121 protein-coding genes and 1 pseudogene (2 of these 122 running past the window's edge) are annotated in these 108624 nt (G+C 69.3%); 54 read left to right on the plus strand and 68 right to left on the minus strand.

Going from position 1 to position 108624, the window contains the following annotated elements; translation table 11 throughout:
- Positions 1-904: the 5' portion of an ATP-binding protein gene (locus ABSL23_RS12590; protein WP_353633975.1), read on the minus strand. Its footprint begins 464 nt before the window's first position; 904 of the gene's 1368 nt are visible here — the first part of the coding sequence; it begins with the start codon at positions 902-904; its stop codon lies off the left edge, out of view.
- 134 nt (positions 905-1038) lie between these two features.
- Here ABSL23_RS12590 and ABSL23_RS12595 point away from each other — a divergent pair, with 134 nt between their 5' ends.
- The 8 genes from ABSL23_RS12595 to ABSL23_RS12630 all read left to right on the plus strand — a co-directional run bounded on the left by ABSL23_RS12595 (position 1039) and on the right by ABSL23_RS12630 (position 8312).
- The gene (locus tag ABSL23_RS12595) at positions 1039-1770 is read left to right on the plus strand and encodes a prephenate dehydrogenase/arogenate dehydrogenase family protein (RefSeq protein WP_059056984.1); all 732 of its coding nucleotides are present in this window, start codon (positions 1039-1041) and stop codon (positions 1768-1770) included.
- The gene (locus ABSL23_RS12600; RefSeq protein WP_353633976.1) at positions 1757-3202 is read left to right on the plus strand and encodes a class I SAM-dependent methyltransferase; all 1446 of its coding nucleotides are present in this window, start codon (positions 1757-1759) and stop codon (positions 3200-3202) included. The genes ABSL23_RS12595 and ABSL23_RS12600 overlap by 14 nt, the downstream gene beginning before the upstream one ends.
- Positions 3203-3264: 62 nt before the next feature.
- Positions 3265-3744 (plus strand): Lrp/AsnC family transcriptional regulator, encoded by a 480-nt coding sequence (locus ABSL23_RS12605; RefSeq protein ID WP_059056986.1) that lies wholly within the window; start codon positions 3265-3267, stop codon positions 3742-3744.
- Between the two features lie 116 nt (positions 3745-3860).
- Entirely contained in the window at positions 3861-4286 is a 426-nt protein-coding gene (locus tag ABSL23_RS12610; protein ID WP_353633977.1) for an NAD-binding protein, read from the plus strand.
- Between the two features lie 69 nt (positions 4287-4355).
- Positions 4356-6536 carry an amino acid permease gene (locus ABSL23_RS12615; RefSeq protein ID WP_353633978.1) on the plus strand — a complete coding sequence of 727 codons (2181 nt, stop codon included), beginning with the start codon at positions 4356-4358 and terminating at the stop codon, positions 6534-6536.
- A gap of 74 nt (positions 6537-6610) precedes the next feature.
- Positions 6611-7387, plus strand: coding sequence for a 5'/3'-nucleotidase SurE (surE, locus tag ABSL23_RS12620; RefSeq protein WP_353633979.1), 777 nt, complete (start codon positions 6611-6613; stop codon positions 7385-7387).
- A 59-nt stretch (positions 7388-7446) separates the two neighbouring features.
- A complete protein-coding gene (locus tag ABSL23_RS12625; protein WP_353633980.1) occupies positions 7447-8013 on the plus strand; it encodes a GNAT family N-acetyltransferase in 567 nt (188 codons plus the stop codon).
- Positions 8014-8075: 62 nt separating this feature from the next.
- Positions 8076-8312 (plus strand): hypothetical protein, encoded by a 237-nt coding sequence (locus ABSL23_RS12630; protein WP_059056990.1) that lies wholly within the window; start codon positions 8076-8078, stop codon positions 8310-8312.
- Positions 8313-8333: 21 nt separating this feature from the next.
- Here ABSL23_RS12630 and ABSL23_RS12635 read toward each other — a convergent pair whose 3' ends face one another.
- From ABSL23_RS12635 to ABSL23_RS12645, 3 genes are all read right to left on the minus strand, one after another.
- Positions 8334-8975, minus strand: a complete 642-nt coding sequence (locus ABSL23_RS12635; protein WP_353633981.1) for a hypothetical protein — start codon at positions 8973-8975, stop codon at positions 8334-8336.
- Positions 8976-9018: 43 nt separating this feature from the next.
- On the minus strand, positions 9019-9498 hold the full coding sequence (locus ABSL23_RS12640; RefSeq protein ID WP_353633982.1) for a cupin domain-containing protein: 480 nt from the start codon (positions 9496-9498) through the stop codon (positions 9019-9021).
- A gap of 61 nt (positions 9499-9559) precedes the next feature.
- On the minus strand, positions 9560-10270 hold the full coding sequence (locus tag ABSL23_RS12645) for a DUF47 family protein (protein WP_059056993.1): 711 nt from the start codon (positions 10268-10270) through the stop codon (positions 9560-9562).
- A 182-nt stretch (positions 10271-10452) separates the two neighbouring features.
- Here ABSL23_RS12645 and ABSL23_RS12650 point away from each other — a divergent pair, with 182 nt between their 5' ends.
- Positions 10453-10665 (plus strand): hypothetical protein, encoded by a 213-nt coding sequence (locus ABSL23_RS12650; protein ID WP_353633983.1) that lies wholly within the window; start codon positions 10453-10455, stop codon positions 10663-10665.
- Between the two features lie 210 nt (positions 10666-10875).
- On the opposite strand, the gene ABSL23_RS12655 is transcribed toward ABSL23_RS12650, so the two are convergent.
- Both ABSL23_RS12655 and ABSL23_RS12660 read right to left on the minus strand, forming a co-directional pair.
- On the minus strand, positions 10876-11205 hold the full coding sequence (locus ABSL23_RS12655) for a chorismate mutase (RefSeq protein WP_353633984.1): 330 nt from the start codon (positions 11203-11205) through the stop codon (positions 10876-10878).
- A complete protein-coding gene (locus ABSL23_RS12660; protein ID WP_353633985.1) occupies positions 11139-11993 on the minus strand; it encodes a shikimate kinase in 855 nt (284 codons plus the stop codon). Before ABSL23_RS12660 ends, ABSL23_RS12655 begins: the two co-directional genes overlap by 67 nt.
- A gap of 301 nt (positions 11994-12294) precedes the next feature.
- Here ABSL23_RS12660 and ABSL23_RS12665 point away from each other — a divergent pair, with 301 nt between their 5' ends.
- Positions 12295-12732, plus strand: coding sequence for a DUF5796 family protein (locus ABSL23_RS12665; RefSeq protein WP_059056997.1), 438 nt, complete (start codon positions 12295-12297; stop codon positions 12730-12732).
- Between the two features lie 12 nt (positions 12733-12744).
- On the opposite strand, the gene ABSL23_RS12670 is transcribed toward ABSL23_RS12665, so the two are convergent.
- Positions 12745-12879 (minus strand): hypothetical protein, encoded by a 135-nt coding sequence (locus tag ABSL23_RS12670; RefSeq protein WP_059056998.1) that lies wholly within the window; start codon positions 12877-12879, stop codon positions 12745-12747.
- 149 nt (positions 12880-13028) lie between these two features.
- Positions 13029-13586, minus strand: coding sequence for a GNAT family N-acetyltransferase (locus ABSL23_RS12675; RefSeq protein WP_353633986.1), 558 nt, complete (start codon positions 13584-13586; stop codon positions 13029-13031).
- A gap of 95 nt (positions 13587-13681) precedes the next feature.
- Here ABSL23_RS12675 and ABSL23_RS12680 point away from each other — a divergent pair, with 95 nt between their 5' ends.
- A complete protein-coding gene (locus ABSL23_RS12680; RefSeq protein ID WP_353633987.1) occupies positions 13682-13969 on the plus strand; it encodes a HalX domain-containing protein in 288 nt (95 codons plus the stop codon).
- A 95-nt stretch (positions 13970-14064) separates the two neighbouring features.
- On the opposite strand, the gene ABSL23_RS12685 is transcribed toward ABSL23_RS12680, so the two are convergent.
- The 6 genes and pseudogenes from ABSL23_RS12685 to ABSL23_RS12710 all read right to left on the minus strand — a co-directional run bounded on the left by ABSL23_RS12685 (position 14065) and on the right by ABSL23_RS12710 (position 22245).
- Positions 14065-14541, minus strand: coding sequence for a hypothetical protein (locus tag ABSL23_RS12685; protein WP_353633988.1), 477 nt, complete (start codon positions 14539-14541; stop codon positions 14065-14067).
- A gap of 148 nt (positions 14542-14689) precedes the next feature.
- Positions 14690-17520: pseudogene (locus ABSL23_RS12690) on the minus strand (DEAD/DEAH box helicase).
- A 91-nt stretch (positions 17521-17611) separates the two neighbouring features.
- Positions 17612-18421, minus strand: coding sequence for a hypothetical protein (locus tag ABSL23_RS12695; protein WP_353633989.1), 810 nt, complete (start codon positions 18419-18421; stop codon positions 17612-17614).
- 133 nt (positions 18422-18554) lie between these two features.
- The gene (locus ABSL23_RS12700) at positions 18555-19292 is read right to left on the minus strand and encodes a metallophosphoesterase (protein ID WP_353633990.1); all 738 of its coding nucleotides are present in this window, start codon (positions 19290-19292) and stop codon (positions 18555-18557) included.
- The gene (locus ABSL23_RS12705) at positions 19293-20900 is read right to left on the minus strand and encodes a hypothetical protein (protein WP_353633991.1); all 1608 of its coding nucleotides are present in this window, start codon (positions 20898-20900) and stop codon (positions 19293-19295) included.
- Positions 20901-20976: 76 nt separating this feature from the next.
- A complete protein-coding gene (locus tag ABSL23_RS12710; RefSeq protein ID WP_353633992.1) occupies positions 20977-22245 on the minus strand; it encodes a Single-stranded DNA binding protein in 1269 nt (422 codons plus the stop codon).
- Positions 22246-22347: 102 nt separating this feature from the next.
- Here ABSL23_RS12710 and ABSL23_RS12715 point away from each other — a divergent pair, with 102 nt between their 5' ends.
- Together ABSL23_RS12715 and ABSL23_RS12720 are read left to right on the plus strand one after the other, a co-directional pair.
- Positions 22348-23007, plus strand: coding sequence for a 2,5-diamino-6-(ribosylamino)-4(3H)-pyrimidinone 5'-phosphate reductase (locus ABSL23_RS12715; RefSeq protein WP_059057007.1), 660 nt, complete (start codon positions 22348-22350; stop codon positions 23005-23007).
- A 53-nt stretch (positions 23008-23060) separates the two neighbouring features.
- Complete coding sequence (locus tag ABSL23_RS12720; protein WP_353633993.1) at positions 23061-23264, plus strand: hypothetical protein; 204 nt, start codon at positions 23061-23063, stop codon at positions 23262-23264.
- A gap of 118 nt (positions 23265-23382) precedes the next feature.
- On the opposite strand, the gene ABSL23_RS12725 is transcribed toward ABSL23_RS12720, so the two are convergent.
- Together ABSL23_RS12725 and ABSL23_RS12730 are read right to left on the minus strand one after the other, a co-directional pair.
- Positions 23383-23667 carry a hypothetical protein gene (locus tag ABSL23_RS12725; RefSeq protein ID WP_059057009.1) on the minus strand — a complete coding sequence of 95 codons (285 nt, stop codon included), beginning with the start codon at positions 23665-23667 and terminating at the stop codon, positions 23383-23385.
- Positions 23668-23725: 58 nt separating this feature from the next.
- Positions 23726-25048, minus strand: coding sequence for an FAD-dependent oxidoreductase (locus tag ABSL23_RS12730; RefSeq protein ID WP_353633994.1), 1323 nt, complete (start codon positions 25046-25048; stop codon positions 23726-23728).
- 121 nt (positions 25049-25169) lie between these two features.
- Here ABSL23_RS12730 and ABSL23_RS12735 point away from each other — a divergent pair, with 121 nt between their 5' ends.
- From ABSL23_RS12735 to ABSL23_RS12765, 7 genes are all read left to right on the plus strand, one after another.
- The gene (locus tag ABSL23_RS12735; RefSeq protein WP_353633995.1) at positions 25170-25445 is read left to right on the plus strand and encodes a ribbon-helix-helix domain-containing protein; all 276 of its coding nucleotides are present in this window, start codon (positions 25170-25172) and stop codon (positions 25443-25445) included.
- The gene (locus ABSL23_RS12740; protein WP_353633996.1) at positions 25435-25722 is read left to right on the plus strand and encodes a type II toxin-antitoxin system RelE/ParE family toxin; all 288 of its coding nucleotides are present in this window, start codon (positions 25435-25437) and stop codon (positions 25720-25722) included. The genes ABSL23_RS12735 and ABSL23_RS12740 overlap by 11 nt, the downstream gene beginning before the upstream one ends.
- A gap of 66 nt (positions 25723-25788) precedes the next feature.
- Positions 25789-26073 carry a DUF357 domain-containing protein gene (locus ABSL23_RS12745; protein ID WP_353633997.1) on the plus strand — a complete coding sequence of 95 codons (285 nt, stop codon included), beginning with the start codon at positions 25789-25791 and terminating at the stop codon, positions 26071-26073.
- A 66-nt stretch (positions 26074-26139) separates the two neighbouring features.
- Positions 26140-26415, plus strand: coding sequence for a winged helix-turn-helix domain-containing protein (locus ABSL23_RS12750; protein ID WP_059057013.1), 276 nt, complete (start codon positions 26140-26142; stop codon positions 26413-26415).
- 73 nt (positions 26416-26488) lie between these two features.
- Positions 26489-26791, plus strand: a complete 303-nt coding sequence (locus tag ABSL23_RS12755; RefSeq protein ID WP_059057014.1) for a hypothetical protein — start codon at positions 26489-26491, stop codon at positions 26789-26791.
- Positions 26792-26861: 70 nt separating this feature from the next.
- Positions 26862-27254, plus strand: a complete 393-nt coding sequence (locus ABSL23_RS12760; RefSeq protein WP_353633998.1) for a DUF2267 domain-containing protein — start codon at positions 26862-26864, stop codon at positions 27252-27254.
- A gap of 49 nt (positions 27255-27303) precedes the next feature.
- A complete protein-coding gene (locus ABSL23_RS12765; RefSeq protein ID WP_059057016.1) occupies positions 27304-27486 on the plus strand; it encodes a hypothetical protein in 183 nt (60 codons plus the stop codon).
- A gap of 1 nt (position 27487) precedes the next feature.
- On the opposite strand, the gene ABSL23_RS12770 is transcribed toward ABSL23_RS12765, so the two are convergent.
- Complete coding sequence (locus tag ABSL23_RS12770; protein ID WP_059057017.1) at positions 27488-27886, minus strand: translation initiation factor IF-2 subunit beta; 399 nt, start codon at positions 27884-27886, stop codon at positions 27488-27490.
- A gap of 136 nt (positions 27887-28022) precedes the next feature.
- Here ABSL23_RS12770 and ABSL23_RS12775 point away from each other — a divergent pair, with 136 nt between their 5' ends.
- Positions 28023-28262 carry a UPF0058 family protein gene (locus ABSL23_RS12775; protein WP_059057018.1) on the plus strand — a complete coding sequence of 80 codons (240 nt, stop codon included), beginning with the start codon at positions 28023-28025 and terminating at the stop codon, positions 28260-28262.
- A 50-nt stretch (positions 28263-28312) separates the two neighbouring features.
- Here the strand turns inward: ABSL23_RS12775 and ABSL23_RS12780 are convergent, their stop codons facing one another.
- A complete protein-coding gene (locus ABSL23_RS12780) occupies positions 28313-28699 on the minus strand; it encodes a DUF555 domain-containing protein (protein WP_353633999.1) in 387 nt (128 codons plus the stop codon).
- Positions 28700-28787: 88 nt separating this feature from the next.
- On the opposite strand from ABSL23_RS12780, the gene ABSL23_RS12785 reads away from it, so the two are divergent.
- From ABSL23_RS12785 to moaC, 4 genes are read left to right on the plus strand one after another with little or no spacing between them, the layout of a single operon-like run.
- Entirely contained in the window at positions 28788-29678 is an 891-nt protein-coding gene (locus tag ABSL23_RS12785; protein ID WP_353634000.1) for a DNA-3-methyladenine glycosylase, read from the plus strand.
- Positions 29679-29716: 38 nt separating this feature from the next.
- Positions 29717-29995, plus strand: a complete 279-nt coding sequence (locus ABSL23_RS12790) for an acylphosphatase (RefSeq protein WP_059057021.1) — start codon at positions 29717-29719, stop codon at positions 29993-29995.
- A gap of 39 nt (positions 29996-30034) precedes the next feature.
- A complete protein-coding gene (locus ABSL23_RS12795; RefSeq protein ID WP_353634001.1) occupies positions 30035-31471 on the plus strand; it encodes an NAD(P)H-hydrate dehydratase in 1437 nt (478 codons plus the stop codon).
- Positions 31464-31955: a cyclic pyranopterin monophosphate synthase MoaC gene (gene moaC / locus ABSL23_RS12800; protein WP_353634002.1), complete on the plus strand. Its 492-nt coding sequence runs from the start codon at positions 31464-31466 to the stop codon at positions 31953-31955. The genes ABSL23_RS12795 and moaC overlap by 8 nt, the downstream gene beginning before the upstream one ends.
- Here the strand turns inward: moaC and hflX are convergent.
- On the minus strand, positions 31952-33259 hold the full coding sequence (hflX, locus tag ABSL23_RS12805; RefSeq protein WP_059057024.1) for a GTPase HflX: 1308 nt from the start codon (positions 33257-33259) through the stop codon (positions 31952-31954). The genes moaC and hflX overlap by 4 nt on opposite strands.
- A gap of 102 nt (positions 33260-33361) precedes the next feature.
- On the opposite strand from hflX, the gene ABSL23_RS12810 reads away from it, so the two are divergent.
- A complete protein-coding gene (locus ABSL23_RS12810; RefSeq protein WP_059057025.1) occupies positions 33362-33679 on the plus strand; it encodes an FUN14 domain-containing protein in 318 nt (105 codons plus the stop codon).
- Position 33680: 1 nt separating this feature from the next.
- Here the strand turns inward: ABSL23_RS12810 and ABSL23_RS12815 are convergent, their stop codons facing one another.
- The 7 genes from ABSL23_RS12815 to ABSL23_RS12845 are packed head-to-tail and all read right to left on the minus strand — an operon-like array spanning position 33681 to position 39083.
- On the minus strand, positions 33681-34406 hold the full coding sequence (locus tag ABSL23_RS12815) for a ribosome assembly factor SBDS (RefSeq protein ID WP_059057026.1): 726 nt from the start codon (positions 34404-34406) through the stop codon (positions 33681-33683).
- Positions 34407-34464: 58 nt separating this feature from the next.
- Entirely contained in the window at positions 34465-35253 is a 789-nt protein-coding gene (psmA, locus tag ABSL23_RS12820) for an archaeal proteasome endopeptidase complex subunit alpha (RefSeq protein WP_353634003.1), read from the minus strand.
- 2 nt (positions 35254-35255) lie between these two features.
- Complete coding sequence (locus ABSL23_RS12825; protein WP_353634004.1) at positions 35256-35732, minus strand: Rpp14/Pop5 family protein; 477 nt, start codon at positions 35730-35732, stop codon at positions 35256-35258.
- Complete coding sequence (locus ABSL23_RS12830) at positions 35729-36331, minus strand: class I SAM-dependent methyltransferase (RefSeq protein ID WP_353634005.1); 603 nt, start codon at positions 36329-36331, stop codon at positions 35729-35731. Before ABSL23_RS12830 ends, ABSL23_RS12825 begins: the two co-directional genes overlap by 4 nt.
- Positions 36315-37019 carry an RNase P subunit p30 family protein gene (locus tag ABSL23_RS12835; protein ID WP_353634006.1) on the minus strand — a complete coding sequence of 235 codons (705 nt, stop codon included), beginning with the start codon at positions 37017-37019 and terminating at the stop codon, positions 36315-36317. Before ABSL23_RS12835 ends, ABSL23_RS12830 begins: the two co-directional genes overlap by 17 nt.
- Positions 37020-37069: 50 nt before the next feature.
- Complete coding sequence (locus ABSL23_RS12840) at positions 37070-38617, minus strand: hypothetical protein (RefSeq protein ID WP_353634007.1); 1548 nt, start codon at positions 38615-38617, stop codon at positions 37070-37072.
- A 46-nt stretch (positions 38618-38663) separates the two neighbouring features.
- Positions 38664-39083: an RNA-binding protein gene (locus tag ABSL23_RS12845; protein ID WP_353634008.1), complete on the minus strand. Its 420-nt coding sequence runs from the start codon at positions 39081-39083 to the stop codon at positions 38664-38666.
- A gap of 126 nt (positions 39084-39209) precedes the next feature.
- Between ABSL23_RS12845 and ABSL23_RS12850 the strand changes: the two genes are divergently transcribed.
- Positions 39210-40067: a hypothetical protein gene (locus tag ABSL23_RS12850; protein ID WP_353634009.1), complete on the plus strand. Its 858-nt coding sequence runs from the start codon at positions 39210-39212 to the stop codon at positions 40065-40067.
- Here the strand turns inward: ABSL23_RS12850 and ABSL23_RS12855 are convergent.
- Both ABSL23_RS12855 and ABSL23_RS12860 read right to left on the minus strand, forming a co-directional pair.
- Entirely contained in the window at positions 40064-41056 is a 993-nt protein-coding gene (locus ABSL23_RS12855; RefSeq protein ID WP_353634010.1) for a hypothetical protein, read from the minus strand. The two genes, ABSL23_RS12850 and ABSL23_RS12855, sit on opposite strands and share 4 nt — an antisense overlap.
- Before the next feature lie 54 nt (positions 41057-41110).
- Positions 41111-42124, minus strand: coding sequence for a lysylphosphatidylglycerol synthase transmembrane domain-containing protein (locus ABSL23_RS12860; RefSeq protein WP_059057034.1), 1014 nt, complete (start codon positions 42122-42124; stop codon positions 41111-41113).
- A 156-nt stretch (positions 42125-42280) separates the two neighbouring features.
- Between ABSL23_RS12860 and ABSL23_RS12865 the strand changes: the two genes are divergently transcribed.
- Both ABSL23_RS12865 and ABSL23_RS12870 read left to right on the plus strand, forming a co-directional pair.
- Positions 42281-43213 (plus strand): hypothetical protein, encoded by a 933-nt coding sequence (locus ABSL23_RS12865; protein WP_353634011.1) that lies wholly within the window; start codon positions 42281-42283, stop codon positions 43211-43213.
- Positions 43214-43215: 2 nt separating this feature from the next.
- Entirely contained in the window at positions 43216-44454 is a 1239-nt protein-coding gene (locus tag ABSL23_RS12870; protein ID WP_353634012.1) for a sulfatase-like hydrolase/transferase, read from the plus strand.
- A 42-nt stretch (positions 44455-44496) separates the two neighbouring features.
- Here ABSL23_RS12870 and ABSL23_RS12875 read toward each other — a convergent pair whose 3' ends face one another.
- Positions 44497-44721: a DUF1918 domain-containing protein gene (locus ABSL23_RS12875; protein WP_353634013.1), complete on the minus strand. Its 225-nt coding sequence runs from the start codon at positions 44719-44721 to the stop codon at positions 44497-44499.
- 134 nt (positions 44722-44855) lie between these two features.
- On the opposite strand from ABSL23_RS12875, the gene ABSL23_RS12880 reads away from it, so the two are divergent.
- Complete coding sequence (locus tag ABSL23_RS12880) at positions 44856-45317, plus strand: GNAT family N-acetyltransferase (protein WP_353634014.1); 462 nt, start codon at positions 44856-44858, stop codon at positions 45315-45317.
- On the opposite strand, the gene ABSL23_RS12885 is transcribed toward ABSL23_RS12880, so the two are convergent.
- The 3 genes from ABSL23_RS12885 to pyrB all read right to left on the minus strand — a co-directional run bounded on the left by ABSL23_RS12885 (position 45318) and on the right by pyrB (position 47779).
- Positions 45318-46145: a hypothetical protein gene (locus ABSL23_RS12885; RefSeq protein WP_353634015.1), complete on the minus strand. Its 828-nt coding sequence runs from the start codon at positions 46143-46145 to the stop codon at positions 45318-45320.
- 271 nt (positions 46146-46416) lie between these two features.
- On the minus strand, positions 46417-46875 hold the full coding sequence (gene pyrI, locus ABSL23_RS12890) for an aspartate carbamoyltransferase regulatory subunit (protein WP_353634016.1): 459 nt from the start codon (positions 46873-46875) through the stop codon (positions 46417-46419).
- Positions 46868-47779, minus strand: a complete 912-nt coding sequence (gene pyrB, locus ABSL23_RS12895; protein ID WP_353634017.1) for an aspartate carbamoyltransferase — start codon at positions 47777-47779, stop codon at positions 46868-46870. Before pyrB ends, pyrI begins: the two co-directional genes overlap by 8 nt.
- Before the next feature lie 117 nt (positions 47780-47896).
- Between pyrB and ABSL23_RS12900 the strand changes: the two genes are divergently transcribed.
- Together ABSL23_RS12900 and ABSL23_RS12905 are read left to right on the plus strand one after the other, a co-directional pair.
- Entirely contained in the window at positions 47897-48505 is a 609-nt protein-coding gene (locus ABSL23_RS12900; RefSeq protein ID WP_353634018.1) for an AAA family ATPase, read from the plus strand.
- A 27-nt stretch (positions 48506-48532) separates the two neighbouring features.
- Positions 48533-49159: a hypothetical protein gene (locus ABSL23_RS12905; RefSeq protein WP_059057043.1), complete on the plus strand. Its 627-nt coding sequence runs from the start codon at positions 48533-48535 to the stop codon at positions 49157-49159.
- 65 nt (positions 49160-49224) lie between these two features.
- On the opposite strand, the gene ABSL23_RS12910 is transcribed toward ABSL23_RS12905, so the two are convergent.
- Both ABSL23_RS12910 and ABSL23_RS12915 read right to left on the minus strand, forming a co-directional pair.
- Positions 49225-50151: a peptidylprolyl isomerase gene (locus ABSL23_RS12910; RefSeq protein ID WP_353634019.1), complete on the minus strand. Its 927-nt coding sequence runs from the start codon at positions 50149-50151 to the stop codon at positions 49225-49227.
- Positions 50152-50223: 72 nt separating this feature from the next.
- The gene (locus ABSL23_RS12915) at positions 50224-50424 is read right to left on the minus strand and encodes a hypothetical protein (protein ID WP_353634020.1); all 201 of its coding nucleotides are present in this window, start codon (positions 50422-50424) and stop codon (positions 50224-50226) included.
- Positions 50425-50541: 117 nt separating this feature from the next.
- On the opposite strand from ABSL23_RS12915, the gene cyaB reads away from it, so the two are divergent.
- Both cyaB and ABSL23_RS12925 read left to right on the plus strand, forming a co-directional pair.
- Entirely contained in the window at positions 50542-51162 is a 621-nt protein-coding gene (gene cyaB, locus ABSL23_RS12920) for a class IV adenylate cyclase (protein ID WP_353634021.1), read from the plus strand.
- A gap of 81 nt (positions 51163-51243) precedes the next feature.
- Positions 51244-52464 (plus strand): methionine adenosyltransferase, encoded by a 1221-nt coding sequence (locus tag ABSL23_RS12925; protein ID WP_353634022.1) that lies wholly within the window; start codon positions 51244-51246, stop codon positions 52462-52464.
- A gap of 250 nt (positions 52465-52714) precedes the next feature.
- Here the strand turns inward: ABSL23_RS12925 and ABSL23_RS12930 are convergent, their stop codons facing one another.
- The gene (locus tag ABSL23_RS12930; protein WP_353634023.1) at positions 52715-53287 is read right to left on the minus strand and encodes a hypothetical protein; all 573 of its coding nucleotides are present in this window, start codon (positions 53285-53287) and stop codon (positions 52715-52717) included.
- 77 nt (positions 53288-53364) lie between these two features.
- Positions 53365-54525 (minus strand): cystathionine gamma-synthase, encoded by a 1161-nt coding sequence (locus tag ABSL23_RS12935; protein WP_353634024.1) that lies wholly within the window; start codon positions 54523-54525, stop codon positions 53365-53367.
- Between the two features lie 125 nt (positions 54526-54650).
- On the opposite strand from ABSL23_RS12935, the gene ABSL23_RS12940 reads away from it, so the two are divergent.
- Positions 54651-55928 (plus strand): dicarboxylate/amino acid:cation symporter, encoded by a 1278-nt coding sequence (locus ABSL23_RS12940; protein ID WP_353634025.1) that lies wholly within the window; start codon positions 54651-54653, stop codon positions 55926-55928.
- 3 nt (positions 55929-55931) lie between these two features.
- Here ABSL23_RS12940 and ABSL23_RS12945 read toward each other — a convergent pair whose 3' ends face one another.
- Positions 55932-56216 carry a hypothetical protein gene (locus tag ABSL23_RS12945; RefSeq protein ID WP_059057055.1) on the minus strand — a complete coding sequence of 95 codons (285 nt, stop codon included), beginning with the start codon at positions 56214-56216 and terminating at the stop codon, positions 55932-55934.
- 82 nt (positions 56217-56298) lie between these two features.
- On the opposite strand from ABSL23_RS12945, the gene ABSL23_RS12950 reads away from it, so the two are divergent.
- On the plus strand, positions 56299-59013 hold the full coding sequence (locus tag ABSL23_RS12950) for a DEAD/DEAH box helicase (protein ID WP_353634026.1): 2715 nt from the start codon (positions 56299-56301) through the stop codon (positions 59011-59013).
- Here ABSL23_RS12950 and ABSL23_RS12955 read toward each other — a convergent pair whose 3' ends face one another.
- Positions 59014-59601 (minus strand): archaellin/type IV pilin N-terminal domain-containing protein, encoded by a 588-nt coding sequence (locus ABSL23_RS12955; protein ID WP_353634027.1) that lies wholly within the window; start codon positions 59599-59601, stop codon positions 59014-59016.
- Positions 59602-59698: 97 nt separating this feature from the next.
- Entirely contained in the window at positions 59699-60712 is a 1014-nt protein-coding gene (locus ABSL23_RS12960; RefSeq protein ID WP_353634028.1) for a zinc-binding dehydrogenase, read from the minus strand.
- Positions 60713-60799: 87 nt separating this feature from the next.
- On the opposite strand from ABSL23_RS12960, the gene ABSL23_RS12965 reads away from it, so the two are divergent.
- Positions 60800-61312, plus strand: a complete 513-nt coding sequence (locus tag ABSL23_RS12965; protein ID WP_059057059.1) for a hypothetical protein — start codon at positions 60800-60802, stop codon at positions 61310-61312.
- Between the two features lie 5 nt (positions 61313-61317).
- Here the strand turns inward: ABSL23_RS12965 and ABSL23_RS12970 are convergent, their stop codons facing one another.
- The 3 genes from ABSL23_RS12970 to ABSL23_RS12980 are packed head-to-tail and all read right to left on the minus strand — an operon-like array spanning position 61318 to position 65514.
- The gene (locus tag ABSL23_RS12970) at positions 61318-62424 is read right to left on the minus strand and encodes a HAMP domain-containing sensor histidine kinase (protein WP_353634029.1); all 1107 of its coding nucleotides are present in this window, start codon (positions 62422-62424) and stop codon (positions 61318-61320) included.
- A 56-nt stretch (positions 62425-62480) separates the two neighbouring features.
- Positions 62481-62753, minus strand: coding sequence for a hypothetical protein (locus ABSL23_RS12975; protein ID WP_353634030.1), 273 nt, complete (start codon positions 62751-62753; stop codon positions 62481-62483).
- Positions 62754-62793: 40 nt separating this feature from the next.
- Complete coding sequence (locus ABSL23_RS12980) at positions 62794-65514, minus strand: ATP-dependent helicase (RefSeq protein WP_353634031.1); 2721 nt, start codon at positions 65512-65514, stop codon at positions 62794-62796.
- A 444-nt stretch (positions 65515-65958) separates the two neighbouring features.
- Here ABSL23_RS12980 and ABSL23_RS12985 point away from each other — a divergent pair, with 444 nt between their 5' ends.
- Entirely contained in the window at positions 65959-66693 is a 735-nt protein-coding gene (locus ABSL23_RS12985; RefSeq protein WP_353634032.1) for an MBL fold metallo-hydrolase, read from the plus strand.
- Between the two features lies 1 nt (position 66694).
- Here the strand turns inward: ABSL23_RS12985 and ABSL23_RS12990 are convergent, their stop codons facing one another.
- The 7 genes from ABSL23_RS12990 to ABSL23_RS13020 all read right to left on the minus strand — a co-directional run bounded on the left by ABSL23_RS12990 (position 66695) and on the right by ABSL23_RS13020 (position 74853).
- On the minus strand, positions 66695-67186 hold the full coding sequence (locus ABSL23_RS12990; RefSeq protein ID WP_353634033.1) for a TrkA C-terminal domain-containing protein: 492 nt from the start codon (positions 67184-67186) through the stop codon (positions 66695-66697).
- Positions 67187-67231: 45 nt separating this feature from the next.
- Positions 67232-68428: a cation:proton antiporter gene (locus tag ABSL23_RS12995; RefSeq protein WP_353634034.1), complete on the minus strand. Its 1197-nt coding sequence runs from the start codon at positions 68426-68428 to the stop codon at positions 67232-67234.
- 41 nt (positions 68429-68469) lie between these two features.
- On the minus strand, positions 68470-69939 hold the full coding sequence (locus ABSL23_RS13000; protein ID WP_353634035.1) for a globin-coupled sensor protein: 1470 nt from the start codon (positions 69937-69939) through the stop codon (positions 68470-68472).
- A 64-nt stretch (positions 69940-70003) separates the two neighbouring features.
- A complete protein-coding gene (locus ABSL23_RS13005) occupies positions 70004-71071 on the minus strand; it encodes an mRNA surveillance protein pelota (protein ID WP_353634036.1) in 1068 nt (355 codons plus the stop codon).
- 35 nt (positions 71072-71106) lie between these two features.
- Positions 71107-71736 (minus strand): DUF4013 domain-containing protein, encoded by a 630-nt coding sequence (locus tag ABSL23_RS13010; RefSeq protein WP_353634037.1) that lies wholly within the window; start codon positions 71734-71736, stop codon positions 71107-71109.
- The gene (rqcH, locus tag ABSL23_RS13015; protein ID WP_353634038.1) at positions 71736-73856 is read right to left on the minus strand and encodes a ribosome rescue protein RqcH; all 2121 of its coding nucleotides are present in this window, start codon (positions 73854-73856) and stop codon (positions 71736-71738) included. The genes ABSL23_RS13010 and rqcH overlap by 1 nt, the downstream gene beginning before the upstream one ends.
- Before the next feature lie 190 nt (positions 73857-74046).
- Positions 74047-74853: a ZIP family metal transporter gene (locus tag ABSL23_RS13020; RefSeq protein ID WP_353634039.1), complete on the minus strand. Its 807-nt coding sequence runs from the start codon at positions 74851-74853 to the stop codon at positions 74047-74049.
- Positions 74854-74956: 103 nt separating this feature from the next.
- Between ABSL23_RS13020 and surE (ABSL23_RS13025) the strand changes: the two genes are divergently transcribed.
- Positions 74957-75730 (plus strand): 5'/3'-nucleotidase SurE, encoded by a 774-nt coding sequence (gene surE / locus ABSL23_RS13025; RefSeq protein ID WP_353634040.1) that lies wholly within the window; start codon positions 74957-74959, stop codon positions 75728-75730.
- 338 nt (positions 75731-76068) lie between these two features.
- Here the strand turns inward: surE (ABSL23_RS13025) and ABSL23_RS13030 are convergent, their stop codons facing one another.
- The 6 genes from ABSL23_RS13030 to ABSL23_RS13055 form a co-directional block, all read right to left on the minus strand.
- Positions 76069-76206, minus strand: a complete 138-nt coding sequence (locus ABSL23_RS13030; RefSeq protein WP_353634041.1) for a hypothetical protein — start codon at positions 76204-76206, stop codon at positions 76069-76071.
- A 69-nt stretch (positions 76207-76275) separates the two neighbouring features.
- Positions 76276-77922: a tRNA uridine(34) 5-carboxymethylaminomethyl modification radical SAM/GNAT enzyme Elp3 gene (locus tag ABSL23_RS13035; protein WP_353634042.1), complete on the minus strand. Its 1647-nt coding sequence runs from the start codon at positions 77920-77922 to the stop codon at positions 76276-76278.
- A gap of 43 nt (positions 77923-77965) precedes the next feature.
- Positions 77966-80062 carry an OB-fold nucleic acid binding domain-containing protein gene (locus ABSL23_RS13040; protein WP_353634043.1) on the minus strand — a complete coding sequence of 699 codons (2097 nt, stop codon included), beginning with the start codon at positions 80060-80062 and terminating at the stop codon, positions 77966-77968.
- A gap of 80 nt (positions 80063-80142) precedes the next feature.
- Positions 80143-80406: a hypothetical protein gene (locus ABSL23_RS13045; RefSeq protein WP_353634044.1), complete on the minus strand. Its 264-nt coding sequence runs from the start codon at positions 80404-80406 to the stop codon at positions 80143-80145.
- Between the two features lie 24 nt (positions 80407-80430).
- Positions 80431-81048 carry a YIP1 family protein gene (locus ABSL23_RS13050; RefSeq protein WP_353634045.1) on the minus strand — a complete coding sequence of 206 codons (618 nt, stop codon included), beginning with the start codon at positions 81046-81048 and terminating at the stop codon, positions 80431-80433.
- A 1-nt stretch (position 81049) separates the two neighbouring features.
- Entirely contained in the window at positions 81050-81637 is a 588-nt protein-coding gene (locus tag ABSL23_RS13055; RefSeq protein ID WP_353634046.1) for a thymidine kinase, read from the minus strand.
- Positions 81638-81749: 112 nt separating this feature from the next.
- Here ABSL23_RS13055 and ABSL23_RS13060 point away from each other — a divergent pair, with 112 nt between their 5' ends.
- On the plus strand, positions 81750-82178 hold the full coding sequence (locus ABSL23_RS13060) for a universal stress protein (RefSeq protein ID WP_353634047.1): 429 nt from the start codon (positions 81750-81752) through the stop codon (positions 82176-82178).
- Between the two features lie 24 nt (positions 82179-82202).
- Here ABSL23_RS13060 and ABSL23_RS13065 read toward each other — a convergent pair whose 3' ends face one another.
- Positions 82203-83210 (minus strand): sodium:calcium antiporter, encoded by a 1008-nt coding sequence (locus ABSL23_RS13065; protein ID WP_353634048.1) that lies wholly within the window; start codon positions 83208-83210, stop codon positions 82203-82205.
- A gap of 63 nt (positions 83211-83273) precedes the next feature.
- Positions 83274-84191, minus strand: coding sequence for an A/G-specific adenine glycosylase (locus tag ABSL23_RS13070; protein ID WP_353634049.1), 918 nt, complete (start codon positions 84189-84191; stop codon positions 83274-83276).
- Positions 84192-84285: 94 nt separating this feature from the next.
- Here ABSL23_RS13070 and ABSL23_RS13075 point away from each other — a divergent pair, with 94 nt between their 5' ends.
- Positions 84286-84600, plus strand: coding sequence for a hypothetical protein (locus ABSL23_RS13075; protein WP_353634050.1), 315 nt, complete (start codon positions 84286-84288; stop codon positions 84598-84600).
- 57 nt (positions 84601-84657) lie between these two features.
- Positions 84658-85074: a plastocyanin/azurin family copper-binding protein gene (locus tag ABSL23_RS13080; RefSeq protein ID WP_059057080.1), complete on the plus strand. Its 417-nt coding sequence runs from the start codon at positions 84658-84660 to the stop codon at positions 85072-85074.
- Here ABSL23_RS13080 and ABSL23_RS13085 read toward each other — a convergent pair whose 3' ends face one another.
- Together ABSL23_RS13085 and ABSL23_RS13090 are read right to left on the minus strand one after the other, a co-directional pair.
- Entirely contained in the window at positions 85075-86451 is a 1377-nt protein-coding gene (locus ABSL23_RS13085) for an aspartate aminotransferase family protein (RefSeq protein WP_353634051.1), read from the minus strand.
- 65 nt (positions 86452-86516) lie between these two features.
- Entirely contained in the window at positions 86517-87821 is a 1305-nt protein-coding gene (locus ABSL23_RS13090) for an MgtC/SapB family protein (RefSeq protein WP_353634052.1), read from the minus strand.
- Between the two features lie 97 nt (positions 87822-87918).
- Here ABSL23_RS13090 and ABSL23_RS13095 point away from each other — a divergent pair, with 97 nt between their 5' ends.
- Positions 87919-89070, plus strand: coding sequence for an AI-2E family transporter (locus ABSL23_RS13095; RefSeq protein WP_353634053.1), 1152 nt, complete (start codon positions 87919-87921; stop codon positions 89068-89070).
- Here the strand turns inward: ABSL23_RS13095 and ABSL23_RS13100 are convergent, their stop codons facing one another.
- Together ABSL23_RS13100 and ABSL23_RS13105 are read right to left on the minus strand one after the other, a co-directional pair.
- Positions 89071-89313 (minus strand): hypothetical protein, encoded by a 243-nt coding sequence (locus tag ABSL23_RS13100; protein ID WP_353634054.1) that lies wholly within the window; start codon positions 89311-89313, stop codon positions 89071-89073.
- A gap of 2 nt (positions 89314-89315) precedes the next feature.
- Positions 89316-89594: a PadR family transcriptional regulator gene (locus tag ABSL23_RS13105; protein WP_058983503.1), complete on the minus strand. Its 279-nt coding sequence runs from the start codon at positions 89592-89594 to the stop codon at positions 89316-89318.
- Positions 89595-89770: 176 nt separating this feature from the next.
- Here ABSL23_RS13105 and ABSL23_RS13110 point away from each other — a divergent pair, with 176 nt between their 5' ends.
- The 3 genes from ABSL23_RS13110 (at position 89771) to ABSL23_RS13120 (ending at position 91991) form a co-directional block, all read left to right on the plus strand.
- Positions 89771-90016 (plus strand): hypothetical protein, encoded by a 246-nt coding sequence (locus ABSL23_RS13110; RefSeq protein ID WP_353634055.1) that lies wholly within the window; start codon positions 89771-89773, stop codon positions 90014-90016.
- A gap of 64 nt (positions 90017-90080) precedes the next feature.
- Positions 90081-91673, plus strand: a complete 1593-nt coding sequence (locus ABSL23_RS13115; protein ID WP_353634056.1) for a DASS family sodium-coupled anion symporter — start codon at positions 90081-90083, stop codon at positions 91671-91673.
- 111 nt (positions 91674-91784) lie between these two features.
- Positions 91785-91991: a cold shock domain-containing protein gene (locus ABSL23_RS13120; RefSeq protein WP_059057085.1), complete on the plus strand. Its 207-nt coding sequence runs from the start codon at positions 91785-91787 to the stop codon at positions 91989-91991.
- A 298-nt stretch (positions 91992-92289) separates the two neighbouring features.
- Here ABSL23_RS13120 and ABSL23_RS13125 read toward each other — a convergent pair whose 3' ends face one another.
- Genes ABSL23_RS13125 through ABSL23_RS13135 form a run of 3 tightly spaced genes read right to left on the minus strand, consistent with a single transcriptional unit; the run spans position 92290 to position 93866 of the window.
- Complete coding sequence (locus tag ABSL23_RS13125; RefSeq protein WP_169793401.1) at positions 92290-92436, minus strand: hypothetical protein; 147 nt, start codon at positions 92434-92436, stop codon at positions 92290-92292.
- 37 nt (positions 92437-92473) lie between these two features.
- The gene (locus ABSL23_RS13130) at positions 92474-93385 is read right to left on the minus strand and encodes a DUF1028 domain-containing protein (protein ID WP_353634057.1); all 912 of its coding nucleotides are present in this window, start codon (positions 93383-93385) and stop codon (positions 92474-92476) included.
- Between the two features lie 31 nt (positions 93386-93416).
- Complete coding sequence (locus ABSL23_RS13135) at positions 93417-93866, minus strand: hypothetical protein (RefSeq protein WP_353635383.1); 450 nt, start codon at positions 93864-93866, stop codon at positions 93417-93419.
- A 190-nt stretch (positions 93867-94056) separates the two neighbouring features.
- Here ABSL23_RS13135 and ABSL23_RS13140 point away from each other — a divergent pair, with 190 nt between their 5' ends.
- Entirely contained in the window at positions 94057-94971 is a 915-nt protein-coding gene (locus ABSL23_RS13140; RefSeq protein ID WP_353634058.1) for a glycosyltransferase, read from the plus strand.
- Position 94972: 1 nt separating this feature from the next.
- Here the strand turns inward: ABSL23_RS13140 and ABSL23_RS13145 are convergent, their stop codons facing one another.
- Positions 94973-96256: an alpha/beta fold hydrolase gene (locus ABSL23_RS13145; protein WP_353634059.1), complete on the minus strand. Its 1284-nt coding sequence runs from the start codon at positions 96254-96256 to the stop codon at positions 94973-94975.
- A gap of 99 nt (positions 96257-96355) precedes the next feature.
- On the opposite strand from ABSL23_RS13145, the gene ABSL23_RS13150 reads away from it, so the two are divergent.
- Together ABSL23_RS13150 and ABSL23_RS13155 are read left to right on the plus strand one after the other, a co-directional pair.
- Positions 96356-97066 (plus strand): TFIIB-type zinc ribbon-containing protein, encoded by a 711-nt coding sequence (locus ABSL23_RS13150; protein ID WP_353634060.1) that lies wholly within the window; start codon positions 96356-96358, stop codon positions 97064-97066.
- Positions 97067-97133: 67 nt separating this feature from the next.
- Positions 97134-98414 (plus strand): hypothetical protein, encoded by a 1281-nt coding sequence (locus tag ABSL23_RS13155; protein ID WP_353634061.1) that lies wholly within the window; start codon positions 97134-97136, stop codon positions 98412-98414.
- A 69-nt stretch (positions 98415-98483) separates the two neighbouring features.
- Here ABSL23_RS13155 and ABSL23_RS13160 read toward each other — a convergent pair whose 3' ends face one another.
- Positions 98484-99377, minus strand: coding sequence for a bifunctional methylenetetrahydrofolate dehydrogenase/methenyltetrahydrofolate cyclohydrolase (locus tag ABSL23_RS13160; RefSeq protein WP_353634062.1), 894 nt, complete (start codon positions 99375-99377; stop codon positions 98484-98486).
- Between the two features lie 92 nt (positions 99378-99469).
- Positions 99470-100717 carry a serine hydroxymethyltransferase gene (glyA, locus tag ABSL23_RS13165; protein ID WP_353634063.1) on the minus strand — a complete coding sequence of 416 codons (1248 nt, stop codon included), beginning with the start codon at positions 100715-100717 and terminating at the stop codon, positions 99470-99472.
- Between the two features lie 104 nt (positions 100718-100821).
- Between glyA and ABSL23_RS13170 the strand changes: the two genes are divergently transcribed.
- The 5 genes from ABSL23_RS13170 to ABSL23_RS13190 all read left to right on the plus strand — a co-directional run bounded on the left by ABSL23_RS13170 (position 100822) and on the right by ABSL23_RS13190 (position 106995).
- Positions 100822-102915 (plus strand): hypothetical protein, encoded by a 2094-nt coding sequence (locus ABSL23_RS13170; protein ID WP_353634064.1) that lies wholly within the window; start codon positions 100822-100824, stop codon positions 102913-102915.
- A 75-nt stretch (positions 102916-102990) separates the two neighbouring features.
- Complete coding sequence (locus tag ABSL23_RS13175) at positions 102991-103809, plus strand: DUF5821 family protein (RefSeq protein WP_059057095.1); 819 nt, start codon at positions 102991-102993, stop codon at positions 103807-103809.
- Between the two features lie 72 nt (positions 103810-103881).
- The gene (locus tag ABSL23_RS13180; RefSeq protein ID WP_353634065.1) at positions 103882-105582 is read left to right on the plus strand and encodes a YcaO-like family protein; all 1701 of its coding nucleotides are present in this window, start codon (positions 103882-103884) and stop codon (positions 105580-105582) included.
- Positions 105583-105886: 304 nt separating this feature from the next.
- A complete protein-coding gene (locus ABSL23_RS13185) occupies positions 105887-106474 on the plus strand; it encodes a hypothetical protein (protein WP_353634066.1) in 588 nt (195 codons plus the stop codon).
- The gene (locus tag ABSL23_RS13190) at positions 106474-106995 is read left to right on the plus strand and encodes a hypothetical protein (protein WP_353634067.1); all 522 of its coding nucleotides are present in this window, start codon (positions 106474-106476) and stop codon (positions 106993-106995) included. Before ABSL23_RS13185 ends, ABSL23_RS13190 begins: the two co-directional genes overlap by 1 nt.
- Positions 106996-107496: 501 nt before the next feature.
- Here ABSL23_RS13190 and ABSL23_RS13195 read toward each other — a convergent pair.
- Positions 107497-108624 carry the 3' portion of a DUF63 family protein gene (locus ABSL23_RS13195; protein WP_353634068.1) on the minus strand. The gene runs 9 nt beyond the window's last position, so 1128 of the gene's 1137 nt are visible here — the last part of the coding sequence; its start codon lies beyond the right edge, outside the window; it ends in the stop codon at positions 107497-107499.

Consider the following 108624-nt stretch of genomic DNA (forward strand, 5'->3'; position numbering starts at 1 on the left):
CCAGCAGGTCTTCGGCCGCGGACACGATACTGTCGATATCGGCGTCGTCGTTCCGGTCGGCGAACCGCTCGGCCCGCCCGAGCACGACGTTCAGGGAGTTCCGGACGTTATGCCGGAGGACGCGGTTCAGCACGCGCAGGCGCTGGTCGCGCTCCTCGCGGGCGGTGACGTCGCGCGCCACGAGGACGTAGCCGCCGTCGCCCAGCGACGTCATCGACAGCTCCTGTGGGTACGTGCGGCTGTCCTCGCGGCGCGCGAGCACTTGCCCGTGCCAGTGGTCGTCGCTGTCCCCGTTGGCGTCCAGCTCCTCGAAAACATCTCGGAGGCGGTCCTCGGCGCTCTCCGGGTAGTACTCGCGCCAGTGGGTGCCGGCGACGCCGCCGTCGGTCCGGTACTCCTCGCGGAAGGCGTCGTTGGCGTAGACGACTCGCCGGTCGGCGTCGAGAACCGCGACGCCGTCCATCGCGGCGTCGAGCGCGCGCTTGAGCCGGACCTGGACGCGGGAGCGGTGGCGCGCCCGCTCGCTGTACGTCCCCGCGACGGCGGCGCCGAGCGCCCCGACGCTCGTGTGCTGGACGAACACGTGGTCGACCGTCGTCCCGTCGCCGTACCCGCCGACGAACATCGTCCAGAGGCTGAGCGCGAGCACGCCGCCCGCGCCGCCGACCGCCCACGCGGCGACGGTCGTGGCGCGCGCCCGGTCCCGCCCGCGGTACCGGAACCACACGCCGTACGCCAGCAGCGCGACCGACGGCCCCACGGTGGTCGCGACGACGACCGGCTGGTGGTGCCCGTGGTCCCCGAAGTGAGCGACAGCAGCCGCCGTGAGCACCGCTCCGAGGCCCGCGACGAGCCAGTCGAGGGCGGATTGCTCGCTCGGTTCGCTGGCGTCTAACTGCGGCACGGGCGACCGGAACCCGTGGGGGCATAAAAATCCACGCGTCGAATTATCAGCGGCGGAAATCGGGGCGGTTCGGCGCCGCTGCGCGGGCGGCGTGAACGAACTGCTTTTGCCGGGGCGGCCGCTATCCGAATCCGATGGACGTACTCGTGGTGGGGGCCGGCGACGTCGGCCGCTGGTTCGCGGAGCTGGTCGACGCGCCGGTGACGTTCACCGACGTGGACGCCGAGCGCGCGAGAGCGGCCGCGACGGAGCTCGACCGCCGAGCGGCGGCCGTCCCGCTGGACACCGAGGAGTCGTTCGGTATCGTCGCCGTCGCCGTGCCGATGGGGGCGGCCGTCGACGCCATCGAGCGCCACGCCGGCCGCGCCGAGCAGGCGGTCGTGGACTTCACCGGCGAGATGCGCGCGCCGCTTTCGGCGATGGCGGAGACGGCGCCCGCCCGCGAGCGCGTGAGCTTCCACCCGCTGTTCGCGCCCGAACACGCGCCGGGCCGCATCGCGGTCGCGGAGAGCGCGCCCGGGCCGGCGACCGACCGCGTGCGCGAGTGGCTCGACGCCGCTGGCAACGACCTCGTGGACGTCGGCGCGGCCGAGCACGACGACGCGATGGGGACGATTCAGGGGCGGGCGCACGCCGCCGTGCTGGCGTTCGCGCTCGCGGCCGACGACGTGCCCGAGGAACTCGCCACCCCGGTCTACGAGGACCTCGCGGCGCTCGCCGAGCGCGTGACCGGCGGGAACGCCCGCGTGTACGCCGACATTCAGGACGCCTTCGGCGGCGCGGACGACGTGGCCGCGGCCGCACAGCGGCTCGCCGACGCCGACCGCGAGGCCTTCGAGGAGGTGTACGAGGATGCCGGTCGATAGGGCGGCGATTCTGGACTCGGCGAAGTACCTGCGGGACGTGCGGCCGCTTGACCCCGACGAACTCCGGGAGTACGTCGCCGACCAGCCACACGAGGCGGTCGTCCGGCAGGTGCTGCGCGAGCACGCCGCCGACCTCGGTCTCGTGGAGCGCGAGGACGGCACGTTCGTCCCCGCCAGCGACGAGCCAGTCCACCCTGACTTCGACGGCGTGGACGCGCTCCCCCGGCGGTACGAGCGCGTCGTCGAGGACCTGTTAATCGAGCAGTGGGGCGGCGACTGGCACCGCGGCGACTCCGGGAAGCGCCTGAGGGAGACGATTCGGCGCTTCAAGGAGCAGTACTACCGCCAGCACGCCGTCGAGTACGACGAGGAGGTCGCGCTCGGGTACGCAATCTACCACCTCGCGACGTACTACGCGGCGATTCAGTACGCGCTCGCGGACCTCGCGGCGGGCGGCGTGCTCTCCGGGGACCTCCGCGTGCTGGACGTGGGCGCGGGCGTCGGCGGCCCCGCGCTCGGTCTGTTCGACTTCCTGCCCGACGACGCGCTCGTGGAGTACCACGCCGTCGAACCGAGCGACGCCGCGGACGTGCTGGACGAACTGCTCGACGAGACCGGGCGGAACGTCCACCCGACGATTCACCGCGAGACCGCCGAGAGCTTCGACCCCGACGGCGAGTACGACCTCGTGCTGGCGTGTAGCGTACTCAGCGAACTCGACCAGCCGGTCGAAACCGCCCAGAAGTACGTGGACGCGCTCGCCGAGGGCGTTCCCGAGAGCGAAGCGACCGGGAGCTCGTCGCGCGAGCGACGCGAGTGCGACGGTGGGACGTTCCTCGGGCTCGCGCCCGCGGACAAGAACACGAGCACGCACCTCCGCGAGGTCGAGCGAACACTGGAAGAACGGGGGGCGACCGTCTACGGGCCGACGCCGCGACTGTGGCCGGGCGAGCGCCCCAGCGACCGCGGCTGGACGTTCGACGAGCGCCCGGACGTCGCGGTGCCGAGCTTCCAAGAACAGCTCGCGGGCGCGAGCCAGCGCCCCTCGGAGTTCTACCACACCGACGTACGGTTCTCGTACTCGCTGCTGCGCACGGACGGCGTCCGCCAGCACGACGTCTCGCTGTCCGCCGACCGGCTGTTGAAGCTCGCGGACGCCGACGACCGCGTCACCGACCGCGTGGACGCGGTGCTGGCGAAGCTCTCCCGGAACCTCGCCGAAGACGGGAATCCGCTGTTCAAGGTCAGCGACGGCAGCGAGCGCGAGGACTGTTACGCGGTGCTCGTGCGGCCGACGAGCCTCAACCGCGACCTCCAGCGCGCGGACTACGGCCAGTTGCTCTCCGTGGAGTCGGCGCTCGTGCTCTGGAACGACGACGAGGAGGCGTACAACCTGGTCGTCGACGAGGAGACGGTCGTCGACCGCGCGTAGGGCCCCGGACGGGTCGTCGCGTGAGCCGGTATTTTATGCTGGTTCGTCCGCGAGAGCGACGTATGACACTGGAAGGTCTCGACGACCTCGACAAGCAGATACTGCACGCGCTTCAGGAGGACGCCCGCAGCACGTCCTCGCAGAACATCGCCGACAGCGCGGGGGTCTCCGCGAGCACGGTCCGCAACCGCATCCAGCGACTGGAGGAGCGCGGGATACTGCGGGGCTACCACGCGGACGTCGACTACGAGCTGTCCGGCTACCAGCTGTACACGCTCATCGTCTGTACGGCGCCCGTGACGCGCCGCGAGGAGCTGGCGGCGCAAGCGCTGAGCGTGCCGGGCGTGGTGCGCGTCGAGGAGGTGATGACGGGCTCGGAGAACGTCCACGTCTCCGCCGTAGGGACCGACAGCGACGACTTGAGCCGCATCGGCCGCGACCTCGACGACCTCGGGCTGGAGGTCGTCGACGAGGACCTCATCCGGAACGTCCACTCCGGCCCCTACGAGGGCTTCGACACCGGCGTATCGGACGAGGAGTGATTATATTCCTTATATTTTGACGACTTAGCAGAAAGTCCGGTTATTTTATGCGGTTCCGTCCGGTACGAGTGGGTGAGTAGCGACACCCGAAGCGGCGGGTGCGCTCACCAACGCACATGAGTTCATCCGAACACGCGACAGACCGGACGCGGCAGGGGGAGGACGCGGTATTCGTCGTCGGCGGGGGCGCCGTCGGTCGCGCGGTCGCCGACCGACTGGCGGCCGACGGCGAGACGGTGACGCGCGTCGACCGGTCGCCGACGACCGACCCGCCACCCGGACAGACCGTCCGGACAGTCGACGCGCTGGACGCCCACTCGCTGCGGGGGGCCGGCCTCGACGACGCGACCACGGTGCTCGCTCTCGAACCCGACGACGCCACCAACCTCCTCGTCGCACAGCTCGCGCGCACCACGTTCGGCGTCGAGCGCGTGCTCGTCCGAACGAACGACCCCGACAGAGCGTCCGCCTTCGAGCTCGGCGGCGTCGAGACCGTCGACGCCGCCGCGGCGCTCGCCCGCGCCGTCGCCGACCGGTGGTAGCGTGCGGGCGAACGGCCGCTCTGTCGAGCGCACAGCGCGACGACCACCCCGTCTCACACTGACTCTCTCATGAAAACACTCGAACGAGACCTCGGCCTCGGCGCCGTCTTCGCCATCAGCGTCGGCGCCATGATCGGCAGCGGCATCTTCATCCTCCCCGCGCTCGCGCTCGGCATCGCGGGTCCCGCGGTGATAGTGGCGTACCTGCTGGCCGGCCTGCTCGTCGTCCCGGCCGCCCTCTCGAAGTCCGAGATGGCGACCGCGATGCCGGAAGCCGGCGGCACCTACCTCTACATCGAGCGCGGCATGGGGCCCGTGCTCGGCACCATCGCGGGCGTCGGCACGTGGTTCTCGCTGTCGTTCAAGAGCGCGCTCGCGCTCGTCGGCGGCGTCCCCTACCTCGTGTTGCTGTTCGACCTCCCCGTCAAGCCCGTCGCGCTCGGCCTCTCGGCGTTCCTCATCCTCGTGAACCTCCTCGGCGCGAAGCAGACCGGCCGCCTGCAGGTCGTCATCGTCTCCGTGATGCTGGCGGCGCTGGGCTGGTTCGTCGCCGGCAGCGCCACCAAGACCCAGCCCGAGAACTACCAGAACTTCTTCACCGGCGGCGTCGAGGGCCTGCTCGCGGCGACCGGCCTCGTGTTCGTCTCCTACGCGGGCGTCACGAAGGTCGCCAGCGTCGCCGAGGAGGTCGAGGACCCCGGGAAGAACATCCCCATCGGCATCCTCGGGTCGCTGGCGTTCACCACCCTGCTGTACGTCGGCATCGTCGCGGTGATGGTCGGCGTCACCGAGGCCGGCAGCGTCGCCGGCTCCGCCACCCCGGTCGCGGTCGCCGCGGAGGTCACGCTCGGCCAGTGGGGCGTCTACGCGGTCATCGGCGCGGCGCTGCTCGCGCTCGTCTCCACCGCCAACGCCGGCATCCTCTCGTCGTCGCGGTACCCGTTCGCGATGAGCCGCGACCAGCTCGCGCCGCCCACGTTCGCCGAGATTCACGAGCGGTTCGGCACGCCCACGACCGCCATCACGCTCACGGGCGCGGTCGTCCTCGCGCTCATCGCGTTCGTCCCCATCCTCGAAATCGCGAAGCTCGCGAGCGCGTTCCAGATTCTCGTGTTCGTGCTCATCAACTTCGCGCTGGTCGCGTTCCGCGAGGGCTCGACCGAGGGCTACGACCCCGAGTTCGAGTCGCCGCTGTACCCGTGGATGCAGGCGTTCGGCGTCCTCAGCGGCGTCGTGTTGCTCACCCAGATGGGGTGGGTGCCGCTCGTCGGCGCGGTCGTCATCACCGTCGGGAGCGTCGCGTGGTACTTCGTCTACGCTCGCTCGCGCATCCGCCGCGAGGGCGCCGCCACGGACGTCATCCGGCGGCGGCTCGGCCGCGACGTGCTCACGGAGACCGAGGCGTTCGTCGACGGCGAGTTCGCCGACGAGGAGACGCCGGAGGTGCTGGTCGCGCTCACCCGGGAAGCCGACACCGAGCGGGAGCGCGCGCTCCTGTCACTGGCCGCCGACCTCGTCCGGCCGGAGGGCGGCCGCGTCGTCGTCGTTCGCTTCGACGAGGTGCCCGACCAGGCGCCGCTGGACCACGCCGCGGAACTGCAGTCGCCCGCGGACGTCCGCTTCGAGGAGCAGGCCGGCGACCTCGCCGACGAGTTCGACGTCGACGTCGAGTACGGCGAAATCGTCAGCCACGACACCAAACACGCCATCGTGAACTACGCCGAGCACCGCGGTGTCGAGGCCATCGTCGCCGAGCACGAGCGCCTCCGCCTGCGGTCGCGGCTGCTCGGCGACCCCATCGACTGGGTCGTCCGCCACGCCCACTGCGACGTGTTGCTCGTGGAGAACCGCGGCTACGACGACCCCCAGCACGTCGTCCTCGAAGGGGACGGCGGGCCGTTCGACCCGGCTTCGGTCGTCGTCGCCGACGCGATTGCGGGCGAAACCGGCGGCCACGTCACGCTCCGCTCCCCGCTGGGCGACGACCTGCCGGAGACGCGCACCGAGACGATTCGAGCCTACCAGAGCGAACTCGCGGGGCTGCTGTCCGCGCCGGTCCGAACGCGCGACCGGTCGGCCGACGGCACCGACCCCGACGTCGTGATTCGGACGGGCGTACAGAGCCGCGTCCGCGGCGGGCGCGGCGACTACTCGCCGAGCGCCGCCGACTCCACCGAGGTCACGGTCTATCCCCGGGAGTCGCGACGGCCGGGGTTCGCGCGCCGGGTCGTCGAACGCCTCGTGTTCTGACCGGCGCCGACACGCTTTTTCCGCGGCGGGGTGACTCCCCGCGTAATGACAGCCGCGCCGCCGGTGGTCCCGCGATGAGCGAGGAACCCGAGATTCTGGTCACGAACGACGACGGCATCGACGCGCCGGGGATTCGAGCGCTCGCGGAGGGCCTCGACGACGTCGGGAACGTGACGGTCGTCGCGCCGACGACGGACAAGAGCGCGACCGGCCGCGCGATGTCCCACGAGGTCACCGTCGAGGAGCACGAACTCGGGTACGCCATCGACGGGACGCCGACCGACTGCGTGGTCGCGGGGCTGGAAGCGCTCGGCCCGTACCCGGACGTGGTGGTCGCGGGTGTCAACGAGGGCGCGAACCTCGGGATGTACGTGCTCGGGCGGTCGGGCACCGTCAGCGCGGCCGTCGAGGCCGCGTTCTTCGGCGTGCCCGCAATCGCGTCGTCGCTGTTCCTCACCGAGGCGGACTTCGGCGAGCCGACGGAGCCCTCGGACTACGAGGCCGCCGTCGAGGCGACCACGTACCTCGTCGAGCACGCCCTCGACGCCGGCGTGTTCGAGCACGCCGACTACCTGAACGTGAACGCGCCCCACCCGGGCGCGGACGCCTCCGGCGAGATGGTCGTCACGCGCCCCTCCCACGGCTACGACATGACCGCCGACCGCGACGGCGGCACCATCACGCTCCACGACCGGATGTGGGACCGGATGGACGAGGGCGACATCCCCGACCCGCCGGGGACGGACCGCCGCGCGGTCGTCGACGGCCACGTCTCCGTCTCGCCGCTCACCGCGCCCCACACCACCGAGCACCACGAGGCGCTGGACGCGCTCGCGGAGACCTACGACTAACCTTCCTCATTAACCCTCGCAGCCAGCTATTTATGGCGCGCGTGGGAATGTCACGCGTGATGTCGTCGCCGTCAGACGGGCTCCTGCCGCGCGTCACGGGACTTGCCCGCCGGCTCGTCGCCCGGTTCCGGCCCGAGCGCATCACGCTCACGCCGCCGCCGACGGCGTTCACGGACGGCGAGGACCGCGAGGTTCGCGTGCGCGCCTACGACGAGCGGGACTTCGAGTCGCTGGTCGGGATGTACGACGACTTCGACCCCAGCCAGCGCGCGCAGGGGACGCCGCCGCTCGCCGAGGACGCCATCAGAGACTGGCTCGACGGCGTCCTCGACGGCCCGAACGTCGTCGCAGTCGCGGACGGCGAGGTCGTCGGACACGTGATGTTCGTCCCGGACGGCACCGGCCGCCACGAACTCGCCGTCTTCGTCCACCAGGACTACCAGCGCGCGGGCATCGGCACGCACCTCCTCGCGGTCGGCCTCGAACACGCCCGCCGCGAGGGCGTCGAGTACGTCTGGCTCTCCGTCGAGTCGTGGAAGCGCGACGCCCAGCGGCTCTACCAGCGCGCCGGCTTCTCGACGGTGAACCCGATGGGCGCCGCCCACCGCATGTCGCGGTACCTCTGAGCGGTCGCCGTACTCGCGTCCCGCCAGCTAGCATTTATGTGGACGTGAACGAGTCACTCGGTATGGACGACGTCGACTTCGACGAACTCGTCTCGTCGCTGACGCCGCGCGAGGAGAACAGCGCGCTCAAGTCCTACCAGAACACCGTCTCCGTCTCGTGCCCCGCCTGCGGCGACCCCTTCGACGACCTCGTCGTCTGCAAGGACAACCCCACGAGCCTGAACCTCTCGCGGCAACTGGACCTCTGCGTCGGCGTCGACGACGGCCGCGCCGTCATCTTCACGCACAAGCCCCAGTAGTCGCGAGCGCCGCCGCCGCGCTCACCGCGCCTCGACGCTCACCGAGAGGTCGTCGACGTAGTGAGTCGCGTCGGCCTCCCAGATGACCGCCGTGCCGACCGCGAGGTACAGCGTGTCCGTGGACAGCTCCGGCGTGGTCCACTCGAAGTCGTACTCGTGCCAGCCGTCCGCCAGCCACAGCGGCTCCCGGAGGCCGCCGTACGGCGTCTCGCCCAACGCCGAGGTGTTGACGCCCGGCTTCGGGAAGTCCGCCTCGGCCGCGGGCGGCTCCGGGCCGAGGCGCATCACGGCGTCCCGAATCGTGTTGAACGACTCCGACTCGCTCCAGAACTGCCCCGCCACTCCGACCTCGTACGCCCGCCCGGACTCGACGGACACCGGGTGGACGGCCCACGTCACGCCGTCGTCGTAGCTCCCCTCGTTCCACACCCGCAAGGACTGGTCGCCGGCCGCCGCCTGCGCGTCCGAGACGCCGACCTCCCACTCGAACTCCGCGAGGTCCACTTCCGGGCCGATGGCCGCGTCCGCCTCCCAGTCGCCGAGACCGTCCTCGAAGCTCTCGGCGAACGCCGCGTCGTCATCGTCGCCACCCGGCACGACACAGCCCGCGAGGCCCGCGATTCCAGCGGCTGCGCCCGCGCGGAGCACGTCTCGGCGATTCATGGCGGAGGCTACTGCGGCCGACGGCATAACCGCTCGGGCGGCGTCACTTCCCCTCCCAGTAGTCCACGTCGTCGTCGATGCGGTAGTAGCCGTCCAGCGACCGCACGCCCCGGCCGCCCGGCGCCGCGCCGACGAACACGCCGAACTTCTCGGAGTCCGGGTAGACGGTCACCTCGGGCTCGTTCATCGTGGAGACGACGAGGTAGCGCAGCGGTCCCTCGGAATCGTTGACGACCCTGTGCCCACCGGACTCGCCCGCGGGGAGCGCGACGTAGTCGCCCGCGCTGAGCGGCCGCGACTCGCCCGCGAGCCGCACCATCCCGCTCCCGGAGAGCACGTACAGCGCCTCCTCGTTGGCGGTGTGGTAGTGGTACGGCCACGACGCCTCGCCCGCCGGGAGTTCGTAGAGGCTGCAGCCGAGGTCCTCGCTGCCCGCCGCCTCCCCCAACTGCTTGCGCCGCACCCGCATCTCGCCGTCGTCGACGTCCGTCCAGTCGAGGTCGTCCTCGTTCACGAGTGGCATAGGCCGCCCGACGCCGCGCAGCGAGTAGTTTCTTTGCCCGCGACCGAGGTTACCGCCTCGCCTACTGTTGCTGTGGCTCGGCCGTGATCCACTGCTCGCTGCTGGAGAGCAACACGAGCTGGTCGGTCACGTCCTCCATCGCGTCCACGAGCCGGTCGAACAGGCACGCGAACTCCCGGTACACCATCGGCTGATCGACGGTCTCGTCCGCGAAGACGTCCGCCACGACGGCGTTGCGGACGTCGTCGCAGTCGCTCTCGGCGGCGCGAACCGTCGCCACGTGCTCGGCTATCGACCCCGTCTCCGTCGAGGAGGTCAGCAGGCGGACGAACTCGCGGACGGCGTCGTGGAGCGCGCCCATTGCCTCGGTCACGCGGCTGACCATCTCCCGGTACCGCCGGAAGCACGAGCGCCGCCGCGCCGGGGTAACCGTCACGAGCGCTTCGGCGATCTCCTCGGCGGCGTTCGGAATCTCGTCGAGCAACTGGTAGAGCCGCACCACCTGCTCGGCGTTGAGGTGCATCCGGGAGTTGCGGATGCCGAACTCCCGGACTGTCGTGTTCGTGACGAGCGCGCTGATGCGCCGGCTCCGCCCGTCGCACTCGCTCTCGCGGGCTCGAATCTCCTCGACGAGCTGTCGGGCCGCGTCCCCCGCGGTGTACTCCTCGACGAGTTCCGCCAGCAGGTCCACGCACTCGCTGATGGTTTCGAGGTACGCGTCGGTCTGCTCGACGACCCGCCTTGAGAACTCCGGCGTGCCCTTGGATGACATCAGTTCGAAGTCGGCGCCGGCAGTCGCAAAGAGGTTGATATGAGGGCTCCGTACCCCAACGTGGCCGACTATAGCTCGTCGCGGCCGTTCGGTCGGCGGTTCCCGCGCCGTCCGACCGCGTTCACGGAATCCACTACAGGGAGTAGCTTTTCACCTATCCGCGGCTGTGGTACGATATGGTGATGTCCCTCCAAGGATTCGGCGCAGCCCTCGTCGTCGGTGTCGCTGTCCTCTGTGCCGGGGTGATTTCGCTGGGCTTCATCGTTCCCCAGCGGCTCTTCGAGAGCACTGTAGGACTCGTCGCCTTCTTCGCCGCCGTCCTCCTGATGGTCGTCTGCGCAGTCGTTGCGAACTACTACGACCTCCGAGGAGTTCTCTACGACGAGTTCGGCTAATCGCGCGCTGGCCGCTCGTGAACCGTGGTAACAGAATCGACGTCAACTTCGGACAGCCGACCGGAGAGCAGGTCACCGAGCTTCGCATCCTTCTCAGTGTCGTCGTCGGAGGATGGCCCGGAACTCGGGACTCTCGCTTTGCTACCCATAGTCGAGAATTGCGCGTCTTCGCGTAAAAGGTTTGTTCGCCGACCGAGCCGAAAGCGCCGTCTACCGATTCTCGCGCTGTTCGACCTTGTTCAGTTCGATGAGCAGCCGGAAGATGGCCTTCACGAGGTTCGGGTCCACGTCGAAGGCCTCCGCGTTCTGTCCGGCGCGGTCCATCACCGCCTGCTCTTGGCCCTCGTCGGTCGTCGCCATCCCGCGCTCGTCTTTGACCTCCGCGATGGTCTCGGCGACGTACGTGCGCCGCGCGATGAGGTCGACGATTTCGCGGTCGATGGACTCGATTTCCTCGCGCAGTTCCTCCAAGCTCATGTCGTCCGGGCCCCGTCCAGCTGTGTCGTCGTCAGCCGGACTGTCCCCGGGTTCTCGTCCCATAGTGATTTCACCTCCTGTAGTGCGTCTTCCTCGCCGACCGCGACGTAGCTCGGGCCGGTGCCCGAGAGGGACGCCCCGTCGGCGTGCGGGAGGGCGTCCACGATTGGCTCGGTCGGGTGGCCGAGCGCCGCTGCGAACGCCAGCCCGTTGACCGTCATCGCGGTGCCGTACTCGCCGTCGGCCGCGAGGTCCGCGACGTGGTCGGCCATCGGCGCGACCCGCTGGCAGCGCTCGACGTCCGCGTCCGCGGAGAACGACTGCTCGGGCGGCGTCCACACGAGCGCCGCCCACTCGACTTCGTCGCGGAACAGCAGGTCGTCCTCGCGGTTGTCCGTCATCGTGAGCCCGCCGAGCATGCTCGCCGACGCGTCGTCGAACGCGCCCGTGACGGTGACGCCGACGTCGCGCGCGGCCTCGACACCGAGCCGCGCCGCGTCCTCGCGGGCGACCGACTCGGCTTCGCCGAGCGCGTCCAGCGTCGCCAGCACGGTCGCGTTCGCGGCCGCGCTGGAGCTCTTCAGGCCCGAGGCCAGCGGCACCTCGCTGTCCGTGTGGACGGTGCCGCCCTCGCCGTGCCCGTACTCGTCGGTCACCAGCGACACGCACCGCTCCACGAGCGCGGTGTCGGCGTCCGGGTGGTCGGCGACGCTGCCGGTGACGCCGTCGGCAGCCGCGTCCAGCGACACCTCCGCTGTCACGTCGAAGTCGAGCGCGAACGCCGACCCGATGCCCGTCGCGAGCGCGTTCAACACAGTGCCCGCGGCTGGCGCTGCTGCACGGCCGTCCATGTGTTGACCTGCCACGGCCGGTATTTACGACTGGCGCTTCGGGCAAGGAGAGCGTGGGCGAGCGAAGCGAGCCCACGTTATAGCGAGCGGCGAGCACCGCGAGCCGTGAGCAGCGCGCTCGACTGACGGGAGGGCACGTCGAAGCGCGTCGATGCGCTCTGCTGCTCGCACTGCTATGGAGGGTCGCCGATGCGCCCGGCTGCTCGCGGGTCGCTACGCTCCGCGTTCGCTTCGACGTGGCCTCGCGTTGGTCGGCCACGCAAACAGCGGGCTTTTCCACGCTCACCCGCAAGCCACAGCTATGAGCGCCCGCAACGACATCGCGCCGAGCACGCTCGGCGTCGAACTCGAAGAGGAGGGCGTCTACGTCGAGTACACGGACGGCCGCCGCACGTTCTACAACGGCGTCCCGGAGAAGGTCCACGGGACGGTGCGGTGCCGGCCGGGCAAGGACGTCCACGTCCTCGTCACGGACCCGACGGAGACGGAGGGCGTCCTCGTCTACGTGAACGACCGCAAGACCCACGACGAGATTCTCGAATCGACGGGCGTCGGCCGCGTTCTCCTCGACCCCGGCGAGGAGGAAGAGCTGTTCCCGGGCGTGACCGTACGCGCGGACGGCTACGCGACGGAAGTCGAGGCCGACCCGGAGGAGGCCCGGGGTCGCGTGTTCGTCTTCGAGGAGGACGAGCTCGGCGAGCGCTCGTTCGAGCTGTTCGCACCGGAGTCGGAGGAGTAGCGCCGGCGTCCGCTACTGGAGGTAGGAGGGGTCTTCGGCGTCACAGTTCTGTTCGTGCTGTTCGGCGTCCCCCTGGTCGTCGAACATCAGTCCGCACTCTTCGCAGCGGTACCAGAGCATGTCGTCGCGCTCAGTCTCCTCGACCATGTGTGCGTCTGCGTCGCCCGAGCTAAAAACCGTTGCCCCCGCCGAGACGCCGGATTCTTCACCGACGGACGGCGTTTTCGCCGGACACGTCCACCCGGTGACGCGGCAGCGGCCGCCCAGCCCCGGCGACGCGGACGCCCGGCGCTCGACTAGGGCCGGATGCAGCGCTCGGGGTCGAACGGCAGTCCGAGGTGGTCGAAGACGTCGCGCCACCGACCGACGTCGCTGTCGTCGAGGATGCAGGGCGCGTAGCCGGCGTTCAGGAACAGCGCGAGCGCGGGATAGCGCTCGGTTCGAACGCCGACGCGCACGCTGTCGTAGCCGGCGTCGAGCAGCCGGCGGGTGGCCGCGGCGGCGAGCGCGCGCCCGAGTCCTTCGCGGCGGTGGGCGGGGTCGACGACGAGCGACGAGAGCGCGCCGCCGAACGGGAAGTAGTGGTCGCCGGCGTCCGGCTCGTGTATCGCCGAACACGTCCCGACGACGGCGTTGGTCGCGCGCTCGACGGCGACGAACGCGCCGTTCGGCAGCGCGCGGTCCCGGAGAGCGGCGACGCCGTCCTCCCAGCCGCCGGTTTCGAGCAAGTCTTCGACGGCCTCGCGGTCGCGCCCGGTCAGGCTGCTCGCGCGGAGCGCGTACCCCTCGGGCACGTCGACGTCCGGCGGTCGCAGGCCGTCCGGCCACAGCAGGTAACGCCTGTCCTCGCTCATAGCTGCTGCTGGGGGCTGGCGCGTGGAACGCGTTGCGGTTCCGCGGGACCGTCGTCAGAGTAATCCGGCTGGTCGCCGTGTGTCTGGTAACTGCGATGAGCACCGACACCGAACCGGCGGGGGTCGTCGAGGACGAGTCGTTCTTCCGGACGCTCGTCGAGAAACTGCGGGGGCTGTCGTCGTTCGGCGACCAGTCCCGTCAGTTCTTCGCCGTCTCCCGGAAGATTGCGACGCTGGAGTCCGAGAAGCGCGCCTCGGAACTGGAGGACAGCGACACCTACCGACAGCTCGTCGCGCGCCGCGAGGAACTGGACGCCGACCTCGACGACGCCGTCGGCGGCATGGACGACGACGACCTCGAAGCCGCGTTCCGCGACCTCTAGCAGTCCTTTTCGACGCGGGTTCTCCGTTCGGCGGGCGGGTGAGAACACCGCGACGTACAGCGGGTGTGTCTATCGCCTGTCACGGGCGCGTTGACCTACTGTTCGAATCGTCCGGCATTGTCCGTCGTACTTATCGTCCACGAGAGCTCCCCCGATGTAGAGACGACGCCTCTCAGGAAGTTGTCGTACTCTCGGGTGGACGGATTGAACGGAACGCGCCCGGCGTTCTCGGGAACGTCGCCGTCGATTGTGAACTCGACCAAGTAGTACACGGATTCCGTGAAGATGTTTCTGAACGTCTGTGTCTCACCGGGAGCGACCGACGACGAGGCCGTCAGTTCTCGTTGCTGGGGCCGCACGGTCACGTCACCGGAGACGCTGTATCCATCAGCGTCCGCTCCTCCGTCGGTGCCGACGTCTACGACCGAGATTCCGACGACGTGTGGGAGGTCGTCCCGATTCTCGAACTGGAGGGTCCCGGCGGGGATGTCGCCACTTTGGAAGACAGCACAGCCGGCGAGGCCTGACAAACCAATCGCGCTGAGCGATGCAAGGAGGGCACGACGATTCACAGCCTAGATTCGTATGACCGCCGATAAGTATTTTTTGCGAGATTGAGGGGTAGCATGGAAACGGGCAAGACATCCGCACTCTCGCTTACCGACGCCGACGCTCCGGTCCCGGATTCTGAGTACCGAACTGCCCAGAAGCTACCGCTGACTACCAGAACGCTTTGGTGCGGGCGTACTCGCGCTCGCGTTCGAGGATGTCCCGGTAGAAGTCCTCGTCGTTCTCGCGGTGGCGGTTGATGACGCGGGCGGCGTTCCGGGGGCCGACGCCGCGCGCGGACAGCGCGATGACCGCTTTCTTGCCGTGGCTCTGGACGATGCTGGCGTTCCGGAACACGCGCTCGGTGCGGTCGCGTTGCTCGTCGTCCTTGTCGTCGGCGCGCACCGCTTTCACCGCGTCGTCGGCCCACGGCGACAGCGCCGCAACTCTGGTGGACCCGCAGTGCGGGCACTCGGGCTGGTCGCCGACGCGCCGGACTTTCGTCTCGTGCTCCCAGTCCTCGCAGTGCGTGCAGAACAGCTTCACGCGGTCGTCCTGAATTCGCTCCTCGACTGCCTGCACGACGCTGGCGTCCGCGTTCTCCGGCGTGAGCAGTTCCGTCCCCGAGGACCGGCCGCCGACGCCGACGGTCGTGCGCTCGCCGACGATGGCGACGTCGAGGTCGCCGGCCTGAATCGCGTCCAGCACCTCGCTCGCGCGCTCGACGTCGAGGTCCCTGTGGAACACCTCGCGGACGGCCTCGTCGTAGACCGGCGTGTCTTCGAGCGCGCCGAGCAAGCGGGAGAGGCCGACGCCGTCCCGCCCCTTCCAGCGCTTGAGCGCGCCGAACTTCGCGGCGACCTGCGCGAGCGTGAACTTCAGCGTCTCGGACTGCTTGAGGCTCAACTCCAGCAGCGGCTCGACGTGCTCGGGGTCCGTCTCCCGGAGGAGGTCAACCACGTCGTTGGCGCTGATGCGCGCCGGCACGTCCAACTCCACGCGGTACGGGCCGACGTCCAGCCCCACCGAGGAGCCGGTGCGCTGGCCGAGGAGGGCAGAGAGCAGCCGCCCAATGGTCTCGTTGGCCTCGTGGCCGAGCGCCGCGTTCACGACGATTGTCCGGCCCTCCTGTTCGACGACGATGCGGCCGTCGCTGGGCATCGCGTGCCCGCCGTCGACGTGGAACTCGACCTGTTCGAGCGCCTCGCCGGCGGTGTATTCGTCGGTCGGGTAGCGGCCCGTGAACTCCCGCGCCACTCCCTCGCGGGTCGCGCCGGCCGCGAACTGGTCGGCCGCGACTTCGCGCATCTCGCCGACCTCTTGGGCGACCTCGTAGGGGACGGGAATCTCTTGGCCCGTCCACGACGGCACCTCGCCCGCGGGGTCCTCGATGGGCGAGACGTTGACCTCCTCCTCTTCCTCGTCGATGTTCGTGATGCGCCACATCTCCCCGCGCTGGACGAAGGTGGCGCCGGGTTCGGCGAAGTTCACGACGAAGCGCTCGTCCAGCGTCCCGACCTGCCGGCCGGCCGCCATGTCGTAGACGGCGTACGTCTCCTCGTCGGGAATCATCGAGAGGTTCGCGTAGTAGTACTGCCACGTCCCCCCGGACTTCGAGACGGTGTCGTCCTCGTCGTCCACGTAGACGACGCGGTTGTTGTGCAGCTCCATCGCGACCTCGCGGAACGTCTCCTCGGCGAGGTCGTGGAACGGGTACGCCCGCGTCACAATTTGGTAGGCGTGGCGCGCGCTCGTCTCCCCGAAGTCCATCACCACGCCGACAATCTGGTTCGCGACGGTGTCGAGGCTGCCGTGGTGAATCTGGGTCGTCTCCACGTCGCCCTCGCCGGCCCGGCGCGCGATGGCCAGCGCCTCGAACGTGTCGTCGGGACTGCCCGTGATGACGGTGCCGTGGCTCACCTCGTCGCGGCGGTGGCCCGCGCGCCCGACGCGCTGGAGCAGGCGCGCGACCTCGCGCGGCGACGAGTACTGGACGACGTGGTCGATGCGGCCCACGTCGATGCCCAGTTCCATCGAGGACGTGCAGAGCAGGCCGTCGAGGTCGCCGGCCTTGAACTGGTCCTCGACCTCGATGCGCGCTTCTTTCGAGAGGGAGCCGTGGTGGACGCCGATGTTGGCGTCCAGTTCCTTGAACCGCGACCCCAGCGCCTCCGCGGTCTGGCGCGTGTTCACGAAAATCAGCGTGGAGTCGTGCTCGTCGACGATTTCTCGAATCATCCGGACGTGGCTGGCCATCGACGGCGCGAGGTCATCAGCTCGTTGCTCAACTGCTCGTCGCGCTCGGTGACCTCCGGCTCGCGCACCGTGAACTCGACTTTCGACGTGACGTCCACCTCGATAATCTCACAACCGCGGCCGCCCGTGAGGAACGCGCCGACCTCCTTCGGGTCGCCGACGGTCGCGGACAGCCCGATGCGCTGGAAGTCCCCCGCGAGTTCGACGAGCCGCTCCAAGCCGATGGAGAGCTGTGCACCGCGTTTCGCGCCCGCGAGTTCGTGCACCTCGTCGACGACGACGTGGCGCACGTCCGCGAGGCCGTCCCGGAGCTTCTCCCCGGTGAGCATCGCCTGCAGCGTCTCGGGCGTCGTCACGAGCACGTCCGGCGGGTCGTCGGCCTGCTTCTTGCGCTGGTACTGGGTGGTGTCGCCGTGCCGGACGTCCACGTCGAGGCCCAGCGTCTCCCCCCACCAGTCGAGGCGCTCGCGCATGTCGCGGTTCAGCGCGCGCAGCGGCGTCACGTACAGCGCCGCGAACCCCTCGGGCGCGCCCTCCTCGACGATGCTGTTGAGGACTGGAAGCATCGCCGTCTCCGTCTTCCCGGTCCCCGTGGGAGCGACCACGAGCCCGTTCTTGCCGTCCGCGAGCGCGGGAATCGCGCGGCGCTGTGGCTCCGTCGGCGTCGTGAACCCGCGCTCGGAGAGCGCCGCTCGCACCTCGTCTCCGAGGTGCGCGAACGCGTCCATCCCCCGCGTCTCACTCATCTCCCGAACGTAGGGTTCGGACCCGAATAAGCGCGTTGCCGGGCGACGGCGCCGCCGCTAGCCACGGAGAGCGAACCGAGGAATCGAATGGTCAGGCAGTCCCGTTGCTCGCTTCGGAGTACCAGTCCGGCCGCTCCACGGGGTCGCCCGTCGACTGCTCGAAGGTCATGGTGCGCTCGACGCTGCGGTCGAACCGCTCGTAGGAGAGGTCCAGCGACCGGACCACGCCGTCCGCCGTGACCGCGGCGTCGAACTCGACGTTCTCGGCGGCCGCCTCGCCGAGTTTCACGTCCGCAATCGTCCCGGAGACGCGGGCGGCCGCGTCGTCGCCGCGCTCGACAGTGACGTTATCGCTGCCGAACAGCGTGTACAGGAGGTCGCGGTCGTACACCGACGACGGGAAGAGTTCTGCGGGCGGTATCGGCGGTGCGCCCGCGTCGTCGCTGACGCGCCGGACGCCGTACGAGGCGTTCCCGTCGCCGGCAATCACGGACAGGACGCGCTCCCCGTCGGCGTACAGGCCGAGCGTGCCGTTCGTGAGACCGTACGTATCGACTCCCGCTCGGGTCCAGTTCCAGTGGGACTCGTTGTCGTACTGGAACGTCGCGCGCCGGGACCCGTTCTCGGAGCTGTTCGTCCACTCGACGCCGGCGTGCTTGAGGAACGACCCGCTCCGGAGGGACTCCCTGTGGGCGTCCGCGAGCGCGAGGGCGTCGGTCACTTCCTCCGTGGTCACGCCCGGCGCGAGCCGCTCGGCGGACGCGGTCTCGGTGGGCGAATCGGTCGTCGGTCGCTGCGTCGTCGCGGAATCGGTGGTCTGGCCGCCGCCGAGTACGCCGGCACAGCCGGCGCTGGCGACGAGGAGGGCGCAGACGAGGACCGTCAGTACTGGGCGGCGCATACAGGCAGAAACGTCACTACGCGTTCACATATTCTTTGTGTGGAGATTCACCACGTACGAACCGCCGGACCGGGTCGGCTCCCACGTCGTGGAGCGTCGTGGCCCTCGCCGACCGGCGGCGCGCTGTGGCCGGTCAGACGTCCCGATACCGGCCGAGCCGCGTGCCGTCCAGCAGGTAGAGTTCGGCGTCCGGGCACGCCCCGGGGAGGAACGGCGCGAGGAACTCCTGGCCCTCGACGTTCACCCACGTTCCGCCGGAGAGGTCGTTGAACGCCGGGAACACCGCGAGGTCGCCCGTCACGTCCAACTGTTCGCCGTGGTGAGTCTCGAACGGCGCGGCGTCCAGCGGGCCGCGCAGCCACGCGCGCTCGACGCGCGCGCCGCCGACCTCGTCCTCCAGCCGGACTGTGGGATGTTCGTGCCCGACGCAGACCGTCTCCGCTTCGAGCACCTCGGGCGCGGGCCACGTGTGGCCGTGCGCGAACCCGATGTCGCCGAAGCGCGCGCCCTCCGGCGGCGTCGCGTCGATGCCGAACTCGTCGGCGAGCCCGCCGTCGTGGTTGCCCACGACCAGCGTCACGGGCACGTCGAGCGCGTCGAACAGCGCTTCGAGTTCGTCGTATTCGGCGCCCTCCGGCGTGCCGATGGCGTGCCCGAGGTCGCCGAGGAAGACGACGCGGTCCGCGCGCGTCTCCCGCACGAGGTCCAGCAGGCGCTCGCGGCGCCGCTCGGCCCGACTCTGGACCTCCAGCCCCTCGCGGCGCAGCGACACCTCGATGCCCGCGTGGTAGTCAGCGACGACGAGCGCCTGCTCGTCGCCGAGGTCGGCGACCGCGGCGGGCTCGCCGGGAATCGGCTCCACCAGCGCCATCTAGATGGCTTTCAGGTGGTCGTCGCCGGACTCGTAGCAGCGCCCGCTCATCAGCGCCTCCTGGATGGCGTCCTCGATTTCGCCCTCGTCGGCGTCGCGCTCGTCGGCCGCTGTCGCGACGACGGTCTCGCGGAGCGCGCCGTCGCCGTCGTCGAGTTCGGCCATCAGCTCCACGACGTAGTCTTCGAGGTCGAGGTCCATCTCCCCGGCCTCGGCGTCCTCGCTGTCGGAGTCGGGCTCGTCGTACTCGTCCTCCGTGAAGTCGTCGAGGTCGTCGGCGTCCTCCTGCGATTCGTCGAACGCCTCGTCGTCGGCGTCGAAGTCACCGAGGTCGTCCTCGTCGGTGGCTTCCTCGTCGGTGGCTTCTTCGGCGGCTTCGCCCTCGTCGGGCTCGGGTACGTCGATTTCGGACTCGCCGGCGTCCGGGACTTCGGTGCCCGTCGAGAAGCCGACGTCGTAGTTCTCCTTGACCTCCTCGCGCTCCTCCTCGGAGAGCTCGTACATCTCGCCGTCTGCGGCCGCCTCGCCCTCCTCGGGCGCGGCCTCCGCGGCGACCTCGTCCGGCTCGGGCGTCTCGGCGGCCGGGCCGGGTTCGCTCTCCGGCTCCGCCTCGTCGCCGGCCTCGTCGGCTTCCGGCTCTGATGCCTCTGCCTCGGCCGGTTCAGATTCGCCGGCTTCCGGCTCCGCGTCGGCCGCGCCCTCCGGTTCGGCTTCCTCGTCGTCGAAGCCCTCCGCCTCGGGCTCGTCCAGTGATTCGTCCTCGGCCGCCGCGCTCTCGGGCTGGTCCGCGCCGAACCCCTCGGCCTCCGGCTCCGTGACCGGCTCGACCTCGGTCTCCGACTCGTCCTCGCCGTCCTCGGTGGGCTCGCTGTCGACGTCGAGGTCCGCGGCGAAACTCAGGTCGGCGTCGCCCTCGTCGCTCGGGGAGACGGAGAGGTCGCCGACCTCGTCGCGCTCGCCAGCGACGACTCGCGCGGCGTCGAGTGCGAGCGTGCGGACCGCGTCGAGGTACGCCGGCGTCGTGCCGTAGTGGTCCAGCGCCAGCGGGATGCCCGCCGCGAGCCCGTGCTGGACGCCCGCGCCCTCCAGAATCTCGCGGAGCGTGTCGCCGCGCTCGACGCGCTCGTGGGCGGCCGCCATCGTCGCCACGCGCTCGACGGTCTGCTCGGCCGTCGTGACGACCCAGCGGTCGCGGGTCTCTGCGTCCACCTCGCTGACCTCCTCCGGGCGGATAGACGTGTAGACGACGTCCGCGTCGTCGGGCTGGAAGGTCCGGGCCTTCCCCGTCACCGCGACGAACGACGGCGTGTCCGCGGATTCGAGCGCGGCCAGCGCCTCGGGCTGGTACTGGCCGGCGTAGACGACGAACGCGCCCGTCGGGTCGACGACCCGCGCCCGGACGACGTCCTCGCTGACCTGCTCGACCTCCGTCAGGACGCCCACGACGAACACGCGGTTGACGCGCGCGCCGGTCGGCGTCACCACGTAGTTCGGCGCGCGCTCCTCGTCGCTCTCCGCGTAGCTGTAATCGGCGTCCTCGAACTCCGCGGCGAACAGCCGGTAGGCGACCTCGCGGCGGTTGACCTCCTCGTCCTCAGACTGGCTCACGCGAACCACCCCGTGGTGGTGAGCGTGAGGTCGTCGCGCGCAGTCTCACCTGTAGTGAGGAAGCGTGAGACGGAACTCATGCTTCCACCTCCGCGAGGAAGGCCTGCGCACGCTCGGCCGGGTCGTCGGCGGACTCGCGGAACTCTAGGGTTTCGAGGTTCGCGCCGTAGTCGTCCACGGAGAGGTGGCCGCGGACCGTGTACTCGGAGCCGACGAGCTTCTCAGCGATGGTCTCGGCGACGACGGTCTGGTCCATCGCGTCGCGGGCCTGCTGGCGCGCGTCCTCGATGTCGCCGCCGTACACCTCCTCGGTGAGTTCGCGGTCGAGAATCACCGTGACGGTGTCCGTGCCGTCGTCGAGAATCGCCTTCACGCGGAGGTCGTCTTCGCCCTCCACGTCGCCGTGCTGGCGGCACTGGCCCTTCTGGACGACGCGACCGCACTCGGGACAGCGCTGGATGAGCCCGGAGCCGTCCCGGACCTCGATGACGTTCCCGACGAGTTCGACGTCGTACGCGCCGCCGCGCTCGACGGCCTCCCGAATCGCCATCCGGGTCGGGCCGCCCACCTCGACGGGCTCGTCGAGGGCCGTCACCGTCGAGAACTCCGAGACGTTCACGGAGGGGACGCCGCGGAACTCGCGGACGTAGACGTCTTCGAGCCGGACGGACGCCCCTTCCTCGATTTCGCTGTGGGGGTCCCAGTCGGTGAACGGGAGGCGGGCGCTCTCGTCGCCGAGCACGCCGCTCAGAATCTCGGTCTCGCCGTCCCGGCCGTCGATGGTCCGGGTCTCGACCTCAGTGACGCGCACCTCGACGTTCCGGCCGCGGTCGCCGGGCGCGAGGTCCGCGAGGTCCCGGTCGCCGCCCACGTCGTAGGGCACGTCGAGGTCCTCGGCCTTGCTCACGGTCGAGGACTCCCCGAAGTTGAGTTCGGGGTTCCCCTCGTACTCGCGGACGCTGGCGTTCCCGATGGTGACGGTGTCGCCGGGTTCCAGCCCGAAGTCCTCCCACGCAGTGTAGGAGATTTTCCCGGTCTCGTCGGCGAGTTCGCCCTCGCCGATGACGTGGTCGTCGCCCTGGTAGCGAATCGAGCGCTTGCCCGCCGTCAGGACCTTCGCGGTCACGGTGACGTTGCCCGAGTCGGGGCCGACGTCCACGATGTTCTCCGCGGTCGGGCCGCTGGAGCCGCCGCCCGACTCGTCGCCGAACTTCCGACGGAGGCTGCGCTTGGCCTCCTCGACGGGAACGCTGTACTCCACGAGGTTCTGCAGGTTCTCTTTGACCTCCGCTTTGTCTACACCGAGGTCGGAGGCGAGCTCCTCGGCGTGGTCGTCGATGTTCATGCGTCCGTAGTTCGGACTGCCTGCCGTAAAAGGGTTCCCGCGAGCGGGCGCGCGTGAAGCGAACACGAAACGCGTTTCCCACCGCCGCCCCCTCCCCAGCGTATGCACGTCGTCGTCAACGCCGCGATGAGCGCGGACGGCAAGCTCTCGACGCGCCGCCGCGAGCAGGTCGTCATCAGCGGCGAGGCCGACTTCCGGCGCGTGGACGAACTGCGCGCGAGCGTGGACGCCGTGATGGTCGGCGTCGGCACCGTGCTCGCGGACAACCCCTCGCTGACCGTCGATGACTCCGACCTCGTCGCCGAGCGCGACCAGCGCGGCGACTCCCCCCAGCCGGCCCGCGTCGTCGCCGACTCCCACGCCCGCACGCCGCCGGACGCCCGCGTGCTCGACGGCGCCGCGGAGACGTACGTCCTCGTCGCCGAGGAGGAGCCCCGCGAGCACCGGCAGACGCTCGAAGACGCCGGCGCGACCGTCGTCGTCGCCGGCGAGAACCGCGTCGAACTCCCCGACGCCCTCGACCAACTGGAGGCCCACGGCGTCGAGGCGTTGATGGTGGAGGGCGGCGGCGAACTCATCTTCTCGCTGTTCGCCGACGACCTCGTGGACGAGCTCTCCGTGTTCGTCGCGCCGAAGATTATCGGCGGCCGCGACGCCCCCACGCTCGCCGACGGCGACGGCTTCGTCCGCGACTTCCCGGAACTCGAACTGGCGGGCGTCGAGCGCATCGACGACGGCGTCCTCCTCGAATACGACTGCTAGCGCCGGGGCGGCCGACGGACGGACTTATATCTGCTCCCTGAAACGACACCGGTATGGGAGACTCCGACGCGTCCGGGGCGCTCGCACGCGTCCAGCGAGCCAAGCGCGCAGACCAGACCGCGCTATCAGTCACGGGAACGAAGCTACTGCTGTTCGCCATCCAACTCACACTCGTCGGCGCGTTCGTCGGCCAACTGGCGCTGCTCGTGTTCGCCGCCGTCCCGCTCGGCTTGCTCGGACTGGTAGTCGACGGATAGCCGCATTCGGCGTCGTACGGGCCTGAAGTGACCCGAGCCGCCGCCAGCCACGGCCCGATAGAGCGACGGCGGCAGTGCTACGGAGGTGAACTCGACTGCGAGAAGCCGCACTGGGCGGTTAGTGCTGGTGGCCGGTCGCTTCCGCGTACGTCTGCCCGAAGCGCTCCTCGAACTGATCGAGGGTGGCCTGCTCGACGTCCTGCAGTTCCTCGGTGGGCTCGCCCTCGCTGTGGTGGACGAGCGCGTGGGCGCGCTGTGCGAACGCCATCAGCGCGATGTCGCCGACGACCTGCGCTTCGCTGTCGTCGTCCTCCTCGCTGAAGATCTCCACGAGTCGCGCGGGAATCGTGACCTCGTCGGTGTCGCCGTCCGGGTCCTCGATGGTGAACGTGGCTTCGTCCATGCCCGCACGGACGGGACCGCGACTCAAATGCGTGTGGTTACGGGAGCGGGGTGCTGGCTCAGTCGTCGGCGGGCGCGGCCTCGGTCCCTTCCGCGGCGCTCGCGCTCACTTCACTTTCGAGGTACTCGTCGGCGTCGAGCGCGGCCTTACAGCCCATGCCGGCGGCGGTGACCGCCTGCTGGTAGTGGTAGTCCACGACGTCGCCCGCGCCGAAGATGCCCTCGACGTCGGTGAGCGTCTGTCCGCCGCCCTTGCCGCCGTGGGTGACGATGTAGCCCTCGTCGTCGAGTTCGACGCCGGTGTCTTCGAGGTACTCCGTGTTCGGCGTGTGGCCGATGGCGACGAAGAACGCGCCCACCGACAGCGAGAACTGCTCGGTCTCCTCGTCGTCGAGCTTCGCGGTCGGGTGGCCCTCGGGGTGGCGCACGAGCGTCACGTCCTCGACGCCGTCCTCGGGCGTGCCGTTGACCTCGACGGCTTCCGTGTTCCACAGGACCTCCATGTCGCCGTCCTCGACGTGCTCGTCGATGCGCTCCTGCCAGTAGTCCTCCGCGCGGAGTTCGTCGCGGCGGTGGACGAGGTAGACGGTGTCCGCGAACTTCGTGAGGAACGACGCCTCCTCGGCGGCCGCGTCGCCGCCGCCGACGACGACCATGTCCTCGCCCTTGAAGAACGCGCCGTCGCAGGTCGCGCACGTCGAGACGCCGTAGCCCATCAGCTCGTCCTCGCCGGGGATGCCGAGCGTGCGCGCGCTCGCGCCGGACGCCGCGATGACGGCGTCGGCGGTGTAGACGTCGCCGTTCGACAGCTCCACGCGGAACGGCCGCTGGGAGTCATCGACGCTCTCGACGACGCCGTGTTCGAGCTCCGAGCCGAAGCGCTTGGCCTGCTCTTTCATGTTGTTGATGAGGTCCGGCCCCGAGATGCCCTCCGGGAAGCCCGGGTAGTTCTCGACCTCGGTAGTGAGCGTGAGCTGGCCGCCGGGCTCGTCGCCCTCGAACAGCAGCGGGTCGTTGTTCGAGCGCGCCGCGTAGATGGCCGCCGTCAGCGCCGCGATGCCCGTCCCGGTGATGATGAGGTTCCGGTGCTCGACGACGTCGTCAGCGCTGTCGTCGGCGATGCCGAGCTTCTCGTCGAGTTCGCCGGCCTGGTCGAGTTCGTGGGTGTCGTCCCAGCCGCCGATGAGTTCGTCGTCGATGAACACCTCGGGCGCGGTCTCGCGGCCGTCCGCGCGCTCTTTCATCTCCGCGAACAGCTCCTCGTCGCCCGTGACGTTGTACGTCACGTAGTCGACGCCCTTCTCGTCGAAGAGGTCTTTCGCCTTCTCGCAGTACGGGCAGTCCGTCTTCGTGTAGATTTCCACTCGGGGCTCGTCAGTCATACCTACTAGTCGGTGACCGCGGCGTTTGTACGTTGTGTTGGCCGGGAAGTGTGCCGGCACATCGGAGGCCCACGTTTGCGACGGCAGAACGCTTTTGCCCGCGCTCGTGTAATACGTGCGTATGTCTGATGCAGATACAAACGGGGCGGGCGAACCGGAGAAGACGAACATCAACGTCCGGCTGACGGAGTCGCTGCTCGCGGACGTCGACGCCACGTGGCAGGACGAAGGCTACAACAGCCGGAGCGAGTTCATCCGCGAGGCACTCCGAGACGCGGTCCGGCATCCCGGCCTGACCCGCGAGAGTTGGAAGGAGATTGCCGCCGTCGAGCACGCGCGACGAACGGGCGACAGCGAGACGTTCTCCCGCGAGGATATTCTCGGCGATGACGAGTGACGGCGAGTGGACGTGGCAGTTCCGCGCGCCGGCGAAACGAACGTACGACGACCTCGACGCGCACGCACAAGCCCGCATCACGGACAAACTCGACGAAATCGTCAACGACCAGTGGCGGGACCCAGACGACTACCTGGAACCGCTGACTGGCGTCCCGCACTCGAAGCTCCGAATCGGTGCGTTCCGCCTCGGAGCCGTCTGCGACCACGACGCGAAACTGCTCGACGTGTACACCATCGAGCAGCGCGGTAACGCGTACAAGCCCGGCGACGACTGACCTCTCCTGCTGACTTCACATTTGGCTACCCAAGCGCTTACGCCCCGCGTCGCCCCACACTCGCGTATGCCTGCCGACCTCCACGAGAAGATGGACCGCTACGAGGGCCTGCTGGCCGAAGCGCTCGACGAGGCCGAAGCCGTGCCGCCCGCTGACACGCCGCTGGGCGAGGCCGCCGCCGAGTGCGAGGAGATGGCCCAGTCGTATCTGGACGACGGCCGCCACTTCCGCGAGCACGACGACCCCGTGAACGCGCTCGCGGCGTTCTCCTACGGGCACGCGTGGCTGGACGCCGGCGCTCGCATCGGCCTGTTCGACGTGCCCGAGACCGGCCACCTGTTCACCGTCTGAGCCGGGAGCCGGCACGCCGCGCGGTCTCGGGTAGTTTTACGGTACTGCGCCGCCTCGGCGTAGCCGATGGAGGCCGCGCTCTGGTACGTGTTGACGGGGACGCGCGGCGGCCCGAACCGCGTCCGCCTGCTGCGGGCGCTCGCCGACCGGCCGCGAAACGCGAACCAGCTCGCGGAGGACCTGGACCTGGACTACAAGACGGTCCGCCACCACCTCGACGTGCTCGTCGAGAACGACATCGTGCAGTCCAGCGGCGACGACTACGGCGCGGTGTACCTGCCGACCGACGCGGCCCGCGACAACTGGGACACCATCGAGGAGATCATCGAGGAGGTCGAATGATGCACGATCCTAGGGGAATACCGGCCGAATTTGGGAAAGCGTATAACTACCGGTCTTGCCAACGGTGGTGTAGATGACCGTCTGGGCGGACGTGACGCGGGCGGCGATGGCACTCAACGTCGTCGCGCTGCTCGCGCTCTGCGGCGTGTGGGCCCGCAACTACCGGCAGATACAGTCGAAACACGCGCTCGGCCTGCTGGTGTTCGGCCTGCTGTTGCTCGGGGAGAACGCCCTCGGGCTCTACTACTTCGTGATGCACGCCAAGCTGACGGCGTGGTTCAGCGGCCTCCCCTCGATTTCCGCGACCGCGATGATGGCGCTGCGGCTGCTGGAGACCGCCGCCATCGCGTTCCTGCTGTGGGTCACCTGGGACTGACGCCGGCCCGACGCACCGCCCGGGACGGCCACCAGTCATTTTTCGGCTGCGGGGGAACCCCCACGCGTTCATGAAACACGACGAGTTCGTCGGCGCGGTCCAGCACCGCGCCGAACTGGCCTCCCGCGGCGAAGCCATCCGAGCCACGCGCGCGGTCCTCACCACGCTCGGCGAGCGACTCCAGCCGGGCGAAGCGTCCGACCTCGCGGGCCCGCTCCCGATGGAAATCGACGTCTTCCTCCACCAGGCGGACTCCGGGCAGCTATTCGACTACGACGACTTCGTCCAGCGGGTCTCCGAGCGCGCGAGCGCCGACTACGCCGACGCCGCCTACTACGCGCAGGTCGTGCTGGACGTCGTCGACGAGTCCGTGCCCGAGAGCGAACTGCAGGACGTCACCGCCCAGCTCCCCGGCGACTACGACGACCTCTTCGAGTTAGTCAGCTCCGACGACTACTACTGACCGAAACCGGGCCTCAAGCTTTTTCCCGGCAGCCGTTCGACTGGGGAGCATGGCGCACGAGGCGTACGTGCAGTTGGTCTGTCCTGAATGTCAAAAGCAGTGGGAGAGCACGCCGAGCGAGCTGCCCACCCACGACGAGAACTTCAGCTGTCCGAACTGTCACGCGACGCGGCGGACGGCGGAGTTCATGCGAACCGACCGCGACCTCGAGAACCTCAAGCGGCTCCAGTAACTCAGACGACCGACCGCGCGCCACACGCCTCGCAGTGGAGGCGCTCGGTGTCGTCCTCGACTTCGAGATTCGTGTCCGGCAGCCCGCACTCGGGGCACGTGACGTACGTCTCGACGTACTCGTCGAGGACGTCCTCGACGCGGCGCTGGCGGAACTCGCCGGTGAACCGGGCGCGCCCGTTCTCGTCGATTTGCGCGCTGGTCCCGAGCTCGTTCTGGATGAACTTCAGCACGTGGTCCTGCTCGCGGCCGAGGCGGTCGAGCGTGTCCTGGAAGTTCTCGTACACCGTGACGTTGCCTTCCTCGCGGACGTTCGGCTCCGGAACCTCGAACCGGCTCTCGCTGCCCGCGACGTCGGGCTTCTGCTGCATCGCGCGGTCGAGTTGCTCCTCGTAGTCCATACCCCGACGAAGGACCGGGCCGCACAAAAGCCTTTCAAAAGCCCGGGTCGCCCCGTATTTGGCCGGTTTTCGGGAGAGCCGTGGTAACACCTCTCAGGATAATACTATAACCCCGTGACCGTTAGAATTGGCTGCCATGAAGAAGCAGGAGCTCATCCACCTCCACGGCCTCCTCGCAGAGGTCGGGAACTACTACGAGGAGTGCGAGGCAGACGAAATTTCTCTCGACGAGTACGAGGAACTCGGCGTACGACCGACATCCATTCACAAATCGAAGACCGACCACAAAGCGGCTGTTTTCGCGCTCGCGGGCGGCATCACTTCGGCGATGGAAGAACCCGAAGAACAGGAAGCCGTCCCCGCTCAGGCCGACTAACGTAGCGACACGCGACGCCTCCCTGCGCACCCAACTCGCCAGCGACAGCGTTACGCTCCGTCCGCGCGCTCTGACTCCCCGCTCTCCGCGTCCTCCTCGCTGGCTTCCTCCTCGACGGACAGAACCTCCAGCGGGATGTTCTCCAAGCGCTGGCCGATCTCCTTGCGGGCGATGCGGGAGGCGTGTTCTTCCCGTTCGACGTTGAACACGCTCATCTCCAGTTCGAGCGCGACGAGACTCTCGTCGGCCGCGACGAACGCGGGGTCGAGTTCGTCCCCGCAGTGCGGACACGTCCGCTCGCCCATGCTGATTTCGACGTAGTTGAGGTCGGGGTTCAGCAGCTCGCCGGTCTTCGAGATGGCGATGCGAACCGCCTCGTCGGGGGTCTCGACGTCGTAGACGGGGACCGCGGCCTCGACGACCACCCTACAGTCCATGGCTACGTGGAACGTTCACACGCAACGTAGAAGAAGGTTGGCCCGGAACCGAACCCGTCTTCCCCCAGCGCCGCCAAGCCCGCCCGAGATGGAGCGCGGCGCCATTCCGACCGACGAGATTGCGGGCGCGGTCGACGTGCAGGCCACCCTCGAGAGCGGACAGACGTACCTCTGGTGGCGGCCCGACGGCACCACGTACGAGACCGACGGCGCCTCCGGCGGGCGCGCGTGGTATCGCACCGTCGTCGACGGCGACGTCGTGGAAGTCCGACAGACCGACGCCGCAGTCGAGTGGCAGTCCACGACCGACGCCGGCCCGCTGGTCCGCGAGCTGCTCGGGCTGAACGACGACCTCCACGAGATTCGCGCCGCCGCCACCGACGACGACCTCACGACGGCCGCGTGGGACGCCTACGACGGCCTCCGCATCGTCCGCGACCCGTTCTTCGGCTGCCTGATTTCCTTTATCTGCTCGGCGCAGATGCGCGTCGAACGCATCTTCGCCATGCAGGAGTCGCTGCGCGAGCACTACGGCGAGCCGATCGAGTACGACGGCGAGACCGTCCACGCGTTCCCCGAGCCCGAGGCGCTGGCGGCCGCCACCGAGGAGGACCTCCGCGACCTGAAACTCGGCTACCGCGCGCCGTACGTCCAGCGCACCGCCGAGATGGTCGCTACCGGGGAACTCACCCGCCGGGACGTGGAGGGCCGCGCGTACGAACTCGCGCGCGAGACGCTCACCGACTTCGTGGGCGTCGGCGACAAGGTCGCTGACTGCGTGCTGTTGTTCTCGCTGGGCTACCTCGAAGCGGTTCCGCTGGACACGTGGATTCGCTCCGCCATCGAGGACCACTACCCGGACTGCGACCGCGGCAACTACGCCGACACCTCCCGCGCGATTCGAGAGCAGCTCGGCCCGTACGCCGGGTACACGCAGACCTACCTCTTCCATTACCTCCGGTCGGGCGGCGACGAGTAGCGCGTAGATTTTTGTCGGACGCGGCCGCACGCAACCGCATGAGCGACCGGACTCGCGCACGCGTGCTGGTCTCCGGGAAGGTACAGGGCGTCTACTTCCGCGCGAACACGCGCGAGCAGGCCCGCGAGCGCGGCCTCGACGGCTGGGTGCGGAACCTCCGGGACGGCCGCGTCGAAGCCGTCTTCGAGGGGCCCGAGGACGATGTCGAGGCGCTGGTGGAGTGGTGCCACGAGGGCAGTCCCGCCGCGAACGTCGAGGGCGTCGAAGCCGAGTACGGCGACCCCGAGGGCGTCGATGGCTTCGAGATTCGGCGCTGACGCGGAGTTTTTACGGCGGTCCCGGTCGAACACTCGGACATGATTACCAGCGAGCGGATGGCCGCCGTGGACCGGAACGCGGCGGCGGTCGGCGTGCCGCGCAAGCAGCTGATGGAGTCCAGCGGGAACGCCGTCGCGCGAGCGGTCCGCGAGAGTGCCGACGCGGGCGCGAGCGTCGCCGTCGTCGCGGGCCGCGGGAACAACGGCGGGGACGCGTTCGTCGCGGCCAGATTCCTCGGCGAGTACGACGTGACTGTTCACCTGCTCGGGCGCCCCGAAACCATCACGACGGACATCAGCCGGGAGAACTGGGACGCGCTCCAGCAGGCCGAAATTCCCACCGAGGTCGTCAAGGACTCGGCGGCGTTGAACCTCGGAGACCCGGACGTCGTCGTGGACGCCGTGCTCGGGACCGGCGTCTCCGGTGCGCCCCGCGAACCGGAGGCAACGGCCATCGAAGCCATCAACGACGCGGACGCGACGGTCGTTGCGGTGGACGTGCCATCGGGAGTGAACGCCGACACGGGAGAAACGCCGGGCGTCGCCGTCGAGGCGGACCGCGTGGTGACGTTCCACGACACCAAGCCCGCGCTCGCGGACCGCGAGGACGTGACGGTCGCGGACATCGGCATCCCGGAGGCCGCCGAGCTGTTCGTCGGCCCGGGCGACCTCCAGCAGCTCGACCGCGACCCGCAGACCCACAAGGGCGACTTCGGGCGCGTGCTCGTCGTCGGCGGCGGGCCCTACACGGGTGCGCCAGCGCTGAGCGCGCAGGCGGCGCTGCGGGCGGGCGCGGACCTCGCGTACCTCGCGGTCCCCGACAGCATCGCCGAGATGGTGCAGGGGTACAGCGAGAACGTCATCGTGGACTCGTACGCCGGGAAGCGCCTGCTCCCCGAGCACGTTGAGGAAATTCTGGAGCGCGCCGCGGACGTGGACGTGGTCGTCCTCGGGCCGGGGCTCGGTGACGCCGACGAGACGCTCGCCGCAGTCCGGCAGTTCCTCGCCGCCTACGACGGCCGCGCGGTCGTGGACGCGGACGCGCTCGAAGTCGTCCCGGAGGTCGAGACGGACGCCGACCTCGTCTGCACGCCGCATCAGGGCGAACTCCGGAAGATGGGGGGACGAGTAGACGAGGACTGGCGAGAGCGCGCCGAGGCGGTCGAATCCTTCGCCGCGGACCTCGGGCAGACCGTCCTCGTGAAGGGCGCCTACGACGTGATTTCGGACGGCGAGACGACCCGGGTCAACCGCACCGGGAACCCCGGAATGACCGTCGGCGGCACCGGCGACGTGCTCGCCGGCGCGACGGCCGCGATGTTCTCCACGCTCGACGCCGTGCCCGCGGCGAGCGTGGGCGCGTACGCGAACGGCGCGGCCGGCGACCGGGTGGTCGACGAGCACGGCTACGGCCTGCTCGCCACCGACCTGCTGGATGCGCTCCCCGCGGCGCTGTGGGGTGGTTCCGATGACTAGCGACGCTCCCGAGGACGACCTCACGCACACCACCGAGGAGGGGGACGTGCAGATGGTGGACGTCGGCGACAAGCCGGACACGGCGCGTCGCGCGGTCGCGCGCGGCGAGATTCAGCTCTCCGAATCGACCGTCGAGGCGATTCGCGGCGACGAAATCGGGAAGGGCGACGTGCTCGCGACCGCGCGCGTCGGCGCCGTGCAGGCGGTCAAGCACACGTGGGAGACGATTCCGATGTGCCACCAGATTCCGATTACGAACGTCGAGACGGACTTCGACGTGCGAGAGGACCGCGTCGTGCTGGAGGTCGCCGTCGAGACCACCGGGAAGACGGGCTGTGAGATGGAGGCTCTGGAGGGCGTGACGACCGGCCTGAACGTCGTCTGGGACATGGTGAAGGCCGCGGAGAAAGACGACGACGGCCAGTACCCGGGCACCGCTATCGAGGGCGTCGAGGTCGTGCGCAAGGAGAAGCGGGAACTCTAGGCTTCCGCGACGAGGTCGCTGGCTTTCGCGCGGGACTTCTCGACGACCGTGGGCAGTGCTTCGAAGTCCACGACCACCTGTTCGTCGCCGTAGTCGACGTCGCGGACGTGGGCGTGGTCGTGGACCCACGACACCACGCTCATCGTCTCGTCCGTCATCGGGAGTACGAGCGTCTCCCGCTCGCGCGGCGGGAGTTCGGCGTCGATGCGCTCGCGGAGCGCCGCGAGGTTGATGCCCTCCTTCCCGCTGACCGCGATGGGGTCCGGCGCGAGCGCCGACAGCGCCTCCATCTTCTCGGCGAGCTCGTCGTCGCCGACCTTGTCCACCTTGTTGAACACGGTGACGATGGGCGCCTCGTTGCGCTCGTAGAGCGTGTCGTGGCTCGTCACGAGCTTCTCGCGAATCTCGTCGATGGACTCGCTGGCGTCCACCACGAGCAACACGAGATCCGCCTGGTAGACGGATTCGAGCGTGGACTTGAACGACTCCACGAGCCAGTGCGGGAGGTCGCTGATGAACCCGACCGTGTCCGTCAGCAGGACGTCCCGGCGGTCCATGTCCAGCCGCCGGGTCGTCGTTCCCAGCGTCGTGAACAGCTTGTCCTGCGACTCGGCGGTGGTGTCGAGGTCGGGGTGGAGCTGCTCGTTCTCGTCGACGTCGAGGTCGTCGGCGAGCCGGCGCAGCAGCGTCGACTTCCCGGCGTTCGTGTAGCCGGCCAGCGCCACCAGCTCGAAGCCGGACTCGCGGCGCGTCTCGCGGCGCTGCTGTTCGGTCTTCTCGATGTTCGCGAGCTCGTCCCGGATGCGGCTAATCTGGGCCTTGATGTCCTGCTCGCGGCTCTCGTCGTACTCGCCGAGCCCCATGAACCCGGGGCGCTCGTCGCGCTTCGCGAGGCTCGTCTTCGCTTCCGCGCGCGGCAGCTCGTAGCGAAGCTCCGCCAGTTCGACCTGCAGTTGGGCCTTCCGCGTGTTGGCGCGCTGGCCGAAGATGTCGAGGATGAGGCGGAAGCGGTCCACGACTTCCGTGTTCTCGGGGAGCTGCTTGCCGAGGTTGTACGTCTGGTAGGGGCCGAGGCGGTTGTCGAAGACGACGCGCTCGGCGTCGGTCTCCGCGACGAGCGCGGCCAGCTCCTCGACTTTCCCCTCGCCGAGCTGGAGGGCGGGGTCGGCCGTGCGCGTCTGGGTCACTTCGCCGCCGACCTCGTAGCCCGCGGCGCGGACGAGCTCCCTGATTTCGGCGGTGTCGGCCTCGCCGTCGTCGACGCGCTTGGCGACGACCGCCGTCTTCGTCGTTGTTCCGGTCACTTGTCACGTGGTAGGCGCCGCTGGTACTTAAGCCCCGGGCGCGGCCCACTCGTCACTCGGGCTGACAAAAGAGACTTACCGGTCGCTCGCGGAGGAGCCAGCATGGCGGACATCAACCTCACCTCGCTCGGGCTGGAGTTCGGGGGTGGCGCCGGCATCGGCGCCATCATCGGCTTCGCCGCGAAGAAGGTCGCGAAGCTCATCGCGGTCATCGTCGGCCTCGAGCTCGCGCTGTTCAAGTTCCTCGAATCGCGGGGCATCATCACCGTCGACTGGGACCGCCTCACCGGTGGCTTCCTCGACATCACGCAGGCCGCCAACGGCGCCGCGCCGCCGTCGTGGGTGAACACCATCCTCTCGACGCTGTCGGTCAGCGCCGGCTTCACGGGCGGGTTCCTGCTGGGCTTCCGGAAGGGATAGCTTACCGCGTGTCGAGTTCGTCCTTCTCCTTGATTATCGTCGTCTCGCCCTCGCCCTCCGAGACCTCGTTGACGAGGTCGTAGAAGTCGTTTTGCATCCCCGCGGGGAACGTCAGCACGCCCACCCACGAGCCGTCTGCTTGCCATTCCTCGCGGTCGAGTTCGCCGAACTCCCGAATCTTGGCCTGCCCGCTGCCGGCGTAGTCCGGCGGCAGATTGACGGCGACGGTCACCTCCTCGAAGCGAATCGGAATCACGGGCCGGAGCGCGTCCAGCGCGTCGTCGACCTGGCTCTCGGCGGGCTCCATCGGGTCCACGGTGAACCCGGCTTCTTCGAGCGCGCTCTCGATGCGCTCGGGCGGGTGCGGCGCGTTGTCCATCTGGGGGTTGACGGCGTTCCGGGTGATGGTGTTGATGAGCTTGCGGCGCTTGCGCTCCTGCATCTCCTCGCGCTGCTCGGCGGTGATCTGAATCTCACCGCGCTCGATGACCTCCGGGATAATCTCCATCGGCTCGGTCGTCCCGAACACCTCCTCTAGGTCCTCCTCGGCGGGCCGGTCGCCGCGGGAGGCGTTCTCGAAGACGTCCCGCGCCGCGATGACGTCCTCCAGTTCGCCCTCGAACTCGCCGCGCTTCATCGCGAGCGCGGCGTCGGGGTCGACCAGCACTTCGAATCGCTCGCCGTGCGTTTCGAGGCGCGCGGTCACCGCCTCGTCGAGTGATATCATGCGTGAGGCTTCGACGGGTACACTTAAAAGAGCTTTTCCCGGCGAACCGCGTCCGGGACTACTCCTCGGTCGCGTCGTCGTCCGCGCCGTCGGCGTCGTCCGCGTCGCCCGCCGTCGCGTCGCCGAGCAGGTCGTGCTCGACGAGGTACTCCCGAATCTCGTCGTTGGACAGCTCGATGAACGCGCCCGTCTCCGCGTCGATGGTCGCGACGCCGACGCCCGCCGGCTGGAGCGACTCGCGAATCTCGCCGAGCGCGCGCAGCGCGAGTTCGACGCCCTCGTCCAGCGGGAGCGACTCGTCGTAGTGGTCTTCGAGGTAGCCCTGCACCGTCGAGCGGTCCTCGCCGATGGCGATGGCCTTCCACTCGTAGGGCGTCCCCGACGGATCCGTCTCGAAGAGGCGGGGTTCGCCGTTCGTGACGCCGCCGATGAGGAGTGCGACGCCGAACGGGCGCGCGCCGCCGACCTGCGTGTACTGCTGGATGTGGTCGGTGATGTCCTTCGTCAGCGTCTCCACGCCGATTGGCTGGTCGTAGCGCACCCGCTCGACCTGCGCGTCGCGGCGCGCGAAGTCGATGAGCTGGCGGGCGTCGGCGACGTGGCCGGCGCTCGCGATGCCGACGTGGTTGTCCGCCTTGTGAATCTTCTCGACGGACGCCTCCTCCATCAGCGGCGAGCTGATGCGCTTGTCCACGAGGAGGACGACGCCGCCGTCCGTGCGCACGCCGATACTCGGCGTCCCTCGCTTGACTGCCTCCCGCGCGTACTCCACCTGGTAGAGGCGGCCGTCCGGCGAGAAGATCGTGATACCGCGGTCGTAGGCCTGCTGTTGGTTCTGTCCTTGCATGGTTAGCAGTCGAGGTCCGTCGCGCCCACGTACCCGTCCTCGCAGTCCACGTCGAGGCGGTCGCCCCGGCGGAGCGCCGGGCGGGTGTCGCCGGCGAACGCGACGCTGGCTTCGGCTGCGGGTTCACCCGGCCGTCCTAAATACTTTTCCTCAGCGGCGCGTATCGTGCCGGAGACGCCGCGTACCGCCACCCTGACTGCGTCGCCGCGGACCTCGTCGACGCACGCCAGCGCCGCCCGCCCGCGCTCGACCTCGCCGTGGCGCACGCGGACCAGCGCCTCCCCGCTGCCGTCGTCGAAGGCGAACTGGAGCACGCGCAGGTCGGCGTCCGCGCTCCCCGCGTCCCCGTAGAGGTTCTGCGCGGCGAACCAGACGCTGCGCTGGAAGTCCCCCTGCGAGACGTCCGCGTCGGGCCACGCCTCCAGCTCGACGGCGAGGTACCGCCACCGCGGCCGGAGGTGCTTCGGGAGGTGTTTCACCGCTTCTCGGCGACGAGCACGCCGACCTGCTCGTGGACCATCTCGACGGCCGTGAGCGCGTACCCCTCGTCCGTGAACGCGTCCGCGAGCACGCCCACCGTCGCCGGGTCGTCCACCTCGGGGCTGTAGAACGGCTCCTCGGGGTCGGGCTCCCCGAAGAACATCACGTCCCCGAGCACGACTTTCCGCGGGCCGAGGCCGGCGATGACCGAGATTGCTTCGCGCTTCTCCGCGTCGCTGAGGTGGTGCATCGCGAAATTGGAGGTGACGATGTCGACTTCGCCGTCGTAGTTCGGCTCGCGGAACTGCCCCTGTCCGAACTCCACGTTGTCGAGGCCGCGCTCGTCGGCCTTCCGGCGCGCCTCGTCCATCATCCCCTCGCTGATGTCGCGGCCGATTACGCGGCCCGCCTGTTCGGCGAGGCCGAGCGCGATGGCGCCCGTCCCACACCCCAAGTCGAGAACGGTGTCGTCGCTGTCGGGATTCGCGTGTTCGAGGACGAGCGCGACGCACTCGTTGTACTCCGCGGACTTCTCGTCGTCGTAGTCGGCCGCGAGGTCGTCGAAGCGCGCGGCGTGCTCCTCAACTGTCTTCTTCATACCTGCCGCGTTCGACCCCCGACGTGATGAACTCCTCGGACGTGCGGTGGCGGTTGCGCTCCGCGAGGTCCCCCCACGCCTGTAGCCCCGCTCGAATCTGCTCGCGGTCGAACCCGACCGCCTCGCCGACCGCCAGCAGTTCGCGGGGCGCGCGCAACTGGAGGTGGGACTCGGGGTCGGCGCTGACGACGTACGGCGCGTCGTAGTGGGCGACGAGCTCGCGGAGCTTCCGTAGCCCGCGCAGCGCCTGCACGCGCTCGCCGCCGCTGGCGCGCAACACCTTCGAGAAGTCGAACTCCAGGTGGACCGCGTTGCGCTCGGCGGCCTTCACGACGACGTGGTTGACGTCGCCGCTTCCCCGCATCGGCCCCGCGAGCACGTCCACGCGCTCGGACTCGGCGACGAACCGGTTCAGCTCGGGCGTCCCGCCGCGCGCGACCAGCACGGTCGCCTGCTCGCGGAGGTTCGCGATGGCGCCGCTGGCCTGCGAGGTGTCCTCCGCGTCGAGTTCGACGCCCGACACCACGTCGATGCCGTACTCCTCGGCGACGGCGTCGTGGTCCACGTCCGGCCGCGCGTCCGAACGGCTCCGCACGACGACACCGTCGTAGCCGACGCTGGCGGCTGTCGCGGCGAACCGCGGGACGGTGCTGTCGCCGTCCGGGTGGGCGTGAACGGCCTCGTACACGACCGTTCGTTCGCGGGCGGACGGTAAAAACGCGTGCGTTCGCCGCCGGCTCAGTACGCGAACACGTCCCACGCCAGCTCGCCGAGCGAGCGCGACCCGAGCGCGGCCGGCCGGCGGGCGTCCACGCCGCGCCCGGTCTCGACGGCGTAGCTGACGTTTCGCACGAGCTGCGTGCCGTCAACGGTCGCGTTCAGGCGCGCTCGCCCGCCGAGGACGACGCCGCGCTCGGCGTCCACGCGCATCCGTATCCGCGCGGTCTCCGCGCTCACGCTCCCGGTGGCACTCCCCTGCAACGCCTCGAACACCGCCGCGTCGCCGGTGAGTTCGAGGGTCCGGGTGCCGCCCGCGCGCTCGACCGTCGTCCACGACCCGGTTCGAGCCGCGGGGAGACCGTATCCCACGCCGACGCCCTCGGTGACGGTGTAGTCGTCGCTGACCTGCCAGTACCCCGGGAGGGCGTGTGCGGTGTCGCCGTCCGCGGGAACCGCGCCGAGCCGGAAGAACCCGGAGGTGTAGCCGCGGAACTTGTAGGCGACGCCGCTGTCCGCGTACCCGACGTCGGTTCGGTTCTCGTGGCGCAGCGAGGCCCTGAACTGGCGCGCCGAGCGCTCGACGACGGTCGTGGCGACGGCGCGGTCGCCGTCCCATCGCTCGGTGGCGACGACGCGGTGGTCCGCCGCGCCGGTGTTGTCGAGGGCCGCCGCATACGCGTCTGAGGCGTCCGCTGGCAGCGGCGACACCGCAGTAGCGGTTCCGGGCCGCGTCTCGGTGACGCGGACCGCGCTCGCGCCGGCGACCAGTCCCGCGACGAGGAGCGCCGCGAGCGCGACCCGCCGCACGGGAACAGAGCGCGGTTCCCCGGGCTCGGACGCGGCGAGGGCGACGTGCATCGGGTAGACGAACACGCCGAGGAGGACTAGCGTTCCCGCGCCCGCGCCGACCGTTGCGAGGAACGCGAGCGTCGCGGCGTCCCGGGTCGCGTACTGGCCGCTCGCGAGCGCGCCGACGAGGACGCCAGCGGCGAGGACGCACGCGGCGTGGAGGGCGAGCGCAGTGGCGGTCCGGCGGCGGTTCTCTACCGCGCGCAGCGGTGCGGCGGCCGACGCGCGGAGTCGGTCGCCGGCGACGACGCGTTCCACGGCGGGCGCGAGCACCGCCCACGCGAGGAGCGTCCCCGCGGCGACGCCGGCCAACGGCGCGACGAGGACCGTCGTGGGCGAGAGCGAGCCGCCGGTCGCGTAGACGGCCGCGCGGAGCGGCGTGTCCACGAGGAGGAACGCGGCCGCGCCGAGCGCGAGCGCGACGAGGTGGCCGCCGACAGCGACCGCGAGGAGCCGCGGGCCGCGGTCGCGGAGCGTCGCAGTGACGCGCCACTGCGGGGGCGCGGCGGGCGTTTCGAGCGCGTCGCGAACCGTCGGCGCGGCCGCGGCGAGCACCGGGAGCGCGACGACGGGCGGGAACGCGACTGTCAGCACCGGGTGAACGACGGCGAGCGCGAGCCGGACGGCGGCCTCGCAGAGCAGCGCCGCGGCCGCGAGCGCGAACACGCGCGGTCGATTCAGGACGACGTGGAGGGCGTCGCGGAGCGTGGGGGCCATCGTCCGTACGAGCTCACACGACCCTCAAAAGACGGTCGGTGGGCGGCTACGAGAGGGCTTCGCGGGCGTTCTCGACGGCGGCCTCCTTCTTCGCGGGGTAGGCTTCGACTTTCGCGCGGAGCGCGATACCGTCGCCCAGTTGGGCGTCGCCGAGGAACGCTTCCTGCTTGTCGAGGTGGACGAACAGCGAGCAGTTGTCGTCGACGCGCTGGTCGAGCTCCTCGCGGATGCGCTCGATGTCCGCGCCGTCGCGCAGTTGGCCGAGGACGTGGCGCATCTCGTCGGCGCGCTCGACGCGCGCGGACAGCACGACGATGCGGTCGCCGAGGTGGCCTTCGCTCTCGGCGCGCTCGAGTTCGACGTCGTCGGGGAGGAAGTGCCCGAGCGCGTCGGCGACGCGGACCTCGTCCTCCGTGCCGTAGCAGAACGCCCGGAGGTCGACGTAGTGGAACGGAACCTCGCTCATTGCGTGGCGGTAGCGGCCGCGGCGGTAAAAGCGTCGCCACTGGCGGGCGCGCCCGCGGCGGCCGTTCTACGACGTTGCATTTCACCGACAGAACTACTTGAACCGACGGCGAAGCTCGACCGACCGATGCAGGACCAGCGCTTCCTCGAATCCGAGTGGGACTACTGCGTGGTGCTGGACGCGTGCCGCTACGACGTCTTCAGCGAGCTCTACGACGACTACCTCGACGGCGACCTCGAGAAGCGCTGGAGCACGGGCTCGTCCACCCCCGAGTGGGCGTACCGCACCTTCGAGGGCGACCACGACATCGCGTACTTCTCCGGCAACCCCTTCATCAACAGCCTCGGCATCCCGCTGAACGAGCTCAAGTGGGGCGCCAGCTGCGACTACGAGTGGAGCGCCGACGACCACATCAGCGAGGTCGTCGACGTCTGGAAGCACGGCTGGGACGACGACCTCGGGACGATTCCGCCCGAGAGCATGGCCGAGTCGTTCCGCGACAACCAGGAGCTCGTCGCGGACGCCGACCGCACGGTCGTCCACTACATGCAGCCCCACGCGCCGTACCTCTCGCGGGGCGGCGGGCAGAAGCTCAGGCAGATACAGAAGGGCATCAAGCGGCAGGGCGAACGCGCGGAACTCGGCGAGGACGGCGGCCTGCTGTCGGCGCTCGGGGACCGGGTGCGCCCGCGCGTCGAGAGCGTCCTCGACGACAGCAACCTCGCGATGAAAGTCGGGCTGTGGCTCGAAACCGGGCTCGGCGGCGTCCTCACCGACGGCACGAGAACGACCGCGATGCGCTACTACGAGGAGAACCTCCGAATCGCCCTCGAAGGCGTCGCGGAGCTCGTGGAGTCGCTGGACGGCGACGTCGTCGTCACCGCCGACCACGGCGAGGCGTTCGGCGAGGACGGCGTCTGGGAGCACCACATCGAGACCCACATCCCGGCGCTGATGGAAGTGCCGTGGCTGGAACTCGACTAGTCGGCGCTGGCCGGCGAGTCGCTCCCGGTGGACGCCGCGTCCGGGAGGTACGACGCCGCGACGTCCGCGACGCGCTTCGCGCCGTTGGCGTGCGGTTCCGGCGGCTCCACGGCGTCGAGGAGCGCTTCCACGCCCGCAATCGAGTCCGCCGCGTAGAAGCCGGGCGTGTCCGCGAGGGCGTCCACGACGCCGCGCTGCTCTGACGTCGCCGGCAACACGATGCAGGGCGTGCCGGCGACCGCGGCCTCCATCACCGTGGAGTAGCCGCTGCAGATGACGAGGTTCGCGCCGGCGACGAACGGCTGCAGCGACTCCTGTAGCTCCCAGTCGTCGCCGCCGACGAGCGTCACGTCCCGGCCGCTCGCTTCGATGGCGTCCGCGAGGCGGTCGGGGTCCACGCTGAACTCGCTGGGCACGACGAGCACGTCCACGTCCGCGTCCGGCGCGTCGCCGACCGGCGCCATCGGCCCCACGTCGTCGGCGCCCGGAATCGACGGGCCGCCCGTCCAGACCTTGGGGTGGAGGAACTGCTCGGCGCCGTAGCCCGCGATGCGGTTGCGGACCCACGCGCCGGCGCGCTCGACGGTCGTCGAGTAGAACGCCGCGGGGTCGTGGGAGACGTAGACGTAACGCTGGCCGTGCAGGGTCGCGGCGATGGCCGCGGAGATGTCGTCGGTCACGAGGAGCGCGGGGGCTTCGTCGTCGAACCACCCGCGGTACTGCTTGACGCGCTCGGCGACCGCGGGCCCGCTGTTCCGGAGGACGTCCAGCAGGCCGCCGTTCTGGTAGTCGCCGACGAAGTCGAGGTCCAGCGGCTCGAACTCCGTGTAGCCGTTGGCCTCCACGAACTTCGTGCCGGGACCGCCGCCCGCGATGACCACGTCGTAGCCGGCGGCTTCCAGTTCCTCGACGACCGCCAGCATCCGGGTGGCGTGGCCGGCGCCCTCGCAGTAGTGGGCGACGGCGACCTTCGGGGGTGTCGCGGTCACGTGTGCGTCACTGTCGGTGCGCGAGCGGTATAAAACACTCCGAACGGGAGCGGGTCACGAGCGGACGCCGAGCGCGCTGGTGGCGGCGGCGCCGACGGTCGTCGTCAGCAGGTAGCCGCCGACGCTGTGAATCGTGACGACGGCCGCGATGGTCGGCGCGCTCACGGCCGTCAGCAGCGTGAGCAGCGTGACGTTGATGGCTTCGGTCCCACCGAGGCCGCCGGGCGTCGGGAGCGCCGACCCGACCTTCCCCAGCGGGAGCACGAAGAACGGGACGTAGACGGGGACGGAGGCGTCGAGCGCGAGGAACGTCACCCACAGGCCCAGCGCCTGGAACGCCCACCCCAGCGCCGAGCAGCCGACGGCCGCCACGAGGCGCTCGCGGGAGACGGCGACGCGGCCGAGCGCGTCCGTGAACCCGCTGATGCGGGCCGCGAGGTCCTCGGCGTCCGGGAGAGAGACGCGGGGAATCGCGCCGACGACGCGGTGGATGACCGCCGCGACCGTCCCGCCCGCGCGGCCACGAATCGCGGCCCGGTAGCGCCACACGACCGCCGCGAGGACCGGGAGGACCACGGCCGCGGTGATGACGGCGACCGGGAGCAAGCCGAGTTCCCCGTCGGTCTCCGTGGCGACGTAGTAGAGCGAGCCGACCGCCGCGAACGCCAGCGACGGCACGACGTTGATGGCGTCGAGGCTCGTGATGGACGCGAGGCTCACCTCGTAGTCCGTGCCCGCGGTCTGGGTGAGCAGCCACGCGGTCACGGGCTCGCCGCCCGCCTGCCCGAACGGCGTGACGTGGTTCGCGAACGCGCCCGCGGCGTTCACGAGCAGCGCCGTGTGGACCGGCACGCGGATGTCGAGCGCGCGCAGGACGTTCCACAGCGCCAGCCCCCACGACACGTTCCACAGCAGTATCACGCCCGCGACGACCGCGAGCAACACGGGGTCCGCGGACCGGGCGGCCGCGAGCACCTCGCGGGCGTCCACGACCCAGAACATGACCGCGAACACGAGCGCTGCGCCCGCAACCCCGGCCACCGTCGCCAGCAGGTCCTCTCGCTGCACGCCTCCGAGTGGCGGGCGGGCGTGAATCAATCCATCGAATCCCGCGGCCGGGGGTCGTCCCGTCGCCCGTCGAATGGGAGGTTTTTTCTCCGCCCGTCACGACCGGAGCACCGAGTACCTCCCCGGAAATGTTCGAGAAGACGCCCACACCGACCGATGGTTGACGTGCCCGCTCAGGCGGCCAACGTCGCCCGCAACCTCCGCTACCGCGGCGCCGACGCCGTCCGCGAACTCGCGTCGCTGGTGAAGTACTCGCGGCGCTCGACGACCGACGCCGACCCCGTGCTGGACGCCGACTGGGACGTTCTCGTCCTCCTGGACGCGTGCCGCGCGGACCTCTTCGCGGAGGCCGCCGCCGACGCCGACTACGACTTCCTCCCCGCGGACCCGGGGTCGCGGACGTCGCCCGCCAGCTCCTCCGTCGAGTGGCTGGAGACGGTGTTCGGCGGCGCCAGCGACGACGCGCTCGCGGACCTCGCGTACGTCACCGGCAACCCCTACTCCGCGTCGAAAATCGACCACGACCGCTTCCACGGCGTCGAGGAGGTGTGGCGGTACGCGTGGGACGACGACCTCGGCACGATTCCGCCGCGGCCCGTGACGGACGCCGCCATCCGCACCGGCCGCGAGGCGGCCGCCGACCGGATGGTCGTCCACTACATGCAGCCGCACTTTCCGTCGGTCCTGGAGCGCGAGCAGCGAAGCGAGGGCGTCGAACTGGACGCGTTCGGCGACGACGAGATGTCCGTCTGGGACGACCTCCGCTTCGGCCGCCGGAGCGAGACCGACGCGTGGGAGACCTACCGCGAGAACCTCGAATACGTCCTCGAGGACCTCGAACTGCTGTTCGAGAATCTGGACGCAGAGCGCGTCGTCGTCACCGCCGACCACGGCAACGCGTTCGGCGAGCACCACGTCTACGGTCACCCCGGTGGCGTCGATCTCCCCGTCCTCCGCGAGGTGCCGTGGTGCGAGACGACTGCGACCGATACGCACAGCCACGACCCGGACGCCGCGGGCCGCGACGACACCGGCGAGAGCGGCGACGTCGTCGAAGAACGACTCGAAGACCTCGGCTACCGAACCTAACTATGGACACTACCGACTCCCCGAACCTCCTGCTGGTCGTGGTGGACTGCCTGCGACAGGACTTCCTGCACCGCGACGCCGTGGACACGCCGTTCCTCGACGGGCTCCGCGAGCGCGGACGGGAAGCCACCGACCTGTACGCCACCGCGACCACGACGACGCCCGCGGTCGCGAGCCTGCTGACGGGCACGTACGGCGAGCGCAACGGTATCAAGTCGCTGCGCCGCGGCAGCCTCTCCGACGATGTCGAGTCGATGCCCGAGATACTCGGCGACGCCGGCTACCACACCGAGGCGATGGCGACCGGACCGCTCGTCCCCGAGACCGGCCTCGACAGGGGGTTCGACCGCTACGAGTGCCGGGACCGCGACGAGTCGATGTTCAGCGACTGGCGCGAGGACGGCCTCGATAGGCTCGCCAGTCTGCCGGAACCGTTCGCGGCGTTCGTCCACCTCTGGGAGATTCACGAGGACGTCCACGTCCCTCGCGAGTTCGACAGCGCGGAGTACGGGGAAACGCCGTACGGCCGCGCGCTCTCCGCGCTCGACCGCGAAATCGAGGCGCTCGCCGACGGCGTCCCCGAGGACACGGTGGTCGCGGTCGTCGGCGACCACGGCGAGAGCATCACCCACCGCAACAACCCCCTGCGCCTGCTCGCGAAGTCCCTGCGGGACGGCCTGAAATACTACGGCGGCGTTGACACCCGCGGCGCCGAAGAGCGCGTCAATCAGTACTGCGAGCGGTTCGGCCCCGACCTCGACGACCACTTCCTCGAGAACGGGCACGGCGAGAACGTCTTCGACTTCACCACGAACGTCCCGTTCGTGCTCGCCGGCCCCGGCGTCGAGCCCGCGACCGTGGACGCCCAAGTCCGCCAAATCGACATCCTCCCCACCTTGCTGGACGCGCTCGGCGTCGACCGCGAGACCGACGGCGAGGTCGTCGAACCCGGAATCGAGGACCGCGTCGCGTACATGCGCGCCTGCGGTGCCTCGCTGCACGGCGAGCGCAACTGGGCGCGCGCCGTCCGCCACGACGACGCCAAGTACGTCGAGTACCCCGACCGCGACTGGGAGCCCGGCGTCTACGACCTCGCGGAGAACCCCCGGGAGCTGGAGCGCGCCGACGACCCGGAGCTCGAAGCCGAACTCCGGGAGCGGCTCCCCGAGCGCGGCGTCGACCCGACGGACGTCGAGATGCTGGAAATCAACGAGCGCCTCGAAGACCTCGGCTACCTCTGAAGCGGCGGCTACGAAGCGGGAAAACAGGGAGAACGAGCGTCGTTACGCGTCGTCGACTTCTTCGTCGTCGTCCTCCTCGCTCTCGTCGTCCTCGGCGAGTTCGAGGTTGTCCTCGGGGACGCCGGCCTCCTGGCCGTCGTCGAAGCTCACGGTGTAGTTGGGCTCGCCGAACATCGTGTCGACGACCTGCGTGACGGTGCCGGTCTCGCCGTCGTACTCGCTGTGCTTGTCGTGGAGGACGACCTCGTCGTCTTCTTCGAAGCTCATACCCCAAGTTCCGCCGGCCGATTCAAAAGCGACCCGGTTTCGGGGCTGAAACGGTGACGCCCGCGCCCGGCCGCGACCGCCGCGCCGACCGCGCTCTCGTAGCGCTTTTCTCGGTACTCCGCGTGCGTGCTGGCATGGACGTACGCGTGCCGGCGGACAGCGAGCGGGCGGCCGTCGCCGACCGGCTGCTCCGGCCGGCGTACCGCGAGGCCGAAACCCTCGACCCCGCGTTCAGCGACCTCGACGAGGCCGTCGTCGCCGAGGAGGACTGCTCGCGGTGGCTGGACGACGACGACCGCACGATGTTCGTCGCGTACGACCCCGAGCCCGTCGGCGTCGTCTCCGGCGGCGTCACGTCCTCACCCAAGCTGTACACCCGCGGGAAGAACTGCTACGTGGACGGCCTCTACGTCGTCCCGGAGCGCCGCCGCGAGGGCGTCGCGGGCCGCCTGCTCGACCGCATGAAGGCGTGGGGTCGCGAGCGCGACTGCGAGTACGCGAGCCTCTCCGTGCACGTGGACAACCACGCCGCGATGGCGTTCTACGAGGACCACGGCTTCGAGCCGAAGTTCCGCAGCCTCCGTCAGCGGCTCTGACTACTCCGGGCCGAACGACTTCCCCTCGCGCTCCTCGGCGTCCATCCGGCGGAGCGTGGCGCGGGCGTTGCTCGCCTCGTAGCCGAAGAACACGCCCTCGGCGTACTCCTCGACGACTTCGGTGGCGTGCACCAGATTCTCGACCTCCACGTCGACGGCGTACAGCTCGACGCTGAACGGCGCGTCCAGCAGGTCCTCGAAGCCCGAGGCGATGGTCTCCAGCCAGTACGTCGTCCCGTAGCTGGTGTCGTACAGCGGGACGACGAATTCATCCACGTGTTCGGCGAGCGCCTCGACGTCGAGGCCCGCGCGCTCGTAGAGGTGGCCGGGGTACGGGTCGGGGTAGAGCGTGAGGTACGTCGTCCCCGGGATGCGGTCGGCGGCCTCGGCGACGAACTCCGTGATGACGCTCGCGCGCCAGTCGTACCAGTCCTCGAAGTCGGATTCCGTGAACGCGCTCTCGCAGCGGTCGCAGTGGCAGTACTCGGCGCGCGGGAACCCGACGTCGTCGAGGCGGACGTCGCCGTTGACCTCCGCGCACGTCTCGATGACCGTCAGGAGGCCGTTGCGGTAGTCCTCCGCGAGCGGGCAGATGTACGACCAGTCGAAGTACGGCCGCTCGCGGGTGGCCTCGTTGCCCTCGTCGTCCACGGGCACGAGGTCGGGTTCGGTGCCGGCGGTGGCGTTGTCCCCGAAGCAGGACACCATGCTGACGGCGTCCTCCAGCGGGTCGGTGTGGCGGCCGGTGACGTCTTTGACCTCGTAGAACGTGCGGTCGAACTCCGGCCACTCGACTTCCTCGGCGTTCCGCGTGACGACGCCGTACATGGACGCGAGTTGGCCGGCGGGCCGCCTAAGTCGTTCGCTCTCGGCACGCGCGCAGAAAAGCGGGGACCGGGACCGACTAGTCGATGCGGTCTACTTCCTCGGGTTCGGGCGCTTCGTCGCCCCCGACGACGAACTTCCAGACGAGGGCGATGACGAGCAGTGCGGCGGCGGTCTTCACTAGTTTTCCTGCCATGACTGACACTACTCGCGGAGTCATTAAACGCTTTGCGGGGTCGGCACGAATCCACGATTCCGCGCCGACACGTCGCGGTCACCCGCGGAGGTGTGCGGTGATGTCCTCGCGGACGAGCTCCCCACAGTACTCGCAGCGCAGGCCGTCGTCCAGCACCGCGAACGTCGGCTCGACGGGCTCGCCGGCGTTCGTGATGCACTCGCGGTTCGGGCAGACGAGCACGCCGCCGACCTCCTCGGGGCGCTCGACGCGGCGCTTGTCCACGACGTCGTAGTCGCGGATGATGTTGATGGTGGCCTCGGGCGCGATGAGCGACAGCACCTCGGCCTCGCTGTCGCTGAGTTCGCGGCCCTCGACTTTCACGACGTCCTTGCGGCCGAGCCGGTCGGAGGGGACGTTCATGCCGAGGCTGACCGTCGTGCCCTCGGTGCCGTCGATGCCCAGCAGCTTGAGCACGTGCAGCGCCTCCCCGGCGGAGACGTGGTCGATGACGGTGCCGCTCTGAATCTTCGAGACGCGGAGTTCTGTGTCAGTCATCGTCGAGGAGCAGGTCGAGGAGGGCCATCCGGACCGGGACGCCGTTGTGTGCCTGTTCGAAGTACGTCGCGTTCTCCGTCTCGTCGACGGCGGCCGAGATTTCGTCCACGCGGGGCAGCGGGTGCATCACCGCGAGGTCGTCTTTCGCGTCCGCGAGGGTCTCGGGCGTGATGCTGTACTCGCCGGCGACGGCCTCGTACTCGTCCTCGTCGGGGAAGCGCTCGCGCTGGATGCGCGTGACGTACAGCACGTCGAGGTTCGGGAGGACGGCGTCCAGCGAGTCGTGTTCCTGCACCTGCGCGCCCGCCTCGTGGAGGTCGTAGCGCACCGAGCGCGGCAGCCGCAGCGACTCGGGGCTGACGAAGTGCTGGCGGACGTCGAAGTTCGTGAGCGCGTGCGCCAGCGAGTGGACGGTGCGGCCGTACTTCAGGTCGCCCATGATGCCGATGGAGATGTCGTCGAGGCCGGCGTGCTCGCGAATCGTGTAGAGGTCCAAAAGCGTCTGACTCGGGTGGTGGCCGGCGCCGTCCCCGGCGTTCACGACGGGGACATCGACGTGTTCGCTGGCCATCTTCGCGGCGCCCTGCTTGGGGTGGCGGAGCACGATGCCGTCGGCGTACCCTTCGACGACGCGCACCGTGTCGGCCAGCGACTCGCCCTTCTTCACGGACGAGGACTCCACGGAGCCCATGTCCACGACGTCGCCGCCGAGGCGTTTCGCGGCCGTCTCGAAGCTCATCTTCGTGCGCGTGCTCGGCTCGAAGAAGCACAGCGCCAGCAGCTCGTCGGCGTGTCGCTCGCCGGCGGCCGCCGGGTCGTCGTCGAAGGCCGCCGCCCTGTCGAGGACCGTCTCGATGTCGGCCCGCGAGAGCTGTTTGGCAGTGAGGAGGTGGTCGTGACGCATCGGTTCAGTACGCGACCCCCGGAAGCGTAAAGCTCCCGGAGCGCACCCGCTCCGGGGTGTGCCACCGCGCCCCACTCGTGCCGAGGTTCAAGTGCGAAGCCGCGACCACCTGCTCGCGTGCTGGCAGTCGCGGGCGGTAAGGGCGGCAGCGGGAAGACCACCACCGCGCTCGGGCTGGCGGGCGCGCTCGTCGAGCGGCGGCGCCGGCCGCTGGTCGCGGACTGCGACCTCGACGCGCCGAACCTCCACCTGCGGGCCGGCGTCCCGCGGGACCCCGGCGCCGACGCCTCGACTCCGACCGCGGCCGTCCACGAGTCGGCGACCGTCCCGGGCGCGGACGTGCTCCCCGCGGGCGACGCGGACGGCGACGACCTCGCCGCGGCACTCGACGCGCTGCCCGAATCGCGGCCCGTCATCTTGGACTGCCCCGCGGGCGCCAGCGAGGCCGCAGTCCGGCCGCTGCGCGCCGCGGACGCCTGCGTCGTCGTCGCGACCGACACCCGGGAGGGAATCGAGGACGCCGTCAAGACCGCCGCGATGGCGCGCGCGGTCGGGACACCGGTACGTGCCGTCGCTGTCACCCGCACGGCCAGCGTCCCGGACGGCCTCGCGGACGCGGCGGCCGCCGACGCCGTCCCGATTCCCGACGCCGCAACGCCGCTGGAAGCCCGAGAGACCGCCGCAGCGTACGCGACGCTCGCGGACTACGCGGAGCCCAATACTTAACCTCCGTCCGTCCCCTACAGTCGGTTCATGCGCGAGCGGCTCTCCACCGGCGTGGACGTCCTCGACCGGGAACTCGGGGGCGGCGTGCCGGCCGGAACGGTCGTGGCCTACGAGGCCCCGCCCGCCAGTCAGGGAGAGCTACTGCTGTACGAACTCACGCGCCCGCGGCCCACGCTGTACCTCACCACGAACCGCACCGAACAGGCCGTCAAGGACGCCTTCGAGGCGACGGACGCACCCACCGGCGACCCCGAAGTGGGGTACATCCCGGGCGCGGACGCCATCGAGAACGCGCGCCGCGCGTTCCGCAGCGTCCCCCCGGAGTCGACGGTCATCATCGACCCCGCGGACGCCCTCGAACGCGCGGACCGCGGCCGCTACGAGAACTTCGTCAACGAACTCGGCAACCACATGCGAAACGTCGGCGGCATCGCGGTCCTGCACTGCCTGGACACCGACCACGACCCCGAACTGCGCGGCACCACCGAGCACATGGCCGACGTCGTGTTCAAGCTCCGCGTCGAGGAGAACAACGACGAGGTCGAGACGCGGCTCACCGTCCCGAAGTTCCGCGGCGGCAACGCACTGGACTCCTCGATCAAGCTCAACCTCGGCGAGCGCGTGCAGGTGGACACCAGCCGCGACATCGCGTAGACGGACCCCGAGCTACGGGTCGTCCTGTTCTGCGATAAAATAGGCCGAGCGGCCGGGTTCGAGCGTTACGCGTCTTCGTCGACGTCGAGCTCCTCGACGATTTCGTCGGCGTCCACGTCGGCGTCTTCGAGGGCTTCCTCGACGTCACCGAGGCCTTCGCCGCCGCCCATGCCACCCATGCCGCCCATCATACCGGGCATACCAGCGGGCTGGCCGTCGATGATCTCCTGGACGATGACGCGGTCGATGTCCAGCATGTCGATGATCTGGTTGAGAATCTGGTCTTTGCCCATCATCCACTGCTGGTTGAACTGGAGCTGCGGGGACTGCTCGATGTAGAGGGTCTCCTTCTCGACGGTCTCGGTCGTGGTCTCGGTCTCGCCGTCGTCGGTCTCCTCGGTGACCTCCTCCTCGACCTCGTCCGTTTCGAGGTGCATGTCGAGCTCGGCGTCGAAGTACATCTGGAGCAGGCCGCGGGCCTTCTCGACGGTGTCCTCGACCTGGTCGAGAATCTCGTACTCGTACTCGACGTCCTCGCCGGCGAGCGGGTGGTTGAAGTCCACGCGGGCGCGGCCGCCGATGACGGCTTCGACGTGGCCGTGCTCGCCGTCGATGTCGACGTGCGCGCCGGGGTAGCGCTCGTCCTCGGGAATCTTGTTCGCGGAGACCGTGCGGACCTCCTCGTCGTCGTACTCGCCGAACGCCTGCTCGACGACGACTTCGCCGGTGTCACCGACGTCCTTGCCGACGAGGTCGTCTTCGACGTCCTCGAAGATGTGGCCCTCGCCGATGACGATGGTGCGCGGGGAGAACTCCTGCTCGTCGGTGTCGACGCCTTCCTCCTCGGCGACTTCCTCGTCGGTGGTGTCGACGAGTTCGCCGCTATCGACCGTGTAGGCGGTGTAGGAGAGCTGCACGAAGTCCCCCTCCTGGAGTCCGCCCTGTTCTGTCTCGGATTCGTCGGCCGTCTCGGCCTCAGTTTCGTCGCTCATACCACTACGCACTCCCGTTCCACCCTTAAGAATCACGTTTCGCGGCCGCGAGCGGCGTCGCGGGTCGCTCGGTCAGCGGTGCTCGGCTAATGTGACGAGGGCGTCGGCGTCCACGGAGAGCCACGCGGTGAGCCGCCGGTCGCCGTCGACGTCCGGCGGGGAGAGCGTGCAGCGGTCCGGCGTGTTCTGATAGCGGACGACGGTCGCCTCCAGCGGCGTCGTGTCGGCGTCGTCGCGCGACTGGGGGACGCCACGGGTGGTGTCGGTGGACATCGTGACTCGGGTCGGGCTTCGAGAGACCGCGGGATAACGCCTGCTAAGAGGGGGACGTAGCACTATTGAGGCCTCCGAAGCGCCGTGTTTTTCCGGGGTCGCCGCGAGCACTCGGCCATGTACGAGGTGGAGGTGAAGGTGCCGGCGGACCACGACGCGGTCCGCGCGGCGCTCGCCGACGTCGACGCCGAACGCGTCGGGACGGTGGCACAGGCGGACACGTACTTCGACGCGCCGCACCGCGACTTCGCGGAGACCGACGAGGCGCTGCGAGTGCGGCGCGTCGCGACCGCGGCCGCGTCCTTCGAGCGCGAGGCAGTCGAGGGCGGGCTCGCAGCCGCCATCGACGCCGTACTGGACGGCGAGTACCGCGCCGAGGGCGAGTCCCGCGTGACGTACAAGGGGCCGCTGCTGGAGGCCGAGTCGAAGTCCCGCGAGGAGTTCGAGACCGGCGTGGAAAGCGGCGCGGAGATGCGCGAGATTCTCTCGCGGCTCGGGTTCGACCCGGCGGCGACGGTGCGAAAGCTCCGCGAGACCCACCACGTCGAGGCGTTCGAGGTGCTGCTGGACGCCGTCGAGGGCGTCGGCGAGTACGTCGAGGTCGAAACCGAGGTCGAGTCCGACGGCGAGGTCGAAGCCGCCCGGGAGGACGCCTACGACCTCCTCCGGCGGCTCGGGCTCGACCCCGACGACCAGATTCGGACGTCGTACCTCGGTCTCAAGCTCGCGGACGCCTGACGGGTCTATGCGCGGCAGACATATTCGGGCTCGCCGTGCTTTTCGCAAGTTATAGAAGCGGAGACGGGCAACACTTGCGCAATGACCGAGCGGAACATCCAAGTGCAGTCTCTCGACCGCGGCGCGGTCGAGGACGAGGACGTCGAAATCGTCGAACGAAAGGGGCTCGGCCACCCCGACTCTATCTGCGACGGCATCGCCGAACACGTCTGCGAACGGCTCGCCCGCGAGTACATCGACCGCGTCGGCGAAGTGCTGCACTTCAACACCGACGAGACCCAGCTCGTCGCCGGCACCGCCGCGCCCGCGTTCGGCGGCGGCGAAGTCGTCGATCCCATCTACATTCTCGTGGTCGGCCGCGCGACCAGCCACTACGTCGCCGACGACGGCACCGAGTACCACATCCCCGTGGAGTCCATCGCGCTGGAGGCCGCCCGCGACTACCTCCGCGAGCACTTCCCGAACCTCGACCTCGAAACCGACGTCGTCGTCGACGTCAAGCTCGGCGAGGGCTCCGGCGACCTCCAAGAGGTGTTCGTCGAGGACGGCCCCGACGTGCCGATGGCCAACGACACCAGCTTCGGCGTCGGCCACGCCCCCCTCACGGAGACCGAGCGCATCGTCTACGAGACCGAACAGTCGCTGAACGGCCCGTACGGCGACGCCCACCCCGCCATCGGCGAGGACGTCAAGGTGATGGGCAAGCGCGAGGGCGACCACATCGACCTCACGGTCGCCGCCGCGCTCGTGGACGCCCACGTCGAGGACCTCGAGGACTACAAGGCCGAAGTCGAGGCCGTCCGCGAGCACGTCCACGACCTCGCGACCGACCACACCGACCGCGATGTCGCCGTCCACGTCAACACCGCCGACGACTACGAATCCGGCTCCATCTACCTCACGACCACCGGCACGAGCGCCGAGCAGGGTGACGACGGCAGCGTCGGCCGCGGCAACCGCGCGAACGGCCTCATCACGCCGAACCGCTCGATGAGCATGGAGGCCACCTCCGGGAAGAACCCGGTCAACCACATCGGGAAAATCTACAACCTCGTCTCCACGGAAATCGCCGAGAGCATCGTCGACGAGGTCGAGGGCATCCGCGACCTGCGCGTCCGCCTGCTCTCGCAAATCGGCCGCCCCATCGACCAGCCCCACGTCGCCGACGTCCACGTCGTCACCGAGGACGGCCTCGCGGTCGCCGACGTCGAACCCGACGTCGAGGAAATCGTGGACGCCGAGCTCGCGAACATCACCGACGTCACGCAGCGCGTCATCGACGGCGAACTCGACACCTTCTAGGGCACGTTTTGCGCTGCGGGCGCGTGCGCTCACTCGCTGCTCACGGCTCGCTACGCTCGCCGTTCGCATATCCCGGGGCGCTCGCACTTCGCGCCTCGCTGTGGTCGTTCGCGCAGTGAGTCGGACACCTCGGGCTCTTCGACCCGTCCTCAGAACGCGAAGCTTCTGATGGGCTGCGCAAGAGCTTCGCTCTTGCGAACGCTCGGCGTCCGAATGCTAACGGCTGCCGGCTGCCGAGTCAGTCGCAGTTCTAGTTCTCTACTTCGGAGACGACGTTCAGGCTGAACCTCCAGCCTTCGCCGAGATAGTTGTCGTCCTCGAAGCGGTACGTTCCCGTCGGATGGCATTCCTCGCTGTCGTGGGCGGCGAGCACGCGGAACTCGCGGCTGGCGGTCTCGCCGGGGTCGAGCGTCTCCTCGCGCATCACGGCGGGGAGCGCGACGCCGTCGGTCGCCTGCCAGCAGTCGTCGCTCGGTTCTTCTGGTGTGACGCCGGCGTCCGGGGAGAGCAACAGCGTGGCGTCGCCATCCTCGCGCGTGCCGCGAATCGCGTCCCACGGGACGAGCGACCCGAACGTGAACGTTCGAGCGTCGTCGGCGTCGTTCGTGAACGCGACCTCGAGGCGCGCGGGGTGGTCAGTCGTGAACTGCGCGGTGACGGTCACGTCGATAGTGGCGTTCTCGACCGGCGGGTCGTCGGTCTGGACGTTCGTGAGCGTGTACGGGAAGTCACTCGTGTCGTCCGGGGTGTCGCCGGCGGGCGCGCCCGTGCAGCCCGCGAGCGCGGCAGCCGCCAGCGTCCCGAGGTAGGTGCGGCGGTTCACGTGTGCCCGGACGAACGCCTTTGTTAAACTCTTTCTCCGGACTCAAAGAACAGTTTTAGCGCGCGTGAGACCGACCGCTAGAAGACCGCGTCCAGCGCCTGCTGGAGGTCAGCCTTGAGGTCATCGACGTGCTCGATACCGATGCTCGCTCGGATGAGCGGGTCCGTCAGGCCCGCTGCCTCTCGTTCTTCCTTGGGGATGGCGGCGTGGGTCATCGCGGCGGGCTGCTCGATGAGCGACTCGACGCCGCCCAGCGATTCGGCGAGCGTGAACACTTCGGTCTCAGAGACGAACTCGCTGGCCTCCTCGAGGCTGGCGTCCAGTTCGAAGGAGAGCATCCCGCCGAAGTCGTCCATCTGTTCCGCCGCGAGGTCGTGGTCCGGGTGGCTCTCCAGTCCCGGGTAGAAGACGTGCTCGACGCGGTCGTGGGCGTCCAGCCACTCGGCGAGTGCCTGTGCGTTCGCGCAGTGGCGGTCCATGCGCACGCCGAGGCTCTTCGTCCCGCGAAGCACGAGGAAGCAGTCGAACGGACTGGGTGTGGCGCCGACGGAGTTCTGGTAGAAGGCGAGGCGCTCGTCGAGGTCCTCGTCGTCCGTAATCAGCGCACCCGCCACGAGGTCGGAGTGGCCGCCGAGGTACTTCGTGAGGCTGTGGCAGACGAGGTCCGCGCCGAGTTCCAGCGGGCGCTGGAGGTACGGCGTCGCGAACGTGTTGTCCACGGCGCAGAGCGCGTCGTACTCGTGGGCGACGTCCGCGAGCGCGCCGATGTCGTTGACGTTCATCAGCGGGTTCGTCGGCGTCTCCACCCAGAGGAGTTCCGTGTCCTCGCCCATCGCCGCCCGGACTTCGTCGTGGTCGGTGGTGTCCACGAAGTCGAACTCGAGGTCGTACTCCTCGTAGACCTGCGTGAAGATGCGGTGGGTGCCGCCGTAGACGTCGTTGCCCGCGACGACGTGGTCGCCGGCCTCCAAGAGGTTCATCACGGTGTTGATGGCGCCCATCCCCGAGGAGAACGCGCGGCCGTAGTCGCCGCCTTCGAGGCTGGCGAGGTTCGCTTCGAGGTCGGTCCGGGTGGGGTTCCCGGTGCGGCTGTACTCGTAGCCGCGGTGGTCGCCGGGCGCGTCCTGCTCGTACGTGGAGTTGGCGTAAATCGGCGTCATCAGCGCGCCCGTCTCCTCGTCGGGCTCCTGCCCGGCGTGGATGGCGCGCGTCTCGAAGTGTTCGTCGTCGTCGCTCATATTCCGAGCGTCGGCCGCACGCGAGTTAGGTCTGTTCGTTAGGGGACGGCCCCGCCGCGTCCGGGATACCCGCAGAAACGGGCGGAAAGGCGTCTTTTTTGCCCGTCTAGCGGCTGGTCGGCGATATGTCCGGACCAGTCAGCACCGCGTGGCAGCGATACCGCTCGGTCCCGCTCATCGCGCGCATCTTCGTCGCGTTCCTCCTCGGGTCGGCCGCGGGCGTCGCGTTCGGCGAGCGAATGACCGTCGTGCAGCCGCTGGGCGACCTCTTCCTGCGGCTGCTGAACATGCTCGTCATCCCCATCATCGTGTTCACGCTCCTGACGGGGATTCGCCAGCTCTCGCCCGCGCGCCTCGGGCGCATCGGCGGCGTGACCGTCGGCCTGTACGCCGTCACCACGACCATCGCGGGCCTCATCGGGCTGGCCGTCGCGAACCTCCTCCAGCCCGGCCGCGGCGTCGAGTTCACGGGCGGCGAGGCGCAGTCGCAGGCGCCGCCGTCGCTGACCGAGGTGGTGCTGGGCATCGTCCCGAACAATCCGGTCGCGGCGATGGCCGAGGGCAACCTCCTCGCGACCGTCTTCTTCGTCATCGTCTTCGGCATCGCGCTGACGTACGTCCGCGCGCGCAACGACGAACTCGCGGACAGCGTCGACTCCGTCTTCGAGGCGTTCGAGGTCGGCGCGGAGGCGATGTTCGTCGTCGTGCGCGGCGTCCTCGAGTTCGGCGTCGTCGGCGTGTTCGCGCTGATGGCCGCCGGCATCGGCACCGAGGGCGTCGGCGTGTTCTCCTCGCTGGGCGAACTCGTGCTCGCGGTGGCGATTGCCGTGGTCGTCCACATCGCGTTCACGTACCTGTTCGTGCTGATGCGGCTGGTCGTCGGCGTCTCCCCGCTGTCGTTCCTCTCGGGCGCGAAGGACGCGATGGTCACCGCGTTCGCCACGCGGTCGTCCAGCGGCACGCTCCCCGTGACGATGCGCAACGCCGAGGAAAACCTCCGCATCTCCGAGCGCGTGTACTCGTTCGCGCTCCCGGTCGGCGCCACCGCGAACATGGACGGCGCCGCTATCCGGCAGGCCATCACGGTGGTCTTCGCGGCGAACGTCGTCGGCCAGCCGCTCGCGCCCACCGAGCAGGTGCTCGTGCTCGTGGTCGCCGTCCTCATCAGCATCGGGACGGCGGGCGTGCCGGGCGCCGGCCTCGTGATGCTGACCGTCGTGCTGAATCAGGTCGGCCTGCCGCTGGAGGTCGTCGGCTTCGTCGCGGGCGTGGACCCGATTCTGGGCCGCATCGCCACGATGAACAACGTCACCGGCGACCTCGCGGTCTCGACGGTCGTCGGGAAGTGGAACGACGCGCTCGACCTCGACGGCGGCGTCTGGAGTGTCGTGACCGACGACTGACGCTCAGATGACGTCGTCGGGGTCGTGGGCCTCGCGCATCCGCTGGGCCTCCGCGGCGTACTGCTCTACGAGGTCGGGGTCGCCGGTCTGCCCGAGGTTCCCGGGGTCGGCGTCCACGGCCGCGGTCGTGTCCCGCACGTCCGAGAAACTGGTGAGCGCGCGCTCCTTGCGGAAGTACCGCTCGCCGTCCGGGGTCGCGTACGTGAGGATGATGATGTTCTGCTCGTCGTCCGAGTACGTGCGTTCGACCAGCCACACCCGCACGGACTCGTCGCCGTCGTCGCTCATACCGGTCAGTTAGCGCTCGCGCGGAAAGAACGTACTGGCGGACAGCGACAGGGTTTTTCGCGGTGCGCTCCACACGTCTCCCGTGAACGTACGGGGCGAGGTGACCGACGTCGACGAGGTGCGGTCCGTGAACACGCAGTACGGCGACCGGGACGTGCTCGACGTCCACGTCCGGCCGGACGCGGACAGCGACGCGGCCGCCGACGACCACGGGGCGGCCGTGCGCGTGACGCTGTGGGGGAAGTGGACGGAGGCCGTCCAGTACCTCGAATCCGGGATGGAGTTGCTGGTGACCGAAGCCGAAGAGGACGAGTGGAACGGCGAGGTCCAGTATTCGACGAGCAAGCAGTCGTACGTCGTCGTCGAGCCGGACTTCCTCGTGGACGTGACGAACATCCGGTCGTTCGTGCAGTGCCCGCGCCTCTACTACCTGAACAAGCTCTCCGGGCTCCCCCTCAAGTACCCGGTGACGAAGGGGACAATCGTCCACGAGGTGTTCGGCGACCTGCTCCGCGGCCGCGATTTGGACGAGTCCGTCGCGGAGCGCGTGGCCGACGCCGGCCTCGAACTCGGCCTGCTCGGCCGGGACCGCGAGGAAGTCGAGGCCGACGTGCGCGCGAACGCGTCAGCCATCGAGGGGTGGCTGAAGCAGGGCCACCTCTCCGGGGACGGCGGCACCACCGAGGACACAGCGGAGGGCTGGCGCGCGGGCGACGACTGGCGCTCGGAGTACACCCTGATTTCGGAGACGTTCGGCATCAAGGGCCGCTGCGACGCCATCCGCCGGGGGATGCCCGTCGAACTGAAGACGGGGAAGAACACGAACCGCGACCCGCGCTTCCACGACAAGGTGCAGGCGGCGTGTTACGCGCTGATGCTCGAAGACCGCGGAGTGAACGCCGACACGGGCACCCTCCTCTACACGAAGAACGCCGCAGTGGACCGCAGTGAGGAGTCCGGCGACCTCTCGCCAGCCAAGGAGTTCTCCATCGGGAAGGGTTTCCTCGACTTCGTGGTGCGCCAGCGCAACCACCTCGCGGCAATCGAGTACGAGGGGAGTCCGCCCACGGGCTTCGAGGCGGACGCGAAGTGTGAGTACTGCTTCGAGCAGGACACCTGCATGGTCGTGTCGGGTCGCCTCGACCAGGAATCGAAGGCCGGGCAACTCGGCGAGCCGCTCCCCGACGAGGAGCGCGCGTACTTCGACGACATCTACGCCGCAATCGAGCGCGAGCGCGACGCCGTCCACGACGAGTACCGCAAGCTCTGGGAGCAGACCGCCGACGAGCGCGCCGACGACGACCGCGCGGTCGTGGACCTCGAACCCGCGGGCCAAGAGGAACTGCCGGACGGCCGGTGGCGGATGACGGCGAAGCGCCCGACCGCCGCGGCCTCCAAGATTCGACAGGGCGACCGCGTGCTCGCCTCCGACGGCGACCCCGTGCGAGGAACCGCGGAGATGGCGCGCGTGGAGACGCTGGCGCCCGACCGCGTCGTCGTCACCGCCGACGAGCCCGTCGAACTCCGCCGACTGGACGTCTACCCCTCCGAGTTGAGCGTCGACCGGATGCTCACCGCGCTCCACGACGCGCTCCTGAAGGGCGACCAGCGCCGCAAGGACGTGCTCTTCGACCGCGCGAGCCCCGAGTTCCGGGACGACGAGCACACCGTCATCGAGAACAACGACGCGCAGAACGACGCCGTCAGCAGGGCGCTGAACGCCGAGGACTTCGCGCTCGTCCACGGCCCGCCCGGCACCGGGAAGACGTACACCATCGCGACCCTCATCCGGGAGTTCGTCGACCGCGGCGACCGCGTGCTGTTGTCGGCGTTCACGAACCGCGCCGTCGACAACGCGCTCGAAGCTCTACGAGAACAGGGCCACGAGGACATCGTCCGCGTCGGGACGTCCACGGGCGTCCGCGAGGACATGCAGGACCTCCGCTTGAACCAGTCCGGCGACCCGGCGGAGTGCGCGCGAGCGCTCCAGACCGCCGACGTCGTCGCGGCGACGACCGCGACCTGCGGTTCTCGCGTGATGCGCGAGCAGGAGTTCGACGTGGTGCTGGTCGACGAGGCGAGCCAGCTCACCGAGCCGGACACGCTCGCGGCGGTCAACCGCGGCGAGCGCTTCGTGCTCGTCGGCGACCACGAGCAGCTCCCGCCGGTCGTGCGCTCGGGCGGCCGGCTCTCCGAGTCCCTGTTCGAGCGCCTCCACGACACCCACCCGGAGGCGTCGGTGATGCTCGACCAGCAGTACCGGATGAGCCAGCGCATTCAGGCGTTCTCCTCCGAGGAGTTCTACGACGGCCAGCTCCGCCCCGCGACCGGCGAGGTCGCCGCGCAGACGCTCGCGGACCTCGGCGTGGAGACGGGTGGCGCGGTCCAGAATGGTGTCACCTTCCACGACGTGCCCGGGACGAGCGACGCGCACGTCGACCCCGCGGAGGCCGAGCGCGTCGGGGAGGTCGTCCGCGAGTACGTGGAGGCCGGCGTGAATCCCGAGGACGTCGGCGTCATCGCGCCGTTCCGCGCGCAGGTCGCCGAAATCGGGCGCCGGGTCCCCGAGGGCGTCGCCGTGGACACCGTGGACCGCTTCCAGGGCTCTTCCAAGGAGGTCATCGTCGTCTCGTTCGTCGCGACCGGGAGCCTCGACGGCCCCATCTTCGAGGACCACCGGCGCGTGAACGTCGCGCTCACTCGCGCGAAGAAGAGTCTCGTGCTCGTCGGCGACGAGGCGGCGCTGCGCTCGGAGCCGCTGTACGACCGGATGGTCGAGTGGGCGTCGCTCTCCTGACTACTCGACGGTCAGCACGCCGTCTCTCGTCACGTCGCCGTTGACGTTCACGGAGACGTCGTACTCGCCGGCGGACGCCGGGTTCCGGACGTCCGAGACGTCGAGGACGAGCCAGTCGCCGGCCTCGATGTCGTGGTTCCCGCCGAACGTGACAGCGAGCGTGCTGTCGTCGTCGCTGGTCGAGAGCCCGTTCAGGTCGACCATCGCGTCGGTTTCGAGGACGCCGTCGCCGTCGCTATCGATGCCGACGCGCTCGATGTCCGAACCGCTGACGTTGCTGACGTCGGCCGAACTCGGGTACGTGACCTGTATCTTATTCAATGAGTTCCCGACGGCGTCCGAACCCTCCTCGACGTGAACGCGAACGTAGTGGTCGTCGGGTTCGCCCGGCTCACCGTCGGCTGCGTGGATGAGTTCGGTCTGTACCTCGTCGGCCGCTCCGCCGTCCGTTTCGCCGTCCGCGAACGACGGCATCTCGATGTCGCCGACGGCCGGCACGGCGACCAGCACCGTCCCCGCCAGCACGACGGTGATGGCCACCATGAGCGCGACCCCGACGACGGGACTGACTGCCCGTCCAGCGCGCATCACCGGAGAGACTCGCGGCCCGCGGAAAACGGCGATGGCCGTTCCGTTACACGTTGCGACCAGTGGGCGTTCGACGCGACGACGAATATCGCTGCTCTCAGGGCGTGACGACGAGCTTACCGACCGTGTCGCGGTCCTGCATCGCGGCGAACGCCGCACCCGTCTCCGCCAGCGGGTAGGTGTCGGCGACCTCCGGCGCGAGGTCGCCGGCCGCCACGAGGTCGACGAGCCGCTGGAGGTCCTGCTGGGTGCCCATCGTGGAGCCGATGACTCGCTTGTGCCCGAGGAAGAGGTCCGGAACGTCGATTTCCGAGCGCCCGCCAGCGGTCCGGCCACAGATGACCATGCGGCCGCCGCGCCGGAGCACCGTCTGTCCGAGTTCCGTGTACTCGCCGCCGAGGTGGTTGAGCACCGCATCCGGCGCACCGACGGCCTCGACCTCGGCCCGAATCTCCTCGGGGTCGGTAGACCGAATCGCGTGGTCCAGCCCCAACTCGGTCACCCGGTCGAGCTTCTCCCGCGAGGACGACGTGCCGATGGTCTCCGCGCCGAGGACGTCTGCGAGCTGGACGGCGGCGACGCCGACGCCGCCCGTGACGCCGGGCACGAACACGAGGTCGGTCGGGCCGACCTCGGCGCGCCGGAGCATGTGGTAGGCGGTCATGTACGCCGTCGGCAGGGCCGCCGCGGCGGTCGCTCCGATTTCGTCCGGGAGCGCGACGAGCCGGCTGGCGTCCACGCGCGCCTGCTCGGCGAGGCCGCCGTGGAACAGCGAGAACTCCTCGCAGAGGTTCTCCGGCCCCTCGCGGCAGAACCGACACGTCCCACAGGTCTCGTTCGGACACAGCAGAACGCGGTCGCCGGGCTCGACGCCCGTCACGCCGTCCCCGACGTCCCGGACGGTGCCGGCGACGTCGAGCCCGCTGACGAACGGGAGGTCGTCGGCCGCGACCATCGCGGAGTCGCCCTCCAGAATCCAGAGGTCGTGGCGGTTGATGGCGCACGCTTCCACGTCGACGACGGCGTCGCCGGCGCCCGGTTCGGGGGCCGGCTGGTCGACGACGCCGACGCCGTTCGGTCCGGTCAACTCGGTGAATGCTGCGGCACGCATCGCGTCGTCGTTCGGCCGACGCCCGGATAGGCATACGGGTGGTCGTCGCCTCTGCCTTTATCTTGGTGCGCAGCGAACCTACACGGGATGCAGACTCTCGCAGTCGCGGCGACGCTGGTAGCGCAGGCGGGTTCCGGGCTCGACGTCGACGTCACGCTCGGGCAGGGGCTCGTCGGCGGCGCGGTCGGCGCGTTCCTGACGACGCTCGTGGTCGGCGCCATCGCGGTGGCGGTGTTCCCCGAGCGCACCGAGCGCCTGATGGCGCGCGTCCTCGACGACCCCGTGAACTCGTTCGCGTACGGCCTGTTCAGCGTCCTCGCGCTGTTCGTCGTGGCGATACTGCTCGTGTTCACCGTCGTCGGCATCGTCGTCGCGCTCCCGCTGGTGCTCGTCGCGTACGTCGTCTGGGCGGTCGGCGCCGCCGTCGCGTACCTCGCCGTCGCCGACCGGCTGGTCGGCCACGAGGACGGCTGGCTGAAGGCGCTGCTCGTCGCGGCGACCATCAACGGCGCGCTCGCGGCGACCGGCGTCGGCGGCCTCCTCGCGGTCGTCGTCGGCATCACGGGCTTCGGCGCCGTCCTCCAGCCGTACCTCGACTGACGCGCTCACCGGGCGCGGGCGACGAGTCGCTCCCAGACCCCGGGCTCGGCCGTCGCGTCCGGCAGTCGGAACCGGACCGTGGTGCCGTCGCCGTCGTCGGCGAACTCCACGCTCCCGCCCGACTCCCGCACCGTCCAGTAGACCAGCCAGAGCCCGAGCCCGCTGGCGTGCGAGAGCGTCGTCTCCTCGGGCTGGTCGAGGACGTCGTACTCGCGGCCGGGAATCCCCGAGCCGGTGTCCGCGACCTCCACGACCACGTCGTCGCCCGGCGGGTTCCGAACCGACGCCGTGATGCGAACGCTCTCGTCGTTGTGTTCGACCGCGTTCGCCAGCACCTCGTAGAGCGCGTCCTCCAGCGCGGGGTGGGCCGACACCGCGGCGTCCTCGGTGGCCGCGATTTCGACGTCGGCGCCCGGGTACTGCTGGCGGAGCCGCTCGACGGCGTCCGCGAGGACGGCGCCCGCGTCCTGCTCGCGGCAGTCGCCGCTCTCCCAGATGTCGAGGATGCGGCGCGTGCGCTCGCTGTTCTCCAGTAGCTCGTCGACGTGGAGGCGCGCGACCGCGACGTCCTCGTCGCCGGCGCCGAGCCGCGTTTCGAGGTTCTGGAGGTGGCCGTCCACGACCGCCAGCTCGTTGCGGAGGTTGTGCCGGAGGACGCGCTGGTTCATCGTCAGCAGTTTCACGAGGTCCGCGAGCCGCGTGCGTTTCTCCTCGGAGACGACCGCGTAGAGGCTCGCCTGCGCGCCGACCGCGAGCCCGAGCCACATCGCGAACACCACCATGAACTCGACGTCGACGACAGGATGGCCCTCCAGCAGCCAGATGAGCGCGACCGCGACTGCGAGCAACGAGAAGCTCACGCCCGTCAACGTGGTCAACTTCGCCGCCCGCACCAGCCCGGGCTGGCTCACGTCCCGGCCGCGCGCGTCTACGCCGGAGTAGACGAGCGTCGCCGACAGCGCGAGCAGAATGAGCGTCTCAAGCCCGACGGCGACGCTCCACCCGACGACGTAGACGTAGCCCACGGCGGCGACGAATCCGACGACGGCGTACACGTAGAACCACCAGTGCGCAGCCGCGTCAGTCAGCCGCTCGTGAGCCCGTTCCACCATAGCTCACCTATCGGGGCACGGACCGTTAATGCGTCGGCGCCGCGAATCGGCCGCCGTCAGCGCCGAATCCACCCTTTTCCCACGCGCCGGAGCTGCCCGTCGCTCTCGTTGGCGTCGGCCTGCTGGACCTGTCGGCGGCGCTCCTCGAACTGCTGGGTGCGCTGCAACCGCCACGCGGCGTACGCTGCGCCGACTGCCGCGACGGCTGCGCCGACCGCGAGCCGTCGCTTCGATAGGCCGTCGCTTGCCTCCTCGTCCCCGCGTTGCTCCTCGTCGTCTGTGTCGCGTCCGGCGACGCGCTTCAAGTACGGCGTGAACACGATTGGCATACCCGATATACGCCGAACTCCCGGATGAACGCTTCGCCCGTCAGTCGTCGACGTGCTCGCGGACGCGCTCGTGGAACGCCCGCAGCACCGCGTCCTCGTCGTCCGCCAGCACCACGTCGCTGGCCGACAGCGTCGCCAGCCCGAACGACAGCGGGGACGGCGACTGCAGGGTCGTCTCGGCTATCTCGACGTCGCCCGCCCGGATTTCCGACAGCACCTCGCGGACGCCCGCCAAATCGAGCTTGTCCTCGATGAGCTCCCGGTACGTCTCGTCCAGCACCGCGAAGTCCGTCAGGTCCTCGGCGAACCCGAGCAGCATCTCGCTGGCGACCTGTTGCTTGCTCGCGGACTTCTCGCGTCCCTTGTAGCGCTTCAGGACCATCAGCGCGCGCGTGGCGTCGATGCGGAAGTACCGCTGGAGGAGGTCCGTGCCGTCCAGCGCCGCCCGGAGCGTCTCACGGGCCTCGTCGGGGTCGGTCTGCCGCAGTAGCTCCGCGACGTCGACCTTGCGGTTCAGCGGCATCGCGAGCGTGAAGCCGTTGTCCGCGACGGAGACGGCGACGTTCGCGTTCGCCTCGTTCGCGCACCGGTACGCCAGCAGGCGCGAGAGACCGTCGTTGAACCGCCGGCCGTACGGCGTCCGGACGTGGTAGCGGCGGCGGTACTCGTCGCGGTCCTTGACCTCCTCGACGGCGATGCGCTCGGTCGTGCTGACGCTCTCGACGCCGGCGTACCGAATCTGGTCGTCGTACATCCGCGCGAGCGCCCGGACCGCGTTCGCGCCAATCGGGAACTCGCGGAGCCAGCGCCGCACGGCCGCCGCGCCGCCCTCGTCGTACTTCGCGAGGAGGTCCGTCTGGAAGCGCGCTATCTCCCGGCCGAGGTCGTACGAGAGCGGCAGGCGCTCGGAGAACCACGACGGCACCGTCGCGCGCTCGCTCGTGCGGTCGACGTACACCCTCGACCCGCGGCGGTAGCGGTACGCGAACCGGTCGCCGCCCAGCACGAACACGTCCCCCGCTTCCAAGGTGTCGAGGTAGCTCTCGTCGAGCTGGCCGACCCACTCGTCGTCGCCGCGGACGTAGACGTTCACCGTGAACGAGTCGGGAATCGTCCCGAGGTTCTGGAGGAGAATCGGGCGCGCGAGCCGCCCGCGCTTCCCGATTAGTCGCTCGCCGACCGCGAACTCGGTGTAGTGGTGGGTGCCCGAGGTGGGGTCGTCGGGGTCGCCGTCGTCGCCGCCCGGCGGGTCGTTCTCGTCGCGCCAAATCTTCGCGTACACGTTCCGGTCTTCGAGGCCGTCGTAGTCGGCCGTGAGGTAGCGGAACAGCGACTCGAAGTCGTCGTCCGCGTACTCGCGGTAGGGGTACGCAGCGCGCAGCGTCTCCCGGACCTCCGCTTCGGGGAGCGGTCCCTCGATGGCCATCCCGTAGACGTGCTGGGCGGCGACGTCGTGGGCGCGCTCGGGGATGTGCACGCGGTCCACGAACCCCTGTTCGGCCTGCCGGAGCATCACCGCGCACTCCACGAGTTCGTCGCGGTCCAGCGCGATGACCCGGCCCGTCACAGTCCTCCCGGGGCGGTGGCCCGCGCGCCCGACGCGCTGGAGCAGGCTCGCCACCGACTTCGGCGACCCCACCTGCACCACGAGGTCGATGTGGGGCATGTCGATGCCGAGTTCGAGGCTCGTGGAGGTCGTCGTCACCGACAGCGACCCCTCCTTGAGTTGCTGTTCGACCTCCTGCCGGCGGTCCTTCGACAGCGAGCCGTGGTGGCACGCCGACTCCTCGTCGCCGACGACGCCGCGCTCCCGGAGGTTCTCCAACACGCGCTCGGCGCCCGAGCGCGTGTTCGTGAACACGAGCGTGCTGTCGTTGTCCTCGATTAGCTCGCCGAGTTCGTCGTAGAACGCGTCGTTGACCGCGCCCGTCGAGGCGTTCACGAGGTCCGGCGTCGGACACGACAACTGGAGGTCGTAGTCCCGCGCGAACCGCGCGTCCACGATTTCGCACTCGCGGGCCTCCCCCTCGGAGAAGCCGACGAGGTAGCGCGCGATGTCCGACAGCGGCTCGACGGTCGCCGAGCACCCGATGCGCGTGAAGTCGCCGGCTAGCCGCTGGAGGCGCTCCAGACTCACCGAGAGGTGCGTGCCGCGCTTCGAATCCGCGAGGCTGTGAATCTCGTCCACGACGACGTACTCGACGCTCCGGAGCTTCTCCCGGAACTTCGGGGAGTTCAGCAGAATCGCGAGCGTCTCCGGCGTCGTGTTCAGGATGTGCGGCGTCTGTTCGAGCATCTGCTGGCGCTCGTAGTCGGAGGTGTCGCCGTGCCGAATCGCCTGCCGCACGTCCGTCTCGACGCCACGCTCGGCAAGCCGTTCGCCGATGCCGGAAAGCGGCTCCGCGAGGTTGCGCTCGATGTCGTTCGCCAGCGACTTCAGCGGCGACACGTACAGGCAGTACACCTCGTTGTCCAGCCCGTCGGCCCGCTCGCGCTCGAACAGCTCGTTCAGAATCGCCGTGAACGAGGCGAGCGTCTTTCCGGAGCCCGTCGGCGCCGCCACCAGCGCGTTCTCTCCCGCGTGAATCAGCGGAATCGCCTCGCGCTGGGGCGGCGTCAGACAGCCCCCGTCCTGCTCGGGAGGCCCGAACCGTTCGACCCACCACTCGCTGACCGCGGGGTCGAGGCTGTCCAGAATCTCGCGGTCCGAGGACTGGCTCGCGTCCGCCGACCGCGCCGTCGCCTCCGACTCCGGACTCATCTATCGCGTGTGCTTGGCTCCCGTACGGCAAGTGTCTGACGCCGCTAGGCAAATTGTACGGTTCGTGAGTGCTCGCGGTTATCGTTGTTTACGACACCTCGAAAGCCCCTGCTCGCTCGACTCCCTGGCCTCGCTGTGCTCCTCGGCCTTCGGCCTGCGGTGCTTGCGTCGGCCGGGTTCGCCGAGCGAGCAGCCCCTTTCAGTCCACCCAGTTACCGGCTGACCAACCGGCTACGGGCGGATTGAAAGGGGCGGCGGGCTCGCGTTTACGTGGTCGTCTCGCTGGCCACTATCCCGAGCGAAGCGAGGGATATGCCAGCGAGCGACCGCGAGCGCGCCGGGGCTTTCGAGGTGTCATCCCAGTCGTCCACGAGCGCACCATAATCACGAAGCCACGAACACGTAGCCCGAACCGTTAACCCCCTTCCTTCCCCGAATACAGGTATGCAACTGACGTTCCTCGGAACGGGGAGCGCGATGCCGACCGGCGACCGGATGCAGACCGGCCTCCTGCTGGAAAAAGCCGACAGCCGACTGCTCGTGGACTGCGGGAGCGGCGTGCTGCACACGCTGGCGCGGACGGACGTGGGCTACGAGGGCGTGGAGACCGTGCTGTTGACCCACCACCACCTCGACCACGTCAGCGACCTGCTGCCGCTGTTGAAGGCGCGGTGGCTGGCGGGCGAGGAACACCTCACGGTCGTCGGGCCGACCGGGACGAAGGGACTCGTGACGGACTTGCTGGACGTCCACGACTACCTAAAGGACCGCGTGGACCTGACGTTACGCGAGGTGGACGCCGGGAGCTTCGAGGTGGCGGGGTTCGACGTCGAGGCCATCGAGACGCGCCACTCGATGCACGGGCTGGCGTACAACTTCGACGGCGACCTCGCCTTCAGCGCGGACACCGAGGCGTTCGCGGGGATGGGGGAGTTCGCGGACGGCTGCGAGGTGCTCGTCCACGACTGCTCGTTCCCGGACGAGGTGGACGTCTCCAACCACCCGACGCCGACGCAGCTCGGCGAGTCGCTGGCCGACGCGGACATCGAGGCGCTGTACCTCACGCACCTCTACCCGCACACGGAGGGCAAGCACCGCGAGATGCAGGAAGCGATAGAGGAGCACTTCGACGGCCACGTCGCGTTCGCGCGGGACGGCCTCGTCGTCGAAACCGAGTGAGTCAGGCGTCGCTGTCCTTGTTGACGCGCTGTTGTAGCTCGCGCTGCTCCTCGCGGGTGCCGAGGGTCACGAGCACGTCGCCGGCTTCGATGACCTCGCTCGCGCCCGGGTTCGCGATGGTGTCGCTGCCGCGCTGAATCGCCAGCAGGGTCGCGCCCGTCTCCGCGCGAATCGCCGAGTCGCCGACGGAGTTGCCGGCCAGCGGCGAGTCCGCGGTCACGTCGTACCACTCGATGCGGGCGTCGCCCACCGGCACGTCCGCGGTCTCTGATTCGGCGGGCTGGAAGTACGCGCCGCCGAGGACGGCGCCGAACTGGCGGGCTTCCTCGCCGGTGAGCTCCACGACGCGCTCGGCGTCCTCGCCGGCGTCGCGCTGGCGGTACAGCGTCCGCGTGCCGTCGTGGCCGATGACGACCGACAGCCGGCCGCCAGCGGCGAGGTCGAGTTCGTACTTCCGGCCGACGTTCGGGAGGTCGCTCTCGCGGACAGGCATTGCGCGACGGTTCGACGGGCGCGCGCAAAAGCCCACCGCCGCCGGTCAGCGCGCGTCGGCCCACGGCAGCGCCGCCCACAGCCGGTCGCTGTGCCGCATCGCGAGCGTGCCGAGGACGCTGGTCGCGAGCACGTAGCCGACGGTGAACGCGGGCACGCGCTCCGTGAGGACGGGCGTGGTGCCGACGCTGGCGGCGAGCGCGGCGATGACGAGCGCGAACTCTCCGCGGGGCGCGAGCGCGGACCCGACGCGGAACGCGCGCCGCGGTTCGAGGCCGAACTGGCGGCCGGCGTAGTAGCCGGAGACGTACTGGCCGGGAATCGTGATGGCGACTGCGACGGCGACCGCCCACGCCTCCTCGGTGATAAGCGCGGGGTCCGTGGAGAGCCCGACGGCGGCGAAGAACAGCGCCGCGAACAGGTCGCGGGACGGCGACAGCAGGCCCTCGACGCGGTCGGTGAGCGTGGTGCGCCCGACCGCGGCGCCGACGAGGAACGCGGCGACGGCGGCGCCGACGCCCGAGCGCTCCCCGAGGCCGGCGACGGTCGCGGCGACGCCGAGCGCGAGCAACACGAACAGCTCGCCGGATTCGACGTCGAGGAGGCGCTCGACGACGCTCGTCCCGCGGAGCGCGACTACTGCGCCCGCGGCGACGAGCGCGACCACGATGGCCACGTCGGTCGCGAGCGCACCGAGGTCGGTGGCGCCGAGCAGGACCGCCGACAGCACCGCGAGGTAGCCCGCGGTCGCCACGTCCTCGACGACCACGATTGCGAGAATCGCCTCGCTCTCCGGGTTGGCAATCCAGTCCAGCTCCAGCAGGAGCTTCGCGACGATGACCGTCGAGGAGTTGAACAGCACGCCCGCGAGCACGAACGACGCCACCCAGTCGAAGCCCAGCAGGACGCCCACCGCGAACCCCAGCGGGAGGCTCACGCCGACGTCGATGGCGCCGCCCGCCAACACCTGCCGGCCCTTCTCGAAGAGCGCGTCCAGACTCAACTCCAATCCGACGAAGAACAGCAGCAACACGACGCCGAGGTCCGCGAACAGCGCGACGGTCTCGGGGTCGCCGACGAGCGTCGGCTGGAACCCCCACAGCGCGGGCGCGTGCGGCCCGACGAGCATCCCGACGACGAGGTACGCGGGGATGACCGACTGGCCGACCCGGCGCGCGAGCAAGCCGGCGGCCGCCAGCGCCACCAGCACCGGCCCCACGTCCAGCAGTGTCAGTCCCGCCACGCCGCCACCTCGCGGCGCCACCGAGAAAGCCGTTGTCCTCCTCAGGTCAGCCGCGACACCGACTCCCGGACGTCGTCGACGGTCTGTCGCTGGCGCTCGGTCGCGGCCGCGATGTCGTCCAGCGCCGCCGCGACCTCCGCCGCGCGGTCGTCCACGTCGTCGACCATCTCCGCGACCTCCTCGACGCTGGTCGCCTGCTCGTCGGTCGCCTCCGAGACCTCCTGGACGCCGCTGGCGGCCGCCTCGACGGCGTCCGTGATTTCGCGCAGCGTCTCCATCGCCTCCTCGACGCGCCCGACGCCGTCCTCGATTTGGCGGTTCATCTCGTCGAGGCGCTCGACCGCCGCCTCCGTGTCCGACTGCATCGCCTCGACCAGCTCCTCGACGCGCGTGGACTGCTCTCGGGACTCCTCGGCGAGGTCTTTCACCTCGTCGGCGACCACCGCGAACCCGTCGCCGGCCTCGCCGGCGCGCGCGGCCTCGATGGACGCGTTCAGCGCCAGCAGGTTCGTCTGCTCGGCGATGTCGTCGATGACCGCCGTGACCTCCTCGACGTCGCCGGCGCGCTGGCGGAGCTGGTCGACGTCCTCGGCGACGCCGTCGCTGGCGGCCTCGATGTCGGCCATCACGTCGAGCGCGTCGTCGGCCGCCTGTTCGCCGCGGCCCGCCAACTCAGCGGCGTCCTCGCTGGTCTCGCGGACGTCCGCCGCGGTCGCGGCCACCTCCTCGATGCTCGCGGAGACGCTGGAGACCTCGCGGGCGACGCTCTCCGTGCGGTCGACCTGCTCGTCGGTGAACGCCTGCATCTCGTCGGCGCGCTCGGCGACGTCCCGGGAGGCGTCCGCCAGCTCCGCCAGCGGCTCCTCGACGTCCTCCGCGACCGCGTTCGCCAGTTCGGTGCGGCGCTCGACTTCGGACTGGAGGCGCTGGGCGTACGAGTCGATGTACGTGTCCATCGCCACCTGCTGGTCGAACGTCAACAGCTTCAGCATCGGCAGGAACCGCTCGACGAGCTCCTCGACGGCCTCGGCGGCGTCGTCGCCGCGGTCGGCGGTCACGTCCTCGACGAGCGCGTCCAGCAGGCCCTCGTAGTAGCGCGTGTACGCGCCGAGGTAGACCTCGGGGCCGAGGTCGAGGAGGTCGTGAATCTTCCCGATGCGGGCGCGCTGCTCGACGTACTCGCGGTCGTACTCGCCGCGCCCGAGCCCGAGCAGGTACTGCGTCTGCGTGCGCTTGAGCTGCTCGACGGTCTTCGTCGAGCGCCCGAAGATGTCCAGCGTGCGGTCGAACTCCTGGAGGTGGTCGTAGAAGTCCTCCACGAGGTCCTCGGCCACGCGCTCGAACAGCTCGGACTCGCCCGCCAGCGCCGCCTCGTCGGCGTCGTCGATGTCCGTGAACTCCTTGCGCCACGCGATTTCCTCGTCGTCCAGTCCGATGCGGTCCGCGAGCGCGTCCCCGTCAACCCCGCCGCGAACGTCTTCGGTTACGCGCGGGGATTTATCAGTAGCCATCGCGGTGGCGTTCCCGGTTCGGTCACTTATGCGTTGGCCGCGATTCCAAGAACTGAGAGTCAGCCTACTCCATCCGATACCGCAGGACGGCCGCGACGCCGCCGAGGTTCCGGAGCTGTTCGCCGGGCGCGAACTCGTGGCTGAACACAGTGACGTCGCCGCCCTGCTGTTCGACCTGCGTCACGAGGTCGTTGACGTCGACGCCCCAGTCGCCCTCGCCGGCGCGCTCCTTGCGCAGGCGCTCGTCCAGAATCAGTAGGGTCTCGACCGCGCCGAACTCCACGGCCTTCTCGACCTCCTCGATGCCGTAGGCGGCCTTCCCGTCGGTGGCTATCTGGTCGGTGAGTTCGTCGATGAGTTCGGACTCCTCGGCGATGCGCGTCTCCTCCTGGACGTCCTCGACGGCGCCGCGCTTCAGGACCTCGTGGACGCCGCGGCCACCCACCGCGCTCGTGTCCACGGTCGTGATTTTGTCCGCGAGGCTCCGGAACTCCTCTTGGATGTAGTCGAGGGCGTCCTGCTTCGTGAACCCCGGGCCGGCGAGGATGATGGCGTCCGCGTCGAGGTGCGAGAGCGCGCTCGCCACGTCCTCGAACAGCTCCTCGCGGGAGCGCGCGTACTCGCCCTTCCCGGTCGTGCCCGTGAACGACCCGTACTCGTCGATGCCGTACTGCTGGACGACGTGGATGTACGCCTCGCCCTCCTCGACCGTGGCAATTGCCACGTCGGGCTGGTCCGTGGCTTCGACGGCCTCGTTGAGGCGTTCGAGCTGGTCGGGCTTCCAGTGCTTCTCGACCTCGATCTCCTCGCGCTCCTCCACGTTCAGCGTGTGGTGGAGGCCGAGTTGGTCCTCCCGCGAGCAGTCTGCGATGGTGCCCGACACCCGCAGGCGGTTCGAGAACTTGTGGAACTCCACGTCCTCGACGTCGATGGTGACGTGCATGTGCTCGCGCTCGCCGCCGGTGTCCCGCATCTGGTCGTCGTTGCGCTGGATGCGGCGGTGGGTGTCCCCCGCCACGAGGTCCCCGGGCTCCAGCACGTACGCCAGGTGCCAGAGGTCGTCGAGGCTCTCGGGGACGAGCGTGATGCGCTCGCCGCCGCCCTCGACCTGCCGGCGCTCCTTCAGTTGCATACCCGGACGGAGGCGGGGGACGCCCAAGTGTCCTGCTACTCTCCGGCCGCCTCCACCGTCGTGCTCGCCCCCCACCCGAAGCACGCCGCGGCCAGCACCTCGCAGTAGAACGCCAGCAGGTAGCCGACCAGATACTCGCCCAGCCACGCCGCGAGCCCGACGCCGACCGCCAGCGCCGCGACGCCGCCCGCCCACCGCGTGAAGTACCGGGCGTCGCGGAGGGTGCGTCCGACCGCGCTCGGGTCGAAGCCGGCGCGCAGCGACCGCGCGACGGCGGCGTGCGCGACGCTCGCGGGCGCGGCGTACGCCAGCGGCAGCAGGATGCCGAGCAGGCCGCCCGCCAGCAGCGCAATCGGCACCGCGGAGACGTTCGTCCCCGACGGCAACACGAACGCGCCGAGGTACAGCGTCGCCGCCGACGGCACCGCGTACGCCGCGAGCACGGCGACCGTCCGGCCGGTGTCTGCGGCGACCGTCCGCCAGCCGCGGAACGACGGCGGCTCCGAGCCGGTCGCGGCCGCCCGGGTCACGCCCGCGAGGTGGCCGGCGACGACGGCCAGCGGGAGCGCCGGCACGACGAGCGCGTGCAGCAAGTGGAGAATCCACCCGCCGAGGTAGCGGTCCTCGGCGTCCCCCGCGAGCGGGTACGCCAGCGCGTCCCGCATCAGTCCCGGATGCGGCTGCCGCCCGGCGGCATGTACTTCTGAATCTCGTCCGGGCTGGCGACCTTCCGCACGAACGACTCGTCGGCGAAGCGCTCGCGGAACTCCCGGTAGATGCGCTTGGCGGCGTCGCCCTGCGCGTACCGCCCCGGCTCCAGCTCGATGGCCGTCTCCACGTCGTCGACGACGGCGTCGATGGGGCCGCCGAGCACGCGCGTGTGCGGCTCGCAGCTGATGCCGACCGCCCACTCCGCGGGCAGGTCCCGGAAGTACGTGCGGTCGCCGCGAATCGCGAACCCGCCCTTCTCCAGGTACTCGCCGCTCTCGGGCGTCTTCGACACCTGGTCGGGCGACACCATGTAGGCGTCACCGGAGCCGCGGCCGTCCTTCCAGACCGAGGAACAACACACCGCGAACTGGGCGGCCTCCCGCTTGCTCGCCTCGGGCACCTCGATGTCCTTCGAGGGTTCGCTTGGCGCGGAGGTCTTCAAGACGGTGACGGGGCCGCCGTGGGCCTGCGCGTGGAAGAAGCGGTCGTAGCGGTCCATGTAGTTCTTCACGAGCTCCTCGTTCTGGTCGGCGTTCCGGCCGCCGATGACGAGGAAGCCGTCGGAGGTCCGGAACCAGCGGAACCGCTCGTACCACTGCTCCTGCTTGCGAATCGGAATCGAGGCGCGGGAGAGCCAATCGACGTCCTCCTCCTCGTCTTCGTCGGGCTCGTCGGGCTCGGCCTCCCACTCGTCGCGGCGCTGTTTGGCGGCTTCGAGGTCCTCACGGGTGTTCTCGATTGCCGCGCGAGCGCCCTCCTTCTTCTCCTCGATGCGCTTGGCCTCCTTGTAGTGCTCGTCGGCGTTCTTCTCGACGCCCCACGCGGGGTCCACTTCGATGGTGTGGTCGTCCAACTGGACTCGAACGGTGCCCTCGGACTCGTCGATGCCCGCGAACGCGTCCGCGCCGGGCACGTCGCCCGCAGCTTCCTCGAACGTCTGCGCGATTTCCTGCCAGCCGTGGCCCGCGTCGCGGGCGTCCTGCACCGTCGAGAGGATGTCGTCCACCAGGTCGTAGTTCGCGTACAGCAGTTCGGCCTTCTCGCGCTCGGCCTCGGCCTGCTGCTCGAAGTCCTCGATGGCCTGCTCCTGCTGTTTGATGATGTGTTCGTGCTTCTGAATCTCCTGCTCGAAGTCCGGCTTCGAGACCGCCTCGCCGCTCTCCTCCTCCTCGGTCGTGTCGAGGTTCGTGAAGTAGTCGTCTAAGGCGTCGTTGAAGCGGTCGTACGCCTCGGAGGGGAGGTCGGCGCGCTCTTCGAGGTCCAGCGGCGTCACGTCCACGCGCTGGCCGCGGGCCGCCTTCCCGTCCTCGTCTTCGCCCTCCTCGGGCTCGAAGTAGACGCGCGGGTCGAGGTCGCCGGCCCGAATCGCGTCCAGCAGGCGCTCGCTGGCCTCGTAGAGCGCGCGGAACTCCTCCTCGGTGGCGTCGTCGATGTCCTTGGTCTTCTCGACGCCCGCCAGCGTGCAGAGCTCCTCGCCGTACAGCCCGCCGAAGTTCAACTGCGTGGCGAGCGTCCGCACGAGGTCAGTGTCCGACTCGCGCATCTTCGCCGCGAACCCCTCGTAGTCCAGTTCGAGGGGGTTGACACGCGAACTCGGGAACCCGTACTGCGAGCCCGGCGCGACCGTCCGCGACTGCAGGCGGACGGTGTCCAGCGAGTCCACGACCTCGCCGTTCTGGTCGACGACCGCGATGTTGCCGTCCCCGAACAGCTCCGCGACGATGGTCGTGTCCTGGTCCTCGCGGCGGAACTCGAACTCCAGAATCCGGTCGAAGCCGTGCTGGCGAACCTCGTGGAAGTCCGCTCCAGAGAGGCGGTTCCGCAGCATCTTCGCGAAGTTCGGCGGGCGACCCGGTGCCGCCGGCACGTGCTCGGGCGCCGCGACGTGCGCGCGCTTCGTATCCCCGACTTCGATGAGGAGTTCCACGCGCCCGCGGTCGAAGTCCCGCATCTTCAGCCGCAAGAGGTCGTCGCCGTAGAGGTAGGCCTTGTCGACTTTCGCCCCCTTGTAGCCGTTGAGCTCCGCAGTGAGGGCGACGAGGTCGACGCTCGTCAGCTCCCGCTTCTGGTCCATGCTCCCGTTCTTGACGGGGGGAACCCCTCTGCCTTACGGTATGGGTGGTCCGGCGAAGCCGGGCCACCAGATGCGAACGCGGAGCGAAGCGATGCGTGAGTCGCGTGGGCGAGCGTAGCGAGCCCACGGTATAGCGAGCGGGGCGGAACGACCCGCGAGCCGCGTGCCCGAACGAGTCGAGATCAGCCAGCTACGCGAGGCTCACGTCCAGATACAGCATGACGACGACGCCGAGCATCAGGCCGAGCGTGGCGACGCGCTCGTTCCCGCGTGAGTGCGTCTCCGGGACGATTTCGTCGCTGATAACGAACAGCATCCCGCCGGCGGCGAACCCCATCGCGTACGGCAGAATCGCGCCCGACACCGACACCGCCCACGCGCCGAGCAACACCAGTGGAATCTCCACGAGTCCCGCGCGGATTCCCGTGAGCGCGGCGTACGTCGTGCGGTCGAACCCGGCGTTCACCGCCGCCACGGAGACGGCCAGCCCTTCGGGGATGTTCTGGATGCCGATGGCGAGCATCAGCGACAGGCCCTCCGCGACGTTCCCGCTGCCGAACCCGACGCCGACCGCCAGCCCCTCGGGCATGTTGTGGATGGTGATGGCGACGATGAACAGCAACAGCGGCGCCAAGTCCGCCTCCGAGATGGTCTGGTCGCTGCGCTGGCGGCCCGTGATGAGGACGTGGACGTGGGGGACCCAGCGGTCCGCGCGGTCCAACAGCAGGACGCCCAGCGCGATGCCCGCGATGACCTCGACGAGGCCGTTCTGCCCGCCGAACTCGATGCCGGGCAGGATGAGACTCGTGAAGCTCGCGGCGAGCATCACGCCCGCCGCGAACCCGAGTGCGCCGTCCAGCGAGCGCTGCGAGGGATTCCGCCACACCACGACGAGCAGCGCCCCGAGGAGATTCAGCCCCGCAATGACGACCCCCGCCACGAGCGCCTGCATCACGGGGTCGTTGCCCGCGACCCGGAGGAACCACGTCTCTAGCATACCCCAGCAGTCGCGGGCCGCTGGCTTAAACCCGGGGACCGCCGCCCCGGCTCCGTCGCCGAGACCGGAACCGATACACCCGGCCAGCCAGTAGCGGCGCGTAATGACCGAGTCGCTGTCCGTCCTGCTCACCAACGACGACGGCATCGACGCCCCCGGCATCCGCGCGCTCCGCGACCGGCTCGCCGACGACCACGACGTCACCGTCGTCGCGCCCGCCGCCGAACAGTCCGGCACGGGCCAAACCCGGACGTTCGAGACGCTTGACTACGAGGAACGCGAGGACGGCTACGCCGTTTACGGCACGCCCGCCGACTGCGTCGCCGTCGCCGTCGCCGCCCTCGACTTCACACCGGACGTCGTCGTCTCCGGCTGCAACGACGGCCCGAACCTCGGCGCGCACATCCTCGCGCGCTCGGGCACCGTCGGCGCCGCGATGGAAGCTTCGTTCCTCGGCCTCCCCGCAATCGCCGCCTCCATGTACGACTGGGAGTTCGACCCCGCCGGCGACTGGGAGCCCACCTACGACCAGTTCCACACCGCCGCCGACACCGTCGCCGACCTCCTCCCCGAGTTCGCCGCCGGCGACGTCCTCCCCACCGCCGACTACCTCTCCGTGAACGCGCCCGCCACCGAGTACGCCGACGACCCCGTCAAGCGCGTCACCCGCCCCACCGAGGAGTACGAGCTACAGGCGACGGTCACGGAGAACGGCGTGGACGTCGAAGACCGCTTCTGGCACCAGTTCCTCGACCGCGACGTCCCCGACCCCGAAGGCACGGACCGCCACGCCTGCGTCGACAACGAGATTAGCGTCACCCCGCTGACCGTCCCCCACTCCGTCGCCGACGGCGCCACGCCGGGCGGCCTCCTGTAGTACCTTTTGCGCTGCGCTCGGCGCGACGCGCCTCGCTCGGCAAAAGCTACGCTAAAAGCACTCCTCCTTCGATCCGCTTCGCGTCCCTCAGTCGTCGGCCCGAGCGCTCACTGCGTTCGCGCTCGGTGAACGGCTTCGCTCGGGTTCTTCGAACCGCTCGCTCGCCGATGCTGGTCTCGTTCTAAATTCCGTCGCTGGCACGAACGTTCAAGTAGGAGAACGGGACCAGCCCCGCGCGTGACCTGAGTTCCACCGCGGGGCGCTCCGAGCCGAGCAATCGGTACGGCGAGCGCGGCGACCGCCCCGCGAAAAACAGCCGCCTGTGAGCCCCAATCCGCTTACAGCCGCTTGCTGACGTACGGGCCGTCCTGTCGGTAGCCGAGCTTCTGCTTGTAGTACTGGCGTGCGCCGATGCCACGACGACCTTTTGCGCTGCGCTCGGCGCGACGCGCCTCGCTCGGCAAAAGCTCGGCCAAAAGCACTCCTCACTCCCTCCGGTCGTTCGTCGGCCCGCTCGCTCACTGCGTTCGCTCGCGGTGAATCGCCTACAGTTGCTTGCTGACGTAGGGACCGTCCTGTCGATAACCCAGCTTCTGCTTGTAGTACTGGCGTGCGCCGATGCCGGAGATGACGCTGAGCTTCCCGAAGCCCGCGTCGGCGGCCATCTCCTCCGCGCGCGTCATCAGGCGCTGCCCGTAGCCCTGGTGCTGGTGTTGGCCGTCCTCGGTGTCGTCGCCGACGCCGACTTCGCCGCCGTAGACGTGGAGCTCCCGGAGTAGCGCCGCGTCCTCTAGCTCGTCCCGGACCGGGTCGTTCGGGAAGCGCAGGCGCGCGAACCCGACGAGGAGATCCTTCTCGAAGTCCTCGAAGCTGATGAAGTGCTCCGTACCGCCCGCGGCGTCGTAGGTCATCACGTCGAGTTCGACGTTCTCGGGCTCCTCGTCGTTCATCCCGGCCTCCCGGCAGCGGATGCACTCGCAGGTGTAGCCGTGCTCGTCCATCTTCTCCCACGCGAGCTGGCGGAGATTCGACTTCCAGACGCCGGCGTCGATGTGGTCCGCGGGGATGTCCCGCTGGACGCGCTGGAGGCGCGTGTACCGCGGAATCATGTCCATGATTTCCGCGATTAGCTCGGCGGCCTCCTCGTTCTGCAGCGGCTCGAACTCCTCGTTGCGCCACATGTCGTACGTGACGGTGTCGCGGACGACCAGCGTCGGGTAGATCTTGAGGTAGTCCGGCTTCCACTGTCCCTCCTCGAACAGCCGCCGGAAGTCCTCCAGGCACATCTCCTTGCTCATCCCCGGCTGGCCCGGCATCATGTGGAAGCCGACCTTGAACGCGGCGTCCCGCAGCCGCCGGTTCGCGTCGATGGACGCCTGCACGCCGTGCCCGCGGTGCATCTCGCGGTTGATGCGCTCGTAGGTCGTCTGCACGCCCACCTCGACCTTGGTGCCGCCGAGGTCGAGCATCCGATTCACCTGCTCGGGGTCACACCAGTCGGGCTTCGTCTCGAACGTCGTCCCGATGTTCCGGATGTCGCCGTGCTCGTTCTCCGCGATGACGTCCTCCAGGTAGGCGAAGTCGTACTCCTCGGGGTCCTGCGCGAACGACTCCGTCTCGGAGGGGTTGGGTTCCTGCTCGGGGTCGAAGTCGTTGAGGGCTTCGAGCGCGCGCTTGACGAACCACTCCTGGTAGTCGTGGCTGCGCGCGGTCATCGTCCCGCCCATCAGGATGAGCTCGACCTTGTCGATGGGGTGACCGATTTCCCGGAGCTGGTGGAGCCGCAACGTCACCTGTCCGTACGGGTCGTAGTCGTTCTGCACGCCGCGGGCGGCCGCTGGCTCGTGGCCGGTGTAGGACTGACTGGAGGAGAACTCGCTGGCCGGTCCGCCCGGACAGTAGAGGCACTTGCCGTGCGGGCACATGTGCGGGCTCGTCATGATGGCGACCGGCGTCACGCCCGACGCGGTCCGCACGGGCTTGCGCTGGAGGACTTCTTCGAGGTCGTCGCGGCGGTCCTCGGGCGCGAAGTCCAGCAGCTCGGAGTGCTTCGGCACTTTCGGTGCGGAGTGCTCCGAGCAGACTTCGAGCTTCGCGCTCTCGACGTCGTCCTTGCCGACGTCCCCGTCGAGGATTCGTTCGACGAGCTCCTCGCAGGCGGCCTCGAATGCGGGGTCGGCGTCCGCGCTCATTACTCCACAGCAGCCGCCGCGAGCGAAAAAGCGTGTCGTTGCGTTACGCGAGCTGGTCGGCGATGGCGTCCACGACCGCGTCAACGACCGCGTCCTTCTCGCCGGAGAGGAACTCGATGCGGCCGTCGCGGGCGCCGCGGGGCTCGACGCCGGCGTCGGGGAGTTCGTCGGCAACCGTCTCGCCGACGGCGCGCACGTCCACCGCGTCGCCGCTGCGGACGCGAATCTCGTCGCCGCTCACGCCGACGAGCACGTCCGCGCGGTCGCGGCGCCGGTAGAGCGCGTCCAACAGCAGGTCCACCGGCGGGAAGTCGTACTCGTGGGTGTACGCGTCCACGTCCAGCGTCTCGAAGGCGACGCCGTCCTGCCCGCGCACGTCGAGGTGGGGTTCGGCGGTCGAGACCTCGGTTTCGAGGCGCTCGCGGAACTGCTCGGAGACGTGCTCGATGAGCGAGTCGTCGGCCTCGCCCCACAGCAGGTCCGAGATGAGTTCGCGCTTGTCCTCGTAGGACTGGTAGAACGCCTCCAGCGCGATGGCGTCTCGGAGGTCCGCGAGCGTGTCCGGGCTGTAGTCGGTCTGGGCGGCGAGGTCGGCGTACGCCTCGGGCGTGTCGGCCCAGTACGCGACGGCGGGCAGGTGGTAGAGGTCCTCGCGGACGTCGTCGTTGACGAACGCCGCGAGCTGGGAGCCGAGCGCGCCCGTGTTCACGGGGTCCTCGCCGGCTTCCGTCGGGCTGACGAGCACGTCGGCGCCCGCGGCGTCGTCGGTGTAGCCGCCGTCGATGGCGACCGTGTCCGCGTCGTAGATGTCCAGCAGGTCGATGGCGTCGGTGGACTCGCTGGTGGAGCCGGCGCCGACGAGCACGAACAGCGGGTGTTTCTCGTCGTGGCGCTCGGCGGCCTCCAGCATGCTGGTGACGTCGCCGGTGGCGTCGTCGATGGTGTAGAAGGCGTCGTCGAGCGGGCGGCGGTCGACGTAGTGGTACTCGGCGTCCTCGCGGGCGTGCTCGTCGCGGATGAGCGGGAGGAGCGCGCGCTCGATGGCGGTACCGGCGACGTAGCCCTCGACGGTCGCGGTGTGGCGGACGATGACCGGGCGGGCTTCGACGACGGCGCGGCGAATGGCCGTCGCGGCGTCGACGAGGTCGTCGGTGACAGCTTCGACGGCGTCGTCGGCAGCGAGCAGGTCGGTCGTCTCGGGGGCGGCGCGCTCGGTGAGCGCGTCCTCCATGCGGGCTTCGACGGCCTGCGCGTCGGCGCCGTCGAGCACGCGGAGGTCCTCGGTTTCGACCTGGAGTTCGCCGCGGCGGCGCTCGACTTCGCCGACGATGCGGACGACGGCGCCGGCTTCGACCTCGGGGTAGGCGCGGACGCCCGCTTCGACGAACGCGGCGCAGTCGACCGCACCGGTCTCGTCGGCGAGCTCGAACACGGTCGGGCCGCTGGTCTGTCGGGCATTCGCGACTTCGCCCTCGACGGCGACGCGCTCGTCGACGTGGTCGCCGAGGTCGGCAATCGGGACGCGGGCCGGTTCGTCGTCCGCGTCGGACGCCTCGGCGGCCGCGTCGTCGGTCGTCGGTTCGTCCTCGGTCTCGTGCTCCTCGGCTGCTTCCGGCTCGGCCGCTTCCGGCTCGGGGTCGGCAGCCTCGGCGTCGTCAGCGGACTCGGATTCGGCTTCGGCCTCGGCCGGTTCCTCGGTTTCTTCCGGTACCGGGGTGCCGCCGTCGGCAGTGCTGGTCTCCTCTTCCTCTTCGTCGGGGAGTTCGGCGTCCGACTCCGCGTGCGGGTCGTCGACGAGGTGGCCGCGGAAGTCGCGGTCGTCCTGTCGAATCGACCAGCCGAGGTCGACGTTCTCGTTGTCGTGGACGTCCGTGACTTGGACGTACACTTCGTCGCCGGCGTCCCAGCCAAGCGATTCGAGGCGGCCGGGCACTTCGCTGCGGTGGAGCAGGCCGGTGACCGAGTCGCCGATGTCCACGAACACGCCGAAGTCGGCGAAGCCGTCGATGGTACCTTGGTAGTAGCGACCGGGCGTCAGTTCGTCGGGAGAATCTCCGCGGAACTCGAAGGCGACGTCCTCCTCGTGGGTGTCACAGACACGGCCGTCCGTGGAGGAGCCGCAGATTATACACGTACCCATTTGCTTCGACAGAGCGTGTGCTGCCGTAAACGATTATCGAAAGCTCGCCGGTCGCGCGGGGGTTCGCTCGCGGCCGCGAGCTACTCGAAAACCGGGCTGTCGCCCTCCAGCGCGTCCACGTCGTCGACGACGTCGCGGACGTCCTCGGGGAACAGCGCGACCTGCACTTCGTTGCCGCTGTCGTCCTCGAAGACGAGCTTGACGCGCTTGTCGCCGAACTCTCGGGCTTCCGCGGATTCGACGTCGAAGAGCTTCGCGTCGGCGGACGCGTTCGACGGGCCGACGTGCTTGACGGCGCCGTCCTTGAGTTCGAACATGAGGTCGGAGAAGTTGACGTTGAGCACACACGGGCGTTGGCAGCGCGCCCACTAAACTCCGGCCACCGGCACGTAGTCGGCCGCCCACGGGAACAGCGCGGCGGTCGCGGCGAACCAGCCGAATCCGGAGCCGTACGCGAGCGCGCCGGGGACGAGCGCGGCGACCGCGGCGCGCGCGAGCGACGTGTCGTGGACGATTCGCGTGCCGGCGACGAGCAGCGCGAACGCCCACAGCCCGCAGGCGAACGTGACGACCGGGACGCCGACGCCGACGAACGCGCAGGGCGCGCTGGCGTACGCAAGCACTTGCACGGTCTCGCTGACGCCGCCGCGGTCGGGCGCGACGGCCGCCAGCGCGAGCGTCTCGACGGCGGAGAGCGCGTGCAGCGCGGCGGGCGCAATCAGGAGGACGGCGAGCGCGAGCGTGAGGACGGCGGCCAGCCACGTCGGCGCGGAGAACGCCAGCGCGCGTCCGGGTTCGAGCGCGAGCCGCGTCCCCTGCGAGACGAGTACGACCGCCATCGCGAACACCAGCCCGGGAGCTTGGTCGCCCGGCGAGACCGCTTCCTCGAAGAACGTCGCCGGGTTCACCAGCACCTGCGTGAACGCCTTCGCGAGGCCGAGTGGCCCGCGCTCGCGGCCGCCCTCCGGCTCGACCCACGTCGTCATCTCAGTCCCGCTTGACGACGTGGCAGTTCCGGCACCGTGCCTCGTAGGACTCCTCCGCGCCGACCATGATGGTGGGGTCGTCGTAGTGGGCTGGCTCGCCCTCGATGAGCCGCTGGTTCCGGGTCGCGGGCTCGCCGCACTGCGTGCAGATGGCCTGGAACTTCTCGACGTACTCGGCGACCGCCATCAGCTGCGGAATCGGGTCGAAGGGCTCCCCGCGGAACGTCTGGTCGGTGCCGGAGACGACGACGCGGCGGCCGTCGCTGGCGAGGTTCTGACAGACCTCGACGAGCTCGCCGGGGAAGAAGTTCGCCTCGTCGATGGCGACGACCTCCTCGCCGTTCAGGTGGCTGGGAATCTTCAAGACGCCCTCCGCGGTGGTGTCGACGACCGTCGCCTCCCACGTGCGGCCGGCGTGCGAGCCCAGCGTCGCCTCGCCGTACCGGTCGTCGATGGCGGGCGTGAACGCCGCGACCGACTGGCCCGCGATTTCCGCGCGCCGCAGCCGCCGCAGCAGCTCCTCCGTCTTCCCGGAGAACATCGACCCCGTGATGACCTCGACCCACCCGGAGTTCGTAATCGCGTGCATGCTCACAACGGGGGCGGTCGCGGGGCAAAACGCTTGCTCATCTGGGGCGGCGATTACGAGCAGGCAGGAATTCACCCGCACCTATTTTGTGCGGGCTTCCCTCTCGGGGCGTATGTACGACGACGTCCTGTTGCCGACCGACGGGAGCGGCGCCGCGGACGCCGCGGTGCCGCACGCGATCGAGCTCGCGGACCGCTACGGTGCCCGCCTCCACGTCCTCTACGTCGCCGATACCACCGAGTACAGCACCGTCACGTTCGAGGACGACGTGGTGGACCCGCTGGCCGAGGAGGGGCAGTCGGTCGTCGACGAGGTCGTGGAGAAGGCGGGCGACCTGAACGTGGAGGCCGTCGGCGTCGTGATGAAGGGCGGCGCCTACGAGACCATCCTCCAGTACGTCGAGGACGAGGACATCGACGTGGTCGTGATGGGGACCCACGGCCGCCGCGGGCTCGACCGCGCGCTGCTCGGGAGCGTCACCGAGCGCATCGTCCGCACGTCGGACGTGCCCGTGCTGACGGTCAGAGAGGACGAGGAGTAGTCGGGCGCGGCGGTCCGCCTGCGGTCAGATTCCGCGGACGGTCTCGATGACGCCGAACGACTCCAGCGCCATCCACGCGAGGAAGACCGCGTACAGCAGGAGGAAGCCGACGGCCTCGCGGTCGCTGAGTTCGAGGTGAGTCCGGGTGGTGACGACGAACACCAGCGTCGCGAACGCCAGAAAGCCCATCGTCGGCACCGCGACGCGGAAGTCGATGGTGGCGGTGCCCGCGAGCAGGACGCCCAGCGGGATGGCGACGAGGAGGTTGAACGTGTTGCTGCCGAGGACGTTCGTGACGCTGGTGACGCTCTCGTCGTTCTTCGCGGCGCGGACGCTGACGATGGCGTCCGGGAGGCTGGTCGCGGCGGCGATGACGGTGACCCCCCAGAGGAACGTCGGGGTGTCGAACGTCGCGCCGAACGAGAGCGCGGCGCGCACGATTCCCTCGACGCCGACGCCGATGACGACGAGCGCGACCGCGAGCGTGGCCCACTCGCGGCGCGGGCGCACGTCCGGCGCCGGCTCGGGGACGTGCTCGGTGGCGTCCTGCTGGTGGAGGAAGACGTAGACGCCGTACGTGGCCAGTGGGATGACGGCGAGCGACGGCGTGAGGATTGCCGCGCGGTTCGTGCCGCCGGGGACGTAGGTCGCGCCGAGCGCGAACACGAGGAAGAGGACGAGAATGGAGATGACGTAGAACTGCGCGTCCTTGTGGACGATGTCCCGCGTGGTCGAAAGCTCCTCGCTTGAGAACGCCGACAGCGCGGGAATCACGAGGAGGTTGAAGATGGCGCTCCCGACGATTGCGCCGACGCCCAGCGAGAACTCGCCGTGGACGACCGTGCTGACGACGATGGAGCTAATCTCGGGGAAGCTCGACCCGACCGCGACGACGATGGCGCCGTGGACGGCCACCGGGAGGCCGTAGTACTTGCTGAGGCGCTCGGCGGCGCGCTCGAAGAAGCCACTCCCCTTCCAGATGACGGCGGTGCCGGCGACGACGAGCGCCAGCGGAACGAGAACCCCTGCCATTGACCGTGGCGTACAGTCGGCGGTCGGTTATTCGTTCTCCCTTCGAGGCAAGTCGGCGGGCGCTCACGCCGCGAGGCGCGCGACCGTCTCCTCGCCGCGGTCTTCGAGCTCCACGAGGCCGTCGTCGGCGAGGTCTTCGAGCAGCCCGCGGAGCCACTCGCGGCCGGTGTCGCCGCCGTAGTCCACGCGGACTCGCGGGCCGAGTTCGTCGAGCTCGAGTTCGCCGTGCTCGCGGAGCGCGCCGACCGCTCGCCCGCGCTTCTGCCGGCGGCTCCCCTCGAAGGTAGACTGCTCGGGGACGTCCGGCGCGGAGAAGTCCCCGGAGGCGTACGCCGCACACCACTCCCGCCACGGACACCCGGCGTCGTCGCAGTTCGGCGACTTCCCGCACGCGACGCCGCCTAACTCCATGATGGCGTTGTTCCACACTTCGGACTCGCCATCCGGCATCAGTTCGTTCGCCGCTTCTTCGAAGGCCGCGTCGTCGTCCGGCACGTCGAACGCGCGGTAGAGCACGCGCTTGACGTTCGTGTCCACCACGGCGTCGCCGTTGTTGAACGCGAACGACGCGACGGCGTTGGCGGTGTACGGGCCGACGCCCATCAGCTCCGAGAGTTCGTCCGGGGTCTCGGGGAACTCGCCGCCGTACTCCTCTTCGACCTGCCGGGCGGCTTCGTGGAGATACTTCGCGCGGTTGTTGTACCCGAGGCTGTTCGCCGACCAGAACCCCACCACGTCGGCGCGGTCGGCGGCCGCGAGGTCGGCTGTCGTCGGCCACTTCTCGAGGAACGCGTGGTAGGCGTCCTCGACGCGGGAGAGCTGGGTCTGCTGGCTCATCACCTCCGAGACCAAGATTGCGTACGGGTCGTCGGTGCGCCGCCACGGGAAGTCCCGGTGGCCGTCCTCGTACCACGCCACGAGCGCGTCCCGGACGGCGTCGGCGTCGCCGGGGAGCGCGTACTCCCCCTCGCCCTCAGTCATGGCCGGGGCTTGGAAACTCGCGCGCTTAGGGGTGGTGGTTCGGCCCGGACGCCCAACGAAAAGGCGTATGGCGGCGCCAGCACACGTCCCGCGTATGAGCCTCGACGACCTCGAAACCGACGTCGAACTGGCGTACGACGACCTCGACGACTACGCGTTCCTCGACCGCGAGAGCCGACAGGAGCTTGCGATGCTGGGCGCGGCGCTGGACGCCGACACGGACGAGCTGCTGCGGCGTGCGATTCACCTGCTGTTCCAGTCCACCACCGAGTCCGGCCGCCTCGACTTCCACCTGCGCTCGACGTACGACGTCACGTACGACGAGTACCTCTCCGGGATGACTTTCGACGAGATGACCGGCGGCGCGTCGGTCCAGCAGCCCGACGACGACCGCCGCTACCAGTTCTGACACGGGACGCCGACGGAATGCGGTCCTGTTAAATCCCGGACGCGCCGACTACGAGTCATGCGAGACCGAACGCGACGCGACGTACTGCGCGCGACCGCTGGCATCGGCGCGACGGCGGCGCTCGCCGGCTGTCTCGGCGGTGGCGGTGGCGGCGATGGTGACGAGGACATCGAAGCGCTGGACGCCCCCGAGGGCACGGAAGTCGTCGAAGTCGGCCCGGACGGGAACTACGTCTTCGACCCCGAGGAACTCACGATTTCGACGGGGACGACCGTGCGGTTCGTGTGGCTGTCCGGGACGCACAACGTCGCCGTGTCGAGCCAGCCCGCGGACGCCGACTGGTCGGGCCACGAGACCATCGAGCAGCGCGGCTTCTCCTTCGAGTACACGTTCGAGGTGCCGGGCCGCTACGAGTACGTGTGTACGCCCCACCAGACGCAGGGGATGACCGGCGCAGTCGTCGTCGAGGAGTAGTTACTGCACGTCGTCGCTGTGGCCCGTCGAGGGCCCGGCCTTCGTGACTTTCGGGTCGTCGAGGGCGTCGAGGAAGACGTCCATCGCGACGTCGATTTCGCGCTCCGTGACGTCCAGCGGCGGGAGGATGCGCAGCGTCTTGTAGCCGCAGCCGAGCAACAGCAGCCCGCGCTCTAGGCAAGCTTTCACGACCGCTTCGCGGCGGTCCTTGGTGTCGAACTCGACGCCGAGCATCAGGCCGTTCCCGCGTACGTCCGTGACGAACCCGGGCGCGTCGTCCGCGAGAATCTCCTTGACCTGGCGGCCTCGCTCGGTGACGTTGTCCAGCACGCCGTCGCTGGTGATGGCGTCGATGGTGGCGACGCCCTGTGCGGCCGCGAGCAGGTCGCCCGCGCCCCACGTCGAGGAGAGCCGCCCGGTCTCGTCGGGGAAGAGGTCCTCGCTGGCGACGGTCGCGCCGACGCGCAGGCCCTTCGCCGAGGTGATGACGTCGGGGTCGATGCTGGTGTGGTCCACGCCCCAGAGTTCGCCCGTGCGGCCGAGCCCGGACTGAATCTCGTCGGCGATGACGGGGATGTCGTGGGTCTGCTGGATGTCCGCAATGTCGTCGGCGAACTCGTCGCTGGGGACGCGGTAGCCGCCCTCACCCTGCTGGGGTTCGAGGACGAGGTACGCGACCTCCTCGGGGTCGATGACGCCGCGCTCGGGGTGGAGTTTGTCCGCGAGAACGTTCCCGCCGGGGCCGTTGGTCTTCCACCCGCACTCGCAGTCGCCCTCGCAGGAGCAGTACGGCGCGGAGACGACGCCGCCGATTTCGGGGTAGCCGGTGCGGTGGACGGCCTTCGAGCGGTTCAGCGAGAGCGCGCCGAGCGTGCGCCCGTGGAACGCGCCGTCGAACGTGAACGCGCGGTGGCCGCCGTTCGCGTAACAGATTTTGATGGCGTTCTCGATGGCTTCCGCGCCCGTGTTCGAGAGGAAGACCGTGTCGAGGCCGTACTCCTCGGTGAGGTCCGTGAGCCGGTGGAGCAACTGGGTCGAGGTCGGCACGTCGGCGTCCTCGGGCGGCCAGCCGCCGCTGGCGTAGAAGTCCTGGCCCGCAATCTTCGAGGGGTCCACGACGTCGAACTCCTCCAAGCGGTCCATAATCTTGGGGTTGTTGTAGCCGAACGGCGCCGCCGCGACGTGGCTCGTGAAGTCCATGAGGACGTTGCCGTCCACGTCACGGCAGAACGGGCCGGCGGCGTCCTCGGTGATGTCCCAGACGAACTCGTAGACGTAGGTGCTGGGGGCGGCGTGCTCGTGGTGGTACTGAACCCACTGCTGGGCCTTCTCGCCGGGCAGGCTCCGGACGCTCGGCTCCGCGGTCTCCCTGTCCATGGTAGTGGTTGCCCGGGCCGCCGACAAAAGCGATTCGTTACGGTTCAGGCAAGCTTCACCGCGCCTCAGAGCGCGACGGCGGCGGTCGCGACCCCGCCCGCCACGAGCAGGACCACGCTGTACCCCGCGACGCGGTACGCGAACGAGCGGTTGTCGCTGGTCGCCGTGAGCGCGACCTTCACGCCGATGGAGGAGGCGGTCGCCAGCAGCACGGCGACGGTGGCGGCAGTCTCCGAGATTGCGCCCGTCCGGTAGAGCACGATGGCGGAAGTGGTCGCGCCCGCGCTGGACACCAGCCCCGAGAGGATGGCGGTCGCGTAGAGGCCCGCGGAGCCGAACTGGGTCTGCGCGAGCCCGCCGGCGACCACGACGACGAGGAACATCGCGCCGAACGCCAGCGCGTTCCGCATCGAGAACGGGCTCTCCAGCTCCATCTCGACGCGCGTCGTCCAGTCTGCGGTGGCCGCCGCGACGCCGACGCAGCCGAGGACGATGACCACCAGCGGGACGGTCGCCGACACCAGCACGCCCGTCGAGAGCGTGAACACAACGACGATGAGGAGGTTCCGCAGCGCCATCGCGGCGTTCGCCAACAGCACGCCCGCGACCGCGTACGACGCCGCCTCCGCGCGCTGGCCGACGTGGTCGAGCATCGTGCCGACGACCGCCGTCGAGGACGCCAGCCCGCCGAAGAACCCCGTGACGGCGATGCCGCGGCCGCCGTACGTCTTCACGACGACGTAGTTCACGATGCCGATGCCGGCGACGAACACGACCATCAGCCAGACGACGCGGGGCTCGATTTCGACCGCGTACGTCCCCGACCCGAGCGCGACGTTGCCGGCCGGCAACAGCGGGTAGACGACGAACGCCAGAATCGCGAACTCGAACGTCGAGCGCAGTTCCTCCCGGGAGAGCCCCCACGCGAACCCGTGGAGCTCGCGCTTGAACACCAGCAGGACGGAGCTGGTGACGGCGACGACCGTCGCGGGCAACACCGCGTCGACGGCGACGAGCACGCCGACGCCGTACGCCACCATCAGGCTCACCGCGGTCGTCAGGTGCAGTCCCTCGTCCTCGTCGCGCATCCCCGAGACCATCAGGACGCCCGTGACGACGATGACGAACGCCGCGCCGACGCTGGAGAGGTACGGCGGGCAGACGCCCGCGGCGTCCGCGCAGCGCTCCGTGTCCACTTCGGTGAAGATGGTTGCGAGGACGCTGACGAGCGCGAACGTGCGGATGCCCGCCGCCTTCTGGGCCCACTCGCGTTCGAGGCCGATGAACAGCCCGAGCGCGACCGACAGCGCGAGGCGGACGACGCGGCTGTCCACCGGAACGTCCGCCAGCGACTCGAAGATACCGGGCACTCTCGGCCGTTCACCGTCGGCGGGCAAAAAGTTGCGGGCTCGCTCGGACCTGGTGGCTGGCGAATCTTTTTGCGTCGGCCCGCCGGTAGCGTACGTAATGGACCTCGACCGCGGTCGGCTCGCGTGGTGGGCGGGCGCCGCCGTACTCACTGGCGTGCTCGCGTTCACCGTCTACTCGTTCCTCGGGACGTTCGTGCTCGGGGTGTTCGTCTACTACGCGACGCGGCCGGTCTACCGCCGGCTCGAACGCTGGATTCCCCGCCCGACGATTCGGGCGGTGGTGGCGCTGGTGACGCTGGCGCTGCCCGCGATGCTGGTCGTCGCCTACACCACCGCGGTCGGCCTGCAGGAGCTGGACCGCTTCGTGGACGCGCAGAACGTCGACCTCGGGCAGGTCGAGGCGCTCCTCGGCCCCTACCTCGACGTCTCTACCATCGTGCAGGACCCGCAGGCGTTCCTGAATCAGCCGTCCGTGCAAGAGGCGCTGGCGTCGACGGCGAGCAACGCCTTGCAGTACGTCGGGTTCCTCGGCACGCTGTTCGTCCACCTGTTCGCGGTCGTCATCGTCGCGTTCTACCTGCTCCGGGACGACCACCGGCTCGGCGGCTGGTTCCAGCGCCGGTTCACGGACGGCAGCGGCGTCGCGGAGGCGTACGCGCGGGCGGTCGACCGCGACCTCTCGACGGTGTTCTTCGGGAACATCGTCTTCGCGTTCGCCACCGGCGTCATCGCCGCGGTGTCGTACGGGACGCTGGACGCGCTCTCCCCCGCGGGCATCGCCATCCCCTACCCGGTGCTGTTCGGGCTCATCACGGGCATCGCGAGCCTCGTTCCGGTCGTCGGCATCAAGCTCGTGTGGATGCCGCTGGCGGGGTGGCTGGCGTTCGTCGCGTTCCAGAGCGGCACGGGGTACGGGTTCGTCGCGGTGTTCGTCGCCGTCGCCGCGGTGGTCGTGGACTTCATCCCCGACTTGCTGTTGCGGCCGTACGTCTCCGGCCGGGACATCCACCTCGGGCTGGTGATTCTGTCGTACGTCTTCGGGCCGCTGCTGTGGGGCTGGTACGGGCTGTTCCTCGGCCCGCTCGCGCTCGTGTTCGTCGTCCACTTCGCCCGGCTCGTGCTCCCGGAGCTGCTGGCCGGCGAGGAGATCTCCCCGGAAGCGCTCGGCGGGGACGTGCTGACCGCCGACGAGGGCGAGCAGACCCACGTCTCGGAGTTCGAGTCGGAGGGAGAAGCCGAGGAGTCCTAGTCAGCGCGCTTCGAGGCCGGTGCCGTCGCGCGGGCAGTACGCGAACTCGGGGTCGCGCGTTCGGAACCCGCACTCCGGACACTCGTAGACGGTGGGTTCCTCACTGCGTCGCCGGAACAACAGCGGAATCAGCGGGACCGCGAGGAAGAAGACGGCGACGTCGAAGACGACCCACGCGGCGACGCTGACGGCGAGACTCGCGAGCACGCCCACGGCGGCGGTGGCGGTCCGCGAGGAGACCACGGCTAGTCGAGGTCGACGTACTGCTGTTCCCACTCGCGGCGCGCGGCGATTTCGCGGCGGCCGCGGCGGGTGAGCGTGTAGTAGTTGGTGCGCTGGTCGAGCTGGCCCTTGTCCACGAGGCCCTTGTCCACGAGCGTGTCGAGGTTGGGGTAGAGGCGGCCGTGGTGGATCTCGGACTCGTAGTACTCCTCGAGTTCCTCCTTGATGGCGAGGCCGTGGGGCTCGTCCAGTCCGGCGACGACGTAGAGGAGGTCTCGTTGAAACCCTGTCAGGTCGTACATATGTCTTACTCTCGTTACGTTTTTCGACTGGTAGAGCATAAGCGTAGGGGATTGCGATGGCGGTTGCCGACAACTGCCCGGCCTGTACCGAAGTGACATGTCGAAATCGGTGACTCCGGGAGCGGGGTCGCGGCGGTCCCCCGAACTTTATGCCGGCCGGCCGGCGACACGCTCACATGGCCGGCGCGGACGCCCACGACCTCGCGGACGTCTCGCCGACAGCGTGGCGACTGCTCCGCGTCGCCGCCGACTTCAGCCAGCGCGACGTCGAGCGGGAGGTCCCGAACCTCCAGCAGGCCCACGTCTCGATGCTCGAAGGCGGGAACCGCGGCCTCTCCGCGGACCGCCGCCGCGAGCTGTTCGCCCTCTACGCGGCCGAACTCGACGACGAGCAGGTGGCCGCCCTCGTCGAGCACTTCTGAGCCACCCCGCCGAGAGTGAATCCGTTAATCATTAACGATAGCAGTCGCCAGTGGTCGTGTATCAATGATACAGATGGACGTTCGCTCGACGCGCGGACGGCTCGCGGTGTTCGGGCTCGCGCTCGCAGTCACCGCAGTCATCGCGCTCGCACCGACCCCCGAAGGCCTCGCACTCGAAGGGAAGTACGCCATCGCCACGATGGCGTTCGCGGGCGTGCTCTGGGTGACCGGCGCGCTCCCGCTGGCGGTCACCGCACTCTCGATTCCCGCGCTGCTGACCGCGTTCGGCGTGTTCGGCGACCTCGACGACGCGCTCGCGCCGTTCGCCGACCACCTCATCTTCCTGTTCATCGCGGGGTTCATGCTCGCGAACGCGCTCCAGAAGTACGACATCGACCGCCGCATCGCGCTGTACATCATGGCGCGCATGGGCTCCAGCCCCCGCAAGCTCATCCTCGCCGTGATGGTCGCGACGGCCATCCTCTCGATGTGGGTCTCGAACACCGCCACCAGCGCGATGATGACGCCCATCGCGGTCGGCGTGCTCGCGCAGGTCGTCGGCCGCGACGAGCTCACCGAAGCCGGTGACGACGACCCCACCACGAACGTTCAGGTCGCGACCCTCCTCGGGACCGCGTACGGCGCCAGCGTCGGCGGCGTCGGCACGCTCATCGGCACCCCGCCGAACGCCGTCGTCGCCGGCGTGCTCAACGACCAACTGGGCTACGAAATCGGGTTCGCCGACTGGCTGCTCATCGGCCTCCCCATCGTCGTCGTCACGCTCCCCATCGTCTGGTACGTCCTCACGTACTGGCTGTTCCCGCCGGAAATCGAGGACGTCAGCGGCGCGCGCGAGGAAGCGCGGCGCTACCTCCGCGAGGAAGGCGAGCTGAGCACGCGCGGCCGCCGCGTCGCGTACATCTTCACCGCGACCGCCGGTCTCTGGGTGCTGGGCGGCCTCGGCGGCCCCGTCTGGTGGCTGTTCGAGACCGTCGGCCTCAGCACCGACACCGCGAACGTCCTCCACACCACGCTGTTCGGCGGCAGCGGCCAGACGCTGTTCGGCACCGAGGGCGGCTATCAGGGCCTGCTGTACTACGTGATGGTCGGCCTCTATGCCATCCCCACGCTCGTGCTCGCGGACACCACCGAGTGGGAGGACCTCGTGGACATCGACTGGGGGACCATCCTCCTGTTCGGCGGTGGCCTCTCGCTGGCCTCCGGGTTCGCGAACAGCGGCGCGACGCGCTGGATCGCCGAGACCATCTTCGGCTCGCTCACCGGCCTCCCCATCGTAGCCATCGTCGCCGCCGTCGTCCTGCTGGTCATCTTCCTCACCGAGATGACCTCCAACACCGCCACCGCCACCATCATCGTGCCCGTGCTCGTCTCCATCGGCGGCATCCTCGCCGCGACGCTCGGGCTCGCCGAGGAGTCCGCAGCCATCTTCCTCTCGGTCAGCGGCGCCATCGCCGCGAGCTTCGCGTTCGCGCTCCCGGTCGCGACGCCGCCCAACGCCATCGTGTTCGGCTCCGGCTACCTCGAACAGCGCGACATGATGCGCGCCGGCGTCGTCCTCAACCTCCTCATGACCGCGGTGCTGACGCTGTTCATCTGGCTGCTGTTCCAGTTCGTCTGGCCGATGTTCCTCTGGTAGCCCGGCCGGACGCCCCGCTTCGGCGGACTCGTCGCGGTGGGACTCCGCGACGGCCGTGCTACCTTACCTCTCGGAACTGTTATCCGTGTAACGCGTCTCTCTCTGGTCGTAATGGCAGCAGGCAACGTTGACTTCTTCAACGACACTGGCGGCTACGGTTTCATTTCGACTGACGACGGCGACCTCGACGACGACGAAGACGTGTTCTTCCACATGGAAGACGTCGGCGGTGAAGACCTCACCGAGGGCACCGAGGTGGAGTTCGACATCGAGTCCTCCCCGAAGGGCCCGCGCGCGGCGAACGTCGTCCGACTGTAATCCGACGACCCACCTGTCGCTGACAGCGACAGCCGACACTCCCGAATTTTTCGCCGATTACGCGTCCGAGCGGCGGCTCTGCACGCGATACAACGAACTACGACAGTCACTCGTGAGCGACGTCCGTGACGCTGTGGCTCCGAGTTCGGTGCAACGGAAAAGGATGCGGAGCCGAAAAATCGGCCCCGCAGCCGCCCTGAATTGGTCCCCGCTGACGCTTCGGCCCTCCAAAGCGAAGCGTCACTTGGGTCAAAACGGGCGACGATAATAAACCTATCCCCGGCAGTAACGGCTGCCGCTACATGTGCTCTTCTTCGAGCACCCAGCCGAGCGCGCGCCGGTAGTACGTGAACATCTCGCGGACGCCCTCGTGGTTCATCTCCTCGGAGTCGAGCTGTTCGGCGAGAAACTCGTACTGCTCGCGGATCTCGTCCTCGCTGCGCATACCGGCCGTCGGAGCGCCGGCCGTATCAATTGCCGTGTTACCGCCGGTCGAGGCGCGAGAGCCCGTGCCAGATGGCGTTCACCAGCTTCTCCTCGCCGTCGCCGTCGGCGTCGTCCCAGCCGCGGGCGAGCGCGTCCTCCAGCGCGTCGAGGTCGTGGTTCTCGAAGTTGTTCATCCCGCGGAACGCCTCCAGCGCCTCCCGCGCCTCGTCCCCAAAGTCGCCGGACGGCGTCCCGTCGTAGAACCCGAGGCTCGCGAGCGCTCCCTCGACGGCTTCGGCGGTGTCGCCGTCGAGTTCGCGGTACTGTTCGGGGTCCTCGCGTTCGAGGAGCGTGACGTCGTAGACGCGGAACACGCGCTCCAGCTCGTCGATCGGGTGCTCGTGGTCGTCCACGCGCACGTCGATCCAGCGGTCGTTCCCGCCGTCGTAGCCGCCCTCGGGCTTGGCGACGTACAGCGCCGCGGACTGCTCGCCGCGCTGGTCGCCGCCCGCCTCGTTGCCCGCGTGCAGTGCCGCGATGAGCTTCTCCGGGAGGCCGCCGTCGGTCGCCTCGAACGTGTCGGCCATCGCGTCCACGGTCTCGCGGTTCTCCAGAATGTTCCCCTGTACGGTGTAGTGCTCGCCCTGCCGGTCGCTGGCGTGGTCGAAGCACTCCTCGCCCGTGAACGCAGCCACCGAGCCGTCCTGCCCCACGATTCCGACTTGGCGTTGCGGGGCGTCCTCGTCGTCGGCGGTGAGTCGCTCGATTACTTCGTCGGCCGAGTAGCCGTCGCGGAGCAGGTCGAGTCCGTCCGGGCCGTACGCGACGTTCGCGAAACTCTGCGTGGCGATGGCGCCCGCGTCGGCGCTGGCGAACGGGACGACCGCGCCGACGCCGACGAACTTCGACTGCACGGCGACCCCGACCGCGTCGGTCTCGGGGTCGCGCGCGACGATGGAGAACGTCATGGCCGGCAGGTGGCCGCCCGCGGCCAAAAGCCTACGGCTCGACCACCTCCGTTGCCGTCTTCTCGGCGGTCAACGGCTGCCGGTTCGCCAGCGAGACGTCGAACTCGGGGTGCTCGACGAGGTGCCACAGCACCATGTGCCGGCGGCCCGCCGTCAACCCCGTCGTGGAGAGGTCGTCGGCGGTGAACTCCGCGGGCAGTCGCTGGCAGAGCCGCGCCAGCGCGTCGAAGGAGTCGAACACCTTGCGGTTGCCGGCGGAGTCGGCGCCCCGCCGCTCCACGACGTAGCTGCCGTCCGCGCGGTGGACGCCGACAGTGTTCACGAACGCCTCCCGGGCCGTCAGCGCGTCGTCCAGCGAGTCGCGTAGCTCGGCGGCGTCCTCGCGGGAGAGAAGCAGTTCCTCGTCGCCGACGGTGACGGCGACCCGGCCGCCGCGGCGCTCGACGTGGTGGTCAGGCGAGCGGTCGGATTTCTCGACCAGCCACGTCGCCGTGGCTTACTCTATCCTCGGCTGCCGGCGTCGTCAGATTCTGACTCGGCATCGTGAGCGGTGGTTGCGGACACACCCAGTTAACTCCGGTGGTGGGACAGACCCACCTGTCCGACCGTGCGCCACGACTCGACCCCGGGCCGCCGTTCGATTTTTCACCCGACTCCGGGAACACCGACGCATGGCGCCGCCGACGACCGTCCTGTTGCCGACCGTCGAGTGGACCGACGCCTGCGAGGAGGTAGCGTCCCAGCTCCGCCCCGAGGACGAACTGCTGGTCGTCTGCGACACCGAGGCGGACCCGGTCGCCGAGCGCGCGGGCGACCTCCCCGAGCAGACTGCCCTCGTGTTCGCCGGCGAGCCCGAGGCGTGTTCGGGGAAGGCCAACGCTATCGCCGCGGGGATGGAGGCCGCCGCGCACGACCGCATCGTGTGGACCGACGACGACTTCCACCACCCGCCGGACTGGCTGGCGACGCTCAACGCCGACTACGAGCGCCACGGTCCCGTCTCCGAGCTCCCGTTCTTCGTCGGCCGCGACCCGCTGTCGAAGCTGCTGGAACCCGTCTACGCGCTCGGCGGCACGCTCGGCGTCTACGCCACCGACCAGGCGTGGGCGGGCGCGGTCGCCTTCGAGCGCGACGACCTCGACGCCGACGCGTTCCTCGCGGACCTCCGCCGGACGGTCAGCGACGACGGCCTGCTCGCCGAGCGCCTCGACGTCACGCCGCTGCGGCGCGCGCGCCGCGTCGAAGTCGGCGGCACGCTCCGGCGGACGCTGGAGCGCCACGTCCGGTTCACGAAAATCGTCGCCACCCACGACCCCGGCGGGCACGTCGTCACGGCGCTGGTGACGCTCGCGCTCTCCCTCGCGTGCCTGTTCGCGCCGCTGTCCGCCGCGGTCGGCCTCACCGGGTTCGTCGCGGGCGTCTACGCGGCGTTCGGGGTTCGCCGCTGGACCGCGCTGCTCGCGTACCCCGCGGCGCTGGCGGCGATTCCGCTCGGCGTCTACGCGCACGCGCGCCGGACGTTCGTCTGGGGCGGCCGGCGCTACCGCTGGCGCGGGAAGTTCGACGTCGAGGTCGTCGAGGACTGAGCTACGCGTCCGCGACCGTTTCGACCCACGTCGCGAGGTCGGCGACGACCTCGCCAGCGACGTTGTCCGCGAAGTAGAGGTGCGCCATCGTCGTCGGCTCGTGGGCGTCCCTGAAGTAGTGGCCGACCTCGGGGTAGCGCTCCACGCGGCTCCCCTCGGGGAGGTCGAGACTGTTCCACTCCGCGTACCGCTGCTCGTGGAACGTCACGAGCTCCGGCTGAACGTCGGGGTCGGCGCGCCCCGACGTCGCGACGAACGCGGGCGCGTCCAGCGCTTCGGCGGTCGCGCCGGCGTCGTACTCCCGGAGGCTGTCGTGCCACCGGCCCGGCCGCCCGAACACCTCCTCGTCGGGGTCGTAGTCGCCGTCCGCGACGCGGCGCAGTTGCTCGCGGAGCGCCGCCAGTTCGGCTTCCTGTTCGTCGGAGAGGTCGCCGTCGGGCTCGAACTCGTACCGGAGCACCGGCGTCTCCGGGTCGCTGACCTGCTGGACGGCGCCGTCGAGGTTCGCGACGCCCGCGACGCCCCCGTGCCGGTCCGCGATTCGCGGCGCGGCGGTTCCGCCCTGACTGTGGCCGGCGACGAACACGCTCTCCTCGCTCACCGCGTCGGTCGCCGCGAGTTCGTCGACCGCGGCGACGGCGTCGTCCACGACCACGTTGTCGAGCGTGTACTCCTCGGTGGGGACGTCGTGGTCGCGCAAGCGCTTCGCGTACCGGAGGACGGCGACGCCCTCGGTCGCCAGCCCCCACGCGAAGTCCTTGAGCACGTTCGAGAGGCCGCCGTCGGGGTCGTGGATGCCCGCGCCGTGGACGAGCACGACGCCCGGGAACGGTCCGTCGCCGTCCGGGACCGCGAGCACGCCGTCGAGGGCGACGTCGCCGGCATCGACGGTCACCTCGCGCTCGTCGAACGCGTCGAGGTCGGCGTACGCGGGCGGCTCGTGGGCGGTCGGCAGCGAGAACGCGACGACGGCGCCGTCCTCGACGCCCAACTCCAGCGTCTGCGTGCCGTCCGCGAACCCCAGCTCGGCGAGCGCGCACGGCGCCTCGACTGCCAGCGTCTCGACGCCCTCGAAGTCGCCGTACTCGCCGTAGAGCCCGTACCAGAACTGTTCGAGGGCGTCCTCGGCGTCGGCGACGTCGCCGAGGTCGTCGGGGTAGGCGTCGACGACTGCCTCCCGGCCGTCGTCGGAGAGCAGGTCGGCGGCGGCCGCGGGGTCGCCGTCCGCCACGCGGACCGCGAACTCGCGGGCGGTCTCGCGGACCGTGTTGGTTTCGAGAGCCATCTAGACTGACGGTTGACGAGTCCGCGGCAAATAGGTTGGTGGTGTGACAATGGGACGCGAGACACGGGTGTTTTGCCGCGCGCTCCCCAAAGGCGACGCATGGACGTGCGCGGCGAGCGGGAGTGCAAGTCGTGTGGGACGCGGTGGTCGTACTACGAGACGGGGAGCGTGGAGTGCCCCGACTGCAGGAGCATGCGCAGCGTCGGCGTCGGCGAGCGGAGCACGCACACGGACGGGAACGCCGACCTCGACCTCTCGGCCGCCCGCGAGGCCGCCGCCGACGGCGACCTGCGCGGCGCGCTCGACCCCGCGGCGGACGCGTGCCGCGACTACTGCCAGTCCCGGGGGTTCGTCTCGGGCGGCGACCTCCTCGACCTCGACGACACCTACCTCGCGGCGCAGGAACTGCGGCGCGCGGCGGTCCTGCTCGGGGACGCGCTCCGCACCAGCGACGACGCGGAGCGCTACGTGCTCGCGCTGTTGAACGGCGCCGAGGACGGCGAGCGGCCCGCGCCCGACGAAGTGCCCGAAGCCCTGCGGGCGGTTCGCGGACTCGCGTACGCGGCGGCGGTCGACCACTACCGGACGGACGTGCGGACGTACTGCGGCGGCGAGGTGCCCGAGCCCGAGCGCGGACTGCTCGAACGCCTCCGCGACCACGCCAAGCGCGTGCAGGCGCTGGACGGCGACGTGGCTCCCGAGGACTCGGAGCGACTGGTCGAAGCGACGCGCGCCATCGCGGACGCGCTCCGCGGCGACGAGTCGGGCGTCGAGCGGGCGCGCACCCGTCTGGACGCCTTGGCGCGGTAGCTCGGACGTTTCGAGGCCGGGCGGTCCACCGCATTTCTTTTAGTAGTCAGCGTCGTCGATTCATCTTATGAGGTCTCCGACACGACGGACGGCTCTCGCCGTCTGCATCGCCCTCCTCCTCGTCACGGCCGGCTGTAGCGGCGGCACGGGGCCGAGCAGCACAGCCACGAGCAGTGACGCGGCTACCACGGGTGCCGCGACCACGACCACCGCTGACGACGCGCCCGCTCCGGAGCCCGAAGTTCCCGCCAGTTCGACCGGCGTCGATACCGGGAACGGCACGTGGTCGCCGAACGTCGGCGTCGAGGAGTACCCGCCGGGCGTCGCCGAGAACGGCACGCTCGCGAACGTCTCCGCGCTGCTGGACGCGCACTTCGCCGCGACGGCGAACGCCTCCGTGGTGTTCACCTACGGGATGACCGGTCCGAACCAGACCGTCTCCCGAACCTACGGCCACGGAGCGGACGGGCGGCCGTTCTACAGCAGCCGCGACGAGAACACCAGCGACGGGGGCAGAGTCGTTGAGGAGACCTACTGGAACGGGTCGCGCGGCTACAGCCGGGTGTACGCCTCGACCCGCCCGGAGCTGGGGACGGTCCACCGGGGCTTCCAGAACGTCACCTACCTCCTCGAAACGTACAAGCCAGGGGGTGAGGCATTCGGCCGACGCACCGACCTTGGGACCCCGCTTCATCTGGGCAACTACAGCGTCAACGGCACCGTCGAGCGCGGTGACCGGACACTCGTCGAGTTGACCGCCGACGACGCCTCGGGCGACGCCGCAGATTCGATGACGGACTTCGACGGCCGAGTGCTCGTCACGCCCGACGGGGTCGTCTACGAGGCTACGTCGTCGACCACTCAGAGTGCCGACGACGGCACCGAGGAGCGCTACGCGTGGAACGTCTCACTGCAGACGGGCGTGGAGTGGACGGGGCCGCCGGCCTGGATGGACGACATCCCGCAGCTCTCGGTGTCGATAGTGGAGGACGGCCGCGCCGTCGAACTCCGGAACACGGGCGGAGCGGCCCTCCCCGCGAACACCTCACTGGACATCTTCGCGAGGAACGACCCCCTCCACGGGGAGGTCCGCAGCGGCGAGCCGCGTAACGCGAGGAGCGGCCTCCGCCCGCCCGAACGGGCGGCGACCGTCACGACCGACGTGCGCCTGGAACCCGGCGAGGCCGTCTACGTGACGGCGGGCGCCGACGGGAACGCGTCGTCATTCGCGCTCCACGACGAACCGACGAGCGGGGAGTACACCTTCGGGTTCGCCGGCGTCCGGAGCACGGACGGCGACGTCGGTTACTACCTCGGAACGGGCATCGTGTCCTGGAACACCGAGTGAGACGAGCGCCTTCCCGTCGAGAAGTCGGGGCGAGCAGCGCCGCAGACAGTAGGAGCGACGAACTCGCGGTCAGGGAAGCGTCACGTCGACGCCGGTCTGCTCGCCGGCGGCCTTCACGGTGTTGTAGAGCAGCATCGCGCGCGTCATCGGGCCGACGCCGCCGGGAACGGGCGTGATGGCGCTGGCCTTCTCCTTGGCGCTCTCGAACTCGACGTCGCCGACGAGCTCGTAGCCCTTCTCGGTGTCGGCGTCCACGCGGTTGATGCCGACATCGATGACGACGGTGCCCTCGGAGAGCATCGAGCCGTCCACGAGTTCGGTGACGCCGGCGGCCGCGACGACGACGTCCGCGCGGCGCGTGTGCGCGGCGAGGTCGTCGGTGCGGCTGTGACAGACGGTGACGGTGGCGTTGCCGCCCGCGCCCTTCTGCACGAGGAGGTTCGCGAGCGGCTTTCCGACGATGTTCGAGCGGCCGACCACGACGACCTCCTTGCCCTCGGTGTCCACGCCCTCGCTTTCGAGGAGCTTCTGGATGCCGTGGGGCGTGCAGGGCTTGAAGCGCGCGTTCCCGGCGACGAGTTTCCCGACGTTCTCGGGGTGGAAGCCGTCCACGTCCTTCGCGGGGTCGACCGCGGAGAGCACGCGCTCGTCGGGGACGTGCTCGGGAGTCGGGTCCTGCACGAGGATGCCGTGGACGTCCTCGCGGGCGTTGAGCTCCGCGACCGTGTCGAACAGCTCCTCGGCGGGCGCGTCGGAGTCGATGCGGACGTCCTCGGCGGCGATGCCGATCTCCTCGCAGTCGCGCTGTTTCATCGAGACGTACGTCTCGCTGGCCTGCTTGTCGTTCATCAGGACAGTCGCGAGCCGCGGCGTGACGCCGGCGTCCTTCAGCGTCGCCACGGAGTCCGCGAGTTCTTCCCGGATGTCGGCGGCGACGGCGTTCCCGTCGATGATACTCGTCATGACGGAAACTCCGCGCTCGCCCGCCTTCAATTCGGCGGTTCGTGCACAAAACAGCGGTTCGTCCGTGAAGAATATTCACGAACGCCCAACAGTCACTCGTACAGCGGGTGTTCGCGGCAGAGGTCCTCGACGGTCGCGGCGACCTCGGCGTACACCTCGGCGTCGCCGACGTTGTCCACGACCTTCGCGATGCAGTCGCCGACCGTCTCCATCGCCTCCTCGTCGAAGCCGCGGGTCGTCAGCGCGGGCGTGCCGGCGCGGATGCCCGACGGGTCGAACGCGGACCGCGACTCGTCCGGCACGGTGTTGGCGTTCAGGACGATGCCGACCTCTTCGAGGGCTTCCTCGGCGTCGCCGCCGGAGACGTCGGGGTGGGAGTCGCGGAGGTCCACGAGCACGAGGTGGGTGTCGGTGCCGCCCGAGACCAGCGAGAAGCCGTGGTCCTGGAGCGTCTCACCGAGCACCTCGGCGTTGCGAACGACCTGTTCGGCGTACTCGTCGAAGGAGTCGTCGAGCGCCTCCTTGAAGCCGACCGCCTTCCCCGCGATGTTGTGCATCAGCGGGCCGCCCTGCGCGCCCGGGAACACCGCCGAGTCCACGTCGTCGGCGTACTCCTCGTCGCACATGATGATGCCGCCGCGGCCCGCGCGAATCGTCTTGTGCGTCGAGCCGGTCACGAAGTCCGCGACGCCGACCGGCGAGGGGTGTTCGCCCGCCGCGACGAGGCCCGTGATGTGCGCGATGTCCGCCATGTGGTAGGCGCCGACGGCGTCGGCGGCCTCCTGGATGCGCTCCCACTCGACCTCCCGGGGGTACGCCGAGAACCCCGAGACAATCATGTCGGGCTCGAACTGCTCGGCGGTCTCGCGCAGCCACTCGTAGTCCAGCCGGCCGGTGTCGGCGTCGACCTCGTACTGCTCGACCTCGTACAGCTGGCCCGCGAAGTTCGCGGGGTGACCGTGGCTGAGGTGGCCGCCGTGCGTGAGGTCCAGCGAGAGAATCTTGTCGCCGGGCTCCAGCACGGAGAAGTAGACGCCCATGTTCGCCGACGAGCCGCTGTGGGGCTGGACGTTGGCGTGGTCGGCGCCGAACAGCTCTTTCGCGCGCTCGATGGCGAGTTCCTCGACGTCGTCCGCGAACTCGCAGCCGCCGTAGTAGCGCTCGCCGGGGTAGCCCTCGGCGTACTTGTTCGTGAGCTCGCTGCTCTGGGCTTGCAGGACGGCTTCGCTGGCGTGGTTCTCGCTTGCAATCATCGCCAGCGTCTCGTTCTGCCGGTGGCGCTCGCCGACGAGCGCGTCCGCGACTGCCGGGTCGACCTCCCGGACATCGTCGTAGCTCATGCCTAGAGTGGCCGGTGCGCGCGGCATAAGTCTACCGAGGACGCCATAATTCACCCCCGCTCCTCGACAGAAATATAAGTCCGCTGGGAGTACGTGACAGCCGCGTGATTCAGTGGGAGGAAACCGGAACCGGAGTGGCTGCGGCCGACGCGGCCGGCAACGAGGTGACGGTTCGCGCCCCCGACTGGAAGCGCGTCCGCGGGGGGCGGGCGCTCGGGTGGCCAGCGGACGCCACGGTGGCCGGCGTCGCCACCGAACTCTCCGTGCCAGCCAGCGACGCGTCGGTGGCCGCGGGCGGCGCGCGCACCCCGCTGGCGACCGGCGAGCGCCGCCGCCTCGCCGCCGGCGAGTACGTCCTCGAAGCCGGTGGCGCGCTCGACGTCCGCGTCGGCTTCGACGGCCCCGCGGTCGTGGAGCGCGGCGACCGGGTTACCGTCACCTTCGACGCGCCGACGGACATCGCAATCGGCTTCCGCAGCGACGTCCGCGCACCCGCTGAAACAATCACCATCCCGAAGACGCTGGACGGCGTCGCGACCGCGGTAACCCACGCCGCGGCCGCCCATCGCACGACGACGCCGGACCGGTCGGCGCGACACCAGCGTTCTCACCCGCCGCAGTTCGCGTTCGGGGACGCGGTGGACGTGCCCGAGGCGGTCGCCGCGGAGACGCCCGAGACGGGCGTCGAACTCCGGCTCCCGCGCTCGCTTGCGGACCTGTTCGTCGCGGCGCCGCTGGCGTACTACCTCGGCGCCGAGGTCACCGTCGAAGCCGGCGTGGCGCCGCGGCTGCGCGCGCCCGATGCGGACGTGAACTACGCGTTCGACTCGCTGACCGTGGAGGTGCCGGAGTTGCTGGCGCGCGTCTTCTGGCTGGACTGTCTGGTCCGCACGGCCGTCCCGCCCGAACAGCGCCGCGCCGTGCCCGCCCGCGAGCCCGGGGACGTGACGCTCGCCGAGCACGACCTGCTGGACGTCCTCGACGTGGACCCGGTCGCGGCCTACGACGCGACGCCCGCCGACCGGCTCGCGACGTACCTCGACGCGCCGTTCGAGCGCGTCGCCGACGACCTCCCGGAGTGGCACCTCTCGATGCACGTCGCGCCCAGCCTCGACCACGTCGAGACGCTACCGTTCCTCCTCGACCGGCTGGCGCTCGTCTACCCGCCCGAGACCGCCGCGTTGGAGAGCGAGGAGCTACTGGAGCGCACGCTCGACGACTTCTACCGCGGGCCGCCCGGCCCCGTCGCCAGCGTCGAGATGCTGAAACCGAAGCTCCGGGACGGTCGTTGGCAGGGCTGGCTCGCGGACGGCACGCCCATCGACGTGTTCAAGAGCCAGCCCGCGGCCTACCGCAACCACCTCGACTACCAGCGCGAGCACACGGAAGAGCTGTCGGTCGCGGTAGTGCTCAACGACCGCAGCATGACCGGCGAGCACGAGGCGGTCGCGGACGTCTACGAGGCGCACGCCGAGTCGCTGCCGATGGACGTCTCCTTCTTCGAGGACCTCACCCGCGAGGAGCTGGCGGACGTGCTCGGCGGCCACTACGAATTTCTCCACTACATCGGCCACTGCGAGGTCGAGGGGCTGCGCTGCGCGGACGGCAACCTCGCCGTCGAGGACGTCCCGGAGACGAACGTCGAGACGTTCTTCCTGAACGCCTGCGGCTCCTACTACGAGGGCGTGGACCTGGTGGAGCGCGGGAGCGTCGCCGGCGCGGTGACACTGCGGAAGGTGCTGGACGAGCAGGCCGCGAAGGTCGGCATCGCGTTCGCGGAGCTGCTCGTCCACGGCTTCCCCATCGAGACGGCGCTCCGGCTGGCGCGCCGCCGCATCCGGATGGGGAAAGACTACGCCGTGGTCGGGGACGGGATGCAGACGCTCTCCCGGACGGACGGCGACGGCGCGCGCGTCGCACACGTCGAGCGCGACGGCGACGGGACCTGCGAGGTGACCTACGAGTACGTCGCCGCGGACAGCCACGGTTGTTGGTACGACGTCGACGCGGCCGCGTCGAAGCCGCGGCTCTGCGGGAACCCCACGGAGTTCGAGGTTCCCGCACCAGAGCTGGCGGACCTGCTGGCGGACGCCGACCACCCGGTCGTCGTCGACGGGGAGTTCTACTGGTCCGACGAGGCCGCCGCGCTGCTTCGCCCGAGCGTCCGCGACGCGAAAACGGGCGAAAGCCGCCGATAGCGCTCGATTATCGCGGTTTTACTGGTCTCACGTCCGGTAAAATTAAATACGTCGTGACCCTATACGCACCCAGAGATGTCACAGAATCTACTGGGGACCAGCGTGGACGCCGTCGTCCGCACCGTCCTCGACGCCGAGCCCGGCGAGCTGTTCGTGGTGAACCCCGCCGGCGAGACCGTCGAGGAACTCGTCGACGCCGCCAACGCCCACGAGGGGGAGCTCCCGTCCATCCGCCTGCTCGGCGACGAGCGCACGCTGAAGGACGTGACCGACGACTTCATCGTCGCGAGCAACGCCGCGAACCTCGTCGAAGCCGGCGACCTCGAGCTTCGCGTCTTCGACGGCGACGCGCGGAGTTCGATGCTCGTCACCGAGGACCGCACGGTCGCGCTCGTCGGCGTCGGGGGGCTCGTCGGCGGCCTCACCACCGACGACGCCGAGTTCACCGAGACCGCCTACGACGCCGTCGCCGACGACTGGGACGACGCCGAGGCGTTCACGCTCCGCACGCCCGCCATCGACCGCGTCCGGCAGACGCTCGACGAGGACATCAGTCCCGACGTCGAGGCCGACTTCGATGCGGTGCTGGCGTCCATGGAGACCGCCCGCGGCGACGGCGACGGCCTCGACGAGGTCACCGTCAGCCTGCTGGTCGCCGCGAAGAACCGCGAACTGCTCTACGACATCAGCAAGTGGGGCGAGGACGTCGGCATCGCGTCGAAGGCGACGTTCTCCCGCACGAAGACGAAGCTCGAAGACCTCGGGCTCATCGACACCGAGAAGGTCCCCATCGACGTCGGCCGGCCGCGGCTCCGCCTCAAGCTCGCCGACGACCGCCTCGAGGACGCGCCGCCCGCGGAACTGGCGAACGTCGCCCAGTCGGTCCTCACGTAAGCCCTCCGCCGAATCCCGTACTGTTTTCCCCGCGTCGCCCCACCCCGTAGCTATGCCACTGGAGGAGTCGCCGTGACCGTCGCCGTCGTCGGCGACGGCCCGGCCGTCGAAGCCGTTCGGGACGCGCTCGCGGACGTAGACGCCGCCGTGGAAGCCGCGGCCGTCGCGGGCGTCGAGACCGCGGAGTTCGCCGTCGTCGTCGGCGTCGCCGGCTCCGGCGGGTTCGGTACCGCAAACGAGTACGCCCGCAAGGGCGGCACGCCCCTGCTCACCGTCGAGGTCGGCGGGCTCGGCGGCCGCCCGCTGGCGGGCGTGGACGCAGGCGTCTCCCTGCTCGCGCCGGAGGGGCCGTGTTTCGAGTGTTTGGCGGCGCGCGTGACCGCGACGGGCCACGAACCGGCAGAATCGCCGAGCGCCGACCGGAGCGCGGTCCGGCTCGCGGGCGCGCACGCCGGCCGCCTCGCAGTCGACGCCCTGCGCGGGGACGCCGCGCCCGGAACCGTCCTCGAACTCCCGCACGCCGAGCGAACGCTGGCGCCCGTCCCGAACTGCTCGTGCGCGAGCGACGGCCCGAGCCCGGAACTCCCGCTGGACGACGCGGACCGGTCGCTGGACGACGCGCTCGCGGCCGCCGAGCCGCTCGTGGACGACCGCGTGGGCGTGCTGTCGGCGGTCGGCGAGCGCGAGTCGTTCCCCGCGCCGTACTACCTCGCGATGGGGACCGACACCACGGGGTTCAGCGACGCCGAGGCATCGACGCAGGCCGCGGGCGTCGCCGCCGACTGGAACGCCGCCTACATGAAGGCCGTCGGCGAGGGCTTCGAGCGCTACGCCGCCGGCGTCTACCGCGAAGCCGACTTCGAGACCGCACCCCGCGACCACGAGGACGCCGTCCCGCCCGAGCGCTTCGTCCGCCCCGAGAGCGCGGGCGACGAGCCGGACGAAACCGAGTGGGTGCGCGGCGAACACCTCGACTCGGGCGAGTCGGCGCTACTCCCCGCGGACCGCGTCGTCTTCCCGCCGCCCGAGAGCCGCCCGGGCACGATTACGACCGGCCTCGGCCTCGGGAATTCGGGCGTCGGCGCGGTGCTGTCGGGCCTCTACGAGGCCGTCGAGCGCGACGCCACGATGCTGTCGTGGTACTCCACGTTCGACCCGCTCGGCCTCCGCGTCGAAGACCCGGGCTTCGACGAGCTCGAACGCCGCGCGAGCGCCGAGAATCTGGACGTGACGGCGCTGCTGTGCACGCAGGACGTGGACGTGCCCGTGGTCGCGGTCGCGGTCCACCGCGACGAGTGGCCGCGGTTCGCGCTCGGGTCCGCCGCCGACCTCGACGCCGACGCCGCCGCCCGGGGCGCGCTCTGCGAAGCCCTCCAGAACTGGATGGAACTGCGCGCGATGGGCCCCGAGCAGGCCGCCACGGAGGACGGCGCCATCGGCAAGTACGCGGACTTCCCGCGCGACGTCCGCGGCTTCGTGGACCCGGAGACGACCATCCCCGCCGGCGACGTCGGCCCCGACGACCCGCCGGAAGGCCGCGCCGAACTCGACGCCGTCCTCGACGCGCTCGCGGACGCCGACCTCGACGCCTACGCCGCCCGCCTCACGACGCGCGACTTGGCGGACGCGGGCTTCGAGGCTGTGCGAGTGTTAGTGCCGGAAGCCCAGCCGCTGTTCGTGGACGAGGCGTTCTTCGGCGAGCGAGCGCGAGACGTTCCGCGGGAATTGGGCTTTCAGGCGCGGCTGGACAAGCCGTTCCATCCGTTCCCCTGAGGCGTTTCTCTACTTCGTCGGTTAGCACGAGATGGGGACTCAGTTAGCGAGTTTAGATGATGAATCGCTCTGCTTCTCCAAACTTCGGCAATCCTGAGGTGGAAGACGAAATTTTGGAATTATCCCGGAGAGGACGGGTAACAGATATTCATGCCGGCTTTCCGGATTCTCTTTCCATACGCATTCGGAAACCACCTTCTTCCGGGATGGAATATAGAGAAGAGGCCGGGTAGGATTAACCATGGATATAACAGGGATGCGTTAGTATTTCAATTCAACATGACTGCTAGTAAGGGTGGTAAGAATGTCTGAAAACGAGGGAAGTTCTGTGGATTCCAAGCAAAGGGATGGTTCTAAGAATCCAACATTGGATGACTTAGACCCAGAAAAGATACTTGAATCTATACAAGGAGAAGATGGGGAAGATACCGAAGAGATAGATTATCATTTGTCTCTCGGTCAGAAATATTTCCACTCTATGGGTATTTATGGCGATGAACAGCCATCATACGATGACAAAATTGGTATGGCTGAAGTAGTTGCTGGTGATCAGAACGCGTTTCACCTAGATGTCACTAATGATGGGGACCAGTTCTTCCCCGGTGGTGAAATAAAAATCGATAAGGTACGATATCAGAGTAATACTCTATCACACGCATCAGCCTGGGAAATCCCCGAATTATCTGTCGGTGAGTCAGAAGTTATCAAAAATATAATTCCTGTTGTGGAACCCGGAATGGTGGCATTCAACACTACAGTAGTGGCCGATGATGGTGGGAAGGTGTCGGTAAATGGCGAAAATAGTGAATATTTCTTTGTTTCAAGAGGAGTCGCACGGGAGGACTTAATCCTTATAGAGAACGTTGAAGAAATATCTAATAAGTTAGAATAATGAGTGGGATCGATCCTTCCCCTGATACGTCAAACAATGCATACAGTGACGCAACTAGTTTTGATGATTTAGACAAATCGGTTCAAGCAGAGGCACTAGCTCGTGCCATCCGTTTATTAGCATCTGATGGCTATCCACCTTTCACCGCGGATGAATTATCTGAAGCACTCGAACCAGAACAGCTGAAGGTCATTGCAAATGAAATTGAGATTGTACAAGAGCTTTCTGAAGAGCAAATACAGACTCTCGCAGAGACTATCCCTCGTGACGACGTAGAGGAAACCGTACAGCCAGAGATGGAAACAAACCAATCCCCGTCCCAAACCCCCGAGGAACTTCAAGAAATCCGACAGGCAGGGGTGGTTATTGCAACCAGTTTAGTTCTAACTCTAATCGGAATTACTGGGGCTTGGTATGGGATTTCAACTGGAGCAGCCCCTGTTATTATGCTCTCTGCCTTTATGGTTGCATTAGTGATGTACAAACTTCTCCGGTGGAGCTGGAGTGAGGTTAATGTCTAAGGAAGATATACTACGGGAACTAAGAATTTTAGTTTCCGAGACGAAAGGGATCTGGGGGAGCAAGGCGGTAGTATTCGTTGGGGCTTGGTTTATATATCCTGTTTTTCTAGGATTTGATATTGACAAAAATACGCTATTCGCTATGATGGTCATAAGTGCTGTCCTCATTTGGGGTGATCTAGTATTAGATCGTATTCTGTTCGTTAACAACTGAACGTAACTCTCTCTTCCGTAACGCCGGTGTATTTTGAATTAGCGGCTTAACCGCACTCTTTGGTATTTGTATGGTAGAACGCCTTAAAACTAATAGTTCTGATAGTTGAACGGGGGTGTCCAAATGCTGAGTTACTGCTAGTATTTGCGGCGCTCGCGCCGCGATTCACCGCGCGAACGAAGTGAGCGCGGGCCGGCGAGCGACCAACGGGAGCGAGGAGTGCTTTTTCACCAAGTTTTTGCCGAGCGAGGCGGCGAAGCCGCCGAGCGCAGCGCAAAAAGTGGCTTTCAGATGCCAAACGTCGCTCTCAGCATGTCCCGACTCCCCGGACCCAATCCAACAGCGACGACGGCGACGAGCATGAGCGTGAAGTACCGGGGGGCTTCCTCGCGGAGTTCGGCGTTGAACAGCCAGAGGACGAACAGCGCGGCGGCGATTTTGAGGAGGAGGAACGGCCACGCGTCGCCGGTGTACTGGATGACGGAGGCGGGGAGGACGTTCTGGGTGATGTCGACGACGGCGGCGTTGACGGGGTGTTTGGGGACGAGGTCGCGGGCGAGGCCGAGTTCGGCGGCCCAGTCGAGGCCGATGACGTTCGCGACGCCGTCGACGGCGTGCGCCCAGAGGACGACCGCGCCGGCGAACTCGGTGCCGGAGGCGACGTCGGGGAGCGAGCGGCGGACGTAGTACCAGACGGCGGCCGTGATGACGGTGGCGAACAGGAGCGTGAGCACCGTGAACTGCGGGAGGAGGGAGACGTACTCCGTAGTCGCGGAGAGGTAGACGAGGAAGCCGACGGTCGCCGCGAGGAGGGCGGTGCCGGCGCCCGCGAGCGGTCGGTAGTAGTCCTCGACGACGGTGGTGCGGCGCGCGAGGAACACGCAGGCGACCAGCGCCGCGAGCGTGATGACGAACATCACGAAGTAGATGACGGGGCTGATGATGAGCGTGTTCACGGGGAAGTCGAGGAACTGCTCGACGCCCGGGGCGGCCGCGGCGGCGTCGTTGGCGTCCTCGACGACGCGGAGCGCGCCGCCGAGCAGAACGAACGGGAACAGCGCGTACAGCAGGCGCAGGTCCTCGCCGACTTCGAGGTGGTCGAGGAGGAACGTGACGCCGACCAGCGAGACGAGCAGCGTGACCGCGTACCCGACCTCGGAGACGAGCGTGTAGCCGGGGTAGGCGACCGGTTCGGTCGCGCTCGCGCACGCCGTCGAGCTGTAGACGTGCTGGACGGCGCCGCCGTTCCAGACCGCACACTGCGCGCCGTTGGCGTCGGCGACGACCGGCCCCCAGAAGTAGTGCCAGACGAAGTCACCGTAGACGGTGTCGGGGAACAGCAGCGACCCGCCGACGAGGGCGAGGACGGCGACGCCGACGACCGCGGTCCACGCGCGCTCGCGGTCAGTTTCGGG

The sequence above is a fragment of the Halobacterium sp. NMX12-1 genome, assembly GCF_040435975.1.
GTDB lineage: Archaea > Halobacteriota > Halobacteria > Halobacteriales > Halobacteriaceae > Halobacterium > Halobacterium hubeiense.

Coding starts and splice junctions, on each gene's coding strand:
- ABSL23_RS12595 (WP_059056984.1), top strand. CDS start 1,039: ATGGACGTACTCGTGGTGGGGGCCGGCGACGTCGGCCGCTGGTTCGCG.
- ABSL23_RS12600 (WP_353633976.1), top strand. CDS start 1,757: ATGCCGGTCGATAGGGCGGCGATTCTGGACTCGGCGAAGTACCTGCGG.
- ABSL23_RS12605 (WP_059056986.1), top strand. CDS start 3,265: ATGACACTGGAAGGTCTCGACGACCTCGACAAGCAGATACTGCACGCG.
- ABSL23_RS12610 (WP_353633977.1), top strand. CDS start 3,861: ATGAGTTCATCCGAACACGCGACAGACCGGACGCGGCAGGGGGAGGAC.
- ABSL23_RS12615 (WP_353633978.1), top strand. CDS start 4,356: ATGAAAACACTCGAACGAGACCTCGGCCTCGGCGCCGTCTTCGCCATC.
- surE (WP_353633979.1), top strand. CDS start 6,611: ATGAGCGAGGAACCCGAGATTCTGGTCACGAACGACGACGGCATCGAC.
- ABSL23_RS12625 (WP_353633980.1), top strand. CDS start 7,447: ATGTCGTCGCCGTCAGACGGGCTCCTGCCGCGCGTCACGGGACTTGCC.
- ABSL23_RS12630 (WP_059056990.1), top strand. CDS start 8,076: ATGGACGACGTCGACTTCGACGAACTCGTCTCGTCGCTGACGCCGCGC.
- ABSL23_RS12635 (WP_353633981.1), bottom strand. CDS start 8,975: ATGAATCGCCGAGACGTGCTCCGCGCGGGCGCAGCCGCTGGAATCGCG.
- ABSL23_RS12640 (WP_353633982.1), bottom strand. CDS start 9,498: ATGCCACTCGTGAACGAGGACGACCTCGACTGGACGGACGTCGACGAC.
- ABSL23_RS12645 (WP_059056993.1), bottom strand. CDS start 10,270: ATGTCATCCAAGGGCACGCCGGAGTTCTCAAGGCGGGTCGTCGAGCAG.
- ABSL23_RS12650 (WP_353633983.1), top strand. CDS start 10,453: ATGTCCCTCCAAGGATTCGGCGCAGCCCTCGTCGTCGGTGTCGCTGTC.
- ABSL23_RS12655 (WP_353633984.1), bottom strand. CDS start 11,205: ATGGGACGAGAACCCGGGGACAGTCCGGCTGACGACGACACAGCTGGA.
- ABSL23_RS12660 (WP_353633985.1), bottom strand. CDS start 11,993: ATGGACGGCCGTGCAGCAGCGCCAGCCGCGGGCACTGTGTTGAACGCG.
- ABSL23_RS12665 (WP_059056997.1), top strand. CDS start 12,295: ATGAGCGCCCGCAACGACATCGCGCCGAGCACGCTCGGCGTCGAACTC.
- ABSL23_RS12670 (WP_059056998.1), bottom strand. CDS start 12,879: ATGGTCGAGGAGACTGAGCGCGACGACATGCTCTGGTACCGCTGCGAA.
- ABSL23_RS12675 (WP_353633986.1), bottom strand. CDS start 13,586: ATGAGCGAGGACAGGCGTTACCTGCTGTGGCCGGACGGCCTGCGACCG.
- ABSL23_RS12680 (WP_353633987.1), top strand. CDS start 13,682: ATGAGCACCGACACCGAACCGGCGGGGGTCGTCGAGGACGAGTCGTTC.
- ABSL23_RS12695 (WP_353633989.1), bottom strand. CDS start 18,421: ATGCGCCGCCCAGTACTGACGGTCCTCGTCTGCGCCCTCCTCGTCGCC.
- ABSL23_RS12700 (WP_353633990.1), bottom strand. CDS start 19,292: ATGGCGCTGGTGGAGCCGATTCCCGGCGAGCCCGCCGCGGTCGCCGAC.
- ABSL23_RS12710 (WP_353633992.1), bottom strand. CDS start 22,245: ATGAACATCGACGACCACGCCGAGGAGCTCGCCTCCGACCTCGGTGTA.
- ABSL23_RS12715 (WP_059057007.1), top strand. CDS start 22,348: ATGCACGTCGTCGTCAACGCCGCGATGAGCGCGGACGGCAAGCTCTCG.
- ABSL23_RS12720 (WP_353633993.1), top strand. CDS start 23,061: ATGGGAGACTCCGACGCGTCCGGGGCGCTCGCACGCGTCCAGCGAGCC.
- ABSL23_RS12725 (WP_059057009.1), bottom strand. CDS start 23,667: ATGGACGAAGCCACGTTCACCATCGAGGACCCGGACGGCGACACCGAC.
- ABSL23_RS12730 (WP_353633994.1), bottom strand. CDS start 25,048: ATGACTGACGAGCCCCGAGTGGAAATCTACACGAAGACGGACTGCCCG.
- ABSL23_RS12735 (WP_353633995.1), top strand. CDS start 25,170: ATGTCTGATGCAGATACAAACGGGGCGGGCGAACCGGAGAAGACGAAC.
- ABSL23_RS12740 (WP_353633996.1), top strand. CDS start 25,435: ATGACGAGTGACGGCGAGTGGACGTGGCAGTTCCGCGCGCCGGCGAAA.
- ABSL23_RS12745 (WP_353633997.1), top strand. CDS start 25,789: ATGCCTGCCGACCTCCACGAGAAGATGGACCGCTACGAGGGCCTGCTG.
- ABSL23_RS12750 (WP_059057013.1), top strand. CDS start 26,140: ATGGAGGCCGCGCTCTGGTACGTGTTGACGGGGACGCGCGGCGGCCCG.
- ABSL23_RS12755 (WP_059057014.1), top strand. CDS start 26,489: ATGACCGTCTGGGCGGACGTGACGCGGGCGGCGATGGCACTCAACGTC.
- ABSL23_RS12760 (WP_353633998.1), top strand. CDS start 26,862: ATGAAACACGACGAGTTCGTCGGCGCGGTCCAGCACCGCGCCGAACTG.
- ABSL23_RS12765 (WP_059057016.1), top strand. CDS start 27,304: ATGGCGCACGAGGCGTACGTGCAGTTGGTCTGTCCTGAATGTCAAAAG.
- ABSL23_RS12770 (WP_059057017.1), bottom strand. CDS start 27,886: ATGGACTACGAGGAGCAACTCGACCGCGCGATGCAGCAGAAGCCCGAC.
- ABSL23_RS12775 (WP_059057018.1), top strand. CDS start 28,023: ATGAAGAAGCAGGAGCTCATCCACCTCCACGGCCTCCTCGCAGAGGTC.
- ABSL23_RS12780 (WP_353633999.1), bottom strand. CDS start 28,699: ATGGACTGTAGGGTGGTCGTCGAGGCCGCGGTCCCCGTCTACGACGTC.
- ABSL23_RS12785 (WP_353634000.1), top strand. CDS start 28,788: ATGGAGCGCGGCGCCATTCCGACCGACGAGATTGCGGGCGCGGTCGAC.
- ABSL23_RS12790 (WP_059057021.1), top strand. CDS start 29,717: ATGAGCGACCGGACTCGCGCACGCGTGCTGGTCTCCGGGAAGGTACAG.
- ABSL23_RS12795 (WP_353634001.1), top strand. CDS start 30,035: ATGATTACCAGCGAGCGGATGGCCGCCGTGGACCGGAACGCGGCGGCG.
- moaC (WP_353634002.1), top strand. CDS start 31,464: ATGACTAGCGACGCTCCCGAGGACGACCTCACGCACACCACCGAGGAG.
- ABSL23_RS12810 (WP_059057025.1), top strand. CDS start 33,362: ATGGCGGACATCAACCTCACCTCGCTCGGGCTGGAGTTCGGGGGTGGC.
- ABSL23_RS12815 (WP_059057026.1), bottom strand. CDS start 34,406: ATGATATCACTCGACGAGGCGGTGACCGCGCGCCTCGAAACGCACGGC.
- psmA (WP_353634003.1), bottom strand. CDS start 35,253: ATGCAAGGACAGAACCAACAGCAGGCCTACGACCGCGGTATCACGATC.
- ABSL23_RS12830 (WP_353634005.1), bottom strand. CDS start 36,331: ATGAAGAAGACAGTTGAGGAGCACGCCGCGCGCTTCGACGACCTCGCG.
- ABSL23_RS12840 (WP_353634007.1), bottom strand. CDS start 38,617: ATGGCCCCCACGCTCCGCGACGCCCTCCACGTCGTCCTGAATCGACCG.
- ABSL23_RS12845 (WP_353634008.1), bottom strand. CDS start 39,083: ATGAGCGAGGTTCCGTTCCACTACGTCGACCTCCGGGCGTTCTGCTAC.
- ABSL23_RS12850 (WP_353634009.1), top strand. CDS start 39,210: ATGCAGGACCAGCGCTTCCTCGAATCCGAGTGGGACTACTGCGTGGTG.
- ABSL23_RS12865 (WP_353634011.1), top strand. CDS start 42,281: ATGGTTGACGTGCCCGCTCAGGCGGCCAACGTCGCCCGCAACCTCCGC.
- ABSL23_RS12870 (WP_353634012.1), top strand. CDS start 43,216: ATGGACACTACCGACTCCCCGAACCTCCTGCTGGTCGTGGTGGACTGC.
- ABSL23_RS12875 (WP_353634013.1), bottom strand. CDS start 44,721: ATGAGCTTCGAAGAAGACGACGAGGTCGTCCTCCACGACAAGCACAGC.
- ABSL23_RS12880 (WP_353634014.1), top strand. CDS start 44,856: ATGGACGTACGCGTGCCGGCGGACAGCGAGCGGGCGGCCGTCGCCGAC.
- ABSL23_RS12885 (WP_353634015.1), bottom strand. CDS start 46,145: ATGTACGGCGTCGTCACGCGGAACGCCGAGGAAGTCGAGTGGCCGGAG.
- pyrI (WP_353634016.1), bottom strand. CDS start 46,875: ATGACTGACACAGAACTCCGCGTCTCGAAGATTCAGAGCGGCACCGTC.
- pyrB (WP_353634017.1), bottom strand. CDS start 47,779: ATGCGTCACGACCACCTCCTCACTGCCAAACAGCTCTCGCGGGCCGAC.
- ABSL23_RS12905 (WP_059057043.1), top strand. CDS start 48,533: ATGCGCGAGCGGCTCTCCACCGGCGTGGACGTCCTCGACCGGGAACTC.
- ABSL23_RS12910 (WP_353634019.1), bottom strand. CDS start 50,151: ATGAGCGACGAAACTGAGGCCGAGACGGCCGACGAATCCGAGACAGAA.
- ABSL23_RS12915 (WP_353634020.1), bottom strand. CDS start 50,424: ATGTCCACCGACACCACCCGTGGCGTCCCCCAGTCGCGCGACGACGCC.
- cyaB (WP_353634021.1), top strand. CDS start 50,542: ATGTACGAGGTGGAGGTGAAGGTGCCGGCGGACCACGACGCGGTCCGC.
- ABSL23_RS12925 (WP_353634022.1), top strand. CDS start 51,244: ATGACCGAGCGGAACATCCAAGTGCAGTCTCTCGACCGCGGCGCGGTC.
- ABSL23_RS12935 (WP_353634024.1), bottom strand. CDS start 54,525: ATGAGCGACGACGACGAACACTTCGAGACGCGCGCCATCCACGCCGGG.
- ABSL23_RS12940 (WP_353634025.1), top strand. CDS start 54,651: ATGTCCGGACCAGTCAGCACCGCGTGGCAGCGATACCGCTCGGTCCCG.
- ABSL23_RS12945 (WP_059057055.1), bottom strand. CDS start 56,216: ATGAGCGACGACGGCGACGAGTCCGTGCGGGTGTGGCTGGTCGAACGC.
- ABSL23_RS12955 (WP_353634027.1), bottom strand. CDS start 59,601: ATGCGCGCTGGACGGGCAGTCAGTCCCGTCGTCGGGGTCGCGCTCATG.
- ABSL23_RS12960 (WP_353634028.1), bottom strand. CDS start 60,712: ATGCGTGCCGCAGCATTCACCGAGTTGACCGGACCGAACGGCGTCGGC.
- ABSL23_RS12965 (WP_059057059.1), top strand. CDS start 60,800: ATGCAGACTCTCGCAGTCGCGGCGACGCTGGTAGCGCAGGCGGGTTCC.
- ABSL23_RS12970 (WP_353634029.1), bottom strand. CDS start 62,424: ATGGTGGAACGGGCTCACGAGCGGCTGACTGACGCGGCTGCGCACTGG.
- ABSL23_RS12975 (WP_353634030.1), bottom strand. CDS start 62,753: ATGCCAATCGTGTTCACGCCGTACTTGAAGCGCGTCGCCGGACGCGAC.
- ABSL23_RS12980 (WP_353634031.1), bottom strand. CDS start 65,514: ATGAGTCCGGAGTCGGAGGCGACGGCGCGGTCGGCGGACGCGAGCCAG.
- ABSL23_RS12985 (WP_353634032.1), top strand. CDS start 65,959: ATGCAACTGACGTTCCTCGGAACGGGGAGCGCGATGCCGACCGGCGAC.
- ABSL23_RS12990 (WP_353634033.1), bottom strand. CDS start 67,186: ATGCCTGTCCGCGAGAGCGACCTCCCGAACGTCGGCCGGAAGTACGAA.
- ABSL23_RS13000 (WP_353634035.1), bottom strand. CDS start 69,939: ATGGCTACTGATAAATCCCCGCGCGTAACCGAAGACGTTCGCGGCGGG.
- ABSL23_RS13005 (WP_353634036.1), bottom strand. CDS start 71,071: ATGCAACTGAAGGAGCGCCGGCAGGTCGAGGGCGGCGGCGAGCGCATC.
- ABSL23_RS13010 (WP_353634037.1), bottom strand. CDS start 71,736: ATGCGGGACGCGCTGGCGTACCCGCTCGCGGGGGACGCCGAGGACCGC.
- rqcH (WP_353634038.1), bottom strand. CDS start 73,856: ATGGACCAGAAGCGGGAGCTGACGAGCGTCGACCTCGTCGCCCTCACT.
- ABSL23_RS13020 (WP_353634039.1), bottom strand. CDS start 74,853: ATGCTAGAGACGTGGTTCCTCCGGGTCGCGGGCAACGACCCCGTGATG.
- surE (WP_353634040.1), top strand. CDS start 74,957: ATGACCGAGTCGCTGTCCGTCCTGCTCACCAACGACGACGGCATCGAC.
- ABSL23_RS13035 (WP_353634042.1), bottom strand. CDS start 77,922: ATGAGCGCGGACGCCGACCCCGCATTCGAGGCCGCCTGCGAGGAGCTC.
- ABSL23_RS13040 (WP_353634043.1), bottom strand. CDS start 80,062: ATGGGTACGTGTATAATCTGCGGCTCCTCCACGGACGGCCGTGTCTGT.
- ABSL23_RS13050 (WP_353634045.1), bottom strand. CDS start 81,048: ATGACGACGTGGGTCGAGCCGGAGGGCGGCCGCGAGCGCGGGCCACTC.
- ABSL23_RS13055 (WP_353634046.1), bottom strand. CDS start 81,637: ATGCACGCGATTACGAACTCCGGGTGGGTCGAGGTCATCACGGGGTCG.
- ABSL23_RS13060 (WP_353634047.1), top strand. CDS start 81,750: ATGTACGACGACGTCCTGTTGCCGACCGACGGGAGCGGCGCCGCGGAC.
- ABSL23_RS13065 (WP_353634048.1), bottom strand. CDS start 83,210: ATGGCAGGGGTTCTCGTTCCGCTGGCGCTCGTCGTCGCCGGCACCGCC.
- ABSL23_RS13070 (WP_353634049.1), bottom strand. CDS start 84,191: ATGACTGAGGGCGAGGGGGAGTACGCGCTCCCCGGCGACGCCGACGCC.
- ABSL23_RS13075 (WP_353634050.1), top strand. CDS start 84,286: ATGAGCCTCGACGACCTCGAAACCGACGTCGAACTGGCGTACGACGAC.
- ABSL23_RS13080 (WP_059057080.1), top strand. CDS start 84,658: ATGCGAGACCGAACGCGACGCGACGTACTGCGCGCGACCGCTGGCATC.
- ABSL23_RS13085 (WP_353634051.1), bottom strand. CDS start 86,451: ATGGACAGGGAGACCGCGGAGCCGAGCGTCCGGAGCCTGCCCGGCGAG.
- ABSL23_RS13095 (WP_353634053.1), top strand. CDS start 87,919: ATGGACCTCGACCGCGGTCGGCTCGCGTGGTGGGCGGGCGCCGCCGTA.
- ABSL23_RS13105 (WP_058983503.1), bottom strand. CDS start 89,594: ATGTACGACCTGACAGGGTTTCAACGAGACCTCCTCTACGTCGTCGCC.
- ABSL23_RS13110 (WP_353634055.1), top strand. CDS start 89,771: ATGGCCGGCGCGGACGCCCACGACCTCGCGGACGTCTCGCCGACAGCG.
- ABSL23_RS13115 (WP_353634056.1), top strand. CDS start 90,081: ATGATACAGATGGACGTTCGCTCGACGCGCGGACGGCTCGCGGTGTTC.
- ABSL23_RS13120 (WP_059057085.1), top strand. CDS start 91,785: ATGGCAGCAGGCAACGTTGACTTCTTCAACGACACTGGCGGCTACGGT.
- ABSL23_RS13125 (WP_169793401.1), bottom strand. CDS start 92,436: ATGCGCAGCGAGGACGAGATCCGCGAGCAGTACGAGTTTCTCGCCGAA.
- ABSL23_RS13130 (WP_353634057.1), bottom strand. CDS start 93,385: ATGACGTTCTCCATCGTCGCGCGCGACCCCGAGACCGACGCGGTCGGG.
- ABSL23_RS13140 (WP_353634058.1), top strand. CDS start 94,057: ATGGCGCCGCCGACGACCGTCCTGTTGCCGACCGTCGAGTGGACCGAC.
- ABSL23_RS13145 (WP_353634059.1), bottom strand. CDS start 96,256: ATGGCTCTCGAAACCAACACGGTCCGCGAGACCGCCCGCGAGTTCGCG.
- ABSL23_RS13150 (WP_353634060.1), top strand. CDS start 96,356: ATGGACGTGCGCGGCGAGCGGGAGTGCAAGTCGTGTGGGACGCGGTGG.
- ABSL23_RS13155 (WP_353634061.1), top strand. CDS start 97,134: ATGAGGTCTCCGACACGACGGACGGCTCTCGCCGTCTGCATCGCCCTC.
- ABSL23_RS13160 (WP_353634062.1), bottom strand. CDS start 99,377: ATGACGAGTATCATCGACGGGAACGCCGTCGCCGCCGACATCCGGGAA.
- glyA (WP_353634063.1), bottom strand. CDS start 100,717: ATGAGCTACGACGATGTCCGGGAGGTCGACCCGGCAGTCGCGGACGCG.
- ABSL23_RS13175 (WP_059057095.1), top strand. CDS start 102,991: ATGTCACAGAATCTACTGGGGACCAGCGTGGACGCCGTCGTCCGCACC.
- ABSL23_RS13185 (WP_353634066.1), top strand. CDS start 105,887: ATGTCTGAAAACGAGGGAAGTTCTGTGGATTCCAAGCAAAGGGATGGT.
- ABSL23_RS13190 (WP_353634067.1), top strand. CDS start 106,474: ATGAGTGGGATCGATCCTTCCCCTGATACGTCAAACAATGCATACAGT.